We start from the raw sequence: 115,343 nt of genomic DNA on the forward strand, positions 1-115,343 counted from the left end.
AAAACGCCAGGAAGAATTAAAAAGAAATGACTACAACAAATAAATAACACAGAATAATATATCGACATTTATTTATTTCACATCGACATTAGATTGGATAAATGCCTAATTTATGGTTATTGCTCTTTTTTTACATTGACTGGATAAGCATGTTGATGCGGGTAATTTCTCCCTGCCGATATTAAGCCATGGAATAAACGGGGATTAATGTCCGGTTTTCGCAAGGTACTGAACCGGTCTTAAACAACCTTCCTGCATTCAGGCTCGCGGTGATTTCTCTCCCCCGGAAAATAACCCCGCAATGATATAACCACACACAATATACTGACATGGCCCAATAAAAATCTCACCGTCAGGTTAAAATTGCCGATGATCATTTTTTAACTTCTATTAATTGCCTTGCGTAAAGTTCACGCTGCGTTACTGTAGGGTTATTCGTGCTTGATTAAAAATTTTGAAAGGGAATAACAAATGTTTTCAATAAGACTTCCCTCTTTTTAAGCTACCCTTTGTGTACTTGCCCATTTTGAGGAATTTTTTGTGAACGTTCTGAAAAAAACAGCATTTCTTTCTCTGCTTGCCTTATATATCCCTGTATCACAAGCTGCGGCGACGGAATATAACCTGGATCCGCAGCACACGTCGGTGGTTATTGCCTGGAACCATTTCGGTTTCTCTAACCCTACCGCCTATATCTCTGATGTTTCAGGGAAATTATCTTTTGATAAAGAAAATCCTGAAAAATCTTCTGTTAGCGTTACTCTGCCGGTAAAAACCATTGACACGCATGTCAAAGCGTTAACCGATGAATTTTTAGGCAAAGAATACTTTGATGTCAAAACGTTTCCCGAGGCTACTTTCCGGAGTACCAAAGTGGAAAGCAAGGGCGACAATAAATATGATGTCGAAGGTAACCTGACCATTAAAGGCATCACCAAACCGGTAGTTCTGCATGCAACCCTCAATAAGCAGGACATGCATCCAATGGTGAAAAAAGAGGCGATTGGATTTGATGCAACAGGGGTAATCAAACGTTCAGACTTCAAGCTTGATAAGTATGTGCCCGCGGTAAGTGATAACGTGACCATCACTTTGTCCACTGAAGCCTATGCAAAATAAAGTAATGCACGCGTAATAGCGTGCATTTTATTCAGGCGCGTTATCCAGACAACCGTTCTGAAAGGCAAACAAACAGGCGCAGATTATTTAAGACCAGGAGCGGCACGCTTAGCCTCATGCGCCATGATCTGACTGCGCCTGTTTCATCGTTCTTCTCAACTTACTTCAGGCTGCATCTGCTGGCCAGTGTGGGCATGCATTCGACAGCGCCGCTCCTGTCTGGGTAACAATAAATACTGCATGGCAATTAATTCCTGTGGCGGCAGGAATAGGTTCTGCCTGAAACAAACCGCCCGGAATAACGTGACATACCTATTTTAATGAGACGTGAAAGCAAGCCAGGCGCAAACTGTCGTTGCACCGCTGTCGAGCAAAATAATGATGTCAAGATGGCAATGATAACGATAATACAGCGCAGGGCTGAGAAAACGACAACGGCACCGCGTACGGTGCCGTTAGCCTGCTCGCTTAACAGTCGGGGAAAATAAACAGCAGAGCATGACGCTGCCGTTTCACCAGTCCCTTCCTGATAGCAAGGATCCGCATATTGCGGCGCGATTGGGCTTCCAGCCAGCGCGCTTTACGGCGATTCACCTGTCTCAGCATGCGCCAGCGCCCTACTTCCGTTCTACTACGCTTCATTGCAACGACTCTACGAGTGAAAACAGCCTCCATTATAAACCTCTGCCAGCAACTGACTACCGCTTTCGCTGCGTTTTTATTTGCCAGAAAAATACTGATGCGTAAACTCATCACATAACGTCATTCAAAAGGATTTTACATCTATGACAACCTTTTACACGGTGGTGAACTGGCTGGTCATTCTGGGGTACTGGCTGTTGATCGCCGGTGTAACATTACGAATTCTAATGAAACGCCGCGCTGTCCCGTCCGCCATGGCATGGTTGCTGATCATTTATATCCTGCCGCTGGTGGGGATTATCGCCTATCTCTCCTTTGGCGAACTGCATCTCGGCAAACGCCGGGCGGAACGCGCCAGGGCGATGTGGCCCTCGACGGCCAAGTGGTTAAACGACCTCAAAGCCTGCAAACATATCTTCGCGGAAGATAACAGCCCGGTGGCAGAATCCCTGTTCAAGCTGTGTGAACGGCGTCAGGGCATTGGTGGCGTAAAAGGCAACCAGCTGCAGCTGCTGACGGAATCTGACGACGTGATGCAGGCTCTGATCCGCGATATTCAACTGGCCCGCCACAATATCGAGATGGTCTTTTATATCTGGCAGCCAGGCGGTATGGCCGACAGCGTCGCCGAATCGCTGATGGCCGCCGCGCGTCGTGGGGTTCACTGTCGTCTAATGCTCGATTCTGCGGGCAGCGTGGCCTTTTTCCGCAGCCCATGGGCGGCGATGATGCGTAACGCCGGTATTGAAGTCGTCGAGGCCCTCAAAGTTAACCTGATGCGTGTGTTCCTGCGCCGGATGGATTTGCGTCAACATCGCAAGATGGTGATGATCGATAACTATATTGCCTATACCGGCAGCATGAATATGGTCGATCCGCGCTACTTTAAGCAGGACTCGGGGGTCGGCCAGTGGATTGACCTGATGGCGCGGATGGAAGGCCCGGTGGCGACCTCGATGGGCATCGTCTACTCCTGCGACTGGGAAATCGAAACCGGAAAGCGCATTCTGCCGCCGCCACCGGACGTCAATATCATGCCGTTCGAAGAGGCCAGCGGGCATACCATCCACACGATCGCCTCCGGCCCGGGCTTTCCGGAAGATCTGATCCATCAGGCGCTCCTCACCGCCGCCTACGCGGCGAAAGAGCATCTGATCATGACGACACCTTACTTCGTGCCCAGCGACGACCTGCTGCACGCAATCTGTACCGCCGCCCAGCGCGGCGTTGACGTGAGTATTATTTTACCGCGCAAGAACGATTCACTGCTGGTGGGCTGGGCCAGCCGGGCCTTTTTCACCGAGCTGCTGGCGGCCGGGGTCAAAATTTATCAGTTTGAAGGCGGATTGTTGCATACCAAGAGCGTGCTGGTCGATGGCGAACTGAGCCTGGTGGGGACGGTGAATCTGGATATGCGCAGCTTGTGGCTCAATTTTGAGATTACGCTGGTCATTGATGACGCCGGTTTTGGCAGCGATCTGGCGGCGGTCCAGGATGACTATATCTCGCGTTCGCGCCTGCTTGACGCCCGTCGTTGGCTAAAACGACCGCTCTGGCAGCGGATCGTCGAGCGACTGTTTTACTTCTTCAGCCCGTTGCTGTAAAACGTGCCCATCAGATACCGAATGAGTAGCAATCATGGATATGGATTTAAACAACCGCCTGACCGAAGACGAAACGCTTGAGCAGGCTTACGATATCTTCCTCGAGCTGGCGGCCGACAACCTCGACCCGGCGGACATCATTCTGTTTAACCTGCAGTTTGAAGAGCGCGGGGGCGCCGAACTGTTCGACCCGTCCGCAGACTGGGAAGAGCATGTGGATTACGATCTGAATCCGGATTTCTTCGCCGAAGTGGTGATTGGCCTGGCGGATACCGATGGCGGGGAAATTAATGACATTTTCGCCCGTGTTCTGCTGTGCCGCGAAAAAGATCATAAGCTGTGTCATATTTTGTGGCGTGAATAACGCTCACTATCCAGTGAAAAGCCTGCCGCGGTTCACCCGGCAGGCTTTTTTTATGCTGACAGCTTATTTCGGCAACGCATGGCCGCAGGCGTGACAAAAACGGGCGTTATCGTCATGGTCGCCCTGCTGACACTGCGGACACAGGCGACGCTGACGCCGACGGTTCAGGGCGCTGGTCATATGGGTAGTGATAAGCCCGGTCGGTATCGCAATAATGGAGTAGCCGATCAGGATGAGGATCGACGCCAGAATGCGGCCCAGTGGGGTATGCGGGGTGATATCGCCATAGCCAACGGTGGTGATGGTCACGATGGCCCAATAGACCGAGGCGTTGAGCGTTGTAAAGCCGTACTCCGGCCCCTCGATCAAATACATTAGCGAACCGAAAATCACCATCACAATGGCGATAAACGAATAGAACAGAATCAGCTGGTGACGCGCACTGACGATTGCTCGCCAGAACACGTTGAGCGAAGGCATAAAGCGCAACAGTTTGAGAATACGCAGCGCGCGGATCGCTCGCATTGCTCGCCAGGCAAAGACATAATTCAGGCTAATCTCCGGCCACAGCCACATCACATACAGCGGCAAAATCGTCGCCAGGTCAATCAGTCCCCAAAAGCTAAAAATATAGTGGAGCGGATTGGGCCAGGTGGCGATACGCAGCAGGTACTCCACGGTAAAAACCGCGGTCACCAGCAGCTCCAGCCAGACGAAAACATGCCATTCATCTAATGTCAGATGATATTGCGTGCCCAGCCCCGACTCGATAAAAATCACCAGCACGCTGAGCAAGGCGAAAAGTCCGCACAGCCCTTCGAAGCGGCGGCCGGAACGTCGGTTCTGATCGAAAAGTAAATGATAAAGCCGCAGACGAGCGGCAGAAAGCATACCCACTTCGTTAACCTCGCAAAAAAAAGGGCTGACCTGCGTCAGCCCCTGAGATTATAACGGGTCTACCTTAAGGCAGGAAACCGCATGGCGGAAACTGCCCTCCAGTACGGGGCGGGTTTTCGCACACTCTGGCCCGGCGAGCGGGCAGCGGGTGCGGAACACGCAGCCCGACGGAGGGTTAATTGGCGAGGGTAATTCGCCCTCCAGCAACTGAATAGTTTTCGCTTTCTCGAGATCAGGATCGGGGATCGGTACCGCCGACATCAGCGCTTTGGTATAGGGATGCAGCGGATTATGATACACCTCGTCGTAGGTGCCCAGCTCCACCGCATGGCCCAGATACATCACCAGGACGCGGTCGGAGATATGTTTAACCACCGCCAGATCGTGGGCGATAAATATCAGCGACAGCCCCATCTCACGCTGCAGCTGCTGCAGCAGATTGACCACCTGAGCCTGAATCGACACGTCAAGCGCAGATACTGGCTCATCGCAGATAATCAGCTTCGGCTCAAGGATCAACGCCCGCGCGATGCCGATACGCTGGCACTGACCGCCGGAGAACTCATGCGGATAGCGGTTGATCAGGTTAGGCAGCAACCCGACCTTCATCATCATCGCTTTGACGCGATCGCGAACTTCCTGACGCGACATCTTCGGATGATAGGTGCGCAGCGGTTCAGCGATAATCTCCCCGATGGTCATGCGCGGATTCAGCGAGGCCAGCGGATCCTGGAAGATCATCTGGATATCGCTGCGCACATCGCGCCATTCTTCCTGCTTCATACCCAGCAGATCTTTCCCAAGCCAGGCCACTTTGCCATCGGTCGCTTTCACCAGGCCAATAATGGCGCGGGCGAAGGTCGATTTGCCGCAGCCTGACTCCCCTACCACACCGAGGGTTTCCCCCTCATAGAGGCGCAACGTCACGCCATCCACTGCTTTCAGCGTTTTCGACGGCTGCCAGAACCACTGCTTGCCATCTTTGATATCGAAGTGCACCTTCAGGTCGGCAATTTCAAGCAGGACTTTTCGTTGTTCAGTTACGGCGTTCATAGCAGATCCCCCACCGGTTTAAAGCAGGCGCGCAGGCGGCCTGGTGCGAACGACTCCAGCGGCGGTGCGCTGCTACACTGCTCCATGGCATGCGGGCAGCGCGGCTGGAATGGACAGCCTTTCGGCAATCGCAGCAGGTTTGGTGGGTTGCCAGGGATGGTTAACAACGCATCGCCCTCGGCATCCAGACGAGGAACTGCATTCAACAGGCCAATAGAGTATGGATGTGACGGTTGATAGAAGACATCGCGCGCCTGACCGTACTCCATGGTGCGCCCGGCGTACATCACCAGCACTTTATCGCAGATCCCGGCCACCACCCCGAGGTCGTGGGTGATCATGATGATGGCCGTATTGAATTCGCGTTTAAGCTCATTCAACAGCGTCATGATCTGCGCCTGCACGGTGACGTCCAGCGCGGTGGTGGGTTCATCCGCAATCAGCAGCCGCGGCCGACACAGCAGCGCCATGGCAATCATCACGCGCTGGCGCATCCCGCCGGAAAACTCGTGCGGAAACATCTTCATGCGCTTGCGCGCTTCCGGCATTTTTACCGCATCGAGCATCTTCACCGACTCTTCAAACGCTTCGGCTTTGCTCAGTCCTTTATGCAACATCAGGACTTCCATTAACTGCTCGCCCACCCGCATATACGGGTTAAGAGAGGTCATCGGATCCTGGAAAATCATCGAGATTTGCTCGGCGCGCAGTTTGTTCAGTTCACGCTCGGGCAAATTGAGGATCTGCCGACCGTTAAAGGTGGCGGATCCTCCGATGCGGCCGTTGGCCGCCAGCAGCCCCATCAGAGCGAAGGCGGTTTGCGATTTACCGGAGCCAGATTCGCCCACAATGCCGAGCGTCTCGCCCGCCTGCAGGGTGAAGTTCAGGTCATTGACGGCGGTGACATCGCCATCCGGCGTTTTAAAGGTGACGCGGAGATCTTTCACGTCCAGCAGCAGGCCGCTGTGACTCTGCGCTTGCGGCGCCTTTGCCGTTTCAATCATGGTCATGGCAGCGCTCCTTAGCGGTCTTTCGGGTCGAGGGCATCACGCAGACCATCGCCGATAAAGTTGAAACAGAACAGGGTCACCACCAGGAAACCCGCCGGGAACAGCAGTAGCCAGGGCGAGACTTCCATTGAGTTGGCGCCATCGCTGAGCAATGCTCCCCAACTGCTGAGCGGCTCCTGGGTTCCCAGCCCGAGGAAGCTGAGGAAGGATTCGAAGAGGATCATGCTGGGGACCAGCAGCGAGGCGTACACTACCACCACCCCCAGTACGTTGGGGACGATATGGCGCAGCACGATGCTGGCCGTGGAGACCCCACCGACCTGCGCGGCTTCGATAAACTCTTTACGCTTCAGGCTCAAGGTCTGTCCGCGCACGATACGCGCCATATCCAGCCAGGAAACCATGCCGATGGCAACAAAGATCAGCAGGATATTCTGACCAAAAAAGGTCACCAGCAGGATGACGAAGAACATAAACGGGAAGGAGTTGAGGATCTCCAGCAGACGCATCATCACCGAGTCCACTTTGCCGCCGAGATAACCGGAAAGCGAACCGTACAGCGTGCCGAGGATCACCGCCACCAGCGCCGCTGCCACCCCGACCATCAGCGAAATACGCCCGCCGATCGCCACGCGCACCAGCAGGTCGCGCCCGGAGGAGTCGGTTCCGAAGTAGTGGCCTGAAGCCATATCCGGGGCATTGGACATCATGCCCCAGTCGGTATCGAAGTAGGAGAACGACGACACCATTGGCGCAAAGGTGACAAACAGCGCAATAAGCACCAGCATGATCAGGCTGGTCACCGCGGCGCGGTTGTGCATAAAGCGGCGACGCGCATCCTGCCAGAGGCTACGCCCCTCCACTTCCAGCTTCTCACTGAAGTTTTCCAGCGCCTCGCTATTTTTCTTACTTAACATCATGGCGAACTCCGGCTTCAGTAGCGAATCTTCGGATCGATAACGGCGTACAGCACGTCAACGATGGCGTTGAACAGGATAGTCAGGGCGCCAACGAGGATCGTCAGGCTCAGCACCAGCGAGTAGTCGCGGTTAAGCGCCCCGTTAACGAACAGCTGGCCGATCCCCGGCAGGCCGTAAATGGTTTCAATGACCATTGAGCCGGTGATGATGCCCACGAAAGCTGGCCCCATATAGGAGAGCACCGGCAGCAGCGCCGGCTTCAGCGCATGGCGCAAAATAATGCGGCGCATCGGCAGCCCTTTTGCCCGCGCGGTGCGGATAAAGTTAGAGTGCAACACTTCTATCATCGAGCCGCGGGTGATACGGGCGATACTGGCGATATAGGCCAGGGAAAGCGCCACCATCGGCAGGATCATAAATTTCAGCGCTCCGCCGTTCCAGCCGCCGCCCGGCAGCCAGTGCAGGGTAATGGCAAAAATCATCACCAGCAGCGGCGCCACCACAAAGCTCGGAATAACCACGCCGGTCATGGCTACCCCCATCACCGCGTAGTCCCATCGGGTGTTTTGCTTCAGAGCGGCTATCACCCCGGCGGCTACGCCGATCACCACCGCGAGTAAAAAGGCGGCGAAGCCCAGTTTCGCAGAAACCGGGAAGCTGGCGGCCACCAGATCGTTGACCGAATAATCTTTGTATTTAAAGGAGGGACCAAAATCGCCATGCGCCAGTTGCTTCAGATAATTGAAGTACTGCGTCATGATAGGGTCGTTTAAATGGTATTTTGCTTCAATATTCGCCATGACTTCCGGCGGCAGGGTGCGCTCCCCGGTAAAAGGACTTCCCGGTGCCAGACGCATCATGAAGAATGAGATGGTAATAAGAATAAATAGCGTCGGAATCGCTTCCAGACAGCGACGTAAGATAAATTTTAACATTGCCCGTACCTTCTGGCGTGTGCCTTTGCACTGCTCTCAAATAAGACACGATGGAGCGAGCACAGGCCCGCCCCACGTATTGCCATTAATGTTTGATAACGTAGAGATCTTTGGTATAGACGTTATCCATCGGGTCTTTACCGGTATAGCCCCCAACCCACGGTTTCACCAGGCGGGCGTTGACGTAGTAATAGACCGGTACGATCGCGCTGTCTTTGTCCAGCTGCTGTTCCGCTTTCGCATAGGCTGCCGTACGCTGCGCTTCATCAGACGCTTTTACGGATTCAGCCATAATCTTGTCGAACGCCGGGCTCTTATAGTGCGCAGTGTTCATTGAGCTGTCAGAGAGCATGGTATTCAGGAAGGAAGTTGGCTCGTTATAGTCGGCGCACCAGCCTGCGCGTGCCACGTCATAGGTGCCCTGGTGACGGGTATCGAGGAACGTTTTCCACTCCTGGTTAACCAGCTTCACGTCAATGCCCAGGTTTTTACGCCACAGCGAGGCGGCGGCAATCGCCAGCTTCTTGTGCAAATCGGAGGTGTTATACAGCAGGTTAAAGGTCAACGGTTTATCCGCGGTATAGCCGGCTTCGGCCAGCAGTTTTTTCGCTTCTTCGTTGCGTTTTTCCTGCGACCACGTAAACCATTCCGGCTCGCTCAGCTTCGCGCCATCGGTGTACGGCGGCGTGTAGCCGTAGGCCGGCAGATCGCCCTGTCCTTTCACTTTATTAGCAATAATGTCGCGATCCAGACCCAGCTTCAGCGCGGTACGGACGCGTACGTCGGTAAACGGCGCTTTCTGGTTGTTGATTTCGTAATAATAGGTACACAGATACGGGTCAACGTGCAGCTCGTTGGGGATCTCTTTTTTCAGCTTCTGGAAGAGTTCGATCGGCAGCTGGTTATAGGTCATGTCCAGTTCACCGCTGCGATAGCGGTTAACATAGGTCACTTCGGAAGAGGTCGGCAGCCAGGTAACGGTGTTAATGACGGTTTTTGCATTATCCCAGTAGTGCGGGTTGCGCTCCATCACGATACGTTCGTTGACCACCCAGTCTTTCAGAGTATACGCCCCGTTGGTGACGATATTGCCAGGCTGTGTCCATTTCTCGCCAAATTTTTCAATAGCCGGTTTGTAGACAGGAGACATCGCCGGGTTAACCAGCAGCTTATAAAAATAAGGGACTGGCTCGCTGAGGGTTACTTCCAGCGTGTGGTCGTCAATGGCTTTTACGCCTAGTTCGCTCGGCGCTTTCTTGCCATCAATGATGTCGTCGACGTTAACGATATGACCATATTGCGGATAGCTGGCATAAGGAGAAGCGGTTTTCGGATCCACCAGACGCTGCCAGCTGTAGACGAAGTCCTGAGCAGTAACCGGCTCGCCGTTAGACCATTTCGCATCTTTACGCAGATGGAAGGTCCAGACTTTAAAATCTTTATTATCCCAGCTCTCTGCTACGCCAGGGATCGGGTGGCCATCTTTCGGCGAAGTATTCAGCAAGCCTTCGAAGAGGTCGCGGCTAATATTGGCCTCGGGTACCCCTTCAATTTTATTCGGGTCCAGCGATTGCGGCTCAGCGCCGCTATTTCGCACCAGCGTTTGCTTATCCGACAACTGCACACCGGCTGGGACATCCGCTGCCATAGCCATATTGCCGGCAAGCAGTGCGGATAGCACTCCCGCGGCGATCAAACGTTTTTTAGTGATGATGGTCATTGTGTTGTAACTCCAGTCATTATAATTACTGGTTTTTTAACCAGCCTGTTTTTTTCCCGTTTGCGGGGATCTGTCCAACGCAGGAGCGTTTGCGATTGGCAGATTGCTATCACCGACTTATTTATTACGACCGCTCGAACGGCAGCCTTAACGTCGATTCTTTGCCCCCTCGCTGGAGGGCAGTTCCGGCGCAGTGAGATTATTAATAATGATTCTCATTTACGCATATAATTCAGCAGACGATAACGGCGGAAATTACCAAAAGGTAAACACCTCCGCCAATGCAATTTGCAAATATGTTACCGGATTCTCTTTTATCGCCGATATTGCCCGCGATGCTCAAGATCTTCGCGGACTACCGACAAAAAAATATCATTGTTAATCATAGTGATATGATTTTTTAATCGCGTTGAGAATCGAGTATCGGCTAAAAGATGCTTTTTTGTACAAAAATTTAACAACAGGTTACTTTTTAGCACATTCATCTACTGCCTTGTTAAAATTACTAATATCATTTCGATGATCCGACAGCAAGTGCCAGAGAATGATGTGAAGAAAATAACATCGCAGGCAGGAAGAGCGTGAGGGGAAAACAATGAACAAAAACAGATATCTTAATGAAAAATATGGATTTAAAGATATTATCGCAAAACGTTATCTCAACAGCCGATCTCGCGCTGGTTAATAGGTTTTGCTAATAATCGCGCAAGCGCGAAGTGAAGCCTCCACGCTTGCATGGTGTTCCACTAATTAAGCAGTCCGGGGAACAGCGCTTTAATACCGGTTACGATAAACTCGATCCCCAGGGCCATCAGCAGCAACCCCATGATACGGGTGATGACGTTGATTCCCGTCTGTCCCAGCAGACGAACCAGCCACGGCGCCATTCGGAAAATGCCCCAGCAGCAAAGAGCGAATACCGCTATCGCCAGTGAGAACCCGACCAGGTGCACCCAGGAATGATATCGGGTGCCCCAGACAATAGTTGAACTGATTGCCCCCGGTCCGGCCATTAAGGGGAGCGCGAGAGGCACGACGCCGATGCTCTCCCGGACCGCCGTCTCCGATTTCTCCTGCTTGTTCTGCTTATCTTCGCCGAGCTTGCCGCTGATCATCGACATCGCAATGGTCACCACCAGGATGCCGCCGGCAATGCGGAAGGAATCAATCGAGATGCCAAAAATCTGCAGAATGCCATCGCCGAGAAACAACGACGTCAGGAGGATGATCGCCACCGACAGGTTTGCGGTCAGGTTGGTCTTGTTGCGCACCGCTGCCGGTTGGTAGCTGGTCATACTGATAAACACCGGAATGATGCCGACCGGGTTGACCAGGGCAAATAAGCCAATGAAAAACTTGAAATAGGTAGCAAAATCGAACAGTGGTTGAGTCACAATGGGCTCCGCAGCATCATCAAAATTGGCGGTTGACTATTAACAGCATAAAATAACTGCGCGAAACATACGCTTTTTGCATGCAATATTCATTATAAATATGCATAACCCGGTGATATGTATCGAATGTTAGTTATTTGTAGCTTTAATGCTAATCGTTTTTTTAATTTCAAAACCCTTCCATTACACTTGATCGAATCGGTTAAAAAGCAGCCAGCTGAAAGGTATCAGCCACGCCAATACTTGATCTAAATCACGTATTTTGTACTCAGAAGTGAGTAATCTTGATGACACCAACAGAGTGGAAGGCAGCATGACCTGAAAGTTAAAGTAATAGAGCTTTTTTAGTAAATCGGTAAAACAGTGTCCTGATTTTTCTACATAAACATTTACATGCAAGCTGTTAACAGCCTGTCTATAATGTCGAATCGAGCGACTGATTTACTAAAAAAGTTTAACATTATCAGGAGAGCATTATGGCTGTTACTAATATCGCTGAACTGAACGCGCTTGTTGAGCGTGTCAAGAAAGCCCAGCGTGAATATGCCAGTTTCACTCAAGAACAAGTCGATAAAATCTTCCGCGCTGCCGCTCTGGCCGCTGCAGATGCTCGAATCCCTCTCGCTAAAATGGCCGTTGCCGAATCCGGCATGGGCATCGTTGAAGACAAAGTGATCAAAAACCACTTCGCTTCCGAATACATTTACAACGCATATAAAGATGAAAAAACCTGTGGCGTCCTGTCAGAAGACGACACCTTTGGTACCATCACTATCGCTGAACCGATCGGCATCATCTGCGGTATCGTACCGACCACTAACCCGACTTCAACAGCCATCTTCAAATCGCTCATCAGCCTGAAGACACGTAACGCCATCATTTTCTCTCCGCACCCGCGTGCAAAAGAAGCCACCAACAAAGCGGCTGATATCGTACTGCAGGCTGCCATCGCGGCTGGCGCGCCGAAAGACCTGATCGGCTGGATCGATCAGCCGTCCGTAGAACTGTCTAACGCGCTGATGCATCACCCGGACATCAACCTGATCCTTGCGACCGGTGGTCCAGGTATGGTGAAAGCGGCGTACAGCTCCGGTAAACCAGCTATCGGCGTTGGTGCCGGTAACACCCCGGTGGTCATTGATGAAACGGCTGATATCAAACGTGCTGTTGCTTCCGTTCTGATGTCTAAAACCTTCGATAACGGCGTTATCTGTGCTTCTGAGCAGTCTGTTGTCGTCGTTGATTCAGTGTATGACGCGGTTCGCGAACGTTTCGCCAGCCACGGCGGCTATCTGCTGCAGGGTAAAGAGCTGAAAGCGGTTCAGGACATCATCCTGAAAAATGGCGCGCTGAACGCTGCTATCGTTGGTCAGCCAGCGGCAAAAATCGCGGAACTCGCAGGCTTCACCGTTCCGGCTACGACTAAGATCCTGATTGGCGAAGTGACCAACGTTGACGAAAGTGAACCGTTTGCTCACGAAAAACTGTCTCCGACGCTGGCGATGTATCGTGCGAAAGATTTCGAAGACGCGGTCACCAAAGCAGAAAAACTGGTTGCCATGGGCGGTATCGGTCACACCTCTTGCCTGTACACCGACCAGGACAACCAGCCGGCTCGCGTGGCTTACTTCGGCCAGATGATGAAAACCGCACGTATCCTGATCAACACCCCGGCTTCTCAGGGTGGTATCGGTGACCTGTACAACTTCAAACTCGCGCCTTCCCTGACTCTGGGTTGTGGTTCCTGGGGTGGTAACTCCATCTCTGAAAACGTTGGTCCGAAACACCTGATCAACAAGAAAACCGTTGCTAAGCGAGCTGAAAACATGTTGTGGCACAAACTTCCGAAATCTATCTACTTCCGTCGTGGCTCCCTGCCAATCGCACTGGATGAAGTGATTACTGATGGTCACAAACGCGCGCTGATCGTGACTGACCGCTTCCTGTTCAACAACGGCTATGCCGATCAGATCACTTCCGTACTGAAAGCAGCGGGCGTTGAAACCGAAGTCTTCTTCGAAGTTGAAGCTGACCCGACTCTGACCATCGTACGTAAAGGTGCCGATCTGGCGAACTCCTTCAAACCAGACGTCATCATCGCGCTGGGCGGCGGTTCCCCGATGGATGCGGCGAAAATCATGTGGGTCATGTACGAACATCCGGAAACCCACTTCGAAGAACTGGCGCTGCGCTTTATGGATATCCGTAAACGTATCTACAAGTTCCCGAAAATGGGCGTCAAAGCCAAGATGGTCGCCATCACCACCACCTCCGGTACCGGTTCTGAAGTGACGCCGTTCGCCGTAGTGACCGATGACGCAACTGGTCAGAAATATCCGCTGGCAGACTACGCGCTGACCCCAGATATGGCCATCGTCGATGCCAACCTGGTGATGGATATGCCGAAGTCGCTGTGTGCGTTCGGTGGTCTGGATGCGGTGACTCACGCCCTGGAAGCTTACGTTTCCGTGCTGGCTTCTGAGTTCTCTGACGGCCAGGCTCTGCAGGCGTTGAAACTGCTGAAAGAGTACCTGCCGGCTTCCTACCACGAAGGTTCCAAGAACCCGGTTGCCCGTGAGCGCGTACACAGTGCTGCGACTATCGCCGGTATCGCGTTTGCGAACGCCTTCCTCGGGGTGTGTCACTCCATGGCGCACAAACTGGGCTCTCAGTTCCATATTCCGCACGGTCTGGCCAACGCCCTGCTGATCTGCAACGTTATTCGCTACAACGCGAATGACAACCCGACCAAGCAGACTGCGTTCAGCCAGTACGACCGTCCGCAGGCTCGTCGTCGCTACGCTGAAATCGCCGATCACCTGGGTCTCTCTGCACCGGGCGACCGCACCGCAGCGAAGATCGAGAAACTGCTGGCATGGCTGGAAAGCATCAAAGCTGAGCTGGGAATTCCGAAATCTATCCGCGAAGCTGGCGTTCAGGAAGCTGACTTCCTGGCTAACGTTGATAAGCTGTCTGAAGATGCCTTCGATGACCAGTGCACCGGCGCTAACCCGCGCTACCCGCTGATCTCCGAACTGAAACAGATTCTGCTGGATACCTACTACGGCCGCGAGTTCGTCGAAGGCGAAACTGCTGCGAAAACCGACGCGGCTCCGGTGAAAGCTGAGAAAAAAGCGAAGAAATCCGCTTAATCAACAACGGTAAACACACTGCAAGCCCCGTCAGATGACGGGGCTTTTTTATGCCTGCTTGTCAGCCAATCCCGAGCTCCAGCCTTCCAGAGTATAAAAAAGGCGCCCACAGGCGCCTGTATGAGCTTCTGAGCAACTCAGCAGGAATAACGCTGGTTTTGTACCTGGGTTAAAGAACCCACGCTCAGCGCCTCTTTATAATGCTTACGACAGACGGACACATACCGCTCATTGCCGCCGATGACAACCTGCTCGCCTTCATTATAAGGTCGCCCCTCTTGATCGAGACGTAGCACCATGCTCGCCTTACGGCCGCAGAAGCAAATGGTTTTCAGCTCCACCAGTTTATCGGACCATGCCAGCAAATACTGGCTACCGGTAAAGAGCTCGCCGCGAAAATCCGTCCGCAGTCCATAGCACAGCACCGGAATATCCAGTGTATCGACAACTTCGGACAGCTCATGAACCTGTTCGCGCGTCAGAAACTGGCTTTCATCCACCAGCACGCAGTGAATCGGCTTAAGCTTGTGCTCTGCCGCAATATCGTTAAATAGCGACGTCTGCGGATTATACAACCGGGCCGGCGAGGAGAGGCCGATACGCGAGCTGACTTTTCCAGCACCGAAGCGGTCATCTATCTCAGCGGTATAAACGATGGTACGCATCCCCCGCTCCTGGTAATTGTACGAAGATTGCAACAGAGCGGTCGACTTACCTGCATTCATTGCAGAGTAGTAGAAATAAAGTTGTGCCATCGGCTGCGTGACCCCAATCAAAGTGTTTTATCGCGGCGGCGATTGTACCATATTTTATGCGTACAGCCGCCCTTTCCGCAGGGGTATTGTCGCAGCGCTGAAGGGCATGGAAACGGAAAGGGTGACGTGGATGAATTGAATTTACAGGGCCATTATTTGTACGCCCCGTTACGCTATCGGTGAGGTAACCATTGTCTTTTCGTGCTTATAGGACCAGTATCCATGCACTATAAGCGGGCTTGCGGCTTGTTTTATATTAAGGCGCGTAACCAAAAATGCGCTAATACTGACGAGGGTTATTTACCCATGCAAAGGATAATTTTTCTCACTGAACCTCAGAAAAAGCATATGGTCTCAGTGTTTTAGCTGGCCCCCTACTCATGGCTATAAGGAGCAAAGATGTGAAGCGGCACGAGAATTTTAACTTAAATTAATTAATTCCCGCGACAAATAACCAGTAATTTTGAATTCCTTACATTCTCCCCTATTGCACAACGCATTTTATCGCTCTATTATTAGTTCAACAAACCACCCCACAATATAAGTTTGAGATTACTACAATGAGCGAAGCACTTAAAATTTTGAACAACATCCGTACTCTTCGTGCGCAGGCAAGAGAATGCACCCTTGAAACGCTCGAAGAAATGCTGGAAAAATTAGAAGTCGTTGTTAACGAGCGCCGTGAAGAAGAAAACGCCGCCGCAGCAGAAATTGAAGAGCGTACACGTAAGCTGCAGCAATACCGTGAAATGCTGATTGCTGACGGTATTGACCCGAATGAACTGCTGAGCACTATGGCTGCCGTTAAAGCCGGTACCAAAACTAAGCGTGCTGCACGTCCGGCTAAATATAGCTATGTAGACGAAAACGGCGAAACCAAAACCTGGACTGGCCAGGGCCGTACTCCTGCGGTGATCAAAAAAGCAATGGACGAACAAGGTAAATCACTGGACGATTTCCTGATCTAATCTCCGTTGTCGCAATATTAAAAATCCCGCTCCGGCGGGATTTTTTTTGCCCTCAGGCTCGATAAACAAAACCGGGAGTCGCTGACGCGCTCCCGGTTTCTGGCTTTTAATCGCGCTGCGGATTACTTCGTCACCGCGGTTTCCAGCCAGGCTTTAAAATCGTCACCAAGCGTCTTGTGGCGAATACCATATTCGACAAACGCCTGCATGTAGCCAAGCTTATTGCCGCAGTCATGGCTCTTGCCCTTCATATGATAAGCTTCAACCGTTTCTTTCTCGATCAGCATATCAATCGCGTCAGTCAGCTGAATTTCATCACCGGCGCCCGGAGGGGTCTTCGCCAGCAGCGGCCAAATATCTGCGCTGAGGACATAGCGCCCCACTACCGCCAGGTTGGACGGCGCAACGTCAGCTTTTGGCTTCTCGACCACGCCCACCATCGGCACACTTTCGCCCGGCTTCAGGGATTCGCCTTTGCAATCGACCACGCCATACGCGGTCACATCCTCGACAGGCTCAACCATAATCTGGCTGGCGCCAGTCTCATCAAAACGAGAGATCATCTCCGCAAGGTTATCACGGCTCAGATCGGACTCAAATTCATCCAGAATAACGTCTGGCAGAATAACCGCTACCGGCTCATCACCCACTACCGGATGGGCGCACAGCACGGCGTGACCAAGGCCTTTCGCCAGGCCCTGACGAACTTGCATAATGGTCACGTGCGGCGGGCAAATAGACTGCACTTCTTCCAGAAGCTGGCGTTTTACACGTTTTTCCAGCATCGCTTCCAGCTCAAAACTGGTATCGAAATGGTTTTCGATAGAGTTTTTCGATGAGTGCGTTACCAGAACAATTTCAGTAATTCCTGCAGCGATACATTCATTAACAACGTACTGAATTAACGGCTTATCTACCAGCGGCAGCATTTCTTTTGGAATTGCTTTGGTGGCAGGCAGCATCCTGGTGCCTAATCCCGCTACCGGGATAACCGCTTTTCTGACTTTAGAATTAAGGGCAGCCATTGAAATCTCCTGGACTGTTTGTTTTTTAAACTTCTCGTTACAAATAACGTGTCGAGTATATCAGTCAACCGCGTATTCACTGGTCTGAAAAGGTTCCGATAGCCTCGAATTAGGACTTTTACGCATAAAACTGCTCGATGGTACCACCAGTATAGGGCTGCAGGTAATGCCGTCTGCTTAGATATAAACGCAATTGCTCATTCCGCAGACAACATTAAGCGTAAACGCCCCCCGGCCCCCCAAATTTGGCACTGCCATGAGGCGCAGCGCTGGCTAATTTGGTTAAGATAGGCATCGCCCAGCGTCCCTAAAGGAACGCCATTACTTATCTGAATTTGATGCTCACCGGTATTCAACGTGCCATTGAGCCCTGCGGACACCAGAATTAAATTTTTCAGTCCACTGTGGTAATAACCCACCAGCAAAGGGAACTGACCGGGAAGATTCGCCTGGCGGAGTAACTGATTGACCTGTTTTAACAGACTCCCCATTTCAGGTAGCCGTTGCCCCTGATGCGCCAGTTGCTCTTGCAGCAGGCTATTGAATAGCGCGCGCAGTAATAATGCCGCCAGCACGCCATTATCCCCTGCTCGTGTGACATCCAGACAATAGAAAGCCAAATCATTTTCCGAGAGCGGCGCAATATCGAGCACCAGCCCCGGCTTATCCGCCGATACCAGCTGTCGATAATGAATGCGGCAATGTGACATTTCCTGTTGCACCGGAGGCTGTAGCTCCTGCAGCAGTCTCGATGCGGCGGTCGGATTACTGACCAGCGCGTCCCAGTCCTCAAATAAACGCTCTTCCTCTTCCACACGTGAACTAAACATCGCGGGATACAGGCAGGCATAAACAGTCTCACGCAGGCGATCGAAATCTTTCACCGGTTTTAACAGCACATCCTGGACGCCCAGCCGTAACGCTTTGGCAATATCCGCCATGTTTTCGGTGGCGGAAATCATCAGAATCGGTAGCTGCTCGCCGCGGTTACGCAGCGTCTCGACCAGTTCCAGACCGTTCATTCTCGGCATTGAAATGTCGCAAATCATCAGGTCCGGACGCACCTCAGTCATTTTATGCAGGGCATCCATGCCATCTTCCGCCAGCCAGGTCGTTGCTCCCAGCGAGGCCAGCCATCCATGCAAGAGTGAGCGGAAAACGGGTTCGTCTTCAACTATCAGAATCTGTTTTCCCGCCAATGGCTGCGTCATGATATCTCCCCTGGCTGACGATAATTCAATAGTGGCACGCTATTCTCACTATCGCCTGTCAGATTTTACTTAAGTCAGGTACTTGTACGTCAAACCGCTGTACGCACTAAGGGTAATAGTTCATCCATTTTCTTTTCCACGGCCAATTGGCCCGCGGCAATCGCCTCTCCTGCGCGATGGAAGTCGAGCGTCGACACTTGCGGACAGTATGGCTGCAGCAGGATATCCGGCGGGTCACCCGCCATACGGTTGCGTTTAAGACGGTTCTCCAGAACCTGGATAGACGTGGTCATGATCTCCATCGCCGTCGGCGTCACGGCCGTACGACGGGAGCTCATTTGCGTCAATCGCGCGCGCAGACGAGTATGCCATGGGCCCTCCTTCTCTTCAGCTTCCGGCCGCGGCGTTTCGAGGGAAAATAAATCTTGCTGCATGAGATGGGCATCATGTTGCAGGTCAACGGCAATCACGATATCGGCCCCCATTGCCCGCGTCAGCGACACGGGAACCGGGTTGACCACTGCGCCATCGACCAGCCAGTAACCATTATGCCTCACCGGCGCCATCAGTCCAGGCATGCTGCAGGAGGCTCGAACGGCTAAATGCAGATCGCCTTCAGTAAACCACAGTTCCCGGCCGGTACTTAAATTGGTCGCGACGGCAGCAAACCGACGCTCGCAGCGTTCGATATCGGTCACCGGCATAATACGACGGTAATGATTGAATACCTTTTCACCGCGCAGCAGGCCCCCACGTCGCCAGGAGAGGTCCATCAGCTTCAGGACATCCCAGTTGCTGAATGAGCAGATCCATGACTCGAGCGCCGGGAGCCGGTTGCAGGCATACGCCGCCCCTACCAGCGAACCGATAGAACACCCCGCGACGATATCAATCTCGATACCAGCCCGACGGAGGGCGTTGATGACGCCAATGTGCGACCATCCTCGGGCAGCTCCCGCCCCTAACGCCAGACCAATTTTAAGCTTTCTCATTATTACTGATAACTATCCTTCCACTCTGAGCGTGGCAACATTGTCACGGCTCAGTTAACATAAACACCTTTGGCGTTGAAGCGCCGTAATTCTTTCTTCCATGGAGGCAGTTTTGTCGCAATTATGCCCCTGTGGCAGCGCACTGGAGTATAGCTCATGTTGCCAGCGATATCTGTCCGGCGCAGAGCTTGCGCCAGGCCCGTCACAGCTTATGCGCTCCCGCTATAGCGCGTTCGTCATGAAAGATGCCGACTATCTGATCAAAACCTGGCATCCGTCCTGTCAGGCGCAGACGTTTCGCGCCGAGCTGGAGAAGGGGTTCAGCCAGACCGAGTGGCTGGGTTTAACCCTGTTCGCCAGTGATGAAGGGCGAGTCCCAAATGAAGGCTTTGTCAGCTTTGTCGCCCGCTTTAATGACAATAACCGTCCGGGCGCCATTATTGAACGTTCCAGATTCTTAAAAGAAAATGGACAGTGGTACTATATCGACGGGACACGACCGCTGATTGGTCGTAATGACCCCTGCCCTTGCGGCTCAGGTAAAAAATTTAAAAAATGCTGCGGCCAGTAACGCTGCCGTAGCGCTTGCAAACACTACAGGATTTTCCTCGCGATGCATTCATTACAACGTAAAGTACTACGCACTATTTGCCCTGATCAGAAAGGCCTCATCGCGCGTATCACCAATATCTGCTACAAACACGAACTTAACATTGTGCAGAACAATGAATTTGTTGACCACCGTACCGGTCGTTTCTTTATGCGCACCGAACTGGAGGGCATTTTTAACGACGCTATTCTGCTGGCCGATCTGGATAGCGCCCTACCGGAAGGTTCCATCCGCGAACTGAATCCGGCAGGCCGTCGCCGGGTGGTCATTCTGGTGACCAAAGAGGCGCACTGTCTCGGCGATCTGCTGATGAAAGCCAACTACGGCGGACTGGATGTCGATATCGCCGCGGTTATCGGCAACCATGACACGCTGCGCCCGCTGGTGGAGCGTTTTGGTATTCCGTTTGAGCTGGTCAGCCACGAAGGGTTAAGCCGCGAAGAACACGACAAGCAGATGGGGGATGCCATTGCGGCACATGAGCCGGATTACGTGGTACTGGCCAAGTATATGCGCGTCCTCACCCCGGAGTTTGTCGCCCGCTTCCCGAACAAAATCATCAATATTCACCATTCATTTTTGCCGGCGTTTATCGGCGCCCGTCCTTATCATCAGGCCTATGAGCGCGGCGTGAAGATCATTGGCGCCACCGCCCACTATGTGAATGACAATCTGGATGAAGGCCCAATCATCATGCAGGACGTGATTCATGTCGATCATACCTATACTGCAGAAGATATGATGCGCGCTGGCCGCGATGTCGAAAAAAACGTCTTGAGCCGGGCGCTGTATCAGGTACTGGCGCAGCGCGTCTTCGTTTACGGTAACCGGACGATTATTCTTTAATCGACTGAGAAATGAATTGGTTAGCTTTACGGCGTTACGCGTAAAAATCAGGCAACCAGTTTATTTTTGTCAAACGAATGCTTTACAGGGGCGCATCATTTGGTATGATGCGCCCCGCTTCCCGAGAAGGAAGCAGGCCAGTACCAAGCATTACCCCGTGGTGGGGTTCCCGAGCGGCCAAAGGGAGCAGACTGTAAATCTGCCGTCATCGACTTCGAAGGTTCGAATCCTTCCCCCACCACCATTATTCACTACAGTGATATGGTTTCTCCGACAAGCGTAAACGATGTTTGCACTTAGCGGGAAGGGTAAGAACCTTCGACTAAGGTTCGACTCGAGCGCCAGCGAGAGAGCGTTGCCACAGGCAACGGCCCGAAGGGCGAGGAGCGATAGCGACGAGTTATCCTTCCCCCACCACCATTCATTTTGCTGAATAGCCTCCAATGTGATTTTACCCCTGGTGGGGTTCCCGAGCGGCCAAAGGGAGCAGACTGTAAATCTGCCGTCATCGACTTCGAAGGTTCGAATCCTTCCCCCACCACCATCCTCTTAAAAACACCGCAATCCAATTACTCTACGATATTCTAGATTCTGCCCTACGGGGAAGGATGAGAAGCTTCGACTAAGGTTCGACTCGAGCGCCAGCGAGAGAACGTTGCCAAGGGCAACGGCCCGAAGGGCGAGGAGCGATAGCGACGAGTTATCCTTCCCCCACCACCATCCTCTTAAAAACACCGCAATCCAATTACTCTACGATATTCTAGATTCTGCCCTACGGGGAAGGATGAGAAGCTTCGACCAAGGTTCGACTCGAGCGTAGCGAGAGAACGTTGCCGCAGGCAACGGCCCGAAGGGCGAGGAGCGATAGCGACGAGTTATCCTTCCCCCACCACCATCTCCCCATGTCATGCCCAGCTTAATCTACCTACGATATTCTATATTCTGCCCTACGGGGAAGGATGAGAAGCTTCGACTAAGGTTCGACTCGAGCGCCAGCGAGAGAACGTTGCCGCAGGCAATGGCCCGAAGGGCGAGGAGCGATAGCGACGAGTTATCCTTCCCCCTCTATTCTCGCGCTCTCTGCAACCACCTGTACTGCTACCCCCTCGCTCGCGCTTCGCTTAGCGAGGCTACAGGTGGCGCCGTCTGGTAGCCCGGACAGGTGCGCAGCCCGCCTCCGGGAAACTCACAGCGGTGGCAAACGCCTTTTTACCGGCGAGCTTTTCACCACCGAGGTGTTACACTGCGCATACTCGGCCAGACCGTCCAGCAGGGTATCCAGCTGGGCAATATCGCGCACCACGAGGCGCATCACGAAACAATCTTCCCCGGTCACTTTGTCACTTTCAATGCATTCCGGCATCGCCTGGATATATTTATCCACTTTCTGCAGCAGCCCAGGCAGCGGCCGGACCCGCACCAGCGCCTGGAGGCTGTAGCCCAGCGCGGCGAGATTCACCCGCGCCCCATAGCCCTGAATGACGCCCCGCTCCTCCAGGCGCTTCACCCGCTCGGCCGTGCTCGGCGAGGTCAGCCCTACTCGCGCGCTCAATACCTTTAGCGAGACTCTGGCATCCTGAGTCAGGCAAGTGAGGATGGCCCGGTCAATTTCATCAAGTACGTCATTCATGTTTTTCACCTAATTATAAAAGGCATTCGCGTCTTTCTACCTTAATTCAGCCATATCACCCTGTCAGGGTTTTTCGCACAATAACTGAAAAATGATGGAGGTGAAAAATGCAACTTACCCGCGGCGTCTGGCAAATGAGCCTGGCAATGATAATCTCCGGCTCGATCGGCGCGTTCGTGCTGCTCTCTGGTTTGCCGGTGATGGATGTGGTGTTCTGGCGCTGCCTGATTGGCGCGCTAACCTTACTGGTGTTTATCGTGTTAAGCGGCCAGCCCTTCAGCCGGCTAACGCGTTTCACTCTCGCTCTGGCAGTGATTGGCGGCGCGGCGCTGGTCGTCAACTGGCTGCTGCTGTTTGCCGCCTATTCGCGGATCTCAATCGGTATGGCCACCGTGGTCTATAACACCCAGCCGTTTATGCTGGTACTGATGGGGATGGTGCTGGGGGAACGGGTCAGCGCCGTGAAATGGGGATGGCTACTGCTGGCCTTTGGCGGCGTAGTGATCCTGTTGTCAAGCGAGCTGACGTCTGCGCATGGAGAGGGGCTTACCACCGGCGTTTTGCTGGCGCTGGGCGCGGCATTCTTCTATGCCCTGACCGCCATTATCGCGCGCAAATTGCATCCGCTCCCCGCGCAGCATATCGCCTTTATTCAGGTGCTCGTTGGCGTCGTGATGCTGCTGCCGCTGGTGCATGCCCCCGAATGGACGGCCAGCTTCCCCTGGCGCTATCTGCTGATCCTCGGCATCGTCCATACCGGGATCATGTATCAGCTTTTATATAGCGCGATACAGAAACTGCCGACGCCCATTACCGGTTCGCTCTCCTTTATTTATCCGCTGGTGGCAATGGTGGTCGACTACCTGGTCTTCCACCATGCATTGACCCCTGTGCAGTTGATTGGCGGGATGCTTATTCTGTTTGCCGCCGCAGGGAATAACCTCGGCTGGGGCGAAAAAAAACCCCGCCGCGGCGGGGTCAGTGAGCAGTCGCGGGCCAGTTAGCGACGGGCGCGGACAATCTGGTATTTGCGCGTCAGGTATTCGACCGGCGCGCTCCAGATATGAACCAGACGGGAGAACGGGAACAGCAGGAACAGGGTCATGCCCAGCACCAGATGAACGCGGAAAATAAATGCCACGCCATCCAGATGCTGTGACGCGCCGCCGTGGAACGTCACCACCGACTGCGCCCAACCAACCAGCTTCATCATTTCACTGCCGTCCATATGCTGGGCTGAGAATGGGATCGTCAGCAGGCCGAGCGCACACTGCACCATCAGCAAGGAGAGGATCAGAATATCCGCTCCGGTGGTGGTGGCGCGAACGCGCGGGCTGAGCAGACGACGCTTGAGCAGCAGTAACCCGCCCACCAGGGTCATCACGCCGCAGGCACCGCCGGCGATCATCGCCATCTTCTGCTTGACGTCGATCGGCAGAAAGGACTCATACATCCAGTGCGGGGTCAGCATGCCGAGGAAGTGGCCGGCGAAAATACCCAGGATGCCGATATGGAACAGGTTCGACGCCAGGTTCATCCCCTTACGGTCCAGCATCTGGCTGGAGGCGGCGCGCCAGGTGTACTGGCCATAGTCATAGCGCAGCCAGCTGCCGATCAGAAACACCGAGCCCGCAATGTACGGATAAATGTCAAAGAAGAACATATTCAGGAAGTGCATTATTGCTGTCCTCCGTTAGAGATATTCAAATATTGCGGGGCCACGGCTCCGGCAAAACGGCGCTGGTGAGCGGAGATTTCCGACTCGCCGCAGCCCTGGTCGGCAAAGAATTTGACCTGCTCTTCTTCCCAGACGGCATCCAGCGCCTGCGGTGTATCGTCGCGGGCCTCGTCGGCGATCTTCTCCGCCACTTTCTGGCTATCGACCTGAGTATTAGCAAGCTTCAACAGCAGCTCGAACAACACCGCATAGCGGCTCTCGCGCTGTTGCAGACGCGCGCTGAGCAGGCCAAGGATTGGCGCAACGTCCCGCAGGCCGCCGAGCGCTTCCTCTTCCGGCAGTTGCGCCAGATACTCCAGATACAGCGGCAGATGATCCGGCAGCTCGTGGCTGTCAAGCAGCAGACCGTGGCGCTCATACTGCGCCATCAGATCCACCATCGCCTGTCCGCGATCGCGGGATTCGCCGTGGACATGTTCAAACAGCAGCAGCGAGGTGGCGCGGCCGCGGTCAAACAATTCGCTATACGCCGCCTGGGCGTCCAGCGGATCCTGAGCCACTAAATCGCGCAGGAAAACGCCCAGCGCGTGGGCATCCTCTTTGCTGAGTTTCTCTGATGACGCGAGCGCCTCGAACATCTCCTGCTGATGCTGCCATAAGGCAGCGTCAGGGTATTCGAGCAGACGCGACATAATCACGAGTTCAATCATGCGTGCGGCTCCGTTTTGCTGGTCACGTCGATAGCGTCGATGCGACGGCTGTTGAACAGGTTGAACTGGCTGTCCGAGCCGTGGCAGCCATCGCCAAAGCTGAAGCCGCAGCCGTTTTTCTCCGGAAATGCTTCTCGCGCCTGTTCACGGTGGCTGCTCGGCACCACGAAACGATCTTCGTAGTTAGCGATCGCCAGATAGCGGTACATCTCCTGGGCCTGCGCTTCGCTCAGCCCCACCTCTTCCAGCGCGCGGGTATCGACGACGCCGTCAACGGTTTCCGCACGCTTATAGTGGCGCATCGCCAGCATGCGTTTCAGGGCCAGCAGGACCGGCTGGGTATCGCCTGCGGTCAGCAGGTTCGCCAGGTATTGCACCGGAATACGCAGGCTTTCCACGTCCGGCAGAATACCGTTGCTACCCAATTCGCCAGCGTCCGCAGCCGACTGAATTGGCGACAGAGGCGGCACGTACCAGACCATTGGCAGGGTGCGATATTCCGGGTGCAGCGGCAGGGCCAGCTTCCAGTCCATCGCCATTTTGTAGACCGGCGACTGCTGCGCAGCCTCAATGACCCCCTGCGGTACGCCATCTTTTAACGCCTGTTCAATCACTTTTGGATCGTTTGGATCGAGGAACACATCCAGCTGGCGCTGATACAGATCTTTCTCGTTCTCGGTGCTGGCGGCGTTTTCAATCGCATCTGCGTCATACAGCAGTACGCCAAGGTAGCGGATACGGCCCACGCAGGTTTCGGAGCACACCGTCGGCATTCCGGATTCAATACGCGGGTAGCAGAAGATGCATTTCTCGGATTTCCCGCTCTTCCAGTTGAAATAGATCTTCTTGTACGGACAGCCGGTGATACACATCCGCCAGCCGCGGCACTTGTCCTGGTCGATCAGTACGATGCCGTCTTCTTCACGCTTATAGATGGCGCCGCTCGGGCAGGTCGCGACGCAGGCTGGGTTCAGGCAGTGCTCGCACAAGCGCGGCAGATACATCATGAAGGTGTTTTCGAACTGACCGTACATCGCCTTCTGCATGTTGTCGAAGTTCTGATCTTTGGCGCGTTTTTCGAACTCGCCGCCGAGGATCTCTTCCCAGTTCGGACCGCTGGTGATCTTGTCCATCCGCTGGCCGGTGATCAGCGAGCGCGGGCGGGCGATCGGCTGATGTTTGCTTTCCGGCGCGTTATGCAGATTCTGGTAGTCATAATCAAACGGCTCGTAGTAATCATCGATCCCCGGCAGATGCGGGTTGGCGAAGATTTTACCCAGCAGCATCGCGCGGTTGCCCATGCGCGGCTGCAGTTTACCGTTGATTTTGCGGATCCAGCCGCCCTTCCATTTTTCCTGGTTTTCCCAGTCGTTCGGGAAGCCAACGCCAGGTTTGCTCTCCACGTTGTTGAACCAGGCGTATTCCATCCCTTCCCGGCTGGTCCAGACGTTTTTACAGGTCACCGAACAGGTATGGCAGCCGATGCACTTATCGAGATTCAGCACCATGCCGACTTGTGAACGAATTTTCATTTTACGCTCTCCTGTACCTGGTCGTTGCCTTCGCCGTCTAACCAGTTAATGTTCTTCATCTTACGTACCACTACAAACTCATCGCGGTTGGAGCCGACGGTACCGTAGTAGTTAAAGCCATAGGCCAGGTGGCCGTAGCCGCCGATCATGTGGGTCGGTTTTGGCGTAATACGGGTGACGGAGTTGTGGATCCCCCCGCGCTGACCGGTGATTTCAGATCCCGGCAGGTTCACGATGCGTTCCTGCGCGTGATACATCATGGTCATCCCGGCCGGTACACGCTGGCTCACCACCGCACGCGCCGTCAGGGCGCCGTTGGCGTTAAACACTTCGATCCAGTCGTTATCTTCGATACCCAGATCTTTCGCATCCGCTTCGCTCATCCAGACGATCGGCCCGCCGCGCGACAGGGTCAGCATCAGCAGGTTATCGCTGTAGGTCGAGTGGATACCCCATTTCTGGTGCGGGGTCAGGAAGTTCAGCGCCTTCTCCGGGTTGCCGTTGGACTTCTCGCCCATCACCGCTTTCACCGAACGGGTGTCGATCGGCGGACGATAGACCAGCAGGCTTTCACCAAAGTCGCGCATCCACTGATGATCCTGATACAGCGATTGACGGCCGGACAGCGTCCGCCACGGGATCAGCTCGTGAACGTTGGTATACCCAGCGTTATAGGAGACATGTTCATCTTCCAGGCCAGACCAGGTCGGGCTGGAGATAATCTTCCGCGGCTGCGCCTGAATATCGCGGAAGCGGATCTTCTCGTCTTCTTTGTTCAGCGCCAGGTGCGCGTGCTCGCGACCGGTGATCTCGCTCAGCGCTTTCCACGCCTTCACCGCCACCTGACCGTTGGTCTCCGGCGCCAGGGTGAGGATCATTTCCGCGGCGTCGATGGCCGTTTCCAGCTTCGGCTGGCCTTTCGCCGGGCCTTCCGCCTTGGTGTAGTTGAGCTTACGCAGCAGGTCCATCTCGCTCTGGGTGTTCCAGGCGATGCCTTTTCCGCCGTTGCCGATGGTTTCCAGCAGCGGACCGATCGAGGTGAAACGTTCGTAAGTCGCCGGGTAATCACGCTCAACCGGAATAATATGCGGCGCGGTTTTCCCCGGGATGAGATCGCATTCGCCTTTTTTCCAGTCTTTGACATCCAGCGGCTGCGCCATTTCCGCGGCGGAGTCGTGCTGGATCGGCAGCGTGACGACGTCGGTTTCTTTGCCGAGGTGGCCGACGCAGACTTCAGAGAATTTCTTCGCGATACCTTTATAGATATCCCAGTCGCTCTTCGATTCCCAGGCCGGGTCAACGGCGGCCGACAGCGGGTGAATAAACGGATGCATATCCGAGGTATTCATGTCGTCTTTTTCGTACCAGGTGGCGGTCGGCAGCACGATGTCGGAGTAGAGACAGGTGCTCGACAGACGGAAATCGAGGGTCACCACCAGATCCAGTTTGCCGTCGAGGCCGTTATCCCGCCATTCGACTTCTTCCGGCTTCACGCCGCCCTGCTTGCCGAGGTCTTTGCCCTGAATGCCGTTCTCGGTACCCAGCAGGTACTTGAGCATATACTCATGGCCTTTACCGGAGGAGCCCAGCAGGTTGGAGCGCCAGATAAACAGGTTACGCGGGTGGTTTTTACCATTTTCCGGCTGCTCGGCCGCAAAGCGAATCGAGCCCTCTTTCAACGACTTCACGGTGTAATCCACCGGGGTCATGCCGGCTTTTTTCGCTTCATCAGCGATACGCAGCGGGTTCACCCCTAACTGCGGCGCAGACGGCAGCCAGCCCATGCGCTCTGCGCGCACGTTAAAGTCGATCAGGTGGCCGCTGTAACGGGATTTATCCGCCATCGGCGACAGCAGTTCCTGCGCGGTCACGGTTTCATAACGCCACTGGCTGGAGTGGTTATAGAAGTACGAGGTACTGTTCATGTGACGTGCCGGACGCTGCCAGTCAAGGGCGAACGCCAGCGGCTGCCAGCCGGTCTGCGGACGCAGTTTTTCCTGGCCCACATAGTGCGCCCAACCGCCGCCGCTCTGACCGACGCAGCCGCAGAAGACCAGCATATTGATCAGGCCGCGGTAGTTCATGTCGAGGTGGAACCAGTGGTTGAGGCCCGCCCCGACGATAATCATCGAGCGACCATGGGTCTTATCGGCGTTATCGGCAAATTCACGTGCAGTGCGGATGATATGCGCGCGGGAGACGCCGGTGATCTTCTCCGCCCAGGCCGGGGTGTAGGCTTTCATGTCATCGTAGCCGGTGGCGCAGTTTTCATCGTTCAGACCGCGTTCCAGGCCATAGTTGGCCATGGTCAGATCGTAAACGGTGGTCACCAGAGCGGTGGAGCCGTCGGCCAACTGCAGGCGTTTGGCCGGCAGTTTGTGCAGCAGAATATTTTCGAGGTCGACTTTGTTGAAGTGCTCAGAACCTTCGCCGCCGAAGTACGGGAAGCCGACACTCGCGACCTCGTCATGGCTGCCCAGCAGGCTCAGACGCAGCTCAATCTCTTCGCCAGTTTTACCGTCGTGCTGTTCGAGGTTCCATTTGCCTTTATCGCCCCAGCGGAATCCGAGGGAACCGTTCGGTACGGTCATGTCGCCCTTCTCGTCAAAGGCGACGGTTTTCCATTCCGGATTGTTCTCCTGACCAAGGGAATCCACGAGGTCGGAGGCGCGCAGCGTACGGCCAGCGGCATAATAACCGTCGCGCTCCTCGAGCATCACCAGCATCGGCATATCGGTATAGCGGCGCACATAATCGGTGAAGTACTGGCTCGGTTTATCGAGATGGAACTCGCGCAGCATCACATGGCCCATCGCCAGCGCCATCGCGGCATCGGTACCCTGCTTCGGCGCCAGCCACAGATCACAGAGTTTGGCGATTTCGGCGTAGTCTGGGGTGATCGCCACGGTTTTGGTGCCTTTGTAGCGGACTTCGGTAAAGAAGTGGGCATCCGGGGTACGGGTCTGCGGCACGTTGGAGCCCCAGGCGATAATGTAGCTGGAGTTATACCAGTCCGCCGATTCGGGGACGTCGGTCTGTTCGCCCCAGGTCATCGGCGAAGCTGGCGGCAGGTCGCAGTACCAGTCGTAGAAACTCAGGCAGGTGCCGCCAATCAGCGACAGATAACGGGCGCCGGAGGCGTAGGAAACCATCGACATCGCCGGGATCGGCGAGAAACCGGCCACGCGGTCCGGACCGTAAGTTTTGACGGTATAGACGTTGGAGGCGGCAATCAGCTCATTCACTTCCTGCCAGGAGGAGCGGACAAACCCGCCGCGACCGCGAGCCTGTTTAAAGCTTTTGGCTTTGTCGGCGTCTTCAATAATCGAGGCCCATGCCTCAACCGGATCGCTATGCTGAACTTTCGCTTCCCGCCACATCTTCATCAGACGTTTACGCATCAGCGGGTATTTCAGGCGGTTCGCGCTGTACAAATACCAGGAGTAGCTGGCGCCGCGCGGGCAACCGCGTGGTTCGTGGTTCGGCAGGTCCGGACGGGTGCGCGGGTAGTCAGTCTGCTGCGTTTCCCAGGTCACCAGACCGTTTTTCACATAAATCTTCCAGCTGCATGAGCCGGTGCAGTTGACACCGTGAGTGGAACGCACAATTTTGTCATGCTGCCAACGTTGACGGTATCCATCCTCCCAGTCCCGGTTGGTGTTTAGAAGCTGGCCGTGCCCATCGGCAAAGGTTTCACCCTTCTGTTTGAAGTAGCGAAACCGGTCCAGGAATTTACTCATCGGGTTTCTCCTGATATGGAGCCTGACGGCTCTCTGATAAATCGACATTGCTGGATTTGCAGCGAAGGTAACGCTATGAAAGAGGGCGAGAATTGATGGCGATCAATCCGGACTGGCTTGCTAAAGCGGAGGGAAACTGCAATTACCACCAAGGTGGTATGAGATACTATTTTTTAATTTTATGTTTTATAAGCTCTTTTTCCTAAAAAGCCGTCATCATGGAAGGATTTGTTAACAAAGGAGGTATTAAGGGGTAGAGCCGTTTCGCTGGCAAGCCATCCCTTCCCGGCTCTGTGGCCAATATGAATCAAATCATCCATTAGTATGTTGTAACTAACGAGTAATGTAAAAAAAGGCGCCGCCCTGGGAGCGCGCCTTTTCACGTCATGATGAACGCGGCGGATTACTGACGCTTACGGCCGTATACCGCCCAGGTGATGATCACGCAGGCGATATAGAAGATCAGGAAGATTTTCATCGCGCCGGCCGGCGAACCGGTCAGATCCAGCGAGATACCGAATGCTTTTGGAATAAAGAAGCCGCCGATGGCGCCAATGGCGGAGATAAAGCCCAGCGCCGCCGCAGTATCGGTCGCCGCCTCGCGCATCGCCTGCGCTTCGCTGCCGCCCTGGGCCTTCACGCGGTCCATGGTCAGCTTACGGAAGATCACGGAGATCATCTGGAAGGTGGAGGCGCTCCCCAGCCCGGCGGTCAGGAACAGCACCATGAACACCGCGAAGAAGGCGATGAAGTTGCCGCCCTGGCCGTTAGTCGGCAGGGTCAGGAACAGCAGCGCGCAGAAGACAGCCATCACCACGAAGTTGACCAGCGTCACGCGAGTCCCGCCGAGACGATCGGAGATCGCCCCGCCCATCGAACGCGCCAGCGCGCCAATAAAGGGGCCGAAGAAGGCGTAGTGCAGGATCTGCACGTCCGGGAACTGGGTTTTCGACAGCATGGCGAAGCCGGCGGAGAATCCGATGAAGGAGCCGAAGGTGGCCAGATAGAGCAGCGCCATGATCCACAGGTGCAGGCGTTTGAGCACCGGCAGCTGTTCGCTCAGCGAGGCTTTAGAAGCCGACAGGTCGTTCATAAAGAACCACGCCGCCAGGGTGAAAATAATCAGGAAAGGTACCCAGATCCACGCGGCGTTTTCCAGATACAGCATTGAGCCGTCCGGCTGCTCGCTGCCGGTCCCGCCAAAAAAGGCAAACACTGAGACCGACACCACCAGCGGCGCGACCAGCTGCATCACGCTGACGCCCATATTACCAAGGCCGCCATTGACGCCGAGCGCCCCGCCCTGCTTCGCTTTCGGGAAGAAGAAGCTGATGTTAGCCATACTGGAGGCAAAGTTGGCCCCGGCGAAGCCGCACAGCAGCGAGATAATCACGAAGACGCTAAACGGCGTGGAAGTATCCTGGACCGCAAAGCCCAGCCAGACGCACGGAATAATCATGATCCCGGTGCTGAACGCCGTCCAGCGACGGCCGCCGAACAGCGGCACCATGAAAGCGTAAGGCACGCGCAATAAGGCGCCAGACAGCGCCGGCAGCGCGGTCAGCATAAACAGCTGATCGGTCGTAAACTGAAAGCCCACTTTGTTGAGATTAACGGCGACGGCGCTGAACAACATCCATACGCAGAACGCCAGTAACAGACAGGGAACGGAGATCCATAGATTACGGCTCGCCACACGGTGACCGCGCTGTTGCCAGAATTCAGGATCTTCAGGGCGCCAGTCGGTAATGACCGAGCGGTTAGCCTTCTCCGGGAGGGAAGATTGACTCATAGATACCTCTGATTATTCATATTTCCTGCCGCTACCTTAGGGGTTGCCCGGGGCGGTAAGTTGATATAAATCAAAGGAAAAGCGCGCACTAATTTGTGCAAAAATAAACCATGCTCCGAAGTGAGTAGAGAAAGGTGAGGAAAAAAGTGTGGTTTTTCACGCGGCTGCCGGGTTGCGTATAACCCCACCCCCAATAGCGCCTACCACCGACAATTAAGGAGTAACTCTTTAGGGGTATGGGTATACTCCAGGGGATAGCCGAGAATAAGCGCCACTCCCGGAGAGATCACCGGTCAGGAGCCACGCATTCCATGTTAAAACGTCTTTTTACTCCGCTGACGCTGGTCAATCAACTGGCGTTAATCGTGCTGCTCGCCACCATTATTGGCGTCGCCGGCATGGCGATCTCCGCGCGTCTGGTGAACGGCGTCCAGGGCAGCGCCCACGCGATTAACAAGGCCGGTTCATTGCGTATGCAAAGCTACCGGCTGCTGGCGGCGATCCCGCTGAATGAAAACGATCAAAAGCTGGTGGCGGACATGACCGCCACCGTCTTCAGCCCCGAGCTGCAGAATTCCGCCCGCCGCGACGGCCAGGAACAACAGTTAAAAGCGCTGCAGCAATACTGGCAGCAGGCGCTGGCCCCCGGCATGCAGCGTGCGGTTAACCAGGCTGAAGTGGCCCAGGATGTCGCCGACTTTGTCGATCGTATCGACCAGCTGGTCACCGCATTCGACCACACCACCGAGCAGCGTATCGAGCGGGTAGTCTGGATCCATCGCATTCTCGCCATTGGTATGGCACTGCTGCTGATTTTTACCATCATCTGGTTACGCGCGCGCCTGCTGCGGCCGTGGAAACAGCTGCTGGGCATGGCGCGGGCGGTCAGCCAGCGCGATTTCACCCAGCGGGCGCACATCAGCGGGCGTAACGAAATGGCGACCCTCGGCATGGCGCTGAATAACATGTCGGAAGAGCTGGCGGAAAGCTACGCGGTGCTCGAGCGGCGGGTGCAGGAGAAGACCGCCGGGCTGGAACAGAAGAACGAGATCCTTGCTTTCTTATGGCAGGCCAATCGCCGGCTGCATGCCAGCGCCCCGCTCTGCGAGCGGATTTCACCGGTACTGAATGGCCTGCAGGGGCTGACGCTGCTGCGCGATATCGAGGTACGGGTTTACGACCTGGAAGACGAAGATAATCACCAGGAGTTTACCTGCCACTCGGATGATGAGTGTGATGATAAAGGCTGCTACCTCTGTCCACGCAATCTGCCGCCGCTGCCGGATGGCGGAACAACGCTGAAGTGGCGGCTATCGGATGCGCATAATCAGTACGGCATTCTGCTGGCGACGCTGCCGGTTGGCCGCCATCTCAGCCACGACCAGCAGCAGCTGGTGGACACTCTGGTGGAACAACTGACCAGTACCCTGGCGCTGGACCGCCATCAGGAGAAACAGCAGCAGCTGATCGTCATGGAAGAGCGGGCCACTATCGCCCGCGAGCTGCACGACTCCATCGCCCAGTCGCTGTCCTGTATGAAGATGCAGGTCAGCTGTCTGCAGATGCAGGGCGACGCCTTACCGGCGGAGAGCCGCCAGCTGCTGGGGCAGATACGCAACGAGCTGAATACCTCCTGGGCCCAGCTGCGCGAGCTGTTAACCACCTTCCGCCTGCAGCTGACCGAGCCGGGACTGCGCCCGGCGCTGGAGGCCAGCTGTCAGGAGTACAGCGCCCACTTCGGCTTTACGGTACAGCTTGATTATCAGCTTCCGCCGCGCTTTGTACCGTCGCATCAGGCCATTCACCTGCTGCAGATCGCCCGCGAAGCGTTAAGCAACGCCCTGAAGCATGCCAGCGCGACGGAAGTGACCGTGACGGTGTCACAACGCGATAATCAGGTCCGTCTGGTGGTGGCGGATAACGGCCGCGGCGTGCCGGATCACGCCGAGCGGAGTAACCATTACGGTTTAATTATTATGCGGGATCGCGCCCAGAGCTTGCGCGGTGACTGTCAGGTACGACGCCGGGAAACCGGCGGAACCGAAGTGATCGTCACGTTTATCCCGGAAAAAACGTTTTCCATCCAATAAGGAGACCCCCATGAGTCAACAGGAACGGGCAACCATCCTTCTCATTGACGACCATCCGATGCTGCGCACCGGCGTGAAACAGTTGATCAGCATGGCGCCGGACATCCAGGTGATTGGCGAGGCCAGCAATGGCGCGCAAGGTATCGAGCTGGCGGAATCGCTGGATCCGGACCTGATCCTGCTCGACCTCAATATGCCGGGCATGAATGGCCTGGAAACGCTGGACAAACTGCGTGAGAAATCCCTTTCTGGCCGGGTGGTGGTCTTTAGCGTCTCCAACCATGAAGAGGATGTTGTCACCGCCCTGAAGCGCGGCGCCGATGGCTATCTGCTGAAAGATATGGAGCCGGAAGATCTGCTGAAAGCGCTGCAGCAGGCCGCCGCCGGAGAGATGGTATTAAGCGAAGCGTTAACCCCGGTGCTGGCCGCCAGCCTGCGCGCCAACCGCGCCACCTCCGATCGCGACATCAGCCAGTTGACCCCGCGCGAGCGCGACATCCTCAAGCTGATCGCCCAGGGACTACCGAACAAAATGATCGCCCGTCGCCTGGATATCACCGAAAGCACCGTCAAAGTACACGTGAAGCACATGCTGAAGAAAATGAAGCTCAAATCCCGGGTGGAAGCCGCGGTATGGGTCCACCAGGAGCGAATTTTCTAAGGCGAGTCCGTCCAGGAGACGCCAGGCGTGGTGAACTTGACCAGCGGCTCGGTCAGCGCCAGAGCGATCTCATTGGAGGAGACGCGCTGCCCCTGTTTATCCTCCACCACCACCGACAGGCGCCAGCGGTTCGCGGCGCCCGGTTCACTGTTCCACACCGGCATGATCACGCTCCAGCCATCCGCGCTGCTGGCATCCACCGGCGGCGTCAGGCTGAGGGCCTGGGTGTCACCCTGCCAGTGCAGCGCCTTGATGCCATGCAGACTATGGATCTGCAGCTTCAACTGCACCGTCTCCCCGGACTGCAGATCCCAGGGCGGCGTGGCCAGATAGACCGTCAGATTTTTGCGCTGACGATACTCCACCACCGGCAGATTATCCCGCTCCGGACTATCGAAGCGGCTCCCGCGCAGCGAATTGCTGATCGCTACCTCGTCTGCGGCCAGCTGCTGCTTAAGGGGGACGCCAAAGCGATAGTTTAGCTTCAGGCCCACATTGTTCTGGCTGACACCATTTTCCCCCTGCTTATGCTTAGCGGTAACGGTGACCAGCGGGACCGGGGTGTAATTGAGCCCAACGGAGACGGCTACCGGGTTATGGTAGCCGGTACCGGTGTGAAAAAGATCGACGCTATCGCCGAAGTACTGTTCGACGCTGACGCTGGTATTAATGTGCTGGTAGAACGGTAGCTGCGCCTGGGCGGTGACGTCATACCCTGCGGCCATCCGCTGCTCCTGAGTCTGATTATCGCGCAGTTGCCAGTCGCCCAGCGGATGGTAATAGTTTGCCGACAGGCGAAGATATTCTCCCCACGCCTCCGCGCCGACGCTGCCGCGCGCCAGGCTTTCGCTCAACACTTTGTCGTAAAACGAGTTATAGCCCAGCAGCCAGCCACCGACCCGCCAGCGCTGACCAAGCCCGATGTTGCCCACCAGATCGTTCTCGCGCCGGGTCACCGAATACTGGTTCCACGTCAGGTAACGGTCGTTATCCTGCAACGGCACGAACCAGCTCCCTTTACTGCCGGTGAATTTGCCCTCTTTATCGACCAGCAGGTCGACATTGGCGTTGCCCCACGGCGAGAGCCAGCTCTCCAGCTGATGGCTCACTTCATTGCCGATTTTACTGATGGCGAACAGCTGCGCCTGCTCGCCCGCCGTCAGGCCGTTATCGCTCATGCTGGCCTCGCCAAACTTCTTCGCCACCTCAGCAAAGTGCCGGGCGTCGTCATCGACCTGGGGAGCAATCCCCATATCGGGCAGCGGATCTTGCGCTGGCGCGGGGCGAGTGGTGTCGCTGGCGGTCAGCGCCCAGACGGGAACGCCCGGCAGCAGCAGGAGAAAGGTCAACGTTGGCAACAAACGGAAGGACACAGGCATCAACAGATTTTGAGCAGGCTCACAAAAATGGGAAGAAATGTTAGTTTATCGTTTTTTCCCTGCTCCCGCAGCCCTGTGGGCAATTCCAGGAATATACTGAAACCGGTTGGGCAAGGTGTCGCCCAACCGGAGCCGTCGCTGCGCGCCACCGTTACGCCTGGGTTCGGGTTCGTTGCGCCGCCAGCAGCGCGTTGAGTTCCGGCACGCAGGAGCCGCAGTTGGTCCCGCATTTCAGCTTTCCACCCAGCGCCCCGACGCTGGCGCAGCCGCTGGCGATAGCCTCGTTAATTGACCGTTCCCCCACGCCAAAGCAGCTACAGACGATCCGCCCCCGCGGGGCGACGGCGGCGCCCGGTCGGCCGCTAAGCAACGCATGTCGCTGGACGGCATCGGACGGCGGCGCGGCAAAGGCGGCGCTTATCCATACGCTATCCACCGCCGGCTCGCGCGCATCGCTCCACCAGCCGAGCATCAGACTCCCCTGATGCCAGGCCAGCAGGTTCCATACCGCGCCGCCGTCAGCCACCTGTAGCTGCCAGCCGCGCCGGGCGCACCACGCGCTGATCCACTGTCGGGCAGACGCCTCCCCGGCCAGCGAATAGTGCAGCACGCCAGGCGCTGCCCGCCGCCGCCAGTGCCAGGCCGCTGGAAACGGCAGCGGTTCGCGACAAAGCAGCTCGCTGTGCCAGGCCGGTTGCCAGGCGGCGATGGCCACCGCCGCCTGTTTACTTTCCGGCTGGCCGGAATACGGGTCGGTGACGGCGGCCAGCAGGTTATTCACCCGCCCCTGACGGGCAAACTGATTGTTCCAGTGCATCGGAACAAACAGCGAGCCGGGGCGCTGCCCTTCACTGATCGTCACTTTCGCCACCATCACCCCATGCCGCGACCAGATCCGCGCCAGCCCGTCGGCGGGAAGCTGGTAGCGAACGGCATCCTGCGGCGCCACCTCCACCACCGGCTCCGCGATGTGCTGCATCAGCCGCGGCACCGCGCCGGTACGGGTCATGGTGTGCCACTGATCGCGGATCCGCCCGCTGTTGAGGATCAGCGGATAAAAGACATCGGTTGTCGCCCGGGTCGGTTGAGGCGTCACCGGCACCATCCGCAGCCTGCCATCGCCATGCCAGCCGCGCGCGATATCCCAGGCGGCCTCGCTGCGGCTGACCGGCCAGCGCACCGGCGCCATGGCGTCCCACGCCTCACGGCTGAGATCCGCCAGCGCGCCGATATCAAACGCCCGCTGACCGTCGTTTTCGAAACCGGACAGCGCCGCATGCTCGCGGAAGACGTCATGCGGATGCTGCCAGGCAAACGCCTCGCGATACCCCAGCGCCTGCCCCACTCTGGCGATGATCCACCAGTCCGCTTTCGCCTCCCCCGGCGGCGGCAGGAAGCTGCGCTGACGGGAGATCCGCCGCTCCGAGTTGGTGACCGTGCCATTCTTCTCGCCCCAGGCCAGCGCCGGAAAGCGGATGTGGGCGAAATGTCCGGTATCGGTCTGGGCGGCGACATCCGAGACGATCACCAGCGGACAGGCGGCCAGCGCCTGGCTCACCGCGTGGCTGTCAGGGAGCGACACCACCGGGTTGGTGCCCATGATCCACACCGCTTTGACCTCGCCGCGGCCAATGGCGGCAAACAGCTCCACGGCGGTCAGTCCCGGGGTCTGCGCCAGCCGTTCCGTCCCCCAGAAGCGGGCCAGCCGCTGCAGATCGTCTGGCACAAAATCCATGTGCGCGGCCAGCATCGTCGCCAGCCCGCCGACTTCGCGGCCGCCCATGGCGTTGGGTTGACCGGTCAGCGAAAAGGGGCCGCAGCCGGGGCGGCCATACTTCCCGCTGGCCAGATGGACGTTGATGATGGCGTTACATTTGTCGCTGCCGCTGGCGGATTGATTGATTCCCATGGTGTAGAGGGTGATCGCCCGCGGGGCGGCGATAAACTCGCGATAGAAGGCCGCCACCTCATCGACAGTCAGGCCGCAAAAATCCGCTACCTTCGCCACGTCCCAGCCTCTCGCCTCGGCCAGCGCCTGTGAGCCATCGCGAAAGCCGTCGATGCAGGCTCCGGCCTGCGCCACGGCGTTAAGCAGCCCCACGAACAGCCCACCGTCGCTCCCCGGGGCCAGCGCCAGATGGCGGTCGGCGATCTCGCAGGTGGCGGTGCGCCGGGGGTCGATCACCACGATCCGCAGTCGGGGATTATCCCGCTTCGCCTGCGCCAGCCGCTGGAACAGCACCGGGTGCGCCCAGGCGGCGTTCGAGCCGACCAGCACCACCAGATCGCTGTTTTCCACATCCTCATAGCTACAGGGCACCACATCGGCGCCAAAGGCCCGTTTGTAGCCGGTCACCGCCGACGACATGCACAGCCGCGAATTGGTGTCGATGTTCGCCGCGCCGATAAATCCCTTCATCAGCTTGTTGGCGGCATAGTAATCCTCGGTTAACAGCTGGCCAGAGGCGTAGAAGGCCACCGCCTGCGGGCCGTGCTGGTCGATAACCTGTTGCAGGCGCGCAGCGGTCTCCGCCAGCGCCTGAGGCCAGGCTACTTGCTGGCCGTCCACCTCCGGCGCCAGCAGCCGCCCCGCCAGGCCCGTGGTCTCCCCGAGGGCCGCCCCTTTGACGCACAGGCGGCCGAGGTTGGCCGGGTGCTGATCGTCGCCGCGCACGCTCACCTGCCCCGCGTCGTCCACGCTCGCCAGCACCCCGCAGCCTACGCCGCAGTAGGGGCAGGTCGTTCGGATGGTCTGCATCAGGAGGCCTCCGCTCGGGCCAGCAGCTGCTGGCTGCCCACCCACACTTTGCCGTTTTCCACTTTCACCGGCCAGGCGCGTACCGCCTGTTCACTGCCGTCGCACGGCCAGCCGTCACGCAGGCGGATCCGCTGTTTGTACAGCGGGGAGATCACCACCGGCTCGCCGCCGACGTCCCCTAACAGCCCGCGTGACAGCACGTTGGCCGCACTGCCCGGCTCGCGGTTGTCCAGGGCGTAGACCCGATCGCCAAAGCGGAACAGGGCAATCTGCCGCTCCCCTAAGCGGGCGCCGATCCCCGCCTGCGCCGGGATGGCGTCAAGGTCGCATACCGCCTGCCACGGCCGGGATGGGAGTTCGCCCTCGGGCAACGTCTCAGTCAGCAACAGCTGCGGCTGACCACGCAGCTCGTGACGCTGCACCGCCTCGTCCGGCTGGTCGCTGTTCACGAAGGAGCGGAACAGCGCCAGACGCTGCGGATCGTTGAGGGTGGTCTGCCACTCGCACTGGTAGCTGTCGACGATCCGGGCCATCTCCTGCTCCAGCTCCTCGCCAATGCCGAGACTATCCTCCAGCACCACCTGCCGCAGATAGGCGACGCCGCCCTCCAGGTTATCCATCCAGGTGCTGGTCCGCTGCAGGCGATCGGCGGTACGGATATAGAACATCAGCAGACGATCGATGCTGCGGATCAGCGTCGCTTCGTCGAGATCGCTGGCAAACAGGTCGGCGTGACGCGGTTTCATCCCGCCGTTGCCGCAGACGTATAGATTCCAGCCTTTATCGGTGGCAATCACTCCGATATCTTTCCCCTGGGCTTCGGCGCATTCGCGGGTGCAGCCGGAGACCGCCATCTTGATTTTGTGCGGGGCGCGCAGCCCTTTATAGCGATGCTCGAGCCGCACGGCGAGCCCGGTGGAATCCTGCACGCCGTAGCGACACCAGGTTGAGCCGACGCAGGATTTCACCGTGCGCAGCGACTTGCCGTAGGCGTGGCCGGTTTCAAACCCGGCGTCGGCCAGCTCGCGCCAGATAGCCGGCAGCTGTTCCAGCCGCGCGCCAAACAGATCGATACGCTGGCCGCCGGTCACTTTGCTGTAGAGCTGGTAACGTTTGGCGATCTGCCCGATAGCGATCAGCCCGTCCGGCGTCACTTCCCCCGCCGCCATCCGCGGCACCACCGAATAGCTCCCGTCCTTCTGAATATTGGCGAAATAGCGGTCGTTGGTATCCTGCAGCGGCAGGTGCGCCGGCTTCAGCAGGTACTCGTTCCAGCAGGAAGCCAGCACCGAGGCCACCAGCGGTTTGCAGACATCACAGCCGTGTCCCTGGCCGTAGCGGCTAATCAGCTGCTCGAAGGTATGGATATGATTGACCCGTACCAGGTGGTAAATCTCCTGGCGCGACCACGGGAAATGCTCGCAGACGTCTTTTTTCACTTCGACGCCCTGCTCCGCCAGCTGGTACTCCATCACCTGTTTCACCAGCGCGCTGCAGCCGCCGCAGCCGGTGGCCGCTCTGGTGCAGCTTTTTATCGCCGCCATATCCCCCGCCCCATTGTTCACCGCCTGGCAGATATCGCCTTTGCTGACATTATGGCAGGAGCAGATCGGCGCGCTGTCGGGCAGCGCCGCGACGCCGAGCGCCTTCGGCGCGGCGCCCTCCAGCGCGGGCAGGATCAGGCTCTCCGGACGCGGCGGCAGCGCCATGCCGTTCAGCATCATCTGCAGCAGCGTGGCATAGTCGCTGGCCTCCCCCACCAGCACGCCGCCAAGCAGGGTTTTGCCGTCCTGACTGACGACGATTTTTTTGTACACCTGCTGCGGACCGTCGGTCCATTGATAGCTCTGGCAGCCCGGCGTGCGCCCCTGCGCATCGCCAAATGAGGCGACGTCTACCCCCAGCAGCTTCAGTTTGGTACTCATGTCGGCGCCGCTAAAGCAGGCGTCTTCTCCCGCGAGGGTGGCCGCGGCGATACGCGCCATCTGGTAGCCCGGCGCCACCAGACCGTAAATTTTATTGTCCCACAGGGCGCATTCGCCTATCGCCAGCACGTCCGGGTCAGAGGTGCGGCACTGGCCGTCGATGTGAATGCCCCCGCGTTCGCCCACCTGCAGCATGCAACCGCGGGCCAGCGCGTCCTGCGGACGGATCCCCGCCGAGAAGACCACCATGTCGGTCCGCAGCGCGCCGCCGTCGGCAAAGTTCAGCCGCAGGCCGTCGGCCTCGCGCACGATGGCGGTGGTCGCTTTGCTGGTATGCACCCCCACGCCGAGGGCGACGATCTTCTCCCGCAGCATCGCCGCCCCGCCGTTATCCAGCTGGACGGCCATCAGGTTCGGGGCAAACTCCACTACGTGCGTGTCCAGCCCCAGCTGTTTCAGGGCGTTAGCCGCCTCCAGCCCGAGCAGGCCGCCGCCGATAACCACTCCGGTCTTCGCCGCGGCGGCATGGGCGGCGATACGGTCGAGATCGTCAAGAGTGCGGTAGACAAAGCACCCGTCGAGATCGTTGCCAGGGATCGGCGGAACAAAGGGATAGGAGCCGGTCGCCAGCACCAGTTTATCCCAGTGGGTTTCATGTCCCTCGGCGTCTCGCACCAGCCGCGCGTCGCGGTCGATCGTCGCCACCGCCTCGCCGAGGCGGAGTTCGATGCCGTGCTGGTGAAAGAAATCATCGGCCACCAGCGACAGCGATTGAGCGCTGCGCCCGGCGAAATATTCGGAGAGATGGACCCGGTCGTAGGCGGCGTAACGCTCTTCGCCAAACACCACGATTCGATATTGCTGATGCAGGTTGCGGCTCACGCATTGTTCGAGAAAATGGTGGCCGACCATGCCATGTCCCACCAGCACTAATACAGGTTTCGTCATCGTCATTATTCCTGCAGCCTGCGGCTGCGTTGAAGAGGGGTCAAAAAGCCAGTCCGCGGTGGCGGGCTCGTCGCTTTCCAGGCGCGCGGTGAGCGCGGCGGCGGCGGTGCAGTCGCCCATCAGCAGCACGCCGCGCAGGCGGCCGTCGCGCAGCAGCAGGCGACGGTAGTGGCGATCGATGGGGTCCCAGCTGGTATAGATGTCATCCTGTTCGCCGGCCTGCTGCTCCCCGACGCTAAAGAGTTCAATGCCGGTAACCTTCAGGCGGGTCCCGGCGTCCTGCCAGACAAAGCCCTCACCGGGGGCGCCGCACAGGCGATCCGCCAGTACCTCGGCCTGGCGCAGGCAGGGAGCCACCAGCCCCCAGGTCTGGCCGTCAATTTCGCAACATTCCCCGACGGCGCTGATCCCCGGCAGCGAGGCGGCCATCTGGCGGTCAACCACGATCCCCCGCTGACACAGCACGCCGCTCTGCGCCGCCAGACGGCTGTTAGGCTGCACGCCGGCGGCCAGCACCACTCTGGCGGCACGGAAAGCGCGCCCGTCCGCCAGCCGCACGCCATCCTCTTCGATGGCGGCGATCCGGCATTCCAGCACACAGCGGATGCCGCGCGCTTCAAGCTGCTGCCTGAGCTCATCGGCGGCAAAAGCGTCGGTCAGCGGCGCCATTAATCCGCTGCCGCGATGCAGAAGAGTGACCTCCCCGCCGTGGCGACGCAGCGCCGCCGCCGCTTCCACACCCAGAACCCCACCGCCAATCACCACCGCCGGCCCGGGTATCGCCAAAATACGTTCCACGTCCGCCAGGGTGCGGAAGGGGATAACCTGCGGACGATCACGGCCCGGCAGCGGCGGGATAAAGGGCCGCGAACCGGTGGCGAACACCAGCTCGTCCCACGGTAGCCAGGTTTCCGCGATGCGCAGCCGCCGTTGCTCAACATCGACTTCATCGACCGCCTCGCCGGACCGCAGGCACACCCCGTGCCGGGTGTACCACTCCGCCGGCAGCAATGGGAGCTGCGCCGCCGTTTTTTCGCCAGCCAGCAGCGGCGAGAGCTGAATGCGGTTATAGGCCGGATGCGGCTCGTCGCCGACGACAGTAATGGCAAACTGCGCGGGGTCGCGCTCAACCAGTCGCTGCACCAGTCGGGTGGCCGCCATGCCGTTACCGATCACCACCAGTCGCCGCGTCATGACCGCCTCCTCACGCCGCTTTCGGCTGTTTTTCATACAAAAAATGCAGGATCTGCTGGCGCAGATGGTGATACCGGCTGTCGTCCGCCAGCTGAACGCGGTGACGCGGACGCGGCAGATCGACCGCGAGGATCTCGCCGACCGTCGCCGCCGGACCGTTGGTCATCATCAGCACCCGATCCGAGAGCAGCACCGCTTCATCAACGTCGTGGGTGATCATGACGATGGTGGTATTAAGCTCCTGCTGGATATGCATCACCGTGTCCTGAAGGTGAGCGCGGGTCAGCGCGTCCAGGGCGCCGAAGGGCTCATCAAGCAACAGCACCTTCGGCTTCATCGCCAGCGCCCGGGCGATACCTACCCGCTGCTTCATACCGCCGGAGATCTCCCCGGGCCGTTTGTGCAGCGCATGCCCCATCTGCACGCGCGCCAGGTTGTGTTCGATCCACTCCCGGCGCTCACTCTTGCTCATGGTGCGACGGAACACCTGATCCACCGCCAGCGCCACATTATCGAAACAGCTCAGCCACGGCAGTAGCGAGTGGTTCTGGAAAACCACCGCCCGCTCCGGCCCGGGCCCGGCGATTTCCCGGTTATCGCACAGCAGTCCGCCCTCGGTGGGCGTCGTGATCCCGGCGATCAGATTCAGCAGGGTCGATTTTCCGCAGCCCGAGTGGCCGATCAGACTGATGGTCTCCCCTTCGACGATATCGAAGGAAACATTCTGCAGCGCCAGGAACTCGCCGCTGGCGGTGTTAAAGCGCTGGCTGACGGCCTGCACCTGAATTAATGGTTTCATGTTGGCTCCTTATTTGTCCTGCCAGCTAAAGCGGCGGGCGAGCAGCATCAGACCCTGCTCCAGCAGCAGGCCGACGACGCCGATAATGACGATGGCGATGATGATGTTTTCCACATTGAGGTTGTTCCACTCGTTCCAGATCCAGAAGCCGATCCCCAGCCCGCCGGTGAGCATTTCCGCCGCCACGATCACCAGCCAGGCGATGCCGATGGAGAGACGCACGCCGGTGAGCACCGCCGGCAGCACTGCCGGAAAGAGAATTTTGCGCATCACCGTCCACTCCGAGAGCTGGAGGACGCGGGCGACATTGAGATAGTCCTGCGGGATCCGCCGCACGCCTTCCGCGGTGTTGATCACCATCGGCCAGATGGAGCAGATAAAAATGGTCCAGCTGGAGGCCGGCTCCGCCTTCTGGAACAGCAGCAGGCCAATCGGCAGCCAGGCCAGCGGGCTGACCGGGCGCAGCAGGGCAATCAGCGGATTAAACATGCGGGCGAAGAACAGCGAACGGCCGATCAAAAACCCCAGCGGAATGCCCGCCAGCGCCGCCAGGCCGAAGCCCACCGCCACGCGCTGCAGGGAGGCCAGCACGTTCCAGCCGATGCCCATGTCATTGGGCCCGTCCTGATAGAACGGATCGGCAAACAGCGTCAGCGCCGAGTCCAGCGTGCTCAGCGGCGTGGGAAAACCTTTGCTGTGCATCGCCGCCAGCTGCCAGGCCAGCAGCAGCACCCCCAACCCCAACAGCGGGGGCAGCAGGCGCTGAATGAGCTCACGCAGCCAGCGCGTGACGGTTGGCGTGGTGCGCCGGACCTGCACCGGCGGCAGGATAATCACTTCGCCAGGCGCGTTCTCCACGCTGACGACCGGTTGCTTACGTTGTGCCTGCTTCATCTCATGCCCCCTTACGTTGAATGGCAAAATGGCGGGCGTAGCCTTCCGGGTCAGACCCGTTCCAGACCGTACCGTCCATCAGTGTGCTGTTACGCATCGTGGCTGCCGGGGTGCTGATCCCGCCGACCGCCTGGGCGGCAGCCTGCCAGACGTCGATGCGGTTAATGCGCGACGCCACCGCGAGGTAATCCGGAGCCTGCTTCAGCAACCCCCAGCGGCGGAACTGGGTGAGGAACCACATTCCGTCCGACAGCCAGGGGAAACTCACCTCGCCCCCGGCCCAGAAGCGCATCGGATGGGCATCCTGCCAGCGGCGGCCGAGACCGTTGTCATACTCCCCCAGCATCCGGCCGGTGAGGTACTGTTCCTTGGTATTGAGCCAGCCGCGTCTGGCGAGCAGGCGGGCCGTCTCCTGAGTGTTCTCCGGCGAGGCGGCGATCCAGCGCTGCGCCTCCATCAGGGCCGCCACCAGTGCGCGGGCGGTGTTCGGGTTACGTTCCACCCAGTCGCGACGGGTGCCCAGCACCTTTTCCGGATGCTCGGGCCAGATATCCTGGGAAGTGGCCGCGGTGAAGCCAATGCGGTCGTTAATGGCGCGCGCGTTCCACGGCTCGCCGACGCAAAAGCCGCTCATATTGCCGATGCGCATGTTCATCACCATCTGCGGCGGCGGCACCACGACGGTGCGCACATCGTTAAAGGGATCGATGCCGGCGCTCGCCAGCCAGTAGTAGAGCCACATGGCATGGGTGCCGGTGGGAAAGGTATGGGCGAAGGTGTAGCTGCCCGGCGCGCTGCGGTCGATCAGCCGTTTCAGCCCGCCGAGGTCGGTTACCCCTTTCTCCTGCAATTCACCGGAGAGGGTGATGGCCTGACCATTGCGGTTGAGGGTCATCAGATTAGCCATCGCCTGCGGCTTGCTGGCGATCCCCAGTTCAAGACCGTACAGCAGGCCGTAGAGAATATGCGCCGCGTCCAGCTCGCCGGCCACCAGCTTGTCGCGCACCGCCGCCCAGCTGGCTTCCTTACTCGCCACCAGGGTGATGCCATACTTTTTGTCAAACCCCTTCGCCGCGGCGATAGCCAGCGGCGCGCAATCGGTCAGCGGAATAAATCCGACCCGCACGCGGGTTTGCTCCGGTTTGTCCGATCCGCCGGCCCATGCGGCCTGCATCACCCCCGGCAGCAGCATCGCGCCGCCCAGCGCGGCCCCTGCCTGCAGCAAGCGCCGCCGGGAAATTGAAAACTTGTCGCTCATATCCGCTCCACCACGCGCAAAAAAAAAGCGTCCGACAGTGCATACGCACTGCAGGACGCCTTTATCCACGGACACCCGAACCGCCATTGGTTCGTTGTCCGGACTTTTATTCACTCAATAAGTAATGCAAACGGGATGCCAGCTTTGGCAATGGCGCGCTGGCAGGCTTTTTCCCAACGTTGGCCGGTTTTTCACGTAAAAGTGCACCGCCGGCAGGCAAAGAATGCCCATCGATTGTGCATCTACTCCTTTGGTGTTAGCGGCCAAATCGCCTTCACCATCAGCAGCGCGCGGGCTATCTCAACCATGCGCTGGTTTTTGTCCATGGCCATCTTGCGCAGCGTCTGCCAGGCCTGCTCCTCCTGCATTCCCTGGTGCGTCATCAGCAGGCTTTTCGCTTTTTCTATCAGCTTGCGTTCTTCGAGCGCGTCTTTCAGCGAGGCCAGCTGGCTGGAGAGCTGCTGTAGCTCATAGGCCTGCTGGCGCACCAGCGGCAGCAGCTGTTTATCCAGATGCGGCGTCAGGGTATCGACTTCCTCGCCGGGCAGCCAGCCAGGCGCGTCGTCCACTAACAGCGTGTCGGTGGCGTTCAGTAGATCGTCGATCAATTGCTCTTCCACTTCGCGCAGGTGTTCAAGCCGCTGGGTTTGCAGGCCAAACCAGCGCAGCGCCGTTTCCCCGCCGTCGGCGGCCGGCTGGCGGGTGCAGGCGATCCGCCGCAGCTGCTCAATGTCCAGGCCGGCCTGGCATTGGGTGATAAACAGCTGGACGGTCGCCGGGCTGCCCAGCGCCTGAAAGCTGTCGAAGCAGGGCTGCTGACCGTCAATACGGTCCACCAGCTGCTGGCGCAGGCTGTCGCTGAACTCGCCGCGGGTAAAGCCCAGAGCGCCCAGCGCGCGCTCCTGACCCACCAGCTCTTTACCCTGCATAAAGCTGTACAGCGCGACCATGCGGCCGGCCACCGGCGGATCGTCAATGCTGTCATTGAGCTGCGGGACGATGTTCAGCAGATGGCGGATGACACGGCTGAATTGCTCCGTCGCGGCTTCCGCGGCAATCTGCCGGCGGGCGATCTGCTCACGCAGCGCCGGAAGCTGCAGCAGATCGCCAACCGCCCTGGCAATGCGCCAGCACAGCGCGCTGCCGGCGACCGTACGTGCCCGTTCGAGGCTGGCATAGAACAGCGCTAACCGCTCATCAACCAGCGCCCCGCCCGCCCGACACTCCGCCGCATACAGTTGGCCGCCCGAGCAAAGAAAAATATTCGATGCCCCGCGCTCACACTGCAGCATATGCACCAGCGCGCTGAGCTGGCTGGCCAGTTCTCCCAGTTGGCTAAGCTGCTGAAGCTGTTGTTTTTGCAGGCGACGCGCCAGCTGCAGCCAGGCCGTCTCATCGTGCGCGTGACCAGTCGTATTATTCATACCCCTCCTCCGGGTTAACGCTTTATACTGCGGTAAAGCAATAACCGTGCCTTTAAGAAGGAGTTTGTATGCAACGTATTGTGATTATCGCCAACGGCGCCGCCTATGGCAGCGAATCCCTGTTCAACAGCCTGCGCCTGGCCATTGCCCTGCGCGAGCAACAGTCCGACCTCGATCTCAGGCTGTTTCTGATGTCCGACGCCGTCACCGCCGGGCTGCGCGGGCAGAAGCCGGCGGAAGGATACAATGTGCAGCAGATGCTGGAGATCCTCACCGCCCAGCAGGTGCCGGTGAAGTTGTGCAAAACCTGCGCGGACGGCCGCGGCGTCAGCGCGCTACCGCTGATTGACGGCGTGGAGGTCGGTACTCTGGTTGAGCTGGCCCAGTGGACGCTGGCGGCAGATAAAGTGCTGACCTTCTGAATGTAGGCCGTCGAACGGGATGAAATGTCACGTATTGGCGCTTGAAGAGACAAAAAAAACGTTAGCTGAATGCTTTCAGGAACAACGTCATTTTTGTTTAATCTTTATCCCTTTTTTTGATCAAAATCAGCATCCCGGCCCGCGCCGTTTGGTGTGATGCACAGAGCAAAGTGTGAACAATATCACGCGAGGACTGGGTGGGCAGGATGCTGTAGCGGGACAGAAACGGGGTACAAAAATGGCGATGGTTAAAGCAAGTTTGACGTTATTTGGTGGTGACACACTGGTGGTGCGATGTTCAGAGCGCTGCCATATTCATCTAATGAGCGCGAAGGTCCCGGGCGATAGCCATGCGGATATTCTGAGCGTGCAGGATCGGGACAGCGCCTATCTGACGGTGCCCTACAGCGGCACCTGGAACGTGCTTATCGACAGTCACAGCCAGTCACTGGAGCACTCCATCAGCTACGTGCCAGCCTGACAGTTACTATCAGAACACGCCCGGCCGTGCCGGGCGTGAGATTCATGACAAACCTCATGCAATCATTGTGCTTGCAGATTGCACCAGAAAAATAACAGGGAAAATCAATTTATTGATTTTCGGCTGATAGCCACCAGTAAGGAAAAACCACGCTTTTTCCTTACTGGTCAGCAATCGGACGCCCGGCCGTGCCGGGCGTTTTTCTTTTCCGCGCGCTCAGGCCAGGCCCGGCGTCGGACTCTCGCCCAACAGCGCGCGTACGCTGGCCACCAGGTCATCGAGACTGGCGTCGTGCATCCCCAACTTGCTTAGCGCCTGCTCGAGCGAAAACAGATACTGGGCGTTGGTGCCGAGCGGCCCGCTGGCCCGGGCGATCAGCGGGGCGATAACCTGGGCGCTGGTATCCGGTTCAAACAGTGGGTGGCGCGGATCCATAATAAACACCAGGGCATTCACCGTCCGTCCGTCATCCAGCTCCAGCTTGCACCAGGTAGGCAGATAGCAGCCGGTGATCATCTCCCGCTTCCACAGCAGGGTCAGTTCTTCTTCCAGCGTGTCGTCAGGCAAACGATAGGCGACGCCGGTGGTTCGGCCGCCCTCTTTGAGAGCCAGCATGCGTCCCGGCTGGCAGGCGCTACCGCGCCCGGCGGTCAACCGCAGGCAAAACGCACGATGCCAGCCCGGCAGCGTCCCGGTGCAGGACTCGCGATAATTGAGCGCCGGGTTCCAGATAAGCGAACCGTAGCCAAAGATCCACACTGAGCCATCATCCGGGCGGCAGGCCAGCGTCGCCGCCAGCGAGGCTGCACGTTGTTCTGCCGACCAGAGTAGCGATTCCTCAATAGCGCCAAACGCTGTCTTACAATCCGCATTCATTAAGAAATCACGAGTTAACACTGTTTACTACCTCCGCCACTGCCCGCTTCCCGGCGTTCGTCTCATGCATCCGTCAATATTGCTGAAATATTATCCAGCTTTATCCTTCAATAAGCAATCAGCGGGGCGCTGGCAAGCATAAAAGCGGCGTCAGCAATTATTTTTTCTTATGCCACTTATCATCATCGCCTTTCTCGTAGCTATTCTTCACCGCCGCCCAGGCGACTTTGTGCGCCGTCTCTTCGCGGCTGGCGTCATCGCGCCGCTCATCTTTATCTTTATATTGATCCCAGGCGCTGTTAAACGCTTCTTTATAAATTTCCTGCGCATGAGCAGGCAGAACATGCTGAACGCTGTCGGGGAGTTCTTGTTTATTGCGATAGGGCATACTGACCTCCTGTTTGAGCATTAAATTTAAGTCTGGTACGCAAGCGGCTGGCTATCAAGGTCAAAATGAGTAGAAAAATTATTTTAGTAATTATCTGAATAGTAAGAACTAAATAGTGGTAAACATAAATTATAATAAACTAATCAAGATATCACTCGATACCCGTAAATTTAAGTAAAAAACCAGCGGTAATTTATCAAAATCTGTTACTTTACCGCCCTACGTTTTTATAATTATAACACCTGCATAAATGGAGATGGTTCATGACCCATGCACATGAGGCGGTAAAAACCCGCCATAAGGAGTCTTCCCTCGTCTTTCCGGTGCTGGCGCTGGCGGTGCTGTTTTTCTGGGGCAGCAGCCAGTCACTGCCAGTGGTTATCGCAATTAATATCCTCGCGCTGGTCGGTATTTTAAGCAGCGCCTTCAGCGTGGTCCGCCACGCCGACGTCCTCGCCCACCGCCTGGGCGAACCCTATGGCTCCCTGATTCTCAGTCTGTCGGTGGTTATCCTTGAGGTCAGTCTGATCTCCGCCTTAATGGCCACCGGCGACGCCGCGCCGACCCTGATGCGTGATACGCTCTACTCCATTATTATGATCGTCACCGGCGGTCTGGTCGGTTTCTCTCTGCTGCTGGGCGGGCGTAAATTTGCCACCCAATATATGAATCTGTTCGGCATTAAGCAGTATCTTATCGCCCTGTTTCCGCTGGCGATTATCGTGCTGGTCTTTCCGATGGCGCTGCCGGGCGCAAACTTCAGCACCGGGCAATCGCTGCTGGTGGCGGTGATCTCGGCGGCCATGTACGGCGTTTTCCTGCTGATTCAAACCAAAACCCATCAGAGTCTGTTTGTTTATGAGCATGAAGACGACAGCGACGATGACGACCCGCACCACGGTAAACCGTCTGCCCACAGCAGCGGGTGGCATACCGCCTGGCTGCTGGTGCACCTGATGGCAGTGATCGCAGTCACCAAAATGAACGCCAATCCGCTGGAAACGCTGTTGACCAGCATGAACGCCCCGGTGGCCTTTACCGGCTTCCTGGTGGCCCTGCTGATCCTGTCGCCGGAAGGCCTTGGCGCCCTCAAAGCGGTGCTCAACAATCAGGTACAGCGGGCGATGAACCTGTTTTTCGGCTCCGTACTGGCCACCATCTCGCTGACGGTCCCGGTGGTCACCCTCATCGCCTTCCTGACCGGCAATGAGCTGCGCTTTGGCCTTGGCGCCCCGGAGATGGTGGTGATGGTCGCTTCGCTGGTGCTGTGCCATATCTCCTTCTCCACCGGGCGCACCAATGTGCTGAACGGCGCGGCCCACCTGGCGCTGTTCGCCGCCTATCTGATGACCATTTTCGCCTGACCCCGCTTACCCGCCCGGCGGAGTCCGGGCGAAAAAAAAGCCTGCCGGTGTTAACACCGGCAGGCTTTTTCTGTGATGCGGTCAGGCTTACTTGCTGGTATCCAGCTCGTCGAAGCTTTTCACCAGATCGTCAATCGCTTTCATCTGCTTGAGGAACGGCTCCAGTTTATCCAGCGGCAGCGCGGACGGGCCGTCGCATTTCGCGTGGTCCGGATCCGGATGCGCTTCGATAAACAGACCGGCGATACCTACCGCCATACCGGCGCGGGCCAGTTCGCTCACCTGCGCGCGGCGACCGCCGGAGGCAGCGCCAAACGGGTCACGGCACTGCAGCGCGTGGGTGACGTCGAAGATAACCGGCGAGTTGTTGGAGGCTTTCTTCATCACGCCGAAGCCGAGCATATCCACGACCAGGTTGTCGTAACCGAAGTTAGCGCCGCGGTCGCAGAGGATCACTTTGTCGTTACCGCCTTCGATAAACTTATCGACGATATTGCCCATCTGACCCGGGCTGACGAACTGCGGCTTCTTGACGTTGATCACCGCCCCGGTTTTGGCCATCGCTTCCACCAGGTCAGTCTGGCGCGCGAGGAAGGCCGGAAGCTGGATCACGTCCACCACGTCAGCCACCGGCTGCGCCTGGCTGGCTTCATGAACGTCGGTGATGATTTTCACGCCAAAGGTCTGCTTCAGCTCCTGGAAAATCTTCATCCCTTCTTCCAGACCCGGACCACGATAGGAGTGGATGGAGGAACGGTTGGCTTTATCAAAGGAGGCTTTGAAGACGTAGGGGATGCCAAGCTTCTGCGTAACGGTGACATAATGTTCGCAGATGCGCATCGCCAGGTCGCGCGACTCCAGCACGTTCATCCCGCCGAACAGCACGAACGGCAGGTCGTTTGCTACGTTGATATCACCAATGCTAACCACTTTTTGTTTCATAAGTTCGCCTTATCAGGGTGTAACCGGAATGGTTCCAGACTAATGCAATGTAATTTGTTTGTGCGAAATCGTGTTGATCTGCGCGCGGATCATCTCACTGATCGGATCCTCCGGGCACTGCTCAACGAAATAGCTCAGATCCAACAGCGCCACGTGATCGCAGTCCAGCTGGGCGTATATCAGCCCGCGGTCGCGGATCTCATACGGATCTTCCGGGTTAAACTGCAGCAGCGCTTCGCTGGCGCGCAGAGCCAGCTCCATCTGCCGCTCTTCCATCAGCGCCGACTTCAGGGTGTCCAGCAGCTTGCGGATCACCTCGGCGTTATCCGCTTCGTCGAGATCTTCATTAAACAGTTCCGCCACCGGCCCGATGTTGCCCTTCAGCCATACCTCCAGGGTATGTTCGTCGAGGGTCTCGCCGTTAAACGGATTAATCAGCCACATCTCTTCGCTGGTTTCCGGATCCGCACGCAACAGCATTTGGGTCGGGAAGATCACCGGCACCACCGGCAGCGCCAGGCGCTGGGCGATCCACAGCAGGATCGCGCCTAACGACACCGCGCTCCCCTGACGGTTGACCAGCACTTTATCCAGCCATAACGCGTCGGAAAGACGATAAATGCCCTGCGACGCGCCAAAGCCCCACTCGTCGTAAAACAGCGCCAGCAGGCGTTCTATCTGGCGTTCCTGGTCCCACGACGGCGCAATCTCCTCCTGCGCGAGGCGCAGCAGCCGCTGCAGCTCTTCCTCGACAAAACGCGACGGAAAATCGTCGCGGACCTGTTCAGAAATGAGGACCATGCCATCACACAATGGCGCTTTGTTAAATTCGAAATCCGCTAATGACCCCATGCCCTACCCCAGTATCGGTATTCTTGTGATGGCGAGTTGAATGATAATAAACAACACCACCAGCGCCAGCAGGAACGCGATAAAACGGCTCTGCTGGCTGCGCGGACGACGGCGGCCCAGCGCGATAAAACCTAATGCGATGTAAATGATAACGCCAAACAGCTTTTCAGTCAGCCATGCGCCGTCTTCGGTGAACGGCAGGTAGTGCGTTATCGCCATTAAACCCGCACCGCTGAGAAACAGCAGCGTATCGCTGCAGTGCGGCGCAATTCGCACCCACCGCTGGTTCAGCAGCGGGCTCTGATGATACATCCACCAGTAACGTAAAACGAACAATCCTACCGACACCACCACGCTGGCGATGTGCAGGTAGAGGACAGCCGTGAATAAGTTCATCAGCCAACGTTCTCCATGTCGGGTAAACGTCCGAGAGTCAGACGTTCATTGTCGCCATAGTCGCGACAGGTCGCGACGTCGAGATAGCCCGCTTCGCGGAACAGGGCGCGAACCGCCTCGCCCTGGGTCCAGCCATGCTCCAGCAGCATCCAGCCGCCGGGCAGCAGATACTGCCGTCCCTCGCGGATAATCTGCGCCAGATCCGCCAGCCCCTGATCGGCAGCAACCAGCGCCGTCAACGGCTCAAAGCGCACATCGCCCTCGGCGAGATGCGGGTCGGCGCCGTCGATATAGGGTGGATTACTGACGATCATGGCAAAACGCTGCCCGGCCAGCGCGCTAAACCAGTCGCTTTGCCGTATCGTCACGTTAGCGATGTCCAGATGAGCGGCATTGCGCAATGCCAGCGCCACGGCGTCCGGCATCACATCCACCGCGGTGACCTCGCAATCCGGACGCTCGCTGGCCAGCGCCAGAGCAATGGCGCCGGTCCCGGTGCCGAGGTCGAGAATACGGCACGGCACGGCAGGCAGTCGCGCCAGCGCCTGCTCCACCAGACACTCGGTATCCGGTCGGGGGATCAGCGTCGCCGGGGAGACGAACAGCGGCAGCGACCAGAACTCACGCTGCCCAACCAGGTGGGCAATGGGTTCTCCGCGCTGACGTCGCTGCAGGAGCGCCTCCAGCGTCGTCGCCTCGTCAGCGGACAGCGTCGTTTCGCCGAAGGCCAAAATCCAGGTGCGCGCCCGGCCGGTAACATGTCCCAGCAGGATCTCGGCATCGCGTCGCGGGCTGTCGCTTTCACGCAGCCGGGCGATCGCCTGCTGCAGCCAGGCCTGAAAGGTCATCATTCCTGCTCGGACAGCGCCGCCAGCTGATCGGCCTGATATTCCTGAACAATTGGCTCAATCAGCATATCGAGTTTGCCTTCCATGGTTTCATCCAGACGATAAAGCGTCAGGTTGATGCGGTGGTCGGTCACGCGCCCCTGTGGGAAATTGTAAGTGCGGTTACGGTCGCTACGATCGCCGCTGCCCAGCAGGTTACGGCGCGTGGAGGCTTCCGCCTGCTGACGCTTGGCCACTTCGGCGGCGCGGATACGCGCCCCCAGCACTGACAACGCCTTGGCTTTGTTTTTATGCTGGGAACGTTCGTCCTGACACTCCACCACGATGCCGGTCGGCAGGTGAGTAATACGGATAGCTGAGTCGGTGGTGTTGACGTGCTGACCGCCCGCGCCGGAGGAGCGGAAAGTATCGATGCGCAGATCCGCCGGGTTAATGTCCGGCATTTCGGCTTCCGGCAGCTCCGGCATCACCGCCACGGTGCAGGCGGAGGTATGAATACGCCCCTGCGATTCGGTGGCCGGCACACGCTGCACGCGATGGCCGCCGGATTCAAATTTCAGCCGACCGTAAACGCCGTCGCCGCTGAATTTGGCGATCACCTCTTTGAATCCGCCGTGTTCACCTTCGTTGGCGCTGAGGATCTCCACCTGCCAGCGACGCGATTCCGCATAGCGGCTGTACATGCGGAACAGATCGCCGGCAAACAGCGCCGCTTCGTCACCGCCGGTTCCGGCGCGCACTTCCACGAAAGCGTTACGCTCGTCATCGGGATCTTTCGGCAACAGCAGCACCTGCAGCTGTTGCTCCAGCTGGTCGCCTTTTTCTTTGGCGTCACGCAGCTCTTCCTGCGCCATTTCGCGCATCTCCGGATCGTCGAGCATCATCTGCGCAGTTTCGATATCCTCCTGCACCTGACGCCAGTCGGTATAGCAGCGCGCCACATCGCTCAGTTGAGCATATTCCCGCGACAGCGCGCGGAATTTATCCTGATCGGCAATCGTCGCGGCATCGCCGAGCAGCGCCTGCACTTCTTCATGGCGCTCGTACAACGCTTCCAGTTTGGCAACAATAGAAGACTTCATAGGCGTGAATTCACCCTGTCCTGAAAATAAGAGAAAGGTGCGCTATTCCAGCCCGAGGCTGTTGCGCAGAATATGCAGGCGTTCGTCGTCCCCGTCACGGGCGGCCTGCTGAAGAGATTTGGTTGGCGCGTGGATCAGGCGGTTGGTCAGCTTGCGGGCCAGATCCTGCATAATTTCCTGGGCATCACCGCCCTGCTCCAGCGCGGCCAGCGCCTTCGCGGTCAGCTCCTCACGGACCTGCTCAGACTGAGAACGGTATTCGCGAATCGTCTCGCTGGCGCTCTGCGCGCGCAGCCAGGCCATAAATTCGCTGGTCTCCTGCTCGACGATCGATTCCGCCTGCACCGCCGCGGCTTTACGCTGCGCCAGGTTATGCTGAATGATGTTTTGCAGATCGTCGACGCTGTAAAGGTAGGCGTTGGCCAGTTTGCCGACCTCTGGTTCGACATCGCGCGGAACGGCGATATCCACCAGCAGCATCGGCTGGTTACGCCGCGCCTTAAGCGCGCGCTCCACCATGCCTTTGCCGATGATCGGCAGCGGGCTGGCGGTGGAGCTGATAATAATGTCGGCCTCTTTCAGCCGTTCGTCGATATCGCTGAGGGCAATCACCTCGGCGCCCACTTCGTCCGCAAGCGCCTGGGCGCGTTCGCGGGTGCGGTTGGCAATCACCATTTTGCGCACGTGATGTTCGCGAAGATGGCGCGCCACCAGTTCGATGGTTTCACCGGCGCCGACCAGTAACACGGTGACGCTGGAGAGCGATTCAAAGATTTGCCGCGCCAGGGTACAGGCGGCGAACGCGACGGAAACGGCGCTGGCGCCGATATCGGTTTCGGTACGCACACGCTTTGCCACCGAGAACGATTTCTGGAACATCCGCTCCAGTTCGCTGACGTTAAGATGACCGCGGCTGGAATCAGCAAACGCTTTTTTCACCTGGCCGAGGATCTGCGGCTCGCCCAGCACCAGCGAATCGAGGCCGCTGGCGACGCGCATCAGATGGCTGACGGCGTCATTATCCTGGTGCCAGTAGAGGCTCTTACGCAGGTCTTCTTCGTTGAGGCCGTGATAGTTGCACAGCCAGCGGATCAGCGCTTCCTGCAGATTGTCCTGCTCTTCGACGCTGAGATAGAGTTCCGTGCGGTTGCAGGTCGACAGCACTACCCCACCCTGCACCATCGGCTGAGCCAGCAAGCTCTCCAGCGCCTGATCGAGCGTTTCCGGCGAAAACGTCACGCGTTCTCGCAGGTCGACCGGCGCTGTTTTGTGATTGATGCCAAGAGCTAAAAGGGTCATTGTGAGGGAGTAGTACCAGCGTTGCTAAGGTTAGTCTGAGTGCATCATACAGGATGCGCGTAATCAATAAAAGAGAGGCTCCCCTTTTGGAGTAATAGCCAAAGCAAGACCGCCATTAACGTTAATTTTTTGATTTCAGACAACTTGAACGTAGACGCTATCGCCCGGCGACGCTAGCATTAAGGGTTATAAATGTAACCTGCTACACAAATCGGCCCGCTATTCCCCTGCCGCCGTTTTTCCCTGTAGACATCAAGGATTTGTCATCATTATGAATCGACTGTTCCGCTTGCTGCCGCTGGCCAGCCTCGTCCTCACCGCCTGTTCTCTTCATACGCCGCAAGGGCCTGGCAAAAGCCCGGATTCGCCGCAGTGGCGTCAGCACCAGCAGGCTGTTCGCAGCCTCAACCAGTTCCAGACTCGCGGGGCGTTTGCCTATCTTTCCGATGAGCAAAAAGTCTATGCTCGCTTCTTCTGGCAACAGACCGGCCAGGACCGCTATCGCCTGCTGCTGACCAACCCGCTGGGCAGCACCGAGCTGTCGCTGACCGCGCAGCCAGGCAGCGTGCAGCTGATCGATAACAAAGGCCAGACCTACACCGCCTCCGATGCCGAAGAGATGATCGGCCGCCTGACCGGGATGCCGATCCCGCTGAACAGCCTGCGCCAGTGGATCATCGGCCTGCCGGGCGACGCCACCGACTATTCGCTGGACGATCAGTACCGTCTGCGTGAACTTAACTACACGCAAAATGGCAAAACCTGGCACGTCACCTACGGCGGCTACACCAGCGATACCCAGCCAGCCCTGCCGTCTAATGTCGAGCTGAACAATGGCGCTCAGCGCATCAAGCTGAAGATGGATAACTGGATCGTGAAATGATGAGCCGCTGGCCCTCTCCTGCAAAACTGAATCTGTTTTTATATATCACCGGCCAGCGGGCCGATGGTTACCATACCCTGCAGACGCTGTTTCAGTTTCTCGACTATGGCGACACCTTGACCATCGAACCGCGAACTGACGGTCAACTGCGCCTGCTGACGCCGGTGGCCGGCGTGCCGGACGAGGAGAACCTGATCGTTCGCGCCGCGCGTCTGCTGATGCGTGCCGCCAGCGAAAGCGACCGCCTGCCGGCGGGTAGCGGCGCCGATATCAGTGTCGACAAGCGCCTGCCGATGGGCGGCGGCCTGGGCGGCGGCTCATCCAATGCCGCCACCGTGCTGGTGGCGCTCAACCATCTCTGGGGCTGCGGTCTCTCGGAAGAGGAGCTGGCGACCCTGGGCCTTCAGCTGGGGGCCGATGTGCCGGTCTTCGTGCGCGGTCATGCCGCCTTTGCCGAAGGGGTCGGCGAAATTCTGACGCCGGTGGAGCCCGAGGAAAAATGGTACCTGGTGGCGCACCCGGGGGTCAGTATTCCGACGCCAGTCATTTTTCGCGATCCGGAGCTACCACGAAATACCCCGCGCCGGTCAATTAATACGTTATTAAATTGTGAATTCAGCAACGATTGCGAGCTTATCGCAAGAAAACGTTTTCGCGAGGTTGATGCAGCGCTTTCCTGGCTGTTAGAATATGCGCCGTCACGCCTGACCGGCACAGGGGCCTGTGTGTTTGCTGAATTTAACACCGAATCCGCTGCCCGTCAGGTGCTGGACACTGCCCCGGCATGGCTAAACGGCTTTGTGGCGCGCGGAGTTAACCTCTCGCCGCTCAAGCAGGCCCTGCTCTGAATCCTGCGCCGTGATGGCGCAACGATAACGAGTCAACCGGGGAAATTGAGTTACGGTGACAACGTCACCCTGTTCCAGACGTTGCATCGTGCTCTTTAAATACACCGACTGGATCGAATGGCGCCAGCCCGCACATTATTGGCCCACTCATCCACCACTGGACGCATGCCTGAGGTTCTTCTCGTGCCTGATATGAAGCTTTTTGCTGGTAACGCCACCCCGGAACTAGCACAACGTATTGCCAACCGCCTGTACACTTCTCTTGGCGACGCCGCTGTAGGTCGTTTTAGCGACGGCGAAGTCAGCGTACAAATCAATGAAAACGTACGCGGTGGTGATATTTTCATCATCCAGTCCACTTGTGCTCCCACCAATGACAACCTGATGGAACTGGTTGTTATGGTTGATGCTCTGCGTCGTGCTTCGGCAGGTCGTATCACCGCCGTTATCCCTTACTTCGGTTATGCTCGCCAGGACCGTCGTGTTCGTTCTGCTCGTGTGCCAATCACCGCGAAAGTGGTGGCAGATTTCCTGTCCAGCGTCGGCGTTGACCGCGTGCTGACCGTTGACCTGCACGCAGAACAGATCCAGGGCTTCTTCGATGTGCCAGTTGATAACGTGTTCGGCAGCCCAATCCTGCTGGAAGATATGCTGCAGCTGAACCTGGACAACCCGATTGTGGTTTCTCCGGACATCGGCGGCGTCGTGCGTGCCCGCGCTATCGCTAAACTGCTGAATGATACCGATATGGCTATCATCGACAAGCGCCGTCCGCGCGCCAACGTCTCCCAGGTGATGCATATCATCGGCGACGTGGCTGGTCGTGACTGCGTGATGGTCGACGATATGATCGACACCGGCGGCACCCTGTGTAAAGCGGCAGAAGCACTGAAAGAGCGTGGCGCGAAACGCGTATTCGCTTACGCCACGCACCCGATCTTCTCCGGTAACGCTATCCAGAACATCAAAAACTCTGTGATTGATGAATTTGTCGTTTGCGATACCATTCCGCTGGCACCCGAAATTAAAGCGCTGGATAAAGTGCGTACTCTGACGCTCTCCGGTATGCTGGCTGAAGCTATTCGCCGTATCAGCAATGAAGAATCTATCTCTGCTATGTTCGAACATTAATCGAGCCGAGCATAAAAACCCGCTGCGGCGGGTTTTTTTGTCGCTGAATTTTTAATTCTTCCACAAAATCATTCGGCATGCGTCAAGGCGGCAAGTGAATGAATCCCCGGGAGCGTACAGGCAGTACGTGACCGGGGTAAATGAACGCAGCCAACACAGAGGCATCCCGAAGGATGACGTGGAAATGACCAATGCCTCCTTCACCTGCCATTTAGTTGACAGATGATGCGCTCATGGATGAAACATTATTGTGAACAGATTATTTTCCTCACATGTGATGCCTTTCCGCGCCCTCATCGACGCTTGTTGGAAAGAAAAGTACACCACCGCCCGCTTTACCCGCGACCTGATCGCCGGGATCACCGTCGGGATCATTGCGATTCCGCTGGCGATGGCGCTGGCGATTGGCAGCGGTGTGCCGCCGCAGTACGGCCTCTATACTTCAGCGGTGGCAGGGATTGTGATCGCCTTAACCGGCGGGTCGCGCTTTAGCGTTTCCGGTCCGACCGCCGCCTTTGTGGTGATCCTCTATCCGGTTTCCCAGCAGTTTGGTCTGGCGGGGCTACTGGTGGCGACGCTGATGTCGGGGATCTTTTTAATTCTCTTTGGTCTGGCACGCTTTGGCCGTCTGATCGAATATATCCCGCTGTCGGTGACTCTCGGTTTCACCTCCGGGATCGGTATCACCATCGGTACCATGCAGATTAAAGACTTCCTCGGCCTGCAGATGCCCCATGTGCCGGAGCATTACCTGCAGAAAGTGGCGGCGCTGGCGATGGCCCTGCCAACGATTAACCCCGGCGATGCCGCCATCGGCGTCGTCACCCTTGGCACCTTGATCCTCTGGCCGCGGCTGGGTATCCGTCTGCCGGGCCACCTTCCGGCGCTGCTGGCCGGCTGCGCGGTGATGCTGGTGGTTAATTTGCTCGGCGGCGATGTCGCCACAATTGGCTCGCAGTTCCACTATCAGCTGGCAGACGGCACTCAGGGCAACGGTATTCCACAGCTGCTGCCGCAGCTGGTACTCCCCTGGGATATGCCGGGCTCAAACTTTACCCTGAGCTGGGCCTCGCTGCAGGCCCTGCTGCCTGCCGCCTTCTCCATGGCGATGCTCGGCGCCATTGAGTCTCTGCTGTGCGCGGTGGTGCTCGATGGCATGACCGGTACCAAGCATAAAGCCAATAGCGAGCTGATTGGCCAGGGGCTGGGCAACATCGTTGCGCCGTTCTTCGGCGGGATCACTGCCACCGCGGCGATTGCCCGCTCGGCGGCGAACGTCCGCGCCGGCGCCACATCGCCGGTTGCCGCCGTGATCCACGCCCTGCTGGTGATCCTGGCGCTGCTGATCCTCGCCCCGCTGCTCTCCTGGCTGCCGCTGTCGGCGATGGCCGCCCTGCTGCTGATGGTGGCATGGAATATGAGCGAGGCGCATAAAGTCATCAACCTGCTGCGCCACGCACCGAAAGACGACATCGTGGTGATGCTGATGTGCATGTCGCTGACGGTGCTGTTTGATATGGTGATTGCCATCAGCGTCGGGATCGTGCTGGCCTCGCTGTTGTTTATGCGCCGTATCGCGCGCATGACCCATCTGGCGCCGGTCAACGTCGAGGTGCCAGACGATGTGCTGGTGCTGCGGGTGATTGGGCCGCTGTTCTTTGCCGCCGCCGAAGGCTTGTTCAACGACCTGGAGACCCGGATCGCCGGCAAGCGCATCGTGGTGCTGAAATGGGACGCGGTGCCGGTTCTCGACGCCGGTGGTCTGGATGCCTTCCAGCGCTTTGTGAACAAGCTGCCGGAAGGCTGTGAATTGCGCGTATCTAACCTCGAGTTTCAGCCGCTGCGCACGTTAGCGCGCGCCGGCGTCAAGCCGCTGCCCGGACGCCTGAGCTTCTACCCCGATCGTCAGGCCGCGCTGGCTGACCTGTGATCACCCGGCGGCAGGCCCCTGCGCCTGCCGCATCAAGGCTCCGGTCGCCTGCTGCAGCCAGCTCAGCACCGCCGGCGTCATCCAGGTGCCCTTCATCAAATGCGGCTCCTGCTCCATTGCCCGACGAAACTTCTGCAACGTCTGCGGCCGGGTACCGGCATAGGACTGAAACAGTTCAAGCCACGCCCGGGCCAGCGCCTGACCCGACGCCGAGTCCGGCGCTACGCCCTCCCGGCACGCCTGATGCAGCTTCGCCACCAGCGCAGGCCACTCCTGTAGCCGGTCGAAATAGTGCCGGCGGGTGAACGCCATCTCCTCGTCGTCGAGGTAACGCGCCCAGATGGCCAGTTTGCTTTCGGCAAAGGCCTCGGTGATAAAGGCGATGATGGCCGGGGTGACGCCGGTCTGTTCAACCATTTGCGGCTCGGCGGCATGCATCTCGTTCAGGCGGGTCAGAAACTCCGGGCGCCCTGCCGTATCCTGCTCCAGGCGCTCCATCCAGCGCGTCGCCAGACTCATCGCCTGCGGACTGTCCGTCGGGCAGCCGCTCGCCATCAGCGTCTGCACCTCCTCTGTTAGCTCGCGCCACGCCTGCGCGCGCTGTTCATCCTGTGCCGCAAACGGCAGCGCGGCTAACTCCTGTTGACTAAACCAACGATCGTACATTTTCATTAACTCCAGCGTCTGTAGCCAGGACTCCAGATCGGGTTCATTGCCGCCCGCCAGCGCCTCGCGCAGCACCAACAGCCGGTCGCGCAGCCTGCCGACATCGCGCAATTGGGCGTTGAGCGTCTCTATCTGCTGCGTCAGCAGCTCGGGTAGCGACAGCGTTTGCCGATCGAGATAGTCCTTGATGGTGGCGAGCGTCAGCCCGGCCTGCGCCAGCGCCTTTATCATATGCAGGCGCTGAACCGCGGACAGGTTATAGAGCCGATAGCCCGCCTCGCTTCTGGCCGAAGGCGTTAACAGCCCCGTCTGTTCATAATGATGCAGCGTACGCACCGTCATTCCGGCGCGCTTCGCCAGCTCTCCCACCTGAATTAACATGACTGCTCCTCTCTGTGGCCAGGTCCGCTACTCTGCTGCCTCACGTAACGTTAGGGTCAAGCGAAAACCTCATTTGCTATTCATTTTGGCAGCAACCTTAGCAGCACGGAGGTCAGGACGGAATGGGGTCGTATGGTGATGGGGAAAAGAGGAGGAAATAACGAGAGTCACAGGAAAACGCATCGGCCTTCAGGGGCCGATGCGGGAAATCATGCTACGGTTAGCTGTGGCGATGCTGATTACGACGGCAGCGTTTATCATAGTGGCGCACCCACCAGTAGCGGTCGCTGACCTGCTCGTGGCCGCCAATACGGGCACCGGCCAGCCAGAGCACGGCGCCAACGAAGATGCTTAAGATTGCGCCATGTGCAAAGAATTGCGGCAGGTTAAGCTGCGGAAGCTGGTTCAGAATGGAGTAACCTACCCCCACAACCATCACCACCAACCCTAACCCCATGAGTACGTTACCGAGTAACGAAGCGTTTTTGCGTTTCATGTGTCACCTCCGGACTTTGGGTTGCCAGGGAATATCCCCAAATCTTATAGGTGTAGTATAGACAGGGTCCCTGCCCTGGAGTGCGCCCACGATCACATTAGTGAACACCGATTAGACAAATATTTACAAATAAGCCTCTGAACAATATCAAATTCTAATGATTCAGGTGGGTAATCATCAATGCTGGTATTGTCTCATGGGCAGAACTTTGTCAAGCGCGCCCGCAGACAGTACACTACGCGGCAGAGAATGCCCCATGCAGGAAAGAAAACGTGACCATTAAACTGATTGTCGGCCTGGCCAACCCCGGTGCGGAATATGCCGCCACCCGGCACAACGCTGGCGCCTGGTATGTAGATTTACTGGCGGATCGCCATCGTGCGCCGCTGCGCGAAGAGAGCAAGTTCTTCGGCTACACCTCGCGCATCAATCTGGCGGGCGAAGACGTTCGCCTGCTGGTTCCTACGACGTTTATGAACCTCAGCGGTAAAGCAGTGGCTGCAATGGCGACCTTTTATCGCATTAACCCGGATGAAATTCTGGTCGCCCATGATGAGCTGGATTTGCCGCCCGGGGTGGCGAAATTCAAGCTTGGCGGTGGCCATGGCGGCCACAACGGCCTGAAGGACATCATCAGTAAGCTCGGCAATAACCCGAACTTTCACCGCTTACGCGTCGGGATCGGCCATCCGGGTGACAAAAACAAGGTTGTCGGCTTTGTACTCGGCAAACCGCCGGCCAGCGAGCAGAAACTGATTGATGATGCTGTCGACGAAGCGGCGCGCTGCACCGAAATCTGGTTAAAGGACGGGCTGAGCAAAGCCACCAACCGCTTACATGCCTTTAAGGCGCAATAAGCCGTTGTCGTGCGGCATTTTTGCCGCGCACCGTGTATAATAGGCAAAGCTATTCAATTTTCTGCAATCTGTTGCTTATAACAGATTGATTATCCAAAGATTAAGGTGATTTAAATCATGGGATTCAAATGCGGTATCGTCGGTTTGCCCAACGTCGGCAAATCCACCCTGTTCAATGCGCTCACCAAAGCGGGTATTGAAGCGGCCAACTTCCCCTTCTGTACCATTGAGCCGAACACCGGTGTCGTACCGATGCCCGATCCGCGTCTGGACAAGCTGGCTGAAATCGTCAAACCGCAGCGCATCCTGCCGACGACGATGGAATTCGTTGATATCGCGGGCCTGGTGAAAGGCGCGTCCAAAGGTGAAGGTCTCGGCAACCAGTTTCTGACCAACATCCGTGAAACCGAAGCTATCGGCCACGTGGTTCGCTGCTTTGAAAATGACAACATTATCCACGTTAACAACAAAGTGGATCCGGCTGACGACATCGACGTTATCAACACCGAGCTGGCACTTTCCGATCTGGACACCTGCGAGCGCGCTATCCACCGTGTGCAGAAGAAAGCTAAAGGCGGCGATAAAGACGCTAAAGCTGAGCTGGCGGCGCTGGAAAAATGCCTGCCGCAGCTGGAAAATGCCGGCATGCTGCGTTCACTGAAAAACCTGACCGACGAAGACAAAGCAGCGATTAAATACCTCAGCTTCCTGACGCTGAAGCCGACCATGTATATCGCCAACGTCAATGAAGACGGCTTTGAGAATAACCCTTATCTCGATAAAGTCCGTGAAATTGCCGCCGCCGAAGGTTCTGTGGTCGTCGCCGTTTGCGCCGCCGTTGAGTCCGATATTGCCGAGCTGGACGACGCTGACCGCGACGAGTTTATGGCCGAGCTGGGTCTCGAAGAGCCAGGCCTCAACCGCGTGATCCGCGCCGGTTACGAGCTGCTGAATCTGCAGACCTACTTCACCGCAGGGGTGAAGGAAGTTCGCGCATGGACCATCCCGGTCGGGGCAACCGCCCCGCAGGCAGCCGGTAAGATCCACACCGACTTCGAAAAAGGTTTTATCCGCGCGCAGACCATCGCCTATGAAGACTTTATTACCTACAAAGGCGAACAGGGTGCAAAAGAAGCCGGTAAAATGCGTGCTGAAGGTAAAGACTACATCGTGAAAGATGGCGATGTGATGAACTTCCTGTTCAACGTCTAAATAAAAGTTGTTGTTTCATGAGGTTTTATCGAATCACATGAAAATCACAAAACCCTATAAAATCCACGCAATAGCGTGGATTTTTCATTTCATAATGTCTCAACTCATCTCGTAACAACGCTGTCAAAAATGAGTACATTGATGAGTACAACATTCTTCCAGCTTCATTTTAAGTGAGTACAATAGCAGTATAAGAAATAGACAAGGACTCGCTATGCTCACTGATACGCAATGCCGCACTGCTAAGCCGAAAGAAAACTCTATCGACTCAATGACTTCAATGGTCTCAACCTCGAAGTGAAATCCAACGACAAAAAGGCATGGCGCTATCGGTTTAAACTCAACGGCAAATCCAGCATGTTCGCGTTGGGTGAGTACCCTACGGTCAAACTTGCCGAAGCTCGCGAGAGATGTGAGCAAGCGCGTAAACAAGTCGCGGATGGAGTTAGCCCGACACAGGCTCGCCAGTTAGATAAGATCCGCAAGGTCAACGACGCATCCAACACCTTTGAGCTGATCGCCAAAGAGTGGCTGCAGATGAAACACTGGGCCGAAATCACCAAAACGCGCCGACTGGATATGCTTGAACGAGTGGTTTTTCCCGCAATCGGTAAGCTCCCAGTCAGGGAGATAACCCCACACCACATTCTTAAAATTCTTCAAGAAACTGCTAAACGAGGAGCACCGGCAGTTGCCGCTGAAGCCCGTCGAACCATTTCATCAGTTTTCGAGTTGGCAGTAGCGACACTTAGAGCTGACAGTGATCCTGTCTGGCCTGTGCACAAGGCCCTTCCGACCAATAAGACACAGCACAAACAAGCACTGAATCCTCAGCAAATCGGAAAGTTATTAAACTGTTTTGACAATAGTCGTGGCTCGTACCAGGTTAACTACTGCATGTGGCTCATGTGGTGGACATTGGCGCGTCCTGCAGAAGCCACCGAAGCTGAAGATAATGCCCTGTGGACCATTCCGGCAGCGCGGATGAAAGCCCGCAGAGAACATGTTATTCCCCTCCCCTCCCAAGCCGTCAACATGCTCAGAACGCTACAGGGATTAACCGGGCATCGACAGCACCTTTTTCCGGGCAGGGATAATCCGCTGGGTCCAATGACATCACACTCTCTGCGTCAGTTACTTAAAAGCCTCGGCTGGAGTGGTACTTATAGCCCACACGCAACCAGAACTACAGGAAGTACGCGTTTAAACGAAATGGGCTATCGACCTGATGCTATTGAAGCTCAACTTGCTCATGCTGACACCTACAATGTTCGTCGCACGTACAATCATGCGACTTATCTTGATGAGCGTAAAGTGATGATGCAGGAATGGGCTGATATGTTGGACAAATGGGTAGCAGGATTCGAGTAGAACTTGCTGCACTTAGTGAACCACGAGGATAGAACTCATTCCTCAGGGTCCACTTTGTGCCAGAAGCGGATATTGTTTTGAACAGCGAAGCCAGACACAGTGTTTCAATCAATGTTGATTCATCTCTGAAATATAATTAATTTCGGAGGTCGCCCCCTCAAGTTTTGATGAAGATAGCCAACTTTTAGTTAAAGTGTTCACACTGCCGCAGCTGCATCTCTGCTTATCCCCGGTCAGAGTTTCGTGGTGGCGTACGGCTGGAATGCGTTCTACAAACCTCAGGGCTACACTCGTCATCCGGAATCCCTGGCGCACGGCCGACAGGAAGAGCGCGTCATGCTCTCCCCGCCAGGGCATGTATCAAAAGAGAAATTCTTCGGGATCAACGGGTGGCGGATTTTTTACAGGCTGAAGCTTTTGATACACTGGTACGGGAGCTCAGCATGCGATGCGCTGAAGTCACGCTGGCGGAAGTCCTGACCGGGCTGCGCGGCCTATACGGAGATTTGTAACTTGAAAATACTGAGGCAGCTGTGGAACCCGAAGGGGCTTGATGCGGCAGTTGACAATGTACCTGAGGATCGATACGGCTTCAGTAATATAGCGGAAAATATATCCCGCTCCATTCTTTCCCTTCCCCAGGAAGCTTCAAATGTTGTCGGAATTGAAGGGGCATGGGGATCAGGTAAAACAAGCCTCCTGAATCTGATCCTAAAAAACCTTGCCGAGTACAAGGATGGACACACACATGTGCTGCATATTTCTCCCTGGCTGAGCGGCAACGACCCGGTTGAAGTGCTTTTTCTTCCGGTTGCCACTGTCATCCAGCAGGAAACGGATAAACGATATCCCCCAACAGGTTTAAAAAAAATCTGGCGTAAATACCTTCTGTCAGAGGAAGCTCAGAAAGTGATTGAGTATGCACAGGATACTTCATCGCGCGTTCTTCCGCTGGTTCAGTATGTCGGGCAGTTTTCCCGAATCGTTAACTGGATAGCTGGCGGAATAAAGGTATTTTCAGATAGTCGCCTGGCTGTTGATCAGAAAACCACGACAAAGCTTCGTGCTGATATTGCAGGGCAACTGGTTAGACTGGATTTGAAGTTCATTGTTGTCATGGATGATCTGGACCGACTGGAGCCGACCCAGGTGGCGGAAGTGTTCAGGCTGGTCCGTGCAGTAGCCGATCTACCGCGCTTTACACACATTCTTTGCTATGACAGGCAGATTATCACTCATGCCGTTGAGCATGCACTGAATATCGGAGATGGTAGCCGTTATCTTCAGAAAATTATTCAGCTCAGTTTTAAAATACCTCGCCCTGAGGCCTTTGATATACGCAATGAATTTCGCCAGCGGGCCGAGACGCTGTATCAGCAAATTAATAATCAACCGGCAGACGCAGAAATGGCAAAAGATCTCGCCGCTGTGACTGATACGTATGGTGCCGCACTTTCGACGCCACGCGAGATCCATCAGGCCATTAATTCCCTGATTTTTCTCTATCCGGGAATGCGGGATTTTGTGTATTTCCCTGATTTGTGCCTGCTTCAACTTATACGAGTAACAAACCCGGCCCTGTATGACTGGACGGAGCATTACCTGACAGAACGGTCCGTGATTGAAAACGGCCAGGGCATGCTTTCTGACGGAGAAAAGGCAGACTTCCGTGAGGGGCTTATTAGGTGTATGAAGATGTTGAAGGCATCGAATGCAGACTCATTTCTGACACTAGCAGACTGGATCCCCGGTATCAGCGGACATAATGATGAATATCTTAGTCTTTTTGAGCCCGTCAGTGAGGATTATCGCCACATCCATACAAGCAACAAGCGACTCAGCAGCCTGACGCACTGGCGGTATTACTTTGCCTTTTACTCACCCCAGAATGTTCTTCCTCCGGAGTTTTTCAACCAGCTGTTTACGCTGGCCGCCGTACCGGAAAAGCAGCAGCTCTCTGAGGATCTCCTCTCAAAAATCAGCAGTGTTGGTATTCTGTCCGGAACTTGGTTCGAACATATACTGAGCAGGCTGACTCCGGGCCTGATAAGAGAACGCAATTTTGAAGAGTGCGCAGGGCTGGTGCAGTTTTTCTTCGATCATACGGATGAGGTCAGCACTCGTTTCAGAACCCGTAACACATGGTTTTCTCTGCGTGAAACGGGCATTAATCAGGTTGTAAGGCATCTGCTGAAGCATATGCAGGATATTGATGAGGCCAGAACAGTCACGCAAATGGAAATGCTGGTCGTTGCGGGCACGTCGCCGTTCTGGATAGCCGATTTTATGCGGGATCTTATCTGGGAACACGGACTTGCCCACAATACGGTATCTTCGCCATCAGACGCTCTTTTCAGTCGTGATATTACGGAACGGCTGCGTGACAGATTTGCTGAACGTATGAATCAGCCAGACCTTCAGCAACAACTTCTCGTGCACCAGTCAATTCTTGGATATCTCTATGCATGGAGAGACATGAGTTCGGATGAAACCGTGAAGCAATGGGTCAGAGAGGTGGCTGCCACCGATGAAGGCCTTGTTAACCTGTTAATACGATTACAGACCAGCGTCTTCAGTTCTGACAGGGGGGCATATCGCCGGATTGCACGTGACCAGGTCAGTCCATTTTTTGATAACTGGCCTGCAGTTGAAGATAAGCTGAGGGTTATACTTTCCGGTAATGAACTGATGCCGGAGCAGGAAGAACTCAAAAGTGCGTTGGATAATGACGAGTGATCAAAAAAGGCCGCTTAGCGGCCTTTTTCTTATTACACAAAGTGAATCAGGCGCTAAACGCTTTTTCCTTGTCGAAAGGAAAACCGGCATGTGCCAGCTCGTTCAAAAGCTTGCGTTTCCAGTTCTTCAGCTCAGAATACGCTCATATCGCGAACGAAACGCTTTTTCGCAGCCCTCCAGTTGCCTGCATATCAGAGCCTTCATCGGGGCAGATCTCCTCCCTGAAAATAGTGCCAGGCTAAACTGAAGTCTCCGGTCTTTCTTCCATCTCACAGAGAGGCACATCGCCATGAAAAAGACCCGCTATACCGAAGAACAGATAGCATTTGCGCTGAAACAGGCCGAAACCGGCACTCGGGTGGAGGAACTCTGCAGAAAGATGGGCATTTCTGAAGCCACATTTTACAACTGGAAGAAAAAGTTTGGCGGCATGGGCGTGACAGAGCTGCGCCGCCTGCGCCAGCTTGAGGAAGAGAATCAGCGTCTGAAACGTCTGGTGGCTGATTTAAGTCTGGACAAGGAGATGCTGCAGGAAGTTATCAAAAAAAAGTTCTGAGGCCGGCTCAGAAGCGTCAGGCGGTGCATTTTCTGCGGGAGGCTTACCGTATCAGTGTCCGGCGGGGATGCGGACTGCTGATGCAGAGCAGAACCGTTTACCACTGGCAGAGCCGGCGGGATGATCGGGCGATAACCCTGCGTATCCGGGAAATAGCGGAAACCCGGATCCGCTACGGTTGCCCGCGTATTCATATTCAGCTGCGGCGGGAAGGCTGGCCTGTTAACCACAAGAAAACACACCGGATTTACTGTCTGGAAGGCCTCAACCTGCGCAGAAAGCGCCCCCGCAGGCATGTCAGTGCAGCACATCGTCAGCAACGTCCGGTCCTGACCGGTGTCGATCAGTGCTGGAGTATGGATTTCGTGTCGGATAACCTGTTTAACGGACGACGTTTCCGGGCGCTGACTGTAGTGGATAATTTTAGTCGGGAGTGTGTGGCGATCCATGCCGGAAAGTCGCTGAAAGGTGAGGATGTGGTCGGTGTGATGGAAAGGTTGCGGGTGCTGGGCAAGCGCCTGCCGGTACGTATTCAGACAGATAACGGCAGCGAGTTTATCTCGAAAAGTCTGGATAAATGGGCGTATGAGCACGGTGTCACAATGGACTTCTCCCGCCCTGGAAAACCAACGGATAACCCGTTTATTGAATCATTTAACGGCAGTCTGCGGGATGAATGCCTGAACATTCACTGGTTTCTCTCGCTGGAAGATGCGCAGGACAAACTCGACAACTGGCGCAGGGAATATAATCATGAGAGAACGCATTCATCATTAAATGACATGACTCCGGCTGAATTCATCCGAAGTCTCCGGAAAGACGAAGATCTCTGATTTAGCACTGCACTGATTTTGGGCCAAGGTCAGAAAGACGAAGATCTCTGATTTAGCACTGCACTGATTTTGGGCCAAGGTCAGTTACACTTTACATAACTCAGAGATAATGTTGGGAGTTTCATCTACCCAACATTATATTAAATGTTATATATGCTATTTTTTATAATTGCATTCCTCAACTTTAAAAATAACTTCATTACCAACTTTTTTTGCAAAAATAATTCTATCATCATTTATAAACAATGATTTAGTACCACTATCAAGATCGCATGGGCTTTTCGAATACATCTCAAATGTATATATAAAGTTCTCTGCAAATTTTGATAAACTCTTTTCATACCATGACATAGTATTTTGTGATATTCCATAAATGAAAACAAAAAAAATGCCAAAACTAAAAAGCTTGATTAGTATTGTAGATTTCTTTAGATAAATATCATCTTTTTCACATTTAAAGGGGAATAAAAAATTATTTACCTTAGCATCCAATAATAAAAAATATATAAGTATAAAAGGGAAAACAATTAAGGCTAAGATATAATATAAAAATAAAGCAATTAAAGCTGTAATGAATGGAATGGTTAAAATAGAAACAATAATTAATGCATGAGGAAAATTAGAAGGCTCAACTCCGCTAACATCATTTAATATGATCCCAGCAATCGATATAGAAAAATTAGTCCCGACAACCAATATTATAGTTAACAATGCTTTCCCTATAATATTTTCATAAATTTTCTTATATAGAAGAATAGCATCATATGCCAATGCAATACACCAAAATACAACAGCCAATAAGAATGCAGACCTGAATGTTTGACCATAACTCAATACAAGAAATATTACGTATGTATAAATAAACAATAAAATATAATTTAAATGCAATTTTTGACTAACATTCAAACGAGAATAAAAACACTTAATCCATTCTATCAATAAATCTTTTTTCAATCTATCCACCTTAATATCCATATAGTTCACAAATAGTTAATTATACTCTCTCAGCTGCCTCTAACCATGTATTAACCCCATCAACACCTAAGGCCAACATAGTGTCTTGCAAAACAACTACTCGATATAGCATTTCTCCGCCATCCGATTCTTCCTGCTCTTCTGCTTGTGCAAATAAACGAGTCAATAGCTGCATTAAATTATTATTGTAGTCATGCAAATAGGCTTTTGTTGTACGGACATATTCAAGATAAATCTCCGTAGCCTTCAATGCATACAATGGTTCTATGCATGAAACAATATTTAACCATGCGCCAAAATCGAATAAACCAATCTTCGATGGATCTGAACTCATAGATACTAATGAAAAATAACGCTCTAACACTTGTACGGGTAAAATAATAACCGGCTCTTTCTCTCCAAAAAGACTACCCATTGACGCTATTAATGCTGAGGAATATTGATTATCATCACTTAACGCAGCGGACAAACCAGCAAGACATAAATCTTGATGCCGTTGAAAATTCTCATGATGTGTCCAAACATCGATAGCACCTTCCCATGCATCACTATCGCTTAATTCTTTTAATTGTTTGATAAAATCACAATTTTCTATTTTGCCTGACAATACAGCTAATGCAGATATTCGTCCCCATGCTTGCAATCCATCTTTAATATCTTCAGATACTATCTTATTTAACCATGGGGAAACCCTGTCGAACTCATGATTATAGGTATAATAGAGACAACATTCTGCCATATCCCAAAGCCCTTCGCTACCTTTCCGCATTATTAATTCAAATACTCCCCAACCAACTTCAGGTAAAATACTCTGTAAAAAAGGTAAACGGCGTAATACTACAGCTCTCACCGCAGGATGATCGTTAGTAGAAAATTGATGTAGTGTCGATAACAATAATTCAGGCCAAGAGATATGTTCTTCATGTAACTTTATTGCCATAACCATAAGGGCATCAGCGATATGCCCTCGAATCATATTAATACCTACGCCAATAAAAGTGACACCATCTCCTGAGATAGGATCTCTTTCTTCCACTGCTAAATAGGGAATAGATAAAAAAGTTATTCTTTCCGCATTATTGATATCTTTTACTACATGTGAACATCCTTGTAGCACTTCGGAAGCAAAGCGGTTGTGCCTCCAATAGACAGAATGTCGTTCCAATTCATCTAAAGTGTTGCTAACTAAAACATCAATATTAGGTTCATTAATCGGTTTCCAGTCATTATTTGGGCGAAGGTCTCCGTAACGATAATTCAAATAATGTGCAATACCATCCATAATATGATGTCGGAACTCTTCATTTATATCCTGCCAGTAAGAATATAAAAAAATCAAAAATCGTAATGGATCCCTTGAAGATGCCTCACTCAGTTGTTGAGCAACCTCCTCCTCTCCACCAATTAACATGTCGCTAAATGAGTCTCGCCTATACCCATTATAGTGCTCAAGAAGACTGAGAACGCCTTCATTGCTAAGCTCATTAAAAACTTCAAATGAGAACGGAGCTCTTACTATTCCGCACCATCCATTAACATCTGGTTTATGTTCAAGTGGCCAGTTTGAACGACTATATTCATCTAAAATACGTACACATGACGGTGAGCGTAAATGGCACGGTATACAAATAATAAACTTGACCTGATCTTTAAGCATATATTGCCTATACTCAGGGACATCCGCATACCTCTGAGAAAGAGCAAGTATTATAATCTGTATTGCGTCTTGGGATTCTGAACTCAAATGGATAAAAACTTTCTGAACTAAAGTGCCCAATTCATGTGAAAGCTCAGACTTTAATAAATCCGCCTTCGACAGCAAACGAGTGGATATGTCAAGATTAGTTAGCGGAGAATTAATGCATGCTAACAATGCAAAGTAACGAAGTGAACCTTCCAGATTAAAGCATAAACGTTCTCGATTGTTTTTCCACCACTCAGAATTGATATTAGCATGATGAATAATAGCAACTTCTAAAGCATCCATCAAGACACGTTGACTATCTTTATGCTCAAAATCCCTCATTCTGCGATCATCAGAATGAGAAGTTCCACTTAGAAAACCACTTCGATAATTATTTTTTTCTTCAAATCTAGAACTCCATACTTGGCTCCACTGTTCAAGTGTCGATATAGCCCGTTCTAACAAAGTAATAGAATTAATCATTCTATTTGAAAGGAATTTATTATCCTTATCAGCAAATTCGTGTGGTCGGCACTTAATTTTATTTCCAAAACGATAGGACAGTATGTCTTCATCTTTAACATCAGCAATTATGTAATCCCAAAGCACCGCATCATCGATCCCCCCTACAGCAACACAGCGAGCAAGAGCTCTACCTAGAAAGCTATATTTTTCTTGTGGAAATTTAAATAACTCCAGCAATAGAGGAGACATCAAATATGCACGATCGTCCTTTATGTTTGATATGGAAACAGCAATCTTACTGATCAATTGTGACTTATCTATCCAATCAGATCTTAATATTTCCATCCAAAAATCAACGACACCTGATGGATCTAGATTTAACCAATGAGCTATACGGTAAGTATGAATTACCATACCATCAACATCACGCGTGTTTTTAAAACCCGGGACAAGATTCCTTAGCCAAAAATAATGCCATTCAACTTGTGAAGCTTTACTATAAATAACTTGGAAAACATCTCGATACATATTACGTAAATCACGTAACATTGGCCAATCATCATCTTGAGGTAATTGTTCAGCAAAACACTCAGCAACTAGGCGACGTATATGAAAAGCATAAGTTCCGGTAAGCACCGTTCGTAACTGTTTCCTAAACTCTTGTCTTCCTTCATTGACAAGCTGCGCAATAAAGCTACGAATAGATGGCCGGACAAAAGGTACTGGTGGGAGATCCTTTATAAAATCATTTAAAGTCAATCCATGACGAATCGCTCTACTAATAACTAGTACATCAAGTAACGTTTGATGCCCAAATGTTAATTTATTATCCTCAGTTTCATGCAAAACATTATGACTAAGTAACATTCTACGAATGTCATCTGAAGCAGTAAATCGTTGAGTTGGTATCGACAGGCTACGAAGCTTTAACATTTCCGTGGCCATATTTTCAAGTGCTATTTTCCCTTCATCACCTAGCGATGGATTCGTCAACATAATTGAATCAATATAGCGTTGAGCTAGCGCTTGGCTAGTTACTATATTAAAACCACCATCTCTTTGAGCAAGACTTATAAATAGAGCTAACTCACGTGGATTGCTAATTAAATGTCGAGTTGTGTTATCAATAGCTGATGAGTCGATTGAGAGTTTTTCAAGCAACGGCATGATTTCACCTTCCCAATCTAATGCCTGGCACTTAAACTCTTTATCCCATGAGCGCTGAGATATACGTCTATCGTAATGTCTATCAAACTCTCTGCAAGCCGTAATAACGGTAACATTTGGAATTAATAACAGCTGATCTATTTGAGCTAAAAAATACGTTAGCACCGTATGTTCTCGAGCTATAGCAAGCACATCAAGTGAATCAATTATGACTATTACATGATAGCTGTCAGCTACACGCGCAATCTTTTCAATCCATAGCTCATCTAACCCTAGAGATTGCCGTTCCTGTGCAGTTTCTAAATCAGCAAACTCTCGCGATTGAATAAATAGCGGTAACATAGTACCATCAGATTGTGCCAATTGCTCTAATTTCTCCTGCAATTCAAGTAGAATACACGTTTTCCCTGAACCCGGCCCTCCAGTCACTAATATGGAATGGTTCTTGCTTATGATAGCCTCAATTAATTCACTAACTAAAAGAGTGTCAATGCGATGACCACCAATATCTCTTTGCCACGAACGACCAATCGATGATGTTTTTCTGAATGAATTAAAAATAGATTGAATGTCTGTTGGAGGAGAAATAACACAACCTGACTGAGAAAGAAGATTTATAAGGTCGATTTTGGTTAAACGCGAGCAAGATGACAGTTTATTACCTTGCGTATCAGCAACTCGCATCCCTTGGTAATCAAGGCAAGTCCAAAGTGAATTAAAAGCTGCAACAGAATTACTCACCAAATATTGCAAGCGCTCTTCTAGTGTTTCTCTCATTCGCTCATGAATATCGCTAGTAACAAATTTTGTTCTGGATAAAAGCTCATAACTATTAAAATTATAACATATTTTTTCAATTAATTCACTGAGCTTTCTATTTGTCGCCTCATGTACCTTTGTCTCTTTTAAAGCAGCATGATAGACACTTTCATCCTGAAAATTAGTACTAAACTCTTGTAAAGCTGCCAGTTCACCAAAAGGGGTACGGGAGTAGAATCTGACTGTCGTAGTAGGATCTTGTATAAGCGTTTTAATGGCCTTTTCTAGCTCATCATTAAGATCGGTGAACGACCACGCTCGAAATCCTGTTTGATTTTTTTTGCACTGACAACAAATTATTGTACCGTCAGTACGCCCTATCACAACGTCATCGACCAGCCATTTCACTGAATCTGTCTCTAACCATTGATAGTCAGGATTGGATAACACGGTCAAAGCCCACTCAAACGCTACCAACGTTTGATATCCATCCCCCCTATTAGATTGAATACCAGCTTTACTCAATTGATAGCTCCTTCTGACAATGAATAGCGTTAGTCGCCCTATGCTAGAAACTTTGTCCTATACAGCTAGTTACTTGCTTGAGTGCTTGTACATGGTATGATTTTTGAGCATATAACCATACTATAAACGATACATTCGCACTAATAAAACAATAAGTTAAGCTAAAGTAGCTTATGAAGGGCAGCGATAAAAGATATACTCTTGGTAAGATGAACAGGAGCTGTGATAATTAACCTCAGTTAACAGCATTAACCAAAGTGAGTACAGGCATGAGTATAAAAACAATAACTAAAAATAAAATCATTAAATATCAATATAGTAAATTAACAATCACAACTCAACGTCTGATCCCGCTGGCTGGCATTTTCGCCACCACCGCGTCATAAAAATCCACGCAGCGGCGTGGATTTTTTTTACCCGGACGACACGCTACTCCACAATATGGGTCTCTTCAGCCGCCTCATAGCCATCAACGATCTGCACAATTTTCTTTAATTCGCCCTCGATGAAAGCCGGGGTGGCGCTTTCCCCTGAGGCCGGGTGATGAAGCTCGACCGAGATGCCGCTGGCGGCATTGGTCAGTGACAGGCTGATCTCCTGCTGGCTCGCTGCGGACGATGGTCGCCCGATTTGCTGCACGATGGCCGCCGCCGCCGCGCGCGTATCAACGTCTGCGAGATGCCCCCACCTCATTTCAACATGTCCCTGCTGCCCTGCCTTTATCACCTGCAGCGTATAGCCGCTTCTTGCCGTTGCCATGTCTTTTCCTCCGGTTTCGTTGCCCGGGCGTCACATTATCAGCCCGGTTTTATCAGCAAAGTTCGTTCACGTGCGCCTTGCCGTTAATGACTCTTTTCCACATAGGTCTGCATGTTTTCTTTGGTCACTAACTCAAACGGGATCCAGACATGAGACTCGACCTTTTCTCCTTTAATCAGCTTCAGCGCTACCGCTAAGGCCGTTTTGCCCTGACCGACGGCGTCCTGGAAGACCGTCACCTGGATCTTATCGCTGGCCAGGGCTTTCAGCCCGTCCGGCGTGGCGTCGATCCCACCGATCAACAGCTTCTTCTGGCTCTTCTCCAGCGCCATCGCCGCGCCAATCGCCATCTCATCGTTGTTCGCCGCCACAATATCAATCGCTTCCCCGTTGCCTGTCCAGTTCTGCATCAGATCCATTCCCTCGCTGCGGGAATAGTTGGCCGGCTGTTTCTGCACCACTTTCATTGCCGGATATTTGGCCACCACCTGCTCGACGTCTTTGGTGCGCTGCAGCGCGCCGGCGTCAGTGAGATTGCCGATCATGATGGCGACATTGCCTTTGTAGTTCGCCAGCTTCGCCAGCGCCTCCATCTGCAATGTGCCGGACTCCCGCTCGTCCGAACCGACAAACACCACGCCAGGCGGTAACGTTTTATCCCCCGGCGTCCGGTTCACATACACCAGCGGCATTTTGGCCTGCTGCGCCATCTTCGTCAGCTGCGGGGTGCTGGCGGAGTCCACCGGGTCGACGATGATCGCGTCCACGCCGGAGGCGATAAAGCTCTGCACCTGATCGGCCTGACGTCCGGTGTCGCCGCGGGCGTCTTCAAACTGCACGTCGACGTGGCGGGCTTGAGCTTCTTTCTCAATGGACTGGCGGATAATGGTGAGAAAGTTTTGATCGAAGTAGGCCATTGAGACGCCGATCTTCTCCGCCAAAGCCGAGGCGGAACTGGCCAGTAACCCCACTAACAGGATGATTTTACAGTGCTTCATAGCATGCCCTCAGAGGTCGAAATGAAATTTTCAATATAAACACAAATGGTATATTTAAATCATTTTCAGACTACGAAGGGCGTTCGGTTCTTGCAATAAGGATGTAAAGAAAATGTTGCCATGCGCACACTTTATTTCACCGCCTCACTCACCGAGGGCTTACCGGTAGGGGGATCTCAGCGGGCGGCGACTGCTTTCGCTTCAGCAGGGCATACTCCACGATCAGTTGTTGCAGATGCAGCTCCGCGAGGCTTCCCCGGGCGGCAGGCCAGGGTTGCTCAACGGGAAGCACGGCCAGCTGGCGTAGCTCCTCCTCCAGCGGAACGGCGCGGTTAAACGGCTGCATGATGGCAAACACTGCGGTTTTCAGTTCGCTCACCGTGATGTATCTCCCCTTCTGCTCGTCGAGGGCATTGAGCTGGCCGGCGAGCCGCTGCAGCTGCTGCATTCCCTCGGACCAGCCGGTGAGGTTTTCCGCGGGCAATGCGGCAGCGCTCAACTGCTGCCGCCACTGCTGCGCCAGCGGTTGTGCTTGATCCGGCCAGCGACTCAGGGCCTGCCGGACCAGCTGGTCGCCGTAGCTTACCGCCCAGTCCGGCGCCAGGCGGGCGAGCTCGCCAAGCTGGCGCTGCGTCTGAGGCAGATCCACCGGCATCAGGGGAGATGCCCCCGGCAGGCCCGGTATCACATTTTGGGTCACCGAAATGGGCGGTAAATCGAACTGACGCAACGCCAGCCATCCACCGACGGCGATGCCCGTCACCGCCAGCATGGTGACCATCCCGGCGACAAACGGCTTCCAGCGCGGCGCGGGTGCCGGAGAAGACGCCACCACTGGCGCGGGCCGCTTTGCAGGTAAAGGCGGCGCAAGCGGCTCAGCCTTTGGTCTACGTTTTAGTTCTGGCACTGGTTCAACCTTCGCCGCATCCTCTTCGCTGACCAGAGCGCCGGGAAGTTCCGCGTCAGACACCGCCACCGGCGGCGCGGTGGGGAGCGCTGGCGCAGGGTCGAGATTCTCGAAGCGGCTTACCGTGCTGTGCAACAGCGCCCGCAGGTCGATCAGCGAGTTTTCAGGCGCGATCTCAAGGCGCTGGAGCACTGCGTCGAAGCTTTGCAGCGAACGTTCAGCCTGACCAAGCGACTCGAGATCCGCCGGGGCGAGACTGAGAGTGCGGAGCACCTGCCGCAGCCGCTTGCTCAGGGTGCGGAAGATCTCTGTCCGGGCCGGGAGCGCCTGCGGCCACAGGTTTTTCCCCTGGTGGGCCAGCAGCGACTCCATTAGCGACAGCCCCTCGTGGATCCCTGCCAGCCCGCCCAGCCTGGCGCGGGCCAGCGTATACCAGGCGACAGTCTGCAGATCCGCGCCGTGATGCTCCAGCAGCGAGCGGGCAAGCTGCTCGGCATACGGCCAGTTAATATCCGGCCGCGCCGGGTGGCTGAGCTTGTTCATTTCCGCACGCAGGGCAATAAAATCAGCCAGCGTGCGCGGGTCGCCACCGGTTTTATAGTGGCGTTCGTCGTGTGTTGTCATCATGATGTCTTTCAGCGAGAGATTAGAGGGCGGAGCGGGCGTCAAGGTACTGCTGGCGTTTGAGGTGGCGGATCAACACCCTACCCTCGGGCATAAACTCTGTGCCGTAACGCACCAGGCCAATATCCTTCAGCTCCGCATCAATGGCATAGCGCAGTTCGCCGGGCGCATGCTGATCGAGCATCACCACCGCGATCCGCTGCAGGCGCGGTTCGTACTTCAGCAATACCGCCGACAACGTGCTCATCAGCTGATGCGCCGACGCCGGCATCCCCTGGAGGATAGCGGTCATATCCGGCAGGCCGTAGTCCGGCAGATGCGCCAGCGTTCCGGCCCGACAGTTGAGGATGCGCTGCATGTTATCGAGCACCGACAGGATGACCTGATCCGTTTCGCTGACAGTATTCAGGTCAAGCCCGCCGGCGAAGTTGCCGTACAGGATGTCATACAGGGAGGGACGAGGCATTTTCACTTCTCCTTAAGCGGGTGCAGCGTCAGCTGATTTTGGCTGGCTTCGATAATGCGCGGCCTCGCCGGGTCAAGATCGTCCCGGGTGAGTACCAGCCGCCAGCTGTTTTGCGTCAGGTCCGGATCGATAAACATGGCCGCCACCGCCACAAACTGCGCGCTGGTTTCCATAGGCATATCGACGGTCACCGATTCGCCCGGACGCAGGCGAACATCTTTTTCCGCCACCCGGTCCGCCTGCAGCGCCTGGCCATCGCCAGCAAACAGCGACGGGTAGTCAGTATTGTCGAACGCCTGCCGGTCCTTAAGCTGGTAAATACGCACTACCGTCGCCAGGGAGGCGCCTTTGGCGTTGTTATTCACCCCTTCCCGAGCGCGAAGATCCAGATGCAGGGTTTTCACCTGGGGGTAAAAAATGGACTGGGTCACGGAAACGGCGCCGTCTTTCACGGTCTGCGTCAGGCCGCAGCCGGTTAAGACGGTAACCATAAGGAATGCCAGCAACCTGGCGGAGGGTTTATCTGCGGTAATCGCCATCTTCATCGCTCTCCCTGCGGTGGATATTTTCCCGGACGCGCTGATAGCGCCCCAGATAAATCGTGATCCTGTCGTCAGCTTGTTTCTGCGCATCCAGCGGACGCAGCACAGCGGTACGGCCAAGCTGGACGGCATGCGCCTGCTGGCAGCAAAGTTGCGCATCCGGCAGTAAATGGCGGGCGACGCAAAGCTGCAGCCGCACGTCGAGATGAGATCCGAGCCAGACGTGCAGGAGCGCCATCAGGTCGCTGAACAGTTCGCCGCCGGGCAGCCAGCCGCGAACCTCATCAGGATTCTCCGTGGCTAGCTGCAGCAACACCTGACTGTTCACATCCGTGGCGTGAGTTCCCATCACTGGCCTGTGTTGCAGGCTAACCGGCTGGCGGATGCTCATCGTTAACGGCTGCGACAAGGGGATCCGGGAGGGATCGTGGTGGTACACCGTCGCCCGGGTCCCCGGGGCCAGGAGCGCCACCAGCGCCTCCATGCCTTCCCCGGATCTCCCCGGCAGCATCATCACCGGCAGCAGCGCCAGAAATCGCGACAGCGGCGCTGCGGCAACGGCGGCACATCCCGGTATGCCAAGCCCCGCCAGGCCCAGCAGATACTGCGAGGTGTTGTCCGTGCCACCCGCCCGAAAGGTTGCCGGGTAGGAATATTTGCGCCAGATACGGTAATACTGGGCGATCAGCCGATGGTTAAAGATATCGAGAAAATCCTCGGTCGCCTCGACGCCTTCCCGCCGTTGCGCAATGTCATCGCTATAGTGGGTCGGCAGCGGGGATTCCACGCCATAGAGCCCCATAAAAGCAACGCGAACCGCCGGCGGTCGGGGCGGTTCAGGATCGTCCATTCCACGGATTTCGCCGGCCGGGAAACCCATCCCCGGATGCGGGCGAAAGCGTATGGGCTCATCACCCAACTGCCAGTCGCTGCCGATGACCGGCGCCTTCGGCTGGATCTTCTCCAGCAACTGGCAGAAGCGGTAAAAATTCATGTATGGCAACTGAGGCCGGAGCTGCGCCATCAGCCGGCCAGCCGCAGACTGTGATTCTCTTTCCACCGGATACATTTCCCTTCAGGTTGAACGATGAGCGTTAGCTGGTTGAACTGATTCATATCGGCATACAGCGCGAAAAAGCGGTTGAGCATGTCGCCAAACAGGTGGACATCGCCCGCGCCGGTAAATCCGCTACCGTCGAGCGTCACTTCGATATCCAGCCCGCGCAGCAGGAATCCCTGTTCGAAACGCTGAATTCGGTGATGGCTGACCGCCAGAATAGCGTCCAGACGACGGTTATTGAGCTCATCCTCCCGCCAGTTGTAGAGCGACAGCGTACCGCGCAGTACCTCGGCGCTGCTCATCATATTGAGAAAACGGGTGCCCAGATGGCTCATGACCCGCCAGTGGTAGCGGTCTTCCGTCGGGGGATATACCGGCAATGTGGGCTTACAGAGATTGCGGACGGTAAGCGGCGTGGCTGATATCGACTCACAGCGATCCAGCAGCGTGCTCTGTAGCGCCCGGCGCGGCAGCTGGCCGTTAGTGCCGGTGATGCGCAAGGAGACCGTTTCCCGCGCCAGCGCCCGGTCAGCCTCCCATTGCTGTCCGCCGAGGATAAGCCAGGTATCGTGCATGCCGGTAACGCCCCGCTTGACGCGGGTGTGGTAGTAGCGCTCCGGCGCATGGCGACGCATCATTCCCCCCTGGTGACGAAAGCGGGTGAAAGGCACATAGCGTGCCTCCCCGGTGCGCCCGGAGCCGGTCACGCTGTCGACAGAATAGATTTCGGTATGCCCGTCCTGCAGGCGCTTCGGACGCAGGAGGTATTCGCTCTCCAGCCCGCTGATGGTCAACGGATCGGCCTCGAGGGTAAACAGGTTAATCACCGGCACACAGTGCAGGCGCAGGCTGCTTGCGCTGACGGGTAAATCGCTTTGCCAGACCTCGCTGAACACCACCTCAAGCGTGAAATGCGATATCCCCGCCGGCAGGGTGATGTTTTCCAGGCCATTTAGCTGCACGAACATAAATTTTTCGCGAAAGGTGAAATACTCGAGCAGCAACTGATAGCCGCTGAAAGCGCTCTCCCCCTTCGGCCATAAACGATCCTCCTCGCTGAATCCCCCCGGGGAAAAATAGCCGTCGAGGCTTATCCGCTCTGTCTGACCCGGCAGGCGCAGGTACAGCGCGACCTGGCGTCGGGTCAGCCACAGATGGAGGGCGCTGCCGGTAACGGCGTCTTCCCCCAGGTACAGCGCCAGGCGGCGGAGATCGGTCTGCGACCAGTCAGCCAGCTCGCTACAGGCGAATCGTAGTCGCAGGGCCGAACGCCCGTCCGGCTCCGCCGTCATCACCGCCTCCTCTATCGCCAGCGGGTTAAGCGTCAGATCGCGGGTGGTTCGGTACCGGCACACGGTATTTTTCGGCCCCAGTGGGCGGGAGCTAATCTCAAACCCGGCGGGCACCGTTTCCGCCATCTTCATCGCCGGCAGCGTTGGGGTCAGCGCCACGATCGATAACGACGGAATGGTGCGCAAATAGTGCGGCCACAGCATGCTGACCAGCCCCTCGGTCAGCTCCGGCAGATCATCATCAATTTTTTCGCGCAAGCGACCTACGGAAAAGGCAAAGCCTTCAAACAGGCGCTCAACGTAAGGGTCCGGCGTACCGGCTTTATCGAGATCCAGCATCGCCGCCCGATCGGGGTGAGCCTGCGCGAACGCTTTTGCCGCCTCGCGCAGGTAGCGCATTTCAGCGTCAAAATATCGCAGGGTTAAATCGTCCATTATGAATATTCCATTATTCGTCTACAGGGAGACACGCAGCATGGCTGCGCGGTCAGATTAGTTGGCCGCCGGGCGGCCATGAGCAGAGGAGGCCCGGCGTCGCAGGTCAACGCCAATCAGTGAGGGAGGCGGTTTCAGTATCCCTCTTCGCCGGGTATATCGTCGGTCAGCGGAACACGCTCAGCAGGCGCGCGCACGCTGAATATCGTCTCCGGTAGCGTAAAGTTTCGCAGGGCCAACAGCGCCAGCGGTCCTTCCCCCGCCTCGGTACGCAGCGTGTAGTTCAGCAACAGACCATCCGGCGCTTTCCAGCTCAGGCTCCAACTGCTGCTCGTTCCGGGATAAGCGCTGACCACCGCCTTATCCAGCAGGCGGATCCAGCCCCAGGCGCCCGGGAAATCGCCATACTGGCGGGTGCCCGCCCGGGTACTGATCCAGCTCAGACTAGCGCCAGGCGCTTCGGTGTCGGCGGGCCAGCTGAACCGCCGCCAGGCCGGCATCTGGTTCATATAGACAAGTTTCTGACTGTCGATGACCAGCTCCGTCTGCATCACGCCGTCCGCCGTGCCGGGGCGTAGCGCAAAATGTAGTCCCGCTTCGCCGTTGGCGAACGCGACGTCGGAGAGATGGCTCAGGGTATTCATCGCCTGCAGAAAGGCCGGGTTAAACGTCAGCCCCTGGGCATTGATACTGTCCGCCACCCAACGACTCCCCTCTTTATGCAGCACGCCGTTCAGCCGGGTCTGCAGAAAGCGGGCGATGCGCCCGGTCTCGCTATTGAGATATTTTGCCAGCAGCGGCAGAGAGACTTCACTGCTGGTATTTTTAAAGGGGTAGCGACCGCCAAAAGCGCTATTCCAGTCCTCCACCACCGCACTGCGCCACTGGGCGTTGAGACTTTCCGCCGCCGGGGTCAATACCTGCTGCCAGGCCTGCTCCATCGGGTGAACAAACAGCGTCTGCCCAAATCCACTCCACTCCTGGCCCAGCCCCGCCGCCACCAGGCTGCCGTAGTCGCGCGTTTCGGTTAAATCCACGGCCTTGCCCTGGAATACCGTCTGCGCAAGCAGGCGGGTCATCGCTTGCGGGTCGGTGGCGTTGGTGACCTGCTGCAGGCGCAGACGCACCTGGGTGACGCGGGTCAGGAAGGTCTGCAGGCTAAGACGGCTGGTGGGCGTCCCGCCGTCGCGATTGTCCAGCAGCGCCAGTACGGGCCCGAAGGTGGCATCCAGAGGACCGCGCGCGCCGGACCGTTGATCGATGACGGGCGAGTTATCACGGTTAAACAGCTGCCTGGCCGATTTGACCAGCGAATCGGCGATGGCTTCCCCGGTCTGGCCGGTTCGCCCCTGCACGCTAAGGGTGTTCATCAGCGCCACCAGCGGCGACTGGCGCACATCGGCCATCAGGGTCAGCTGGTCAATGGCATCAGAGAGGGTCGCCGCGCGCTGCCAGCGCAGACTGTTGAGAAAATCCAGCCAGGCGCCGCTGAAATCAGCGAAATAACGCTCCACCAGCCGGGCTCGCAGAGCTTCCGGCGACGCCGACTGCGCGGCAGGTTGCTTCGTGTCGCTCAGCACCCAGTCCATTTCATCGCGGCGCTCCGCGACCACTTTCTCAATGGCCGGCTGCACGGCCTGCTCCCAGGCCTGACGGGTAAACATTCCCGGCACCACCTCATCAGTGCTGAACAGACGCGAAGCATCGGTGTCCGCAGTCATATCCGCCAGGCGCATATCGGCATACTGATTCGCCACCTGCGCGAGCATCTTCTGATAAAGCGTGGACTCACTGTTGCGCTGGCCCATCTGTCGAATTAACCGTGTGCGCACCTGGCTGACCAGACCGTCATCGACAGGCAGACACCACTGCGGATGCGACGCCAGACTGGCGGCATAAAATGCCAGCAGCGACGTCCCGCCGCCCTGCCAGACGGCGTCGGTGATGCCTGAGCGCTGCGACCAGTCCTGCATTAGCGTGGTAGCGAACCACGCAGCATCCATTCTCTCCGGGCGGGCCAGCATCAGGTACAGTTTCAACTGGTCGTAAGCGGTCTTCGTCATCTTCTCACGCAGTGGGCTGTCCGGCGGCAGCTGCACGAAGGCGGTGAGCTGCTCTTCCAGATGATGCGCCGCCGCATCGCGCAGCAGCGGCTGCGCCCTCTCTCCGTAGCGCGGGAACAGCGCCGCCAGCAGGTCATCATTCTGACTGAGGCCAGCGCGGAAGTACCACGGCGCGCCGTGCTGTGAGCGGTATTCCAGTTGAGAAAGCGTTTTCTGTAACGCGGAGAGCGCATGCAGGCGTACGGCCAGCGGCTGTTTCTCCGCTGAGGCCTGCTGCACCTGCTGCTGTGCGGTCGCCACCAGCTCGCGGTTGGCGATAAAAGAGACTGTCATTGAGGCGGCCCAGAGTAACATCAGGGCGGCAGCGGAGGCAGAGACAGCTCTTCGCCAGGGAAAGCCGATCTTTCGTGCTTTTAAGCCGGATGCCCTGAGAGATTCCAGTAGCACGTCCCAGCGTTTATCGTGGCGCCAATGATGCTTCAGGCTGTGCGACGCCTGCGGCGATGACGGGCTGAACACAACGCCGGCTAACGGTAACGCACGATGAGGTTCCAGAAACGTCGACAGGGGAACACTAATCCGCTCCGGCTGCCGCGTGAGTTGGTCCGCCAGGCCCAGAAGAAAATGATGCTGCGGGTTACCCGCGACCTGTTGTACTCCACTCTCTAACAGTCTTGAAGGCAACGCCGACAGTAACTGGCGCATCTGCGACGACTGACAGTCTGGCGGGAAGAGACTGCCGACAGATTGCACGATGCGCCCGGCTTGGTCATCCGCCTGGGGATGCAGCGACCAGACGTACAGTGGTACAGCCCACCCTAGCAGTGAGAAACGTTCAGCCAGATCATGGGCAATGTTATCCATATCCTCCATGGACAACAAAGCGGGGTATGCGTGCTGATTGGCTGCGGGCAGATGATCAAACGCAGAAGTGACCCACACCAGCCCATTCACAGGGGGGCGAAAGCGTTTACGCAAAGCAAAAAGCCAGTCATTATCCGACGCGCTCTGGGGTTCCCCACCCCAAAGCAATAATGTGTCTCCATTCTCCTGCCAGTACTGGCTACTCAGTCCCGGCGCAAGGCGTTCAACATCCGCCACGCTTCCCGTGAGCATCAGAATGGTCATTTTGCCAGCCCCAAAGCGACCATACTGGCGACGCAATGTCTGCCTCATCTCAATAACAGCGCGATGACTCGGGGAAGCCGGCTTCAGATGCTGACCACTTGTCAATGGCGCCCCCTGCCCCTTCAGATGGCGGCCGAGTATGAACTGCACAATACGGCCGCCATAACGAAAAAGCAGAATAAGGATCCCTAAGCCCAGGCAGAAATAGAGTTTCGTTTGCAGCGTATTCAATCCAATCTTGTCGCCATAGTGATATATCCCCCACAACATTGCGCCAGCTATCAGCATCAGCACCCCAAAACGGCTACCTAAGCGCAATATGCTATCCGTTGCATTCATCCTTATTTCCTGCAGTAAGAAGATTCGAGAAAGATTCAGACCCACCACAAGGGGCTGATATGACCGTCTGATGAGATAGTGTGTAGTCACGAGGCTTGCCGCCTCTCAGGCAGCGCGAACGGGCCTGGCCTGGTGAAGCTCTGATGATAGTGGTAATGGGGTGATCACCGTGGCCCATAATGGTTGGTCGGCAAAACCGTCGCCACTCACAATGAGTTGAGATTTATCGTCACCGCACCGCACGATTGCTCCAGCGATCGCGACCCAGGGTGCTGCGACGCCTGGATAACCCAGGCTACTGTCCAGGTTGTAGAAATCACGACCGATATTGATCGGGCTCGACAACGCGATCAATCCCGTTGCGATGGGCTGATGATAGTTCATCTTGATACCCACCAACCAACCGGCAGGCACGGCCTCCGCGGGTAACGCGGCCCAGTCAAACGCGCGCGCAAAGGCATAATGAAACGCCTCGTGGCTTATCCCCTTCACCTGCTCTGGTCGGTGGAGACGCGCCAGTGGCATGAGATCCGCCGCGAACTGAGGGCTGGCAAGCAACAGGCTAACCACCGTTTCTGCCGTCCCCTCAACCTGCTTGGGAGCAACCTGTAGTGCCACAATCAGCATCAGGGATGGCTCAGTCATCGGCTGATCCAGCCAGTGGTCTATCATCTGCAGCCCTTTGCCTTCCAGATACGTCACCGGTTGCCGGATGTGACTGCTCGCCAAACACTGACGCCAGATCGACTGTATCTCGCTGACGGACAGACTGCTGTCGCTCTCTATGATTAATGACAGCGGTATCTCTGCAGGAACAGATGCCAGTACAGAAGTCAGCTCATTCAACGTATTGCTCATGATGCGCCTAACCAACTGTTCGGGCGTTTCGTCGCCGATACGTATCAGCCGACTATGTCGTATACCTTCGTCACTCCACCAGGAAGGCTGCGTTTTTAAAGCAGGAGTATTGTTTCGTAACGCCTCTCGCTGCCCCTTACCATCTCGATCATCCGGGAGACGTAATGCGGTGTGTAAGCTCACGCCCAGGATTGCCAGGTGGCGCCGCCCTCTCTGGATTTCACGACTCAAAATCTGTTCACGATCGTTATCCCAGCCATCAGCCATTGACTGTAACCCTTTATACCAGGCGATACGCAACGCCAGCAGAATAAGCCAGAGTAATGCCGGTAATATCAACGCCGTTTGCCAAAAATCCGCGGTGTGTATTTGGAGTTTATCTGTATTGCTCATAATGGCCCAGCAGGTGCCTGCTGCCAGCCAACACAGCAAAAACAGCAACCAAACCCACCATACCGGTGCTCGAGGCCGTTGAGCAGGCGGGGGAATACGTTTTAAATCGACAGGCATCGTTAGCGCACCCTGGCTTGTGGCAGGCTCGACAGCAATATGCAACCACAAGCACAACGGTGGCCATGGAACGCAACCGGTATACCATGATCGCTAAAAGTGGGGTGTCCTTCGGCAATCACCGTCGGACCATGGCCTTTGATCGGACAACTGACGGGATCGCCCAGCCGCGCCACGCCGATACCACCAAATTTCATATTACTGGAACCACGGAGCACTTTCCCGCCCCCGGTATGCGTATCGCCTGTACGGATAATTCCTTTCATAACTTTATTTTACCTTGCTGCATTTAAGGAAAATAAATAGCTGCAATCATTAGCGAAATTATTTGCGCAGCCATTTCCTGAGTTTCAGAGTTACAACATGCGAGAAAATTTTTCCAGCTTAAGCAGACTTAAAAGTTCGGAATCGTTTAGATGGAAAATCAGTTCATCCGGCAGACGACGATAGAAATCTGGCAATTCAGTCAATTGATAGAAGAAATTATTATCATTGAATTCTTTAATCCTTGTGAGTTCGGGCATCAACTCCATCATCGACACATCCGCAGAATAACCATGCCGAACTTTAGCGAGATTACTCATTTTTTTGATGCAGCCTTCACATCCTTCGTTAATGCCTTTCTCCCACAAACGATAGGCATCTACTCTCCTGCCTTCCATATCGGCAAGCAAGCCAAGATGATCATAAGCCTCTGCATAACCTTGCCCTACCGCACATTCCAGTAACTGCTTACCTAATGGGTGCAGTTCCTGAACCCTGACAACAATAGTTCCCCCTACTGCTGACATGGCCTGTGGACTACCACGCTTGATGGCTTCAGCATACAAGTAGTACATTGTTTCATAATCGCGACCAAACAAATACGACGCATATTTATAGGCAGCAATAGGGATGCCCTGAGAAACGAGTTCGTGGAGTTTGGTGGAAGCAACCTCTATCGGAGTCTCCGCACTCGGATATTTTATTGCCCAGACACTATTTACATATGCGGCCTTCCAGCTTCCAGCTTTTATTGCTGTTGCAAGCAGCCCTTCACGTTTTTGCTTATGTTCAGGACTGTTCCAGAAACCCTTTATTTGATCTCCCTCAGAAGTATACTGAACCAGTTCACTGAACGCCTTTGCAGCAATCTTATTTTCTTTAGGTGTAAATCCAGACGCGTTATGACAGACAAAGTTCATATTCTGAAAATACTTCATCAACCCCGGATCAGGATTTATTTGCCCAGCCGAATCCACCCACTTCGGCGAATGATTAAAATCTTCTAAATTAGACTGCCCCGTTGCTATTCCTGAGAAGAAAATAAAAAAGCCGATTAAAAATTTACGCATATGATTTTTCCTTAAACTTATAGGTATTAATGCCAGCGATAACTCGCCGTAAGAGGAGATTTATGCCTCGCCAGCCAGTCGCCAGAACACCAGCCTCTCTCCCCGCAGCCATTTCTCGCCAAGCGAGCAGGAGCGCAGGCGGACAAGATTTATCTTCTCCACCGGTATGATGTCTCCCTCGCGGAAGAAACGGATGGCACGTTCGTTCAGCCCTTCACGGGGCCGCCATGCTGTCCTTCTCAAAGTCCGGTGACGTCGGCAGCGGCCTGCCCGTCGCCGGGTTCAGCTGTTTCGCTTTCGCCAGTTTCTCTATCAGCGCCGCGCTGGGTTCTGGCGGCGGGATATTGGCCTCCCGTTCTTCCAGCCACTTCAGCTTGCCGTCCCACTCCGGCAGCGGGGCCGGCGGCAGCGGCGCGATATCGTTGATTTCCGGGACGACAGGCTGGGCCCATGAGTATTTCGCCAGGACCTTGACTATCTGCTCATAACGACGGGCACGCTCGGGATCCTTTTCCAATGCCAGATAGAACAGCCTGTCCGTTGGTTCAGGTCCGGAAAATCCGTGCATCAGGAAACCGGCTGAGGTTGAATCTCCTGCTGCAACGCCCAGTTGGAAAACCTCAACTGCCTCCGGATATTTTTTGTAAATTGCAAGCATATTTCCTAACGAATTAGCTGCTTTCCCTTCCCCCTGTTCAGCGGCACATTGAAACATCTGCATGGCCACTTGTGGTGCCATTTTGGCCGGAAACAGTTTTTCACCAACATAAGCCTGGGCCTGGGGATTCCCTTCATCTGCCGCCTTACGATAGTAGCGCAGCGCCATCTCTGGATCCTTCGCCAGTCCTGCCGCACCGTGCTCCAGGAAAATGGCAATAAAGTAGTAGCCGGCGGCAACCTTCGCATCAATCAGTTGTTGGCTCAGACGCAAAAGTTCAGTGCTGCTCAGCGAAAAACGCCCGCGCAGCGCACCATTCTGCAGATTAATACTGGCTTTATAATGACCGTTCTCTGCCGCTATCCGGTACAGACGGGAAATTTCCGCATCCACTGTTTTATCCCGGTTAATCAGATTATTTTTTTGCAGCCAGCGGGCATATTTAAACAGGACATCGGTATCAGCAGACGCCTCAGGAATAATCTGGTGTTTACAGGTAAACGCCAGACGGGCATTAATATCAGTCAGCGGGTTCACCGGCACATCCTTGTGGATGCTTTTCTGGTCGCAGCCCGACAGCAGCAGGCTGCCCAGCACTATCCATGTCGTTATCCCTTTCATTCCCTGACGCTCTCCTTTTCCTTTTCATCTGCAGAGCTTATGCCTCGCCGACCCGGCGCCACACCGTCTCCTGCTCCTCCACGACCAGTCTGTCGCGCAGCGGCCAGGGACGCGGGCGAACGAAGGTCACCTTTTCCACCGGCATCATGTCTCCCTCGCGGAAATAACGGATGGCATGTTCGCTCATCCCCTCACGGGGCCGCCACGCCGGCTGCCAGTAGCCGCTTTGCGGGCAGGGTTCACCGCTGCGGCACTGCAGCCGCGCCACGCTGTCCTTCTCAAAGTCCGGTGACGTCGGCAGCGGTCTGCCCGTTGCCGGGTTCAGCTGTTTCTCTTTCGCCAGTTTCTCTATCAGCGCTGCGCTGGGCTTCGGCGGCGGCACATTCGCCTCGCGCTCTTCCAGCCATTTCAGCTTACCGTTCCACTCCGGCAGCGGGGCCGGCGGCAGCGGCACGATATCGTTGATTTCCGGGACGACAGGCTGGGCCCATGAGTATTTCGCCAGCACAGCGCCTATCTGTTCATAACGACGGGCACGCTCCGGGTCTTTCTCCAGTGCCAGATAGTACAGCCTGTCGGTCGGTGCCGGGCCTGCAAATCCTTTTTCCAATGCATAGGAAGATGTTTCATCACCAGCAGCGACTCCTAACTGAAAGGCTTCTACAGCTTCCTGATATTTCTGATCAATTGTTAGCATAATTCCTAACGAATTAGCCGCTTTTCCCTCGCCTTGTAGGGCAGCGCATCGAAACATCTGCATGGCTACCTGAGGAGCTCTTTTGGCCGGAAATAGTTTTTCGCCTAAAAAAGCCTGCGCCTGGGGATTCCCTTCATCTGCCGCCTTACGATAGTAACGCAGCGCCATCTCCGGGTCCTGCGCCAGTCCTGCCGCACCGTGCTCCAGATAGATGGCAATAAAGTAGTAGCCGGCGGCCACCTTCGCATCAATCAGTTGCTGGCTCAGGCGCAGACGTTCAGGACTGCTCAGCGCAAAACGCCCGCGCAGCGCGCCATTCTGCAGATTAATACTGGCTTTATAATGACCGTTTTCCGCCGCTATCCGGTACAGACGGGCAATTTCCGCATCCACCGTTTTATCCCGGTTAACCAGATTATTTTTTTGCAGCCAGCGGGCATATTTAAACAGGACATCGGTATCCACAGACGCCTCAGGAATAATCTGGTATTTGCAGGTAAACGCCAGGCGGGTATTGATATCGGTTAGCGGGTTCATCGGCGCGTCCTTGTGGGTATTGTTCTGGTCACAGGCGGTCAGTAACAGATAACATACAATTAAAAGTCTTTTCATCAGTCCAGATCGCTCAGTGTTGATTTGTTGTACAGAAACTTAATCAGTGGAGCTTCAGGTCTGTCTTTTCCTGTACCCTGTAGTTTTTCATTGGTGTTAATAAGATATCCCCAGGCCTTAAAAGCATCCTTCGCCTCATCCTGCCCCCCTCGTCCGTTAGTATGCATATTCCATAACCGCCGTCGTAAATCCCGCGTCACGCTGGCCCATTCATGGGCAATATTCATTTCACTGTCCACCTGCATACTGCGCGTGTTGATATTCGCTGAACCGTGGGTGGTAAATACATCATTCACAATCATCAGCTTCGAGTGAATATACACCGGCATCCATTCCTCCGGTGGTGAGTCCGGAGCCACCAGCGAGCAGATATGAACCTTCAGTCCGGGGCGTTCCTCCGGCAGGATTTCACTGCTCTGAATTTCATCGGCCTTCTTTTTAAAATCAGCAATTTTCTCACTCATCTCGCGATTACGTTTATTGGTATCTCCGGGGTCGATATAACCAACAGAACCACCGAACATTGCGTTGCTAAGTTGTCCGATCTTACGCAGTTTAGTCACTTCAGGGATAATGTTTGCCCGACCCAGCACCTCAAGCATCCGCTGGGTATTCACCGTACCCGCCCCAATGCCTTCATCGGTTACGTTAGTCACAACAAACAAATGCAGTTCGCGTCCCACTTTACTCTGTCTTTCCGCAACCTGATTAATTAACTCTGCCAGCGGCGGCCAGCGAAAATACTGATTTTCAATATAGATAAACTGCGTCGCATTATTTACGGCCTGCAGATAAAGCGTTTCAATATCATGCTTTCCTGCCTGCGCCTGAGTGCGCAACAGTTGCGCCATCACCGGCGTACCGTGTACCGCACGCAGTTTCAGCTTTTTCGCGATGGACACGCTATCACGAATAGTCAGCAGATCCTGACCGGTTTCCTTCTCCCACGCCATGGCAAAATTATGATGCAGATGCTCCAGAATCGGGCCGGTTACCCGACTGGAGATATCCTGCCGCGGCAGCTTACCGTTAGCGCCTAAGCGGGGATCCATATTATTGCCCGGGCGAAACAGTGCAGAATGTTTATCCGTATCCCAGTACTCATCAAGCATGTTGTGACCCATAACAAAACCAACCGCAGACTCCGGCAGTTCGTAGTCAACCAGCACCGTTTTTTGATGATGGGTCACGGTACCCGCAAGAGTAAGCATCGTGTCAGGGCTGATATCCGGATCAAGCGCCATATTCGCAGCGCGATAGGCAATTTCAGCTCTCTCCAGGAAATTAAACCCGCGCCCGACAAACAAAGGAGAAAGTGAGCTTAATTTTTCTTGTCGTTGCGCTATGGGTGCGGCAGCAATTTCCGCTATCCCGGCCTGTCCCTTTTTTAACTGATGATCGGACCATTCGCCTGACAGAGAATACTGACGGAACCATTGTCGGTCATAGGCATAACGTTCATCCGTAGTACTCTGGCCTTTCCGGTCCTTATAACGAATGACTCCCTTACCCGGTAAATTGGCCTCTCCTCCTCCACCTGCGGCATTACAGGGCATTTCCCAGCCCAGAATACGCACCTGGACTTTTTTTGTTTCTGCAATCTTGCAAAGTAATTCGCCGATACACAGCGACTGACCATCACGGATAAAGTACATCGAAGGCTGAAATCCCCAGCAAATAATATCCACCGTTTTCTGTGCATTCATGATGGCATGATAAACGGCAGCAAACGCTTCTTCCCCGTTTACCAGCGGCTTATAGGTCGCCGGCATCGGTGAGTATTCTGTATTCTGCACAAACCAGGGAGAGGTGATCATACATTGGCGGGTGTCAACCGTGGCAATCGGGGTAATAATGTCTTCCTGAGTCATTATATTTCATCCTTTTAAGTGAGACTTTTGCCATTCAGCGAGGAAATTACCGTACGTGGCAGTCTCCTTATTTTTATCTTTCCGTTATAAGTTTTGGTTTCAGCGTGTTTATTGCAGGACTTTCTTTCTGTTTGTGATGGTTCAGGGACCGGGCAGGAAAAAACGCTTTTTACTGGCCAGCTGACCCGCTGTATTTCGCGGAGTCCGGTGACGTCGGCAGCGGCCTGCCCGTCGCCGGATTCAGCTGTTTCGCTTTCGCCAGTTTCTCTATCAGCGCCGCGCTGGGTTCTGGCGGCGGGATATTGGCCTCCCGTTCCTCCAGCCACTTCAGCCTGCCGTCCCATTCCGGCAGTGGGGCCGGCGGCAACGGCACGATATCGTTGATTTCCGGGACCGTGGGGCTGGCGTAGGAATAATTGCTCAGGATCTTCGTTATCAGTTTATAGCGCCGGGCACGTTCCGGATCCTTCTGCTGAGCCAGATAATAAAGTTCATCCGAAGGTTTAGGACCGTTAAACCCATTTGCTAAAAATCTTGCTGAACTTCCATCACCAGCCGCCACACCCAACTGGAAAGCTTCAACTGCTTCCCGGTACTTTCCACCAATAGCTAACATATTGCCCAACCCATTAGCAGCATCCCCTTCCCCTTGCTCCGCAGCGCAGCGCAACATTTGTAGGGCAACCTCTGGAGCCATTCTTGCTGGGGATAGTTTGTACCCCACATATGCTTGAGCCTGAGGATTCCCCTCATCCGCCGCTTTACGGTAGTAACGCAACGACAGTTCTGGATCCTGCTTCAGACCGGCGGCACCACGTTCCAGATAAATTGCGATAAAGTAGTAACCGCTCGCCACTCCCGCATCGATCAGCCGCTGGCTCAGACGCAGACGCTCATGGCTGTTCAGCGAAAACTGCCCCCGCAGCGACCCGTTCTGCAGATTGATACTGGCTTTATAGTGCCCGTTTTCTGCCGCTATACGATACAGACGCTCCGTTTCCGTATCCACGGCCTTGTCCTGCTTTAACTGGTTATTCTTCTGTAACCAGCGGGCATACTTAAACAGCATATCGCTGTCAGCCGATGCTTCAGGAATGGTTTCATGTTTGCAGGTAAACGCCAGACGGGCATTAATATCAGAAAGAGAGTTCACAGATAAATCCTTTTCAGCAGACAGTACGCTGTGCTGGCTACTCGCCATCAGCAACAGGGACAACAGCATTACCCGGCGCATCAGTCCAGATCCTTCAGTTCATTGTTGGTGTAACGAAACTCAACCAATGGCGCTATAGGCTTATCTTCTCCTGTATCCTGAAGTTTTTTATTTCTTTTTAGAATATCCTCCCAGGCGTCAAACGCATCTGAAGCATTATCCTGTACGCCCATACCATTGGTATGTAGTTTCCACAGACGTTTCCGCAGCGCCTTCGTCACACTGCCCCACTCATGTGCAATATTCATTTCACTGTCCACCTGCATACTGCGGGTATTAATATTCGCCGAACCATGTGTTGTGAAAACGTCATTAACGATCATCAGCTTGGAGTGGATATAAACTGGCATCCAGTTATCCACGGGAGAGTCCTGAGCCACCAGTGAGCAAATATGTATTTTCAGGCCGGGTATTGGCACCATCGGAATATCGCTATCTTTTAACTCTTCTGCTTGTTTTAGCTTTGCTTCATATTCTTTCTGCCGGCGGATAAACTCTTCATTAATCTGCGCCTGGGTGGCCGGATTGCGGGACCAGGCGAGAGAGGCGAATTTGCCTGGGTCTTCCTCCCTGATCTTCTCTATCATTCGGGCCCGGGTCACGCCTGGAATCGTATTGGCGCGCCCCAGGCTTTCCAGCATACGCTGGGTATTTACCGTACCCGCCCCAATCCCCCCTTCCGTGACATTGGTGATAACAAATAAATGTAACGATCCGTCTTTTTCTGGCGTTCGTCCTTTGTCAATCTGCACGTGTGCCGCTTTTTTTATAACTTCCGCCAACGGTGGCCAACGAAAGTACTGGTTCTCAATATAGATAAACTGCGTGCTATTGTTGACTGCCTGCAAATAGAGTTTTTCGATATCACGTTTATTCTCCTGCGACTGCGTGCGCAGGAGTTGGGCAAGTATCAGGGTACCGCACTCTTTCCGCGGTTTAAGGCGTTTCGCCATCTCAAGGGCCTGACGCTTTTTGATAAGGTCCTCCCCGGTTTCCTTACACCATGCTTTGGCAAAATTTTCGTGCAGATGTTCAAGAATGGGTCCCGTCACCTGACTGGAAATATCCTGCCGGGGTAAAAAGCCGCGAGCGCCTTGATCAGGTCCCCAGGGGGCCGGGCCCCCGAGCCGATTCTGGGAAGAGTGCGCATCGGTATCCCAGTACTCATCGAGCATATTGTGTCCCATGACAAAGCCGATGGCGCTTTCAGGTAATTCATAATCCACCAGCACCGTTTTCTGATGGTGGGATGGCGCTAGCGTCATTATCCCCACCGCGCTGGCACTGAGCCCTTTATCGAGAGCCTGATATCTCGCCCGCCAGGCGATTTCCGCACGTTCTACTTTATTAAACCCGCGGCCCACAAATAGGGGATTGACAGTCCACTGATTGAACTGCTTATTGATTGTGCTGGCTAAAAAGTTGCTGGAATCCAGCAGATCGTCACTATATGAATGACGGGCAAACCAATCGAGATCAAAAGCATATTGTTCGTCTGTCGCGCTCTGCCCGGCGCGATCTTCAAGATGCAGGATCCCCTTCCCGGGAAGGTTTGCCTCGCCGACAACCCCGGCGGTATTAAAGGGCGCCTCCCACCCCAGTATACGCACCTGAACCTGTTTTTCCGCAAGCAGACAGAGCAATTCCCCGATGCGCAGCGCCTGTCCGTCACGAATAAAATACATGGATGGTTGAAACCCCCAGCAGATAATATCCACCGATTTTTGTGCCTTTTCGATGGCTCGATATACCGCCGCAAAGGCCTCCTCGCCGTTTACCAGCGGCTTATACGTCGCCACTGCCGGTGGGTATTCCGTATTCTGAACAAACCAGGGCGAGGTGATCATACATTGGCTGGTATCAACCGTAGCAACCGGGGTAACAATATCATTGTGACTCATTGACTTTCGTCCTGTTCAATATGGTCATCGAGCAAATCCGCGTAAGTATTACGATGCTCCGTATGTGAGGAGGGGGGGTTAATATCAGATGCAGCCTGCGAGGTATGGTGGTGAAAGCCGCGATTAGCGAGTTCACCCTGTTCAGGGCGACTGTACGCTTCGGCAACGGGTATCTGATAGCTGACGCCATTAGCCATCTCCAGCTTGTAACTTCTGGTCACGACCTGGTGATCGACTGATATCTGGCCTCTTTCATCCAGCACCCCTTGTTTCAACAGGGCGCCATCGGCATACAGGGTATATGGCATCCCGGCCCAGCTGCTGTCCGACGCATTTGGCGACTGTGCCACGTTCAGATTCAGCGATTGCCTTACCGTGGACTGAAGTGGCGGATAATCTGGATGATCGGCCTTCATGCTGGCGGGTCCGCTATAGGAAAAATCCGCGGCCTTGACGTCGACATCACCACCAGTACCGAGCTCAATCCGATAGGGATCGAGGGTGATATAGCTTCCTCCAGCGTTAATGACGATTTTTTTCTTTGCCACAATGTGAATTTCGCTATCAGTACTGACAATCTCAAGATCCTTGCGCGCCAGGAGCTGCAACTGATCGTTTTGCGCCTGAATCGCCACGGGCCCCTGATTGGCGATTAATTTCATCCCCAGCTTGCGGACAAACAGGCTAAGCCCTTCCCCTACGCCAATAAACAGCCGTTTCATTACGCCCATATCGGCATTCGCCCCGGCATTGATCATCAGATTGCGACGTGCGGTTAGTTGCAGATGCTTGCCACTGGCGAGAGCCACACCATTTGGTGCGCTGAGCACGGCAACCGCCTCCCGTAGCTGATCAATTTGCTCACGCATAAAAGCTAACTGTTGTTCTACCTGGGCTGGGTCGGCTTTAGCCGACTGGGCATCACGCGATAGAGAGTCCATCTCATCACCTGCCTGCTTAAGCCTGTCCAAGGTGTCCTGCATTGCAAGTATCTTGCCGCTGGCGGTTGACTGTTTATCTGCGGTGATAAAGATCCCTTTCCCCGCCCGTATCGCCCCCCATTTATCCGTCCGGAGCTCAAACCCCTCGCCCCGCAACTCCCTCTGCGCATTCACGTTATGCCCCAGGTTCAGCTGCGTCTTGCCGCCGTACTCGGTGCTGAGCTTGATATGCTCCTCGCCGCGCTTATCCTCCATTCGCAGCTTATTATTGGCCGGAGTACGAATCACATTGCGGGTGCTGTTTTTCTCCGTCACAGGGTCGACATGCCGCGAGTCGTGCAGCGCATGCGCAATATACGGCCGGTCAGGATCGCCTTCGTGGAAAGCAATCGCCACCTCCGTGCCCTGGATCAGCGGGAAGTGAAAGCCGTACACGTCGCCGCCGTAGGGTTTGGCGAGACGCACCGGCATGCTTTCCTGACCCTGCCCTTTAACCTCTCTGTCAGCGTCAAATTTCACCCGGTACAGGCCGGACGCATCCTGCCAGGCGTAGATATCATTCGCCTTCGCGCTGGTCACCCGCGCCGTCATGGTGCCAGTCACCTTCGGGCGCGGCAGCAGCGGCGGACGCCAGCACAATGTTTCGCTGTAGGGCACCGCCAGCAGGGACACCCGCAGTGCCTCCCGGCGGCTGGCGGTAAAACCTGTGCCGGTGATTAACAGCGGATCCTGCACGGGCGCAGGCAGGGTCGGTGGGAGGCTGTCGGTAACGGTCAGCACCTGGGCCGGCGCCAGCCAGGCTGCAGTACTGCTCGCGGTAATAAGCGTCTGGTGAGCCAGAAAACGCTCATGGTCGAGACGGGCATAGAAGTTGGCGGTCTCCGTCTGCGGGTCGATTTTATCGCCACGCTCCAGGTGGCGAAGCTTATAGTGGTATACCTCACCGTAAGTGATGCCTTCCCCATTTCCCCGGGTCATATCCGCTGTTGCCGACTGGAGAACGCTCTGCGCATCGCGGGGGTTATAATCCCGGGTAGTGACGTTCGCCTCTACGACGTTATGCGTGATGCTCAGACCCCATATCGATTCCGTACCGCTGTCGCTCATCCCGGACGGGCTGTTTACAGGGAGTGTCTTATCGAACATCAGCGCCCGCTGCGCGTCGGCGAAGTGGACCACTTCGCTCTGGGCCTCTTCCTGCAGGGTGAAGAAATAAAATATCCCCACCTCTGCCAGCAGGCGGTGGATAAATGCCAGGTCGCTCTCCTGATACTGATTAATTTGCTCGCGCCGCGGATAGTGTTGCTTGAGATTAAACTCATACTCCCAGTCATGCAGGTGATGTTCCTGCAATACCTGCTCCACCACCTCCGGTACCGATTTATTTACGAAAAAACGATGGCTGCGAAACTGTTTATCCAGCAGGAAGAGAAACGGCTGGAGGGTTATCTGATAGGTCGACTGATCTTCAGAACGATTGACGCGCCGGAAGGTGGTAATCACACCATGGACGCGTTTGCAGTCCGCCAGCTGCTGCAGTGCGCCGCCGCCCATCGTCAGCATGGCGGGTTTGCTCAGGAGCTGTGCGGCATCGATGTTTTTCTCTGCGCTGGTAAACGTAATGGTGTAATAATAAAGTTCACTCAGCTTTTCTGCACCACTGAATTCTTCCACATCCAGCGATGCGGTACATGAAGGAATATCCAGCTGGTAACGGTTAAGGGTGGTGCCGGTAATCATTGAAAAGGTATCCATTATATTCCTGTTTTACTCCGCAGTAATGACCACCAAAAATCAATTAACAGGATGCACTGTTTAATTTTTTTTAATGATAATCATCTCATTCATCATAAATATATTTATGTGCATATCGATATCTCAGATACCCCACCAGGAATTTCATAACTAAAAGGAAACCCCAGAGATATTTATATTCACTGACTGAGAAATAAAAAAAGCAGCCAGAAACCGGAACCTTCAACGTTTATCGCCGCCAGCATTTCTCTGGCACTGTCCTTAGCACTATCCATGCTGATCTCCTTTATCCATCCCCTTTCCTGCGCTTCATCCCCGCAGAGGCCCCGCTTTGCCGACAAGATTGACTGGCTGCAGGCACACTACCGCCCATCGCTGTTTCCTGTTTATCAGGAACCCGTAGCGCACAGGGTCAGGCAGGCATAATGTTGTTGTTCAACGTCCGCGATCGGGTTCGCGGGTTACTCGGTTTCGTTTTTTAAGGCGTCAGCCCCGGCTCCTGACGTATTAGCCGTGCCCGGCGTCAGACAGGCGTCCTTCTGCGGGACCAGACTGATCTCCACCCGGCGATTTTGCGCCCGCCCGTCTGGCGTCTCGTTGCTGGCGACAGGACGACTTGCGCCGTAGCCCTGCACCGCAAAACAGCTCTCCGGCACATCGCCGGTATCGCGCATCCAGTCGCGGACCGCCTCGGCACGCTTCAGGGAGAGCTGTTGATTGGATCTATCGTTGCCGATGCTGTCGGTATGGCCTGCCACCACGATCAGCCAGCCGGGTTTCGCCTTAATGCCCAGCAGCGAGTTCACCAGCAGCTTTGTCGAACCTGGTTTCAGCGTCGATTTGCCGGTATCGAACAGCGCCATGCTATCGAGGCGGATCGTCTGCGGCCCCTGCACAACCTGCTTAATGACCGGACGCGGCGGCGGGGGCGGCGCCCAGTCATTGATAGCGGCTTCCACGAAGGGGATCAGCCGCATCCCCTGATACAGCCCCAGCCGGTAACGCAACGGCTCTCCCCGGCGCAGCCAGTCATCCAGCTGGCGGCTGTCGGTACGCAGACGCTGCTGCGCCTGCAGCTTCGGCGTCGACGGCGTGCCGCTGAGGCGGTGATACACCGCCAGATGATCGCCGACGCTGCGCACCAGGCGCTGGTTGTTGATAAAGGAAGCCAGCATCGCCAGCGCCAGAAAGAGGAAGCCCACGCCAGCGGCAAGACCGGCATCGCGCATCCGGCGGCTGACCCCGTGGCGGTGCGGCAGTGACGACAGAAGAAGATCCGGCAGCGGGTGAGGACCTGGCGCCGCGGCGTTGCCCGGGGAGAGCGTGGTGATCCCGGCGATTTGCTGTTGCCAGAGGTTATTTGCCGCCGCTACCATCGGTGTCAGGCAGATGCCCGCGGCACACAGGTTCAGCGGAGGAAGTTCCGCCTGCCGGGCGCGGAATGGCCGGAAAAGAGCGTTTTCGGCCAAGGTCAGAATGCTCTCCAGCCACAGCGTCTGATGCAGGCGTGAGGCAGGGCTGCCCTCCCGCTGCCACTCGGCAACCGACTGGGGCGCTTGCCCCTTCTGCTGCACCTGGAGACCAGGCCTCTCCGGCGTGACGGTAAACCAGCGGCTTTCCCCTGCCTGGCCGCCAGGCGGCGTCACCCAGAACACGCTCCACACCGGCGGCAGACCGTTTAGCCAGGTTCGGCACTGAACGATACTCCGTCGCCAGTCGCGCAGCGACTGCGCCAGTTGCTCCCCGGAGGGGTGGTGCTCCGGTACCACCGCCAGCAGCACGGAAACCTGCGATACCAGCGCCGGACGCGCCGCCGCCAGGTACTGCGCCAGCCGCGGCAACTGCTCCGCGCTGTCTCCCCGTAGATACCAGCCGTGACGGGTTTCGCAGTGCGCCGAACGCCCGGGAAACAGACTGTCGGTATCCCCGCAGACCAGAACCACCGCCCCCTGAAAATCCTCGGGCGGCAGGACGATTTCCGATCGCTGACGGCTGACTGCCCGGCGACGCTGACGCCAGAGCGCCGCGCCGCCCGCCAGCAGGATGCACAGACTGAAGATCACCTGGTTGCCGATGGACAGCGGCCAGAAGCCCAGCACCAGCCACAGGGCCAGGATGACGGTCAGTAGCGTAAGCAGACGACGGGCGTTATCACGCATCTCTTATCCCTGCCCTGCTATCTTCGCCACCATCTGTGACAGCACGGCGGAGAAGGTCAACCACAGCGCGGCCAGCGCCACAATGCCAACCGCCCAGCCGCACCAGTACATCCGCCGTCCGCTGCGCAGCCGGGAGGCACGAACCACCACCGGCGCCTCCTGGGTCAGGCTGAACGGCGGGACCCGCGCGCCAAGCGCATGCGCCACGTCCTCACGCCGTTCGTCATCCTGGGCGCGGTACTGCCCGACAAACCCCAGTTGCAAAGTACGATAGAAACAAGTCAGCACTGCCGCATCCGCCGTGGGCTCTCGCAGCAGCTGGCGGATCCGTTCCCAGAGCTCTTCCCCGGCGTTGAGAGTGCTGAAAAAACGCGCCTGCAGCGGATCCTTGCGCCACCTGCGGTAGCCATCATCCTGACTGGCGCGGTTGAGGACGCTCTCATCGAGCAGCGCGCAGTAGGCATAGAGCATCTGCTCAGCGCTGGTGTCACTGATTCCTGCCGCCGTCAGCGCCTCGCGCGCCTCGGTCACCCATCGACAGGCCTGACGATAGAGCGCCTCGCCATCGGTCACCGGCTGGCCGCAGCGTAACTGGCTGACCATCAGCCAGCCCGGGTAAAAAGTTTTGTTGATCAGATCGCTTTCAGAGGTATTCATGAGCGCAGTACCGCAAAGAGTTCAAGTTTCACGTCGCCAAGCGATTCCGGGGTATAGAAGGTGCAGTTGCCGGCCTCCAGCATCGCGCGGGCGGCATCGGTGGAGAGATCCAGAGCGAAATATTGGTTTTCCAGACGTAGCGGAATGGCCGCCGGCACGTGGCTCAGCGGTTTGATCGCGATGCCGCTGAGGGCAATGTTGACGACCTCGGCGACATCATCATGACTACCCGCCTTACAGAGCTGCGGAAAGCGGCTCTGTAGCTGGTGAGGGGGGAGTGAAGAGCGCACCGACAGATAAAAATCCGCCCCCTCGCGCAGCCGCGCATCGTGCAGCCTGCCCCGCCAGATCTCCCGGTCGGCTCCCTGCTCCAGAGCGATGGCGATCACCCTTGAGGGCAGGCTGACTTCGAGCAGCGTATCCAGCAGGGCAAACAGCGGCGGGAATACCTGCTCCGGCGAGGCATGCCGGTAGCGGGGGATAGCTTCCAGATGATGTTCAAGGGAGAAGGTCATCAGACTGCCGGCCAGCCTGGTCAGTTCGCGATAGAGCAGCTCCGGATGGCGAGAAGGGTCCTGATGCAGCTCGCTGAGCACCGGCTCGGCGCTGTTCAGCGCGTTGAGCAGCCAGAACAGGGAAACATCCGCCACGGCAAAATCAGCCATCCGCGCATTGCTTTCACGGCGCATGGCCATCAGGCGTCTGCGTCGGGCCTGCAGGCGATGTAACAGCTCACCCAGCTCGCTGACCAGCGTCGGGCTTGCCGCCAGCGACAGCAGCGGCGGGATGAATTCCGGGTCAACGATCCACTGCCCCTGGGCATCGCGCACCAGACGCGCTACCGGGCAGGTAAGGAAGGCCGCATTTTCCTCGGTGGAGAGACGCAGCGTCAGCGCGTGCCGCAGAACGGCCAGCTCGCTGCGTTCATGGCCGGCCAGCTCCTGCACGGTCACCTGCTCGGCGCGCCAGCGGCGCGGGCGGGCGCTCTCCTGGCCGTCATCAAGATTGCCGCCGCTGGCGCTGAGCAGCGGCAGAGCAAGCACAACCTCCACGCTGTCCAGCATCACGCCCGAGACATCACGGACCGGTGGCAGAGTATCCGCCAGCTCGGTGTCAATCAGCGTTCCGTCGGCGAAACGCACGATCAGCCGGGTGGCGTTGAGCCGGGAAAGGGTGAGCGCGCTGGCGTCAAACTCCGCGCGCAATACCCCCCACGGGTGGGCGAGCGCCATGCGGGAGACCGTATCGGCGACGTGCGCATCCCAGCGAGCCTGTTGCTGAAACTGCTGCGGGACCAGAAAAGCCCCGTCGCGCCATAATGGGCGGAAAATCTTCATTGCACCTCCTGTGCCTTTCGCTTTCATCTGTTTGCAGACAGGACCAAATGCCGCGGCGGATATCCTTCATCCGCCGTACGTTCGCCTCAGCCTCTGCCTTTGCTCTGGCCTGTTCATCACTAGCGGTTTTTCTCCCGAACGTCGTTCGGCTCGATTTATTGCCTGCCGCTTCAGGGAAAGGAAATATCAACTCTGCCCGCGAGGGTTTAGAAGTCAGATGGTATTCTTTGTACAAGGGAGGTTTATCATAAAGCGAAAAAGCCAGGGGAGGTAACGCCTGGCCCTAAATAATATCTGAATTCAACCTACGGCTGCTTTTATGGCTCTTGTTTAATCCATTGAGAAGGAATATTCCATAAGCTATCGTTTTATTATTTCCCCATTGAATGTTAATTAGCGAATTAGTCTCTCCGTCAGGCTTATTTATATTGATCTTAAATATAAATAATAAAAATATCATCGCAATCGATATAGCTTCATTAGCGCCGAGGCCAAAGCCTCCCCCGGCATCAGAGAGATGCCCGGAGGGTTGCCCCGCCCCACCCGGCCATTGCCAGGCGCTGAATTACCCCGTATTTTGGTTTTCCGCTCCGCTGTGGGCGGGTATCAGGGCGAACGAGAGAGAGAAAATGAAACCGCTATTTGTCTATGGGACGCTCTGTCCCGGTCGCAGCAATGCGCACATTCTGGAGGCGATCGGGGGCGAGTGGCGTCCCGGCTACGTCACCGGCACCTTTTACGCGCGCGGCTGGGGCGCAGCCGCCGATTTTCCGGGTATCGTCCTCGACGCTCACGGCCCGCGGGTCAACGGCTATCTGTTCCTGTCCGATCGGCTGGCGGCGCACTGGCCCATGCTGGACGACTTTGAGGAGGGGTACGATCGGGTGCCGGTGGAAGTGACCACCGGCGATGGACAGCAGGTCAGCGCCTGGATTTATCAGCTTCAGCCCCGGGAGTAATCCCCGCCGCGAACGCGCTGTACAATACAGCAGCCCAGCGCGTTCCGGCTTTGCGGTCAGTCCGCCAGGCTTTCCGCCACTGGAGTCACCAGCGCCTTCTTCTCAGCCCAGCAGGCGACGTTATCGAGCACCAGTTGCGCCATCGCCGCGCGGGTGCTCCAGGTGGCGCTGGCCATATGCGGGGTGACGACCACATTACTGCGCTGCAGCAGCCCGGCCGGTACCGCCGGTTCATGGCTGAAGACATCCAGCCCCGCCCCGGCGATAATCCCGCTCTCCAGCGCGGCAACCAGCGCGGGCTCATCAATCACGCTGCCGCGCGAGATATTGATGAGGATCCCTTTCTCCCCCAGCGCCGCCAGCACCGGCTGGTTAATGAGCCCCTGGTTTGCCGCCGTTCCCGGCGTGCAGATAACCAGAAAATCACTCTCCGCGGCCAGGGTCAGCAGATCTTCCCGCCAGGCATAATTTAGCGCCGGGAGACGCTTGCGGTCATGATAAGCAATCTGCATGGCGAACCCCTCGCAGCGCCGGGCGATGGCCTGGCCGATGCGCCCCATGCCCACGATGCCGACCCGCGAACCGGAGACTTTTTGCGTCCACGGAAAACCGCCCGCCGCCCACTCGCCCGCTTCGATAAACTTGTGGGCGGCGACGATCTGCCGCGAGGTCGCCAGCATCAGGCCCAGCGCCAGATCCGCCACATCGTCGGTTAACACCCCCGGCGTATGGCTGACCCGCACCTGGTGCTCTGCAGCCGCCTGCACATCCACGCCATCGTAGCCGACGCCAAAGACGGCGATCAGCTCCAGCGCAGGCAGGCTGGCGATCAGCTCTCGCGTCACGGAGGCTTCGCCGTTGGTGATGAGCACGGTAAAGGTGCCGGCCAGCGCGCGAAAGTCGGCGTCAGTGAGTGCGGTCAGCTCCACGAGGTGATAGCGTCGCGCCAGTTCCGCAGTCAGGGCATCCGGGAGCGAAGCCTGTTTTAACACGTTCAGTTTCATAGCTTATCTTCTTTCAGAGTGTGGAAGGCGGAGGGTTTCTGGCCGCTCCGGGAGACGATGATGCCGATAATCCCGCCAAGGGCCAGCGCCACGGCGACGATCAGCAGTCCGGAGTGATAGCTGTTGGTCAGGTCCTTAATCTTCCCGAGCAGCGGCGGCAAGCCTAAGCCGACAAAATTGGCGATGGTGTTGATAAATGCAATGGAGGCCGCGGCCGCCACGCCCGCCAGCTTCTCGGTGGTCACCGCCCAGAACACCGGCGTTAGCGCGAAATTAAAGCCCACGGTGAGCACCAGCAGCAGATAGGCAACCAGCAGGTTGCCGGCATAGATGGCGACAGCCAGCGAGAGACCGGCCAGAATCAGCGGCAGCCCCATATGCCACGCCCGCTCGCCGGTCAGATCCGAATGACGGCCATTGAGGTACATAAACAGGCAGGCGAAAATAAACGGCACCGCGGACAGCAGACTAATAACCACATCGCTCTGCTCGCTGGCCATACTTTTGAGGATCAGCGGTAAGAAAAGCGTGATGCCGATGGAGCCGAACGCCTGCAGAAACCAGACCAGACTCAGCAGGAGTACCACTTTATTTTTCAGCGCACTGAACCAGGAGGCGTGTTGATTAACTACCGCGCCGCGGTTATCAGCGGCAATCTGCGCCGTCAGCCAGCCTTTCTCCGCCTCAGAGAGCCAGGCCGCCTTTTGCGGGCTGGAAGGTAGCAGCCAGAGCACCAGCGCCCCCAGCACGATGGCGGGAACCCCTTCAATGGCGAACAGCCAGCGCCAGCCGGCAACATCGGCAATGCCATGCATATTTAAAATCAGCCCCGAGACGGGCAGCCCGATGATCGACGCCAGCACCGATCCCATATAAAAGAACGACATCGCCCGTGCCCGGTTGCGCTTCGGAAACCAGCAGGAGATATAGTAAATAATCCCTGGGGTGAATCCCGCCTCCGCCATGCCGAGTAAAAAACGCATAATATAGAGCTGGGTCGGCGTCTGGACGAACGCCATGCCGGCGCTCACCATTCCCCAGGTGATCATTATTCTGGCGATCCAGATCCGCGCCCCCACCCGGGTCATGATCAGGTTGCTGGGAATTTCGAAAATAATATAGGAAATATAAAACATGCCGACCCCAAGGCCGTACATGCTGGCCGTTAATCCCAGATCGGCGTTCATTTGCAGCGCGGCAATGGAAATATTGGTTTTATCAAGATTGGCGACAAAATAGCAGATAATAATAAAGGGGATGATTTTGCTGTTTAGCTTTTTTAATGTAGAAGTACAGAGTTCAATGCTCATAATAATAACCCCATGACTTTGCCTCGGGCAGGGGAAGACCGCCCGCGCCAGGCAAAGATTGATATTAAGAATCGCAGCAGGTATTAACCGGGGACTACCACTCGGCGACCACGCCATCGGCAAGGCGCCAGACGGGGTTCCGCCAGTCAGGAGCGCGTCGGCTCATCTCAATCACTTTCTCTTCGTCGATATCGACCCCCAGCCCCGGCTTCATTAACGGCTTAAAGTACCCCCCCTCCATATTGAAATCGGCTTTGTTTTTCACGAAGTCGAGTAACTCGGCGCCCTGGTTATAGTGGATCCCCATGCTCTGCTCCTGGAAGACAGCGTTGTAGGAAACAAAGTCCACGTGCAGACAGGCGGCCAGCGCGATGGGGCCTAACGGGCAGTGCGGAGCCAGCGACACGTCCGCCGCTTCCGCCATACCGGCGATTTTGAAGCATTCGGTGATGCCGCCAGCGTGAGAGAGATCGGGCTGCAAAATAGCCAGGCCGCCGGCCTCCAGCACCCGCTTGAACTCAAAGCGCGAGAACATGCGCTCGCCGGCGGCCAGCGGGATCGCGGTTTGCGCCGCCAGCCGCGGGTAGTACTCCGCCTGCTCGGCCAGCACCGGCTCTTCGATAAACAGCGGCCGATAGGGTTCCAGCTCTTTAATCAGCAGTTTCGCCATCGGCGCGCTGACGCGGCCATGAAAATCGAGGCCAAATTCAATGTCGTTACCAAATGCTTCGCGGATCTGCGCCACCGTGTTCACCGCCGCATCCACCGTGCGCGAACTGTCAATCATCCCCATTTCCTGACAGCCGTTGAGTTTGAAGGTATCAAACCCCATCCCGCGCAGCGTGTTAATCCCGGCAATGACCTCGGCAGGTCTGTCTCCTCCCACCCAGCTGTAGGCTTTGATTTTATCGCGCACCAGGCCACCCAGCAGTTGCCAGACCGGCGCATTCAACGCCTTCCCTTTGATGTCCCACAGCGCCTGGTCAATACCGGCGATCGCGCTCATCAGGATCGGCCCGCCGCGATAAAAGCCGGCGCGGTACATGACCTGCCACAGATCGTTGATCCGCGCCGGATCCTGGCCAATCAGATAGTCCCCCAGCTCATGTACCGCCGCCTCCACGGTGCGCGCCCGGCCTTCGACGATCGGCTCGCCCCAGCCGACTATCCCCTCGTCGGTTTCAATCTTGAGGAACATCCAGCGCGGGGGTAAACGCCAGGTGGTCAGTTTGGTTATTTTCATTTCACAGCCTCTTGATACGCCCTAACAAATGCGGCGGCCTGCTCTGCGGTCCGCGCTACCGGCTGGCCGGCGCGATAGAGATCGCTGCCCAGCCCTGCGCCCGCACAACCGGCCTCGATCCATTGCGCCAGGTTTTCCGGCGTGACGCCGCCGACCGCAAATACCGGCACCGACGCGGGCAAAACCGCTTTCAGCGCCCTGATGTAGTCGGGGCCAAACGCCGAAGAGGGAAAAATCTTCAGCGCCTGCGCCCCGGCCTCCAGCGCGGTAAACGCCTCGCTTGCCGTCGCGCAGCCGGCGCAGACGGTCATCCCGTGCCCGACGGCCCGGCGGATCACCGCCGGCTGCACATTGGGGGTCACCACCAGCCGCGCCCCCAGCTGCGCCAGCCGATCGACCTGCGCTTCCTGCAGCACCGTTCCGGCGCCAATCAGCGCCTGCGCGCCGTAGGCCTCGACCACGGCCGGGATGCTCTGCTGCCATTGCGGTGAATTGAGCGGGATCTCCACGGTGTCGAACCCGGCGGCGATCGCCGCGCCGACGTGCGCCAGCGCCTCGTCAGGGGTGATGCCGCGCAGAATAGCGATCAGCGGAAGTGAGGTTTGCCACTGCATGTACGATGCTCCTTATACCAGCCAGAAAGGCATCGTCGCCCGACACTGTCGTCACCTGGCGGCCCAGCAGCTGAAATGCCTGCTGATAGCGCGCGGAGAGGGACGGGCCGGCAACGATCGCGATAGCCTGTTCGTCGGCAATGAAGGCGCGCATGCTGGCCACCTCCGCGCCAATTAACAGGCCGGATAGATATTCGCTCACCTGCTCCCGGGCCAGCGCCCCCAACAGGTGCGCGGCGCGGGTCTCAAAAAGCTGTGGCAACACCGCGGGCGCGGACAGGCCGCGCGCCAGTCCGGTGTGAAATGCCGCCGGCGCAGCCTGCTGCTCGGGTAATCCCGCGCCGATCAGGGAGTGCGTCAGCAGCAGATGGTGCAGTTCGCCGGTCATCACCGTGCGAAAGTCTTCAATCTGCCGGCCGTCGGTTTTGACCCATTTGCAATGGGTGCCGGGCATGACGTACACCGCCGCAGGGGCCAGCAGGCGTGCGCCGAGGAGCTGCGTCTCTTCGCCGCGCATGACGTTGTGGTGGTCTTCGCGGGAAGTGCAAAGCCCGGGGACAATCCAGATCCCTTCATCTACGGCGGTCAACTGGTCGCCAATGGCCGTGAAATCGGCGGGAAGCGGTAAATAGGGCGCGTTCTTCCAGCCCACGTTGCTGCCTACCATTCCCGCCATGACCACCGGGGTACGCCCCTCGCGCCAGCCATTAATCTGTGTCGCTAACACCGCTGCCGGCGATTGACCGTCCAGGCGGGCGATCCCCACCGCCGACTGCCGGCTGTCGAGGCAGCGTTCGCCCTCAAACAGCCAGGCGCGAAAATTGGTCGATCCCCAGTCAACAGCGATGTAGCGAGATGTCATGTGATTTCCTTCAGTCTTCGTGTCGAGCTGGCGATCATGGTGAGCGCCGCCTGCTCTGCCGCGTTGCTGTCCTGATGGCGAATCGCATCGAACAGCGTTTTATGTTCCTGGAGCGTTTGCGGCATGTTGGCCTCATCCCCCATCCAGGTCCGTTCAAATATCGCGCGCTGCAGCGAGCTAATCGCCACGCTGAGCTGCTGCAGCACCGGGTTATGCACTGACGCCAGCACCGCTTCGTGATAGCGAATGTCGGCTTCATTAAAGGCATCGCGCTGCTGGTTGTTGGCGATCATGTCATTCAGCGCCGCCTCAATCTGCGCCAGATCGCTGGAGGTGGCCCGCTCTGCCGCCCAGCGGGCTATCGCCGGCTCCACCAGATTACGCACTTCGCTCATCGCCGCGATGAGCCCCGGGTCTTCATCCTGTTCCAGCGCCCATTGCAATACGTCGCTGTCTAGGAAATTCCACTGGCTGCGCGGCGCGACGAAGGCGCCGCGATAGCGTTTCATCTCAATCAAGCGCTTCGCCTCCAGCGAGCGAAAGACTTCGCGGATGATGTTGCGGGAGGTGGCAAACTCCTCGCACAGGTCAGCCTCCGCCGGCAGCGCCGCGCCGGGAAGATATTTGCCGCTCACAATCTGGCGGCCCAGGGTCACCATCAGCCGATCGGTTTTAGTCAGGTTCATAGCGTGTCCTTAACGGGGTTATGCCCGGTTACTTTACTCCGTTCAGCGCATTTCCACCCAGTCTGGTAGTACAAACGTGAACCTGTTCATCCTTGCCTGTGACACATAGTAGTACTATTAATAAAAATTGTACTACAATCAAGATCACAAAAAAGACAATCCATCACAAAAAAGGATCGTCGACATGCCAAAAATGGTGGCGACGATCCTTCGCCGGGGACGGGAAAGATGGGCCTGCGAGGCTGGGTTAACGCGGCTTCGGCGGGGGGCTGTCAGGCTAATCGGGGTAACGAACAGTGGGTAGTCTGGCGTCGTTTCGGCCAATGCAGGTATACTTGGCAGATGTTTCCTCAGTTTCAGACACGCAGATGACAAAACTCACCTTACAAGAGCAGATGCTCAAAGCCGGCCTGGTCAGCAGCAAAAAAATGGCTAAAGTCCAGAGGACGGCGAAAAAATCCCGCGTTCAGGCCCGTGAGGCCCGGGAAGCGGTGGAAGAAAATAAAAAAGCTCAGCTGGAGCGCGATAAGCAGCTCAGCGAGCAGCAAAAGCAGGCGGTGCTGGCGAAAGAGTATAAAGCCCAGGTGAAGCAGCTGATCGAGATGAACCGCATTACGGTCGCCCGGGGCGATATCGGCTTTAACTTCACCGATAATAATCTGATCAAAAAAATCATGGTCGACAAGCTCACCCAGACCCAGCTGATTAACGGCCGTCTGGCGATTGCCCGCCTGGCGGTGGATAACAAGCCCGAAGGTGAATACGCGATTATTCCGGCGGTGGTGGCCGAGAAAATCGCCCAGCGCGACGCCAGCAGCATCGTGTTGCACAGCGCCCTGAGTCAGGATGAGCAGGATGAAGACGATCCGTATGCCGACTTTAAGGTGCCCGACGATCTGATGTGGTAACCCCGGGCTTTCTCGCCGCGGGCGATCAGAACGGGCTCGCCTGCTGGATATGCATCGGCTCATGGCTGACGGGGTGGACAAAGCGCAGTTCGCTGGCGTGCAGCATCAGCCGCGGAGCCTGTTCCGTGCCGGGCAGCTCCCGGCCACCGTACAAATCGCAGCCAAGGATCGGATAGCCCAGCAGCTGGCAGTGGATGCGCAGCTGATGGGTGCGCCCGGTCTCCGGGGTGAGCGCCACTCGAGTCAACGCCAGCGCCCTCTCTCCTTCCCGTGACTGATACAGGCGGTCAATGACCCGATAGCGCGAACGCGCCGGTTTGCCGTGCCGGGCGCACAATGACATGCGCGGGAAACGGGCCGGATCTTTGGCGATCGCCGCCTCCACTATCCCCTCATCTTCCGCCAGATGGCCGCACAACAGCGCCGTATAGACCTTGTCCACCGTGCGCTGGCTGAACTGCTGGCACAGCAAGGCGTTAATGCCCTTGTTGCGGGCCACCACCATCAGACCGGAGGTACCGAAGTCCAGGCGGTGCACCAGGGTGCAGCCCGGAAAGCGCTGAACCAGCCGGTGATGCACGGAGTCAAGGTTGCGCGGATCTTTGCCCGACAGGCTCAGCAGCCCGGCGGGTTTATTGATCAACAGCAGGTGTTCGTCCTGATACAAGAGGGTGATCTGTTCGCGGCACGGCGGCGCGACAAAGGTATCGATAATGGTGGACATCAGGCGGCCCGAAGTAGGAGTGGCTGGCGATAGTACCCCATTTTGGCCGCCGGCACGATGCTGGCGCACAATCCGCCCTCGCGGCGGCGTCATTTATCACCCACACTTATCGCAAAGGCATGGCCTGCACAGGCAATGTGCTTTACACTGCGCGCTGCAAAATTTGAGTTAACCAACGAGTAAGAACGGTAATGGCGATGAACGGAACAATCACAACGTGGTTTAAAGATAAAGGTTTTGGATTTATCAAAGATGAAAACGGCGAAAATCGTTATTTTCACGTGATTAAGGTCGCCAATCCTGATCTTATCAAGAAAGACGCGGCGGTGACTTTCGAACCTACCACCAACAATAAAGGGCTGTCGGCCTACGCGGTGAAGGTCATTCCGGAGAGCAAATATATCTATATCGCCGGCGAGCGGCTGAAGCTGACCTCCATCAAATCCTATGTGGTGTACCATGAGGAGGAGCCGGTCGAGACCCGCGTCGATAAAGAAAACGCGGTGCTGTCGGTCGGGCTGCTGATGAACAGCATCCGGCCAAAATCCACAGTGCAGCCGGGAGAGATGCGTTCGGTGAAAAAGCTGGCGATCACCACCTTTCAGGGGACAACCCTGATCTTCTCGGAAGACGAAATCGATATCGATGCCACGGTAAAACTGCTTAAGGTGTAAGCCCCGGCGCGCGGTTTCCCGCGCGCCCGAAGACCTGCCCGATAGACTACCCGCCATCGCCCCTCGCCGGACGGGGCGATGGCGCCAGACAGCCGATAAGGATGCCGCCGCCATGCCCGTGAATTTTGACTTCAACGATCTCTACGCCTTTCGCGCCCTGATGGAATATGGCAGTTTTCGGCTGGCCGCTGAATCCATCTGCCTGTCGCAGTCGGCCCTTAGCCGACGCATCGAAAAGCTGGAGACGGCGCTGGGCAACCGGCTGTTCGAACGTACCACCCGGCGGGTGACCCTCACGCTGTATGGGCAAAATTTTGCCGAACGTTCGGAGCAACTGCTGGCCCATGTCGAGACGGTGCTGGCGGATATCAGCCAGGTCAGCAAGGCGCGCACCGGGCTGGTGACGGTGGCGACGGTGCCCTCCGCCGCCTACTACTTTATGCCGGAAATCATCCGCAGCTTTCAGGCGCGTTATCCCCAGGTGCGCATCCGGTTGATTGACAGCAGCGTCGGGAATGTGATCGAGGCCGTCAGCAGCGGACAGGCTGACTTTGGCCTCTGTTTTGCCAAAAACCTGCCAGCCAGTCTCGAATTCACCCCTCTTGCCGACGACCGCTATGTGGCCGCCTGTCGGTACGATCATCCGCTGGCGCGCAAGACGCACCTCAGCTGGCAGGCGTATTTTGAACAGGATTATATTGGCCTGGATCGGGTCTCGGGCAACCGGACGCTGCTTGACCGGGAGCTGGCGCATCTGACGCCGGCGCGGCCAAGTATCTGCGAAACCCGCCACGTCACCACGATGCTGGGGATGGTGGAAGCGGGCATCGGCATTGCCGCCGTGCCCGCGATGTCGATGCCCGCCGGGGAGCATTCCGTTCTCCGCGCTGTGCCGCTCACTGACCCGGTGGTCACGCGCACGGTAGGCCTGATCCGCCTCAGCGGCCGTATTCAGTCCTACGTGGCGGCAGAGCTGGAGAAGCTGATTATTGAACAGTATCCTTCTGGCTGACCGGCGTGGTGGCGGCCACGCTTCGCATGCCGGTGGCGTGGATGGTCTCCTGCGCCGCCGGTGAGGCCAGATACGCCAGCAGCGCCTTGCCTTCCTGCGGGTGGTCGGCGCTGATAGTCACCGCCCCGGCAAAGCGGGTGATGTACTGCAGGTTATCCGGCAGTTCGCCAACGAAGGTCACGCCGGGTACCGGCAGCAGTTCGCTCACCTGCTGAAAACCGATCGCATACCGTCCCTTCGCCACTTCCGAGGCTACCGGAATGCGCTCCACCATCTGCGCTTTGCTCTGCATCGCGTCATCAATGCCCAGGGTGTGGAACAGCGTCGAGCTAACATAGCGTCCGCTGGCGCTGTCGGAGTACGCGACCGACGGCGCCGCCAGCAGCGTCGCCCGCAGCTGGTCTGCGCTATGGATAGCCGGCAGCGGCGCCCCCGCCTTCACCACCACGCCGATCGGCGAGTCGGCCAGCTCCCGACGCGAACCCGGTTGCGTACGGCCCGCTTTTTCGAGGCTGGTTAGCGCATCCCCGACCATAATCACCACGTCCGCGTGTTCGCCCCGCGCCAGGCGGTTAGGGATCGCCTGCGGCGTTTTCCCCATCGACGGGCCGGGGATCACCACGAGGTGGTTGCCAGTTTGTTTTTCCCACGCCGGGGCCAGCTTTTCCAGCGCCGCTTTGAAGCCGCCGGAGATCATCACGGTGACCTCTGCGGCCAGCGCGCTGCCGCCGGTGGCGGCCAGCAGCAGCGTGGCCAGCAGTGTTCCTGTCGTTTTACGCATCATCTTCTCCCTGATTAACGTGCCGTCTGCAGCGCAACGGCGCTACGGCGATAGAGGTAGCAAGTGGCCAGCAGGCCGCAGACCGCGGCAAAGCTCATCCAGTAGCCGGGAGACGCTTTATCACCGGTATACTCGATCAGCGCCGTGGAAATCACCGGCGTGAAGCCGCCAAATACCGCGGTCGCCAGGCTGTAGGCCAGCGAGAAACCTGCCACGCGCACTTCGGCAGGCATAATTTCGGTCAGCGCCGGGATCATCGCCCCGTTGTACATGCCGTAGATAAACGACAGCCACAGCAGCACGCTCAGCATCATCAAAAAGCTCGGCGCGTTCGCCAGCAGGGTCAGTGCAGGCCAGGCGGTAGCCAGCGCCAGCAGGGTCATGGCAATCAGCACCGGTCGGCGGCCAAAGCGGTCAGACAGCGCCCCGCCCACCGGCAGCCAGAAGAAGTTGGAAATCGCCACCAGCAGCGTAACCAGCAGGCTGTCAGAGGCGCTGAGCATCAGCACCTTTTTACCAAAGGTCGGCGCATAGACGGTGATCAGGTAGAACGCGGTGGTGGTCATCGCCACCATCATCATCCCGGCGATAACCACCTGCCAGTTCGCCAGCAGCGTGGCGAACACCTGGCGCATCGCCAGATGATGGCGGCGGGCGGTAAACTCCTGGGTCTCCTCCAGCTTACGGCGCAGGATGAAAATGAACGGAACAATCAGGCAGCCGAAGACGAACGGAATGCGCCAGCCCCAGTCGCTGATGGCGCTCTGCTCCAGCA

Annotated in this window: 92 protein-coding genes, 2 tRNA genes, 4 other RNA genes and 4 pseudogenes (1 of these 102 cut by a window edge); 34 read left to right on the top strand and 68 right to left on the bottom strand. The window is 56.2% G+C overall.

Features of this window, described 5'->3' with window-relative positions:
* Positions 1-540: 540 nt before the first annotated feature.
* The gene (locus SPE70_RS15595) at positions 541-1,119 is read left to right on the top strand and encodes a YceI family protein (protein ID WP_008804418.1); all 579 of its coding nucleotides are present in this window, start codon (positions 541-543) and stop codon (positions 1,117-1,119) included.
* Positions 1,120-1,587: 468 nt separating this feature from the next.
* Here the strand turns inward: SPE70_RS15595 and SPE70_RS15600 are convergent, their stop codons facing one another.
* Positions 1,588-1,761 carry a YciY family protein gene (locus SPE70_RS15600; protein ID WP_023290120.1) on the bottom strand — a complete coding sequence of 58 codons (174 nt, stop codon included), beginning with the start codon at positions 1,759-1,761 and terminating at the stop codon, positions 1,588-1,590.
* Positions 1,762-1,904: 143 nt separating this feature from the next.
* Here SPE70_RS15600 and cls point away from each other — a divergent pair, with 143 nt between their 5' ends.
* Both cls and SPE70_RS15610 read left to right on the top strand, forming a co-directional pair.
* The gene (gene cls / locus SPE70_RS15605; protein WP_008804416.1) at positions 1,905-3,365 is read left to right on the top strand and encodes a cardiolipin synthase; all 1,461 of its coding nucleotides are present in this window, start codon (positions 1,905-1,907) and stop codon (positions 3,363-3,365) included.
* 34 nt (positions 3,366-3,399) lie between these two features.
* Positions 3,400-3,729, top strand: a complete 330-nt coding sequence (locus tag SPE70_RS15610) for an HI1450 family dsDNA-mimic protein (RefSeq protein WP_002910079.1) — start codon at positions 3,400-3,402, stop codon at positions 3,727-3,729.
* A gap of 63 nt (positions 3,730-3,792) precedes the next feature.
* Here the strand turns inward: SPE70_RS15610 and SPE70_RS15615 are convergent, their stop codons facing one another.
* The 8 genes from SPE70_RS15615 to SPE70_RS15650 form a co-directional block, all read right to left on the bottom strand.
* Positions 3,793-4,620 carry an ion transporter gene (locus SPE70_RS15615; RefSeq protein ID WP_032730668.1) on the bottom strand — a complete coding sequence of 276 codons (828 nt, stop codon included), beginning with the start codon at positions 4,618-4,620 and terminating at the stop codon, positions 3,793-3,795.
* Positions 4,621-4,674: 54 nt separating this feature from the next.
* Positions 4,675-5,679, bottom strand: coding sequence for a murein tripeptide/oligopeptide ABC transporter ATP-binding protein OppF (gene oppF, locus SPE70_RS15620; RefSeq protein ID WP_008804414.1), 1,005 nt, complete (start codon positions 5,677-5,679; stop codon positions 4,675-4,677).
* Positions 5,676-6,689 carry an ABC transporter ATP-binding protein gene (locus SPE70_RS15625; RefSeq protein WP_004151853.1) on the bottom strand — a complete coding sequence of 338 codons (1,014 nt, stop codon included), beginning with the start codon at positions 6,687-6,689 and terminating at the stop codon, positions 5,676-5,678. Before SPE70_RS15625 ends, oppF begins: the two co-directional genes overlap by 4 nt.
* Before the next feature lie 11 nt (positions 6,690-6,700).
* A complete protein-coding gene (gene oppC, locus SPE70_RS15630; protein ID WP_004145396.1) occupies positions 6,701-7,609 on the bottom strand; it encodes an oligopeptide ABC transporter permease OppC in 909 nt (302 codons plus the stop codon).
* 14 nt (positions 7,610-7,623) lie between these two features.
* Complete coding sequence (gene oppB, locus SPE70_RS15635; protein ID WP_002910089.1) at positions 7,624-8,544, bottom strand: oligopeptide ABC transporter permease OppB; 921 nt, start codon at positions 8,542-8,544, stop codon at positions 7,624-7,626.
* Positions 8,545-8,629: 85 nt separating this feature from the next.
* Positions 8,630-10,264 carry an oligopeptide ABC transporter substrate-binding protein OppA gene (gene oppA / locus SPE70_RS15640; protein ID WP_008804413.1) on the bottom strand — a complete coding sequence of 545 codons (1,635 nt, stop codon included), beginning with the start codon at positions 10,262-10,264 and terminating at the stop codon, positions 8,630-8,632.
* Positions 10,265-11,010: 746 nt separating this feature from the next.
* Complete coding sequence (locus SPE70_RS15645; RefSeq protein ID WP_008804412.1) at positions 11,011-11,658, bottom strand: YchE family NAAT transporter; 648 nt, start codon at positions 11,656-11,658, stop codon at positions 11,011-11,013.
* A gap of 183 nt (positions 11,659-11,841) precedes the next feature.
* Positions 11,842-12,057 (bottom strand): hypothetical protein, encoded by a 216-nt coding sequence (locus SPE70_RS15650; RefSeq protein ID WP_012541357.1) that lies wholly within the window; start codon positions 12,055-12,057, stop codon positions 11,842-11,844.
* A gap of 77 nt (positions 12,058-12,134) precedes the next feature.
* On the opposite strand from SPE70_RS15650, the gene adhE reads away from it, so the two are divergent.
* The gene (gene adhE / locus SPE70_RS15655) at positions 12,135-14,810 is read left to right on the top strand and encodes a bifunctional acetaldehyde-CoA/alcohol dehydrogenase (RefSeq protein WP_008804411.1); all 2,676 of its coding nucleotides are present in this window, start codon (positions 12,135-12,137) and stop codon (positions 14,808-14,810) included.
* A gap of 137 nt (positions 14,811-14,947) precedes the next feature.
* Here adhE and tdk read toward each other — a convergent pair whose 3' ends face one another.
* Positions 14,948-15,565 (bottom strand): thymidine kinase, encoded by a 618-nt coding sequence (gene tdk, locus SPE70_RS15660; RefSeq protein WP_008804410.1) that lies wholly within the window; start codon positions 15,563-15,565, stop codon positions 14,948-14,950.
* Between the two features lie 7 nt (positions 15,566-15,572).
* Here tdk and SPE70_RS15665 point away from each other — a divergent pair, with 7 nt between their 5' ends.
* Positions 15,573-15,704 (top strand): hypothetical protein, encoded by a 132-nt coding sequence (locus tag SPE70_RS15665; protein ID WP_048271801.1) that lies wholly within the window; start codon positions 15,573-15,575, stop codon positions 15,702-15,704.
* A gap of 421 nt (positions 15,705-16,125) precedes the next feature.
* Positions 16,126-16,533, top strand: a complete 408-nt coding sequence (hns, locus tag SPE70_RS15670; protein ID WP_002910103.1) for a histone-like nucleoid-structuring protein H-NS — start codon at positions 16,126-16,128, stop codon at positions 16,531-16,533.
* Positions 16,534-16,655: 122 nt separating this feature from the next.
* Here hns and galU read toward each other — a convergent pair whose 3' ends face one another.
* The 3 genes from galU to rssA form a co-directional block, all read right to left on the bottom strand.
* On the bottom strand, positions 16,656-17,558 hold the full coding sequence (gene galU / locus SPE70_RS15675) for a UTP--glucose-1-phosphate uridylyltransferase GalU (protein ID WP_008804409.1): 903 nt from the start codon (positions 17,556-17,558) through the stop codon (positions 16,656-16,658).
* Between the two features lie 197 nt (positions 17,559-17,755).
* The gene (gene rssB, locus SPE70_RS15680; protein WP_008804408.1) at positions 17,756-18,769 is read right to left on the bottom strand and encodes a two-component system response regulator RssB; all 1,014 of its coding nucleotides are present in this window, start codon (positions 18,767-18,769) and stop codon (positions 17,756-17,758) included.
* A gap of 89 nt (positions 18,770-18,858) precedes the next feature.
* Complete coding sequence (rssA, locus tag SPE70_RS15685; protein WP_008804407.1) at positions 18,859-19,761, bottom strand: patatin-like phospholipase RssA; 903 nt, start codon at positions 19,759-19,761, stop codon at positions 18,859-18,861.
* Between the two features lie 112 nt (positions 19,762-19,873).
* Between rssA and SPE70_RS15690 the strand changes: the two genes are divergently transcribed.
* The 8 genes from SPE70_RS15690 (at position 19,874) to SPE70_RS15725 (ending at position 22,288) form a co-directional block, all read left to right on the top strand.
* A complete protein-coding gene (locus SPE70_RS15690; RefSeq protein WP_008804406.1) occupies positions 19,874-20,332 on the top strand; it encodes a YchJ family protein in 459 nt (152 codons plus the stop codon).
* Between the two features lie 42 nt (positions 20,333-20,374).
* Positions 20,375-21,217, top strand: a complete 843-nt coding sequence (purU, locus tag SPE70_RS15695) for a formyltetrahydrofolate deformylase (protein ID WP_004203178.1) — start codon at positions 20,375-20,377, stop codon at positions 21,215-21,217.
* A gap of 159 nt (positions 21,218-21,376) precedes the next feature.
* Positions 21,377-21,461: transfer RNA gene (locus tag SPE70_RS15700), tRNA-Tyr, on the top strand.
* Between the two features lie 43 nt (positions 21,462-21,504).
* Positions 21,505-21,637: non-coding RNA, RtT sRNA (locus SPE70_RS15705), on the top strand.
* A gap of 39 nt (positions 21,638-21,676) precedes the next feature.
* A tRNA-Tyr gene (locus SPE70_RS15710) sits at positions 21,677-21,761 on the top strand.
* A gap of 43 nt (positions 21,762-21,804) precedes the next feature.
* Positions 21,805-21,937: non-coding RNA, RtT sRNA (locus tag SPE70_RS15715), on the top strand.
* Between the two features lie 43 nt (positions 21,938-21,980).
* Positions 21,981-22,112: non-coding RNA, RtT sRNA (locus SPE70_RS15720), on the top strand.
* A 43-nt stretch (positions 22,113-22,155) separates the two neighbouring features.
* A non-coding RNA gene (locus SPE70_RS15725) (RtT sRNA) lies at positions 22,156-22,288 on the top strand.
* A gap of 115 nt (positions 22,289-22,403) precedes the next feature.
* Here the strand turns inward: SPE70_RS15725 and SPE70_RS15730 are convergent.
* A complete protein-coding gene (locus tag SPE70_RS15730; RefSeq protein WP_004152249.1) occupies positions 22,404-22,847 on the bottom strand; it encodes an Lrp/AsnC family transcriptional regulator in 444 nt (147 codons plus the stop codon).
* A 107-nt stretch (positions 22,848-22,954) separates the two neighbouring features.
* Between SPE70_RS15730 and SPE70_RS15735 the strand changes: the two genes are divergently transcribed.
* On the top strand, positions 22,955-23,851 hold the full coding sequence (locus SPE70_RS15735) for a DMT family transporter (RefSeq protein ID WP_012541354.1): 897 nt from the start codon (positions 22,955-22,957) through the stop codon (positions 23,849-23,851).
* On the opposite strand, the gene narI is transcribed toward SPE70_RS15735, so the two are convergent.
* The 5 genes from narI to SPE70_RS15760 form a co-directional block, all read right to left on the bottom strand.
* Entirely contained in the window at positions 23,848-24,525 is a 678-nt protein-coding gene (gene narI / locus SPE70_RS15740; RefSeq protein WP_002910189.1) for a respiratory nitrate reductase subunit gamma, read from the bottom strand. The two genes, SPE70_RS15735 and narI, sit on opposite strands and share 4 nt — an antisense overlap.
* Positions 24,525-25,235, bottom strand: a complete 711-nt coding sequence (gene narJ, locus SPE70_RS15745; RefSeq protein ID WP_012541353.1) for a nitrate reductase molybdenum cofactor assembly chaperone — start codon at positions 25,233-25,235, stop codon at positions 24,525-24,527. The genes narI and narJ overlap by 1 nt, the downstream gene beginning before the upstream one ends.
* Entirely contained in the window at positions 25,232-26,767 is a 1,536-nt protein-coding gene (narH, locus tag SPE70_RS15750) for a nitrate reductase subunit beta (RefSeq protein ID WP_002910193.1), read from the bottom strand. Before narH ends, narJ begins: the two co-directional genes overlap by 4 nt.
* Positions 26,764-30,507 (bottom strand): nitrate reductase subunit alpha, encoded by a 3,744-nt coding sequence (locus tag SPE70_RS15755; protein WP_064170558.1) that lies wholly within the window; start codon positions 30,505-30,507, stop codon positions 26,764-26,766. The genes narH and SPE70_RS15755 overlap by 4 nt, the downstream gene beginning before the upstream one ends.
* 403 nt (positions 30,508-30,910) lie before the next feature.
* Complete coding sequence (locus tag SPE70_RS15760; RefSeq protein ID WP_032733224.1) at positions 30,911-32,299, bottom strand: NarK family nitrate/nitrite MFS transporter; 1,389 nt, start codon at positions 32,297-32,299, stop codon at positions 30,911-30,913.
* Between the two features lie 311 nt (positions 32,300-32,610).
* On the opposite strand from SPE70_RS15760, the gene narX reads away from it, so the two are divergent.
* Positions 32,611-34,389, top strand: coding sequence for a nitrate/nitrite two-component system sensor histidine kinase NarX (gene narX, locus SPE70_RS15765; protein WP_008804401.1), 1,779 nt, complete (start codon positions 32,611-32,613; stop codon positions 34,387-34,389).
* A 10-nt stretch (positions 34,390-34,399) separates the two neighbouring features.
* A complete protein-coding gene (gene narL, locus SPE70_RS15770) occupies positions 34,400-35,050 on the top strand; it encodes a two-component system response regulator NarL (RefSeq protein ID WP_002910198.1) in 651 nt (216 codons plus the stop codon).
* Here the strand turns inward: narL and SPE70_RS15775 are convergent.
* The 7 genes from SPE70_RS15775 to nasR form a co-directional block, all read right to left on the bottom strand.
* Positions 35,047-36,429 (bottom strand): YchO/YchP family invasin, encoded by a 1,383-nt coding sequence (locus SPE70_RS15775; protein WP_012967816.1) that lies wholly within the window; start codon positions 36,427-36,429, stop codon positions 35,047-35,049. The two genes, narL and SPE70_RS15775, sit on opposite strands and share 4 nt — an antisense overlap.
* A 151-nt stretch (positions 36,430-36,580) precedes the next feature.
* Entirely contained in the window at positions 36,581-39,187 is a 2,607-nt protein-coding gene (locus SPE70_RS15780) for a nitrate reductase (RefSeq protein ID WP_064170560.1), read from the bottom strand.
* The gene (nirB, locus tag SPE70_RS15785) at positions 39,187-43,254 is read right to left on the bottom strand and encodes a nitrite reductase large subunit NirB (RefSeq protein WP_074188508.1); all 4,068 of its coding nucleotides are present in this window, start codon (positions 43,252-43,254) and stop codon (positions 39,187-39,189) included. The genes SPE70_RS15780 and nirB overlap by 1 nt, the downstream gene beginning before the upstream one ends.
* Positions 43,255-43,264: 10 nt before the next feature.
* Entirely contained in the window at positions 43,265-44,053 is a 789-nt protein-coding gene (locus SPE70_RS15790) for an ABC transporter ATP-binding protein (protein WP_004145418.1), read from the bottom strand.
* Positions 44,054-44,062: 9 nt separating this feature from the next.
* On the bottom strand, positions 44,063-44,947 hold the full coding sequence (gene ntrB, locus SPE70_RS15795) for a nitrate ABC transporter permease (protein ID WP_008804396.1): 885 nt from the start codon (positions 44,945-44,947) through the stop codon (positions 44,063-44,065).
* A gap of 1 nt (position 44,948) precedes the next feature.
* The gene (locus tag SPE70_RS15800; RefSeq protein ID WP_032432117.1) at positions 44,949-46,205 is read right to left on the bottom strand and encodes a CmpA/NrtA family ABC transporter substrate-binding protein; all 1,257 of its coding nucleotides are present in this window, start codon (positions 46,203-46,205) and stop codon (positions 44,949-44,951) included.
* 242 nt (positions 46,206-46,447) lie between these two features.
* On the bottom strand, positions 46,448-47,629 hold the full coding sequence (gene nasR, locus SPE70_RS15805; protein WP_012967812.1) for a nitrate regulatory protein NasR: 1,182 nt from the start codon (positions 47,627-47,629) through the stop codon (positions 46,448-46,450).
* 68 nt (positions 47,630-47,697) lie between these two features.
* Here nasR and SPE70_RS15810 point away from each other — a divergent pair, with 68 nt between their 5' ends.
* Positions 47,698-48,051 carry a DsrE/DsrF/TusD sulfur relay family protein gene (locus SPE70_RS15810; protein WP_008804393.1) on the top strand — a complete coding sequence of 118 codons (354 nt, stop codon included), beginning with the start codon at positions 47,698-47,700 and terminating at the stop codon, positions 48,049-48,051.
* 238 nt (positions 48,052-48,289) lie between these two features.
* Complete coding sequence (locus tag SPE70_RS15815) at positions 48,290-48,532, top strand: DUF1883 domain-containing protein (RefSeq protein WP_002910387.1); 243 nt, start codon at positions 48,290-48,292, stop codon at positions 48,530-48,532.
* A gap of 216 nt (positions 48,533-48,748) precedes the next feature.
* Here SPE70_RS15815 and SPE70_RS15820 read toward each other — a convergent pair whose 3' ends face one another.
* Positions 48,749-49,429 (bottom strand): gamma-glutamylcyclotransferase, encoded by a 681-nt coding sequence (locus SPE70_RS15820; protein WP_004203203.1) that lies wholly within the window; start codon positions 49,427-49,429, stop codon positions 48,749-48,751.
* Between the two features lie 136 nt (positions 49,430-49,565).
* On the bottom strand, positions 49,566-49,796 hold the full coding sequence (chaB, locus tag SPE70_RS15825; protein WP_008804392.1) for a putative cation transport regulator ChaB: 231 nt from the start codon (positions 49,794-49,796) through the stop codon (positions 49,566-49,568).
* A gap of 263 nt (positions 49,797-50,059) precedes the next feature.
* Between chaB and chaA the strand changes: the two genes are divergently transcribed.
* Positions 50,060-51,160 carry a sodium-potassium/proton antiporter ChaA gene (gene chaA, locus SPE70_RS15830; protein WP_064170561.1) on the top strand — a complete coding sequence of 367 codons (1,101 nt, stop codon included), beginning with the start codon at positions 50,060-50,062 and terminating at the stop codon, positions 51,158-51,160.
* Positions 51,161-51,247: 87 nt separating this feature from the next.
* On the opposite strand, the gene kdsA is transcribed toward chaA, so the two are convergent.
* The 6 genes from kdsA to hemA are packed head-to-tail and all read right to left on the bottom strand — an operon-like array spanning position 51,248 to position 56,579.
* Complete coding sequence (kdsA, locus tag SPE70_RS15835) at positions 51,248-52,102, bottom strand: 3-deoxy-8-phosphooctulonate synthase (protein ID WP_002910393.1); 855 nt, start codon at positions 52,100-52,102, stop codon at positions 51,248-51,250.
* Positions 52,103-52,141: 39 nt separating this feature from the next.
* Entirely contained in the window at positions 52,142-52,954 is an 813-nt protein-coding gene (gene sirB1, locus SPE70_RS15840; protein WP_008804390.1) for an invasion regulator SirB1, read from the bottom strand.
* A gap of 3 nt (positions 52,955-52,957) precedes the next feature.
* Positions 52,958-53,350 (bottom strand): invasion regulator SirB2, encoded by a 393-nt coding sequence (gene sirB2, locus SPE70_RS15845; protein ID WP_008804389.1) that lies wholly within the window; start codon positions 53,348-53,350, stop codon positions 52,958-52,960.
* Entirely contained in the window at positions 53,350-54,198 is an 849-nt protein-coding gene (gene prmC, locus SPE70_RS15850) for a peptide chain release factor N(5)-glutamine methyltransferase (RefSeq protein WP_032733229.1), read from the bottom strand. The genes sirB2 and prmC overlap by 1 nt, the downstream gene beginning before the upstream one ends.
* A complete protein-coding gene (prfA, locus tag SPE70_RS15855) occupies positions 54,198-55,280 on the bottom strand; it encodes a peptide chain release factor 1 (protein WP_008804387.1) in 1,083 nt (360 codons plus the stop codon). The genes prmC and prfA overlap by 1 nt, the downstream gene beginning before the upstream one ends.
* Positions 55,281-55,322: 42 nt before the next feature.
* On the bottom strand, positions 55,323-56,579 hold the full coding sequence (gene hemA / locus SPE70_RS15860; RefSeq protein WP_012541339.1) for a glutamyl-tRNA reductase: 1,257 nt from the start codon (positions 56,577-56,579) through the stop codon (positions 55,323-55,325).
* A gap of 271 nt (positions 56,580-56,850) precedes the next feature.
* On the opposite strand from hemA, the gene lolB reads away from it, so the two are divergent.
* The 4 genes from lolB to dauA all read left to right on the top strand — a co-directional run bounded on the left by lolB (position 56,851) and on the right by dauA (position 61,371).
* A complete protein-coding gene (lolB, locus tag SPE70_RS15865) occupies positions 56,851-57,462 on the top strand; it encodes a lipoprotein insertase outer membrane protein LolB (RefSeq protein WP_023340365.1) in 612 nt (203 codons plus the stop codon).
* Positions 57,462-58,310, top strand: a complete 849-nt coding sequence (gene ispE, locus SPE70_RS15870; protein WP_012541338.1) for a 4-(cytidine 5'-diphospho)-2-C-methyl-D-erythritol kinase — start codon at positions 57,462-57,464, stop codon at positions 58,308-58,310. The genes lolB and ispE overlap by 1 nt, the downstream gene beginning before the upstream one ends.
* Positions 58,311-58,493: 183 nt before the next feature.
* On the top strand, positions 58,494-59,441 hold the full coding sequence (gene prs / locus SPE70_RS15875; protein ID WP_002910407.1) for a ribose-phosphate diphosphokinase: 948 nt from the start codon (positions 58,494-58,496) through the stop codon (positions 59,439-59,441).
* Between the two features lie 250 nt (positions 59,442-59,691).
* Positions 59,692-61,371 (top strand): C4-dicarboxylic acid transporter DauA, encoded by a 1,680-nt coding sequence (gene dauA / locus SPE70_RS15880; RefSeq protein ID WP_071787626.1) that lies wholly within the window; start codon positions 59,692-59,694, stop codon positions 61,369-61,371.
* Here dauA and SPE70_RS15885 read toward each other — a convergent pair whose 3' ends face one another.
* Together SPE70_RS15885 and ychH are read right to left on the bottom strand one after the other, a co-directional pair.
* On the bottom strand, positions 61,372-62,418 hold the full coding sequence (locus SPE70_RS15885; protein ID WP_012541336.1) for a MerR family transcriptional regulator: 1,047 nt from the start codon (positions 62,416-62,418) through the stop codon (positions 61,372-61,374).
* A 220-nt stretch (positions 62,419-62,638) separates the two neighbouring features.
* Positions 62,639-62,914: a stress-induced protein YchH gene (gene ychH / locus SPE70_RS15890; RefSeq protein ID WP_002910437.1), complete on the bottom strand. Its 276-nt coding sequence runs from the start codon at positions 62,912-62,914 to the stop codon at positions 62,639-62,641.
* Between the two features lie 272 nt (positions 62,915-63,186).
* Here ychH and pth point away from each other — a divergent pair, with 272 nt between their 5' ends.
* The 6 genes and pseudogenes from pth to SPE70_RS15920 all read left to right on the top strand — a co-directional run bounded on the left by pth (position 63,187) and on the right by SPE70_RS15920 (position 70,479).
* A complete protein-coding gene (gene pth, locus SPE70_RS15895) occupies positions 63,187-63,771 on the top strand; it encodes an aminoacyl-tRNA hydrolase (protein ID WP_064170562.1) in 585 nt (194 codons plus the stop codon).
* A 117-nt stretch (positions 63,772-63,888) separates the two neighbouring features.
* Positions 63,889-64,983: a redox-regulated ATPase YchF gene (gene ychF / locus SPE70_RS15900; protein ID WP_008804380.1), complete on the top strand. Its 1,095-nt coding sequence runs from the start codon at positions 63,889-63,891 to the stop codon at positions 64,981-64,983.
* A 214-nt stretch (positions 64,984-65,197) separates the two neighbouring features.
* A pseudogene (locus tag SPE70_RS15905) lies at positions 65,198-66,354 on the top strand (tyrosine-type recombinase/integrase).
* Positions 66,355-66,550: 196 nt separating this feature from the next.
* A pseudogene (locus SPE70_RS15910) lies at positions 66,551-66,866 on the top strand (transcriptional regulator); the annotation flags it as partial.
* 1 nt (position 66,867) lies between these two features.
* Positions 66,868-69,090 carry a KAP family P-loop NTPase fold protein gene (locus SPE70_RS15915; protein WP_064170563.1) on the top strand — a complete coding sequence of 741 codons (2,223 nt, stop codon included), beginning with the start codon at positions 66,868-66,870 and terminating at the stop codon, positions 69,088-69,090.
* A gap of 289 nt (positions 69,091-69,379) precedes the next feature.
* Positions 69,380-70,479, top strand: a protein-coding gene (locus SPE70_RS15920; RefSeq protein ID WP_136047332.1) for an IS3 family transposase whose coding sequence is annotated in 2 segments (ribosomal slippage) — positions 69,380-69,632 and positions 69,632-70,479 — 1,101 coding nt in all. Because the reading frame shifts where the segments join, the coding sequence is not laid out codon by codon here.
* 156 nt (positions 70,480-70,635) lie between these two features.
* Here the strand turns inward: SPE70_RS15920 and SPE70_RS15925 are convergent.
* The 23 genes and pseudogenes from SPE70_RS15925 to tssK all read right to left on the bottom strand — a co-directional run bounded on the left by SPE70_RS15925 (position 70,636) and on the right by tssK (position 103,791).
* Positions 70,636-71,442: an ABC transporter ATP-binding protein gene (locus tag SPE70_RS15925; RefSeq protein WP_136047331.1), complete on the bottom strand. Its 807-nt coding sequence runs from the start codon at positions 71,440-71,442 to the stop codon at positions 70,636-70,638.
* Positions 71,443-71,473: 31 nt separating this feature from the next.
* Positions 71,474-76,054, bottom strand: a complete 4,581-nt coding sequence (locus tag SPE70_RS15930) for an AAA family ATPase (protein WP_064170567.1) — start codon at positions 76,052-76,054, stop codon at positions 71,474-71,476.
* A gap of 429 nt (positions 76,055-76,483) precedes the next feature.
* The gene (locus tag SPE70_RS15935) at positions 76,484-76,813 is read right to left on the bottom strand and encodes a DUF1869 domain-containing protein (protein WP_008804379.1); all 330 of its coding nucleotides are present in this window, start codon (positions 76,811-76,813) and stop codon (positions 76,484-76,486) included.
* An 83-nt stretch (positions 76,814-76,896) separates the two neighbouring features.
* Entirely contained in the window at positions 76,897-77,811 is a 915-nt protein-coding gene (locus SPE70_RS15940) for a sugar ABC transporter substrate-binding protein (RefSeq protein WP_002910453.1), read from the bottom strand.
* A gap of 131 nt (positions 77,812-77,942) precedes the next feature.
* Positions 77,943-79,345 (bottom strand): annotated as a pseudogene (locus SPE70_RS15945) (VasL domain-containing protein).
* 19 nt (positions 79,346-79,364) lie between these two features.
* The gene (gene tssE, locus SPE70_RS15950) at positions 79,365-79,808 is read right to left on the bottom strand and encodes a type VI secretion system baseplate subunit TssE (protein ID WP_004152261.1); all 444 of its coding nucleotides are present in this window, start codon (positions 79,806-79,808) and stop codon (positions 79,365-79,367) included.
* A gap of 2 nt (positions 79,809-79,810) precedes the next feature.
* Positions 79,811-80,347 (bottom strand): type VI secretion system lipoprotein TssJ, encoded by a 537-nt coding sequence (gene tssJ, locus SPE70_RS15955; protein WP_077263621.1) that lies wholly within the window; start codon positions 80,345-80,347, stop codon positions 79,811-79,813.
* The gene (gene tssG / locus SPE70_RS15960; protein ID WP_168443340.1) at positions 80,328-81,344 is read right to left on the bottom strand and encodes a type VI secretion system baseplate subunit TssG; all 1,017 of its coding nucleotides are present in this window, start codon (positions 81,342-81,344) and stop codon (positions 80,328-80,330) included. The genes tssJ and tssG overlap by 20 nt, the downstream gene beginning before the upstream one ends.
* Before the next feature lie 29 nt (positions 81,345-81,373).
* A complete protein-coding gene (gene tssF / locus SPE70_RS15965) occupies positions 81,374-83,137 on the bottom strand; it encodes a type VI secretion system baseplate subunit TssF (RefSeq protein ID WP_064170569.1) in 1,764 nt (587 codons plus the stop codon).
* 134 nt (positions 83,138-83,271) lie between these two features.
* Entirely contained in the window at positions 83,272-86,667 is a 3,396-nt protein-coding gene (locus SPE70_RS15970) for an ImcF-related family protein (RefSeq protein WP_040968634.1), read from the bottom strand.
* Positions 86,668-86,772: 105 nt separating this feature from the next.
* Entirely contained in the window at positions 86,773-87,918 is a 1,146-nt protein-coding gene (locus SPE70_RS15975; RefSeq protein WP_040968635.1) for a hypothetical protein, read from the bottom strand.
* A 119-nt stretch (positions 87,919-88,037) separates the two neighbouring features.
* On the bottom strand, positions 88,038-88,301 hold the full coding sequence (locus tag SPE70_RS15980) for a PAAR domain-containing protein (protein WP_016532068.1): 264 nt from the start codon (positions 88,299-88,301) through the stop codon (positions 88,038-88,040).
* 90 nt (positions 88,302-88,391) lie between these two features.
* On the bottom strand, positions 88,392-89,369 hold the full coding sequence (locus SPE70_RS15985; RefSeq protein ID WP_048963828.1) for an SEL1-like repeat protein: 978 nt from the start codon (positions 89,367-89,369) through the stop codon (positions 88,392-88,394).
* A gap of 214 nt (positions 89,370-89,583) precedes the next feature.
* A complete protein-coding gene (locus SPE70_RS15990; RefSeq protein ID WP_040968638.1) occupies positions 89,584-90,648 on the bottom strand; it encodes an SEL1-like repeat protein in 1,065 nt (354 codons plus the stop codon).
* Positions 90,649-90,685: 37 nt separating this feature from the next.
* Positions 90,686-91,882 carry an SEL1-like repeat protein gene (locus SPE70_RS15995; protein ID WP_223168558.1) on the bottom strand — a complete coding sequence of 399 codons (1,197 nt, stop codon included), beginning with the start codon at positions 91,880-91,882 and terminating at the stop codon, positions 90,686-90,688.
* 74 nt (positions 91,883-91,956) lie between these two features.
* Positions 91,957-93,828: a phospholipase D-like domain-containing protein gene (locus tag SPE70_RS16000; protein ID WP_040968640.1), complete on the bottom strand. Its 1,872-nt coding sequence runs from the start codon at positions 93,826-93,828 to the stop codon at positions 91,957-91,959.
* Positions 93,829-93,997: 169 nt separating this feature from the next.
* On the bottom strand, positions 93,998-95,062 hold the full coding sequence (locus tag SPE70_RS16005) for an SEL1-like repeat protein (protein WP_040968641.1): 1,065 nt from the start codon (positions 95,060-95,062) through the stop codon (positions 93,998-94,000).
* The gene (locus tag SPE70_RS16010; protein WP_136047329.1) at positions 95,062-96,942 is read right to left on the bottom strand and encodes a phospholipase D-like domain-containing protein; all 1,881 of its coding nucleotides are present in this window, start codon (positions 96,940-96,942) and stop codon (positions 95,062-95,064) included. The genes SPE70_RS16005 and SPE70_RS16010 overlap by 1 nt, the downstream gene beginning before the upstream one ends.
* Positions 96,939-99,638, bottom strand: a complete 2,700-nt coding sequence (locus SPE70_RS16015; RefSeq protein WP_040968643.1) for a type VI secretion system Vgr family protein — start codon at positions 99,636-99,638, stop codon at positions 96,939-96,941. The genes SPE70_RS16010 and SPE70_RS16015 overlap by 4 nt, the downstream gene beginning before the upstream one ends.
* Before the next feature lie 150 nt (positions 99,639-99,788).
* Positions 99,789-99,913: pseudogene (locus SPE70_RS16020) on the bottom strand (hypothetical protein).
* Between the two features lie 186 nt (positions 99,914-100,099).
* Positions 100,100-101,797, bottom strand: a complete 1,698-nt coding sequence (locus SPE70_RS16025) for an OmpA family protein (protein ID WP_022066206.1) — start codon at positions 101,795-101,797, stop codon at positions 100,100-100,102.
* Positions 101,798-101,800: 3 nt separating this feature from the next.
* Positions 101,801-102,454, bottom strand: coding sequence for a type VI secretion system protein TssL, short form (tssL, locus tag SPE70_RS16030; protein ID WP_012541320.1), 654 nt, complete (start codon positions 102,452-102,454; stop codon positions 101,801-101,803).
* Complete coding sequence (gene tssK, locus SPE70_RS16035) at positions 102,451-103,791, bottom strand: type VI secretion system baseplate subunit TssK (protein WP_016161345.1); 1,341 nt, start codon at positions 103,789-103,791, stop codon at positions 102,451-102,453. The genes tssL and tssK overlap by 4 nt, the downstream gene beginning before the upstream one ends.
* 629 nt (positions 103,792-104,420) lie before the next feature.
* Here tssK and SPE70_RS16040 point away from each other — a divergent pair.
* Positions 104,421-104,750 carry a gamma-glutamylcyclotransferase family protein gene (locus SPE70_RS16040; RefSeq protein WP_023297847.1) on the top strand — a complete coding sequence of 110 codons (330 nt, stop codon included), beginning with the start codon at positions 104,421-104,423 and terminating at the stop codon, positions 104,748-104,750.
* 56 nt (positions 104,751-104,806) lie between these two features.
* Here the strand turns inward: SPE70_RS16040 and SPE70_RS16045 are convergent, their stop codons facing one another.
* From SPE70_RS16045 to dgoR, 6 genes are all read right to left on the bottom strand, one after another.
* Positions 104,807-105,754 carry a 2-hydroxyacid dehydrogenase gene (locus SPE70_RS16045; protein WP_023297848.1) on the bottom strand — a complete coding sequence of 316 codons (948 nt, stop codon included), beginning with the start codon at positions 105,752-105,754 and terminating at the stop codon, positions 104,807-104,809.
* A complete protein-coding gene (locus SPE70_RS16050) occupies positions 105,751-107,064 on the bottom strand; it encodes an MFS transporter (RefSeq protein WP_043875087.1) in 1,314 nt (437 codons plus the stop codon). Before SPE70_RS16050 ends, SPE70_RS16045 begins: the two co-directional genes overlap by 4 nt.
* Before the next feature lie 94 nt (positions 107,065-107,158).
* Complete coding sequence (dgoD, locus tag SPE70_RS16055) at positions 107,159-108,307, bottom strand: galactonate dehydratase (protein WP_008804354.1); 1,149 nt, start codon at positions 108,305-108,307, stop codon at positions 107,159-107,161.
* Positions 108,304-108,921: a 2-dehydro-3-deoxy-6-phosphogalactonate aldolase gene (locus SPE70_RS16060; protein WP_008804353.1), complete on the bottom strand. Its 618-nt coding sequence runs from the start codon at positions 108,919-108,921 to the stop codon at positions 108,304-108,306. Before SPE70_RS16060 ends, dgoD begins: the two co-directional genes overlap by 4 nt.
* Positions 108,866-109,783, bottom strand: coding sequence for a 2-dehydro-3-deoxygalactonokinase (locus SPE70_RS16065; protein ID WP_064170570.1), 918 nt, complete (start codon positions 109,781-109,783; stop codon positions 108,866-108,868). The genes SPE70_RS16060 and SPE70_RS16065 overlap by 56 nt, the downstream gene beginning before the upstream one ends.
* Positions 109,780-110,469 carry a D-galactonate utilization transcriptional regulator DgoR gene (dgoR, locus tag SPE70_RS16070; protein ID WP_012967805.1) on the bottom strand — a complete coding sequence of 230 codons (690 nt, stop codon included), beginning with the start codon at positions 110,467-110,469 and terminating at the stop codon, positions 109,780-109,782. The genes SPE70_RS16065 and dgoR overlap by 4 nt, the downstream gene beginning before the upstream one ends.
* Before the next feature lie 368 nt (positions 110,470-110,837).
* Between dgoR and SPE70_RS16075 the strand changes: the two genes are divergently transcribed.
* Positions 110,838-111,377, top strand: a complete 540-nt coding sequence (locus tag SPE70_RS16075) for a DUF2058 domain-containing protein (protein WP_040968648.1) — start codon at positions 110,838-110,840, stop codon at positions 111,375-111,377.
* Positions 111,378-111,402: 25 nt separating this feature from the next.
* Here SPE70_RS16075 and SPE70_RS16080 read toward each other — a convergent pair whose 3' ends face one another.
* Positions 111,403-112,101, bottom strand: coding sequence for an RluA family pseudouridine synthase (locus SPE70_RS16080; protein WP_049138296.1), 699 nt, complete (start codon positions 112,099-112,101; stop codon positions 111,403-111,405).
* 191 nt (positions 112,102-112,292) lie between these two features.
* Here SPE70_RS16080 and SPE70_RS16085 point away from each other — a divergent pair, with 191 nt between their 5' ends.
* Together SPE70_RS16085 and SPE70_RS16090 are read left to right on the top strand one after the other, a co-directional pair.
* Entirely contained in the window at positions 112,293-112,775 is a 483-nt protein-coding gene (locus SPE70_RS16085; protein ID WP_012541308.1) for a cold-shock protein, read from the top strand.
* Between the two features lie 112 nt (positions 112,776-112,887).
* Positions 112,888-113,787, top strand: a complete 900-nt coding sequence (locus SPE70_RS16090) for an L-proline-binding transcription factor PsrA (RefSeq protein ID WP_008804348.1) — start codon at positions 112,888-112,890, stop codon at positions 113,785-113,787.
* Here SPE70_RS16090 and SPE70_RS16095 read toward each other — a convergent pair.
* Both SPE70_RS16095 and SPE70_RS16100 read right to left on the bottom strand, forming a co-directional pair.
* Entirely contained in the window at positions 113,762-114,571 is an 810-nt protein-coding gene (locus tag SPE70_RS16095) for a substrate-binding domain-containing protein (protein WP_008804347.1), read from the bottom strand. The genes SPE70_RS16090 and SPE70_RS16095 overlap by 26 nt on opposite strands.
* 11 nt (positions 114,572-114,582) lie before the next feature.
* Positions 114,583-115,343: the 3' portion of an MFS transporter gene (locus SPE70_RS16100; protein ID WP_044650293.1), read on the bottom strand. The gene runs 535 nt beyond the window's last position; only the last 761 of its 1,296 coding nucleotides appear in the window; its start codon lies off the right edge, out of view — the gene reads right to left on this strand; it ends in the stop codon at positions 114,583-114,585.

The sequence above is a fragment of the Klebsiella sp. ZJOU C1 genome (assembly GCF_035620215.1).
Lineage (GTDB): Bacteria > Pseudomonadota > Gammaproteobacteria > Enterobacterales > Enterobacteriaceae > Klebsiella > Klebsiella variicola.

Bases quoted from the DNA above. Each gene is read 5' to 3' on its own strand.
- SPE70_RS15980 (WP_016532068.1), bottom strand. From the start codon at position 88,301: ATGAAAGGAATTATCCGTACAGGCGATACGCATACCGGGGGCGGGAAA.
- SPE70_RS16095 (WP_008804347.1), bottom strand. From the start codon at position 114,571: ATGATGCGTAAAACGACAGGAACACTGCTGGCCACGCTGCTGCTGGCC.
- oppC (WP_004145396.1), bottom strand. From the start codon at position 7,609: ATGATGTTAAGTAAGAAAAATAGCGAGGCGCTGGAAAACTTCAGTGAG.
- SPE70_RS15995 (WP_223168558.1), bottom strand. From the start codon at position 91,882: ATGAACCCGCTAACCGATATCAATACCCGCCTGGCGTTTACCTGCAAA.
- rssA (WP_008804407.1), bottom strand. From the start codon at position 19,761: ATGAGAAAGCTTAAAATTGGTCTGGCGTTAGGGGCGGGAGCTGCCCGA.
- rssB (WP_008804408.1), bottom strand. From the start codon at position 18,769: ATGACGCAGCCATTGGCGGGAAAACAGATTCTGATAGTTGAAGACGAA.
- sirB2 (WP_008804389.1), bottom strand. From the start codon at position 53,350: ATGAACTTATTCACGGCTGTCCTCTACCTGCACATCGCCAGCGTGGTG.
- oppF (WP_008804414.1), bottom strand. From the start codon at position 5,679: ATGAACGCCGTAACTGAACAACGAAAAGTCCTGCTTGAAATTGCCGAC.
- narH (WP_002910193.1), bottom strand. From the start codon at position 26,767: ATGAAAATTCGTTCACAAGTCGGCATGGTGCTGAATCTCGATAAGTGC.
- SPE70_RS15755 (WP_064170558.1), bottom strand. From the start codon at position 30,507: ATGAGTAAATTCCTGGACCGGTTTCGCTACTTCAAACAGAAGGGTGAA.
- SPE70_RS16000 (WP_040968640.1), bottom strand. From the start codon at position 93,828: ATGACTCAGGAAGACATTATTACCCCGATTGCCACGGTTGACACCCGC.
- ychF (WP_008804380.1), top strand. From the start codon at position 63,889: ATGGGATTCAAATGCGGTATCGTCGGTTTGCCCAACGTCGGCAAATCC.
- SPE70_RS15600 (WP_023290120.1), bottom strand. From the start codon at position 1,761: ATGAAGCGTAGTAGAACGGAAGTAGGGCGCTGGCGCATGCTGAGACAG.
- SPE70_RS15990 (WP_040968638.1), bottom strand. From the start codon at position 90,648: ATGAAAGGGATAACGACATGGATAGTGCTGGGCAGCCTGCTGCTGTCG.
- nirB (WP_074188508.1), bottom strand. From the start codon at position 43,254: ATGACGCGGCGACTGGTGGTGATCGGTAACGGCATGGCGGCCACCCGA.
- SPE70_RS15775 (WP_012967816.1), bottom strand. From the start codon at position 36,429: ATGCCTGTGTCCTTCCGTTTGTTGCCAACGTTGACCTTTCTCCTGCTG.
- tssG (WP_168443340.1), bottom strand. From the start codon at position 81,344: ATGAATTTTTACCGCTTCTGCCAGTTGCTGGAGAAGATCCAGCCGAAG.
- narJ (WP_012541353.1), bottom strand. From the start codon at position 25,235: ATGATTGAACTCGTGATTATGTCGCGTCTGCTCGAATACCCTGACGCT.
- sirB1 (WP_008804390.1), bottom strand. From the start codon at position 52,954: ATGGGGTCATTAGCGGATTTCGAATTTAACAAAGCGCCATTGTGTGAT.
- SPE70_RS16045 (WP_023297848.1), bottom strand. From the start codon at position 105,754: ATGAAACTGAACGTGTTAAAACAGGCTTCGCTCCCGGATGCCCTGACT.
- SPE70_RS15760 (WP_032733224.1), bottom strand. From the start codon at position 32,299: ATGAGTCAATCTTCCCTCCCGGAGAAGGCTAACCGCTCGGTCATTACC.
- SPE70_RS16090 (WP_008804348.1), top strand. From the start codon at position 112,888: ATGCCCGTGAATTTTGACTTCAACGATCTCTACGCCTTTCGCGCCCTG.
- SPE70_RS15625 (WP_004151853.1), bottom strand. From the start codon at position 6,689: ATGACCATGATTGAAACGGCAAAGGCGCCGCAAGCGCAGAGTCACAGC.
- SPE70_RS16015 (WP_040968643.1), bottom strand. From the start codon at position 99,638: ATGGATACCTTTTCAATGATTACCGGCACCACCCTTAACCGTTACCAG.
- SPE70_RS15730 (WP_004152249.1), bottom strand. From the start codon at position 22,847: ATGAATGACGTACTTGATGAAATTGACCGGGCCATCCTCACTTGCCTG.
- SPE70_RS16075 (WP_040968648.1), top strand. From the start codon at position 110,838: ATGACAAAACTCACCTTACAAGAGCAGATGCTCAAAGCCGGCCTGGTC.
- galU (WP_008804409.1), bottom strand. From the start codon at position 17,558: ATGGCTGCCCTTAATTCTAAAGTCAGAAAAGCGGTTATCCCGGTAGCG.
- dgoD (WP_008804354.1), bottom strand. From the start codon at position 108,307: ATGAAAATAACCAAACTGACCACCTGGCGTTTACCCCCGCGCTGGATG.
- SPE70_RS15615 (WP_032730668.1), bottom strand. From the start codon at position 4,620: ATGCTTTCTGCCGCTCGTCTGCGGCTTTATCATTTACTTTTCGATCAG.
- narX (WP_008804401.1), top strand. From the start codon at position 32,611: ATGTTAAAACGTCTTTTTACTCCGCTGACGCTGGTCAATCAACTGGCG.
- chaA (WP_064170561.1), top strand. From the start codon at position 50,060: ATGACCCATGCACATGAGGCGGTAAAAACCCGCCATAAGGAGTCTTCC.
- SPE70_RS16010 (WP_136047329.1), bottom strand. From the start codon at position 96,942: ATGAGTCACAATGATATTGTTACCCCGGTTGCTACGGTTGATACCAGC.
- purU (WP_004203178.1), top strand. From the start codon at position 20,375: ATGCATTCATTACAACGTAAAGTACTACGCACTATTTGCCCTGATCAG.
- SPE70_RS15780 (WP_064170560.1), bottom strand. From the start codon at position 39,187: ATGCAGACCATCCGAACGACCTGCCCCTACTGCGGCGTAGGCTGCGGG.
- SPE70_RS15790 (WP_004145418.1), bottom strand. From the start codon at position 44,053: ATGAAACCATTAATTCAGGTGCAGGCCGTCAGCCAGCGCTTTAACACC.
- ntrB (WP_008804396.1), bottom strand. From the start codon at position 44,947: ATGAAGCAGGCACAACGTAAGCAACCGGTCGTCAGCGTGGAGAACGCG.
- ychH (WP_002910437.1), bottom strand. From the start codon at position 62,914: ATGAAACGCAAAAACGCTTCGTTACTCGGTAACGTACTCATGGGGTTA.
- tssK (WP_016161345.1), bottom strand. From the start codon at position 103,791: ATGAAGATTTTCCGCCCATTATGGCGCGACGGGGCTTTTCTGGTCCCG.
- SPE70_RS16050 (WP_043875087.1), bottom strand. From the start codon at position 107,064: ATGAGCATTGAACTCTGTACTTCTACATTAAAAAAGCTAAACAGCAAA.
- oppB (WP_002910089.1), bottom strand. From the start codon at position 8,544: ATGTTAAAATTTATCTTACGTCGCTGTCTGGAAGCGATTCCGACGCTA.
- SPE70_RS16040 (WP_023297847.1), top strand. From the start codon at position 104,421: ATGAAACCGCTATTTGTCTATGGGACGCTCTGTCCCGGTCGCAGCAAT.
- SPE70_RS15810 (WP_008804393.1), top strand. From the start codon at position 47,698: ATGCAACGTATTGTGATTATCGCCAACGGCGCCGCCTATGGCAGCGAA.
- tdk (WP_008804410.1), bottom strand. From the start codon at position 15,565: ATGGCACAACTTTATTTCTACTACTCTGCAATGAATGCAGGTAAGTCG.
- SPE70_RS15800 (WP_032432117.1), bottom strand. From the start codon at position 46,205: ATGAGCGACAAGTTTTCAATTTCCCGGCGGCGCTTGCTGCAGGCAGGG.
- hemA (WP_012541339.1), bottom strand. From the start codon at position 56,579: ATGACCCTTTTAGCTCTTGGCATCAATCACAAAACAGCGCCGGTCGAC.
- narL (WP_002910198.1), top strand. From the start codon at position 34,400: ATGAGTCAACAGGAACGGGCAACCATCCTTCTCATTGACGACCATCCG.
- dgoR (WP_012967805.1), bottom strand. From the start codon at position 110,469: ATGAACCTGACTAAAACCGATCGGCTGATGGTGACCCTGGGCCGCCAG.
- SPE70_RS16005 (WP_040968641.1), bottom strand. From the start codon at position 95,062: ATGCGCCGGGTAATGCTGTTGTCCCTGTTGCTGATGGCGAGTAGCCAG.
- adhE (WP_008804411.1), top strand. From the start codon at position 12,135: ATGGCTGTTACTAATATCGCTGAACTGAACGCGCTTGTTGAGCGTGTC.
- narI (WP_002910189.1), bottom strand. From the start codon at position 24,525: ATGCACTTCCTGAATATGTTCTTCTTTGACATTTATCCGTACATTGCG.
- prmC (WP_032733229.1), bottom strand. From the start codon at position 54,198: ATGACCTTTCAGGCCTGGCTGCAGCAGGCGATCGCCCGGCTGCGTGAA.
- SPE70_RS16025 (WP_022066206.1), bottom strand. From the start codon at position 101,797: ATGCGTGATAACGCCCGTCGTCTGCTTACGCTACTGACCGTCATCCTG.
- SPE70_RS15885 (WP_012541336.1), bottom strand. From the start codon at position 62,418: ATGTTAATTCAGGTGGGAGAGCTGGCGAAGCGCGCCGGAATGACGGTG.
- SPE70_RS15610 (WP_002910079.1), top strand. From the start codon at position 3,400: ATGGATATGGATTTAAACAACCGCCTGACCGAAGACGAAACGCTTGAG.
- SPE70_RS16060 (WP_008804353.1), bottom strand. From the start codon at position 108,921: ATGCAGTGGCAAACCTCACTTCCGCTGATCGCTATTCTGCGCGGCATC.
- chaB (WP_008804392.1), bottom strand. From the start codon at position 49,796: ATGCCCTATCGCAATAAACAAGAACTCCCCGACAGCGTTCAGCATGTT.
- nasR (WP_012967812.1), bottom strand. From the start codon at position 47,629: ATGAATAATACGACTGGTCACGCGCACGATGAGACGGCCTGGCTGCAG.
- SPE70_RS16065 (WP_064170570.1), bottom strand. From the start codon at position 109,783: ATGACATCTCGCTACATCGCTGTTGACTGGGGATCGACCAATTTTCGC.
- lolB (WP_023340365.1), top strand. From the start codon at position 56,851: ATGAATCGACTGTTCCGCTTGCTGCCGCTGGCCAGCCTCGTCCTCACC.
- SPE70_RS15735 (WP_012541354.1), top strand. From the start codon at position 22,955: ATGCAACTTACCCGCGGCGTCTGGCAAATGAGCCTGGCAATGATAATC.
- SPE70_RS15985 (WP_048963828.1), bottom strand. From the start codon at position 89,369: ATGCGTAAATTTTTAATCGGCTTTTTTATTTTCTTCTCAGGAATAGCA.
- hns (WP_002910103.1), top strand. From the start codon at position 16,126: ATGAGCGAAGCACTTAAAATTTTGAACAACATCCGTACTCTTCGTGCG.
- SPE70_RS15970 (WP_040968634.1), bottom strand. From the start codon at position 86,667: ATGAATGCAACGGATAGCATATTGCGCTTAGGTAGCCGTTTTGGGGTG.
- SPE70_RS16080 (WP_049138296.1), bottom strand. From the start codon at position 112,101: ATGTCCACCATTATCGATACCTTTGTCGCGCCGCCGTGCCGCGAACAG.
- SPE70_RS15975 (WP_040968635.1), bottom strand. From the start codon at position 87,918: ATGAGCAATACAGATAAACTCCAAATACACACCGCGGATTTTTGGCAA.
- tssF (WP_064170569.1), bottom strand. From the start codon at position 83,137: ATGGACGATTTAACCCTGCGATATTTTGACGCTGAAATGCGCTACCTG.
- cls (WP_008804416.1), top strand. From the start codon at position 1,905: ATGACAACCTTTTACACGGTGGTGAACTGGCTGGTCATTCTGGGGTAC.
- tssL (WP_012541320.1), bottom strand. From the start codon at position 102,454: ATGAATACCTCTGAAAGCGATCTGATCAACAAAACTTTTTACCCGGGC.
- SPE70_RS15935 (WP_008804379.1), bottom strand. From the start codon at position 76,813: ATGGCAACGGCAAGAAGCGGCTATACGCTGCAGGTGATAAAGGCAGGG.
- tssE (WP_004152261.1), bottom strand. From the start codon at position 79,808: ATGCCTCGTCCCTCCCTGTATGACATCCTGTACGGCAACTTCGCCGGC.
- SPE70_RS15940 (WP_002910453.1), bottom strand. From the start codon at position 77,811: ATGAAGCACTGTAAAATCATCCTGTTAGTGGGGTTACTGGCCAGTTCC.
- SPE70_RS15815 (WP_002910387.1), top strand. From the start codon at position 48,290: ATGGCGATGGTTAAAGCAAGTTTGACGTTATTTGGTGGTGACACACTG.
- SPE70_RS16085 (WP_012541308.1), top strand. From the start codon at position 112,293: ATGGCGATGAACGGAACAATCACAACGTGGTTTAAAGATAAAGGTTTT.
- ispE (WP_012541338.1), top strand. From the start codon at position 57,462: ATGAGCCGCTGGCCCTCTCCTGCAAAACTGAATCTGTTTTTATATATC.
- kdsA (WP_002910393.1), bottom strand. From the start codon at position 52,102: ATGAAACAAAAAGTGGTTAGCATTGGTGATATCAACGTAGCAAACGAC.
- tssJ (WP_077263621.1), bottom strand. From the start codon at position 80,347: ATGGCGATTACCGCAGATAAACCCTCCGCCAGGTTGCTGGCATTCCTT.
- prfA (WP_008804387.1), bottom strand. From the start codon at position 55,280: ATGAAGTCTTCTATTGTTGCCAAACTGGAAGCGTTGTACGAGCGCCAT.
- oppA (WP_008804413.1), bottom strand. From the start codon at position 10,264: ATGACCATCATCACTAAAAAACGTTTGATCGCCGCGGGAGTGCTATCC.